The organism is Haemophilus sp. Marseille-P9675, from assembly GCF_916862695.1.
Classification (GTDB): Bacteria; Pseudomonadota; Gammaproteobacteria; order Enterobacterales; family Pasteurellaceae; genus Haemophilus; species Haemophilus haemolyticus_K.
In genome coordinates this window covers 230,687-346,029 of record NZ_CAKASP010000001.1, presented here as the reverse complement: position 1 = coordinate 346,029, position 115,343 = coordinate 230,687, and the positions used below count along the sequence as shown (strand labels likewise).

The 115,343-nt window shown below is 38.1% G+C and carries 95 protein-coding genes, 1 tRNA gene and 2 pseudogenes (1 of these 98 cut by a window edge); 43 read left to right on the top strand and 55 right to left on the bottom strand.

Annotated elements, in window-relative coordinates; translation table 11 throughout:
• The 6 genes from LIX50_RS01595 to nrdB form a co-directional block, all read left to right on the top strand.
• A protein-coding gene (locus LIX50_RS01595; RefSeq protein ID WP_048954016.1) for a penicillin-binding protein activator crosses the window boundary here: on the top strand, positions 1–915 show its 3' portion. The gene continues 813 nt to the left of window position 1, outside the view; only the last 915 of its 1,728 coding nucleotides appear in the window; its start codon lies off the left edge, out of view; its stop codon occupies positions 913–915.
• Positions 915–1,274 (top strand): YraN family protein, encoded by a 360-nt coding sequence (locus LIX50_RS01590; RefSeq protein ID WP_048954017.1) that lies wholly within the window; start codon positions 915–917, stop codon positions 1,272–1,274. Before LIX50_RS01595 ends, LIX50_RS01590 begins: the two co-directional genes overlap by 1 nt.
• A gap of 12 nt (positions 1,275–1,286) precedes the next feature.
• Positions 1,287–1,871, top strand: a complete 585-nt coding sequence (locus tag LIX50_RS01585) for an SIS domain-containing protein (protein ID WP_140524603.1) — start codon at positions 1,287–1,289, stop codon at positions 1,869–1,871.
• A gap of 56 nt (positions 1,872–1,927) precedes the next feature.
• Entirely contained in the window at positions 1,928–2,509 is a 582-nt protein-coding gene (gene dolP / locus LIX50_RS01580) for a division/outer membrane stress-associated lipid-binding lipoprotein (protein WP_048954019.1), read from the top strand.
• A 245-nt stretch (positions 2,510–2,754) separates the two neighbouring features.
• The gene (gene nrdA / locus LIX50_RS01575) at positions 2,755–5,025 is read left to right on the top strand and encodes a class 1a ribonucleoside-diphosphate reductase subunit alpha (RefSeq protein WP_048954020.1); all 2,271 of its coding nucleotides are present in this window, start codon (positions 2,755–2,757) and stop codon (positions 5,023–5,025) included.
• 97 nt (positions 5,026–5,122) lie between these two features.
• Positions 5,123–6,253: a class Ia ribonucleoside-diphosphate reductase subunit beta gene (gene nrdB / locus LIX50_RS01570; RefSeq protein ID WP_048954021.1), complete on the top strand. Its 1,131-nt coding sequence runs from the start codon at positions 5,123–5,125 to the stop codon at positions 6,251–6,253.
• A 79-nt stretch (positions 6,254–6,332) separates the two neighbouring features.
• Here the strand turns inward: nrdB and LIX50_RS01565 are convergent, their stop codons facing one another.
• Positions 6,333–8,603, bottom strand: a complete 2,271-nt coding sequence (locus LIX50_RS01565) for an NADP-dependent malic enzyme (protein WP_048954022.1) — start codon at positions 8,601–8,603, stop codon at positions 6,333–6,335.
• 196 nt (positions 8,604–8,799) lie between these two features.
• Between LIX50_RS01565 and LIX50_RS01560 the strand changes: the two genes are divergently transcribed.
• The 3 genes from LIX50_RS01560 (at position 8,800) to LIX50_RS01550 (ending at position 11,413) form a co-directional block, all read left to right on the top strand.
• The gene (locus LIX50_RS01560) at positions 8,800–9,420 is read left to right on the top strand and encodes a DUF1919 domain-containing protein (RefSeq protein WP_048954023.1); all 621 of its coding nucleotides are present in this window, start codon (positions 8,800–8,802) and stop codon (positions 9,418–9,420) included.
• Positions 9,421–9,510: 90 nt separating this feature from the next.
• A complete protein-coding gene (rsuA, locus tag LIX50_RS01555; RefSeq protein ID WP_048954024.1) occupies positions 9,511–10,209 on the top strand; it encodes a 16S rRNA pseudouridine(516) synthase RsuA in 699 nt (232 codons plus the stop codon).
• A 1-nt stretch (position 10,210) separates the two neighbouring features.
• Complete coding sequence (locus tag LIX50_RS01550) at positions 10,211–11,413, top strand: Bcr/CflA family multidrug efflux MFS transporter (RefSeq protein WP_048954025.1); 1,203 nt, start codon at positions 10,211–10,213, stop codon at positions 11,411–11,413.
• A gap of 50 nt (positions 11,414–11,463) precedes the next feature.
• On the opposite strand, the gene LIX50_RS01545 is transcribed toward LIX50_RS01550, so the two are convergent.
• Positions 11,464–12,348 (bottom strand): DMT family transporter, encoded by an 885-nt coding sequence (locus LIX50_RS01545; protein ID WP_413465836.1) that lies wholly within the window; start codon positions 12,346–12,348, stop codon positions 11,464–11,466.
• Entirely contained in the window at positions 12,330–13,130 is an 801-nt protein-coding gene (locus LIX50_RS01540) for a hypothetical protein (RefSeq protein WP_048954027.1), read from the bottom strand. The genes LIX50_RS01545 and LIX50_RS01540 overlap by 19 nt, the downstream gene beginning before the upstream one ends.
• Positions 13,131–13,227: 97 nt before the next feature.
• Between LIX50_RS01540 and LIX50_RS01535 the strand changes: the two genes are divergently transcribed.
• Complete coding sequence (locus LIX50_RS01535; RefSeq protein WP_005634779.1) at positions 13,228–13,890, top strand: trimeric intracellular cation channel family protein; 663 nt, start codon at positions 13,228–13,230, stop codon at positions 13,888–13,890.
• Positions 13,891–13,910: 20 nt separating this feature from the next.
• Positions 13,911–15,164: a glutamate-5-semialdehyde dehydrogenase gene (gene proA / locus LIX50_RS01530; RefSeq protein ID WP_048954028.1), complete on the top strand. Its 1,254-nt coding sequence runs from the start codon at positions 13,911–13,913 to the stop codon at positions 15,162–15,164.
• A 32-nt stretch (positions 15,165–15,196) separates the two neighbouring features.
• Here the strand turns inward: proA and dnaX are convergent, their stop codons facing one another.
• From dnaX to proQ, 11 genes are all read right to left on the bottom strand, one after another.
• On the bottom strand, positions 15,197–17,263 hold the full coding sequence (gene dnaX, locus LIX50_RS01525; RefSeq protein WP_048954029.1) for a DNA polymerase III subunit gamma/tau: 2,067 nt from the start codon (positions 17,261–17,263) through the stop codon (positions 15,197–15,199).
• An 11-nt stretch (positions 17,264–17,274) separates the two neighbouring features.
• The gene (gene apt / locus LIX50_RS01520) at positions 17,275–17,817 is read right to left on the bottom strand and encodes an adenine phosphoribosyltransferase (protein ID WP_048954030.1); all 543 of its coding nucleotides are present in this window, start codon (positions 17,815–17,817) and stop codon (positions 17,275–17,277) included.
• A gap of 159 nt (positions 17,818–17,976) precedes the next feature.
• The gene (gene odhB / locus LIX50_RS01515; protein ID WP_048954031.1) at positions 17,977–19,206 is read right to left on the bottom strand and encodes a 2-oxoglutarate dehydrogenase complex dihydrolipoyllysine-residue succinyltransferase; all 1,230 of its coding nucleotides are present in this window, start codon (positions 19,204–19,206) and stop codon (positions 17,977–17,979) included.
• Positions 19,207–19,331: 125 nt separating this feature from the next.
• Complete coding sequence (sucA, locus tag LIX50_RS01510; protein WP_048954032.1) at positions 19,332–22,139, bottom strand: 2-oxoglutarate dehydrogenase E1 component; 2,808 nt, start codon at positions 22,137–22,139, stop codon at positions 19,332–19,334.
• Positions 22,140–22,339: 200 nt separating this feature from the next.
• Positions 22,340–22,963 carry a ComEA family DNA-binding protein gene (locus LIX50_RS01505; protein ID WP_048954033.1) on the bottom strand — a complete coding sequence of 208 codons (624 nt, stop codon included), beginning with the start codon at positions 22,961–22,963 and terminating at the stop codon, positions 22,340–22,342.
• 91 nt (positions 22,964–23,054) lie between these two features.
• On the bottom strand, positions 23,055–23,687 hold the full coding sequence (locus tag LIX50_RS01500; protein WP_048954034.1) for an MBL fold metallo-hydrolase: 633 nt from the start codon (positions 23,685–23,687) through the stop codon (positions 23,055–23,057).
• 9 nt (positions 23,688–23,696) lie between these two features.
• Positions 23,697–24,452, bottom strand: a complete 756-nt coding sequence (locus tag LIX50_RS01495) for a TatD family hydrolase (RefSeq protein ID WP_048954035.1) — start codon at positions 24,450–24,452, stop codon at positions 23,697–23,699.
• Between the two features lie 52 nt (positions 24,453–24,504).
• On the bottom strand, positions 24,505–25,065 hold the full coding sequence (locus LIX50_RS01490; protein WP_048954036.1) for a YcbK family protein: 561 nt from the start codon (positions 25,063–25,065) through the stop codon (positions 24,505–24,507).
• 30 nt (positions 25,066–25,095) lie between these two features.
• Positions 25,096–26,562, bottom strand: a complete 1,467-nt coding sequence (locus tag LIX50_RS01485) for a L,D-transpeptidase family protein (protein WP_048954037.1) — start codon at positions 26,560–26,562, stop codon at positions 25,096–25,098.
• A 68-nt stretch (positions 26,563–26,630) separates the two neighbouring features.
• Positions 26,631–28,706, bottom strand: a complete 2,076-nt coding sequence (prc, locus tag LIX50_RS01480) for a carboxy terminal-processing peptidase (RefSeq protein WP_048954038.1) — start codon at positions 28,704–28,706, stop codon at positions 26,631–26,633.
• 26 nt (positions 28,707–28,732) lie between these two features.
• Positions 28,733–29,371, bottom strand: coding sequence for an RNA chaperone ProQ (gene proQ, locus LIX50_RS01475; RefSeq protein WP_048954039.1), 639 nt, complete (start codon positions 29,369–29,371; stop codon positions 28,733–28,735).
• A gap of 179 nt (positions 29,372–29,550) precedes the next feature.
• Between proQ and LIX50_RS01470 the strand changes: the two genes are divergently transcribed.
• Together LIX50_RS01470 and LIX50_RS01465 are read left to right on the top strand one after the other, a co-directional pair.
• Positions 29,551–30,801 carry a PqiA/YebS family transporter subunit gene (locus tag LIX50_RS01470; protein WP_048954040.1) on the top strand — a complete coding sequence of 417 codons (1,251 nt, stop codon included), beginning with the start codon at positions 29,551–29,553 and terminating at the stop codon, positions 30,799–30,801.
• On the top strand, positions 30,785–33,427 hold the full coding sequence (locus LIX50_RS01465) for a PqiB family protein (RefSeq protein WP_048954041.1): 2,643 nt from the start codon (positions 30,785–30,787) through the stop codon (positions 33,425–33,427). The genes LIX50_RS01470 and LIX50_RS01465 overlap by 17 nt, the downstream gene beginning before the upstream one ends.
• A gap of 46 nt (positions 33,428–33,473) precedes the next feature.
• On the opposite strand, the gene LIX50_RS01460 is transcribed toward LIX50_RS01465, so the two are convergent.
• From LIX50_RS01460 to lptF, 3 genes are all read right to left on the bottom strand, one after another.
• Complete coding sequence (locus LIX50_RS01460; RefSeq protein WP_048954307.1) at positions 33,474–34,313, bottom strand: patatin family protein; 840 nt, start codon at positions 34,311–34,313, stop codon at positions 33,474–33,476.
• An 86-nt stretch (positions 34,314–34,399) separates the two neighbouring features.
• Positions 34,400–35,476: an LPS export ABC transporter permease LptG gene (gene lptG / locus LIX50_RS01455; RefSeq protein ID WP_048954042.1), complete on the bottom strand. Its 1,077-nt coding sequence runs from the start codon at positions 35,474–35,476 to the stop codon at positions 34,400–34,402.
• A gap of 5 nt (positions 35,477–35,481) precedes the next feature.
• A complete protein-coding gene (gene lptF, locus LIX50_RS01450; RefSeq protein ID WP_048954043.1) occupies positions 35,482–36,576 on the bottom strand; it encodes an LPS export ABC transporter permease LptF in 1,095 nt (364 codons plus the stop codon).
• Between the two features lie 107 nt (positions 36,577–36,683).
• Between lptF and LIX50_RS01445 the strand changes: the two genes are divergently transcribed.
• The gene (locus tag LIX50_RS01445) at positions 36,684–38,162 is read left to right on the top strand and encodes a leucyl aminopeptidase (protein ID WP_048954044.1); all 1,479 of its coding nucleotides are present in this window, start codon (positions 36,684–36,686) and stop codon (positions 38,160–38,162) included.
• Positions 38,163–38,212: 50 nt separating this feature from the next.
• Here LIX50_RS01445 and LIX50_RS01440 read toward each other — a convergent pair whose 3' ends face one another.
• Positions 38,213–38,629 (bottom strand): hypothetical protein, encoded by a 417-nt coding sequence (locus LIX50_RS01440; protein ID WP_048954045.1) that lies wholly within the window; start codon positions 38,627–38,629, stop codon positions 38,213–38,215.
• Positions 38,630–38,735: 106 nt separating this feature from the next.
• Here LIX50_RS01440 and LIX50_RS01435 point away from each other — a divergent pair, with 106 nt between their 5' ends.
• The 3 genes from LIX50_RS01435 (at position 38,736) to LIX50_RS01425 (ending at position 43,558) form a co-directional block, all read left to right on the top strand.
• Complete coding sequence (locus LIX50_RS01435) at positions 38,736–39,392, top strand: DNA methyltransferase (RefSeq protein ID WP_048954046.1); 657 nt, start codon at positions 38,736–38,738, stop codon at positions 39,390–39,392.
• On the top strand, positions 39,367–40,884 hold the full coding sequence (locus LIX50_RS01430; protein ID WP_048954047.1) for an Eco57I restriction-modification methylase domain-containing protein: 1,518 nt from the start codon (positions 39,367–39,369) through the stop codon (positions 40,882–40,884). Before LIX50_RS01435 ends, LIX50_RS01430 begins: the two co-directional genes overlap by 26 nt.
• Before the next feature lie 178 nt (positions 40,885–41,062).
• The gene (locus LIX50_RS01425; RefSeq protein WP_048954048.1) at positions 41,063–43,558 is read left to right on the top strand and encodes a DEAD/DEAH box helicase; all 2,496 of its coding nucleotides are present in this window, start codon (positions 41,063–41,065) and stop codon (positions 43,556–43,558) included.
• Positions 43,559–43,629: 71 nt separating this feature from the next.
• On the opposite strand, the gene modC is transcribed toward LIX50_RS01425, so the two are convergent.
• The 7 genes from modC to ettA form a co-directional block, all read right to left on the bottom strand.
• Entirely contained in the window at positions 43,630–44,685 is a 1,056-nt protein-coding gene (gene modC, locus LIX50_RS01420) for a molybdenum ABC transporter ATP-binding protein ModC (protein WP_048954049.1), read from the bottom strand.
• Positions 44,672–45,400, bottom strand: a complete 729-nt coding sequence (modB, locus tag LIX50_RS01415) for a molybdate ABC transporter permease subunit (protein WP_005654374.1) — start codon at positions 45,398–45,400, stop codon at positions 44,672–44,674. Before modB ends, modC begins: the two co-directional genes overlap by 14 nt.
• 134 nt (positions 45,401–45,534) lie before the next feature.
• Complete coding sequence (gene modA, locus LIX50_RS01410) at positions 45,535–46,299, bottom strand: molybdate ABC transporter substrate-binding protein (RefSeq protein WP_048954050.1); 765 nt, start codon at positions 46,297–46,299, stop codon at positions 45,535–45,537.
• Between the two features lie 122 nt (positions 46,300–46,421).
• Positions 46,422–46,595, bottom strand: a complete 174-nt coding sequence (locus LIX50_RS01405) for a DUF5363 family protein (RefSeq protein ID WP_161798470.1) — start codon at positions 46,593–46,595, stop codon at positions 46,422–46,424.
• On the bottom strand, positions 46,592–48,436 hold the full coding sequence (locus tag LIX50_RS01400) for a tRNA(Met) cytidine acetyltransferase TmcA (protein ID WP_048954051.1): 1,845 nt from the start codon (positions 48,434–48,436) through the stop codon (positions 46,592–46,594). Before LIX50_RS01400 ends, LIX50_RS01405 begins: the two co-directional genes overlap by 4 nt.
• 4 nt (positions 48,437–48,440) lie before the next feature.
• Entirely contained in the window at positions 48,441–48,782 is a 342-nt protein-coding gene (locus LIX50_RS01395) for a SirB2 family protein (protein WP_032827105.1), read from the bottom strand.
• Between the two features lie 61 nt (positions 48,783–48,843).
• Positions 48,844–50,514 (bottom strand): energy-dependent translational throttle protein EttA, encoded by a 1,671-nt coding sequence (ettA, locus tag LIX50_RS01390; protein WP_046950035.1) that lies wholly within the window; start codon positions 50,512–50,514, stop codon positions 48,844–48,846.
• 326 nt (positions 50,515–50,840) lie between these two features.
• Here ettA and zevA point away from each other — a divergent pair, with 326 nt between their 5' ends.
• On the top strand, positions 50,841–51,461 hold the full coding sequence (zevA, locus tag LIX50_RS01385) for a zinc transporter binding subunit ZevA (protein ID WP_005637037.1): 621 nt from the start codon (positions 50,841–50,843) through the stop codon (positions 51,459–51,461).
• Positions 51,462–51,463: 2 nt separating this feature from the next.
• Positions 51,464–52,432: a zinc transporter permease subunit ZevB gene (gene zevB / locus LIX50_RS01380; RefSeq protein ID WP_048954052.1), complete on the top strand. Its 969-nt coding sequence runs from the start codon at positions 51,464–51,466 to the stop codon at positions 52,430–52,432.
• A gap of 102 nt (positions 52,433–52,534) precedes the next feature.
• On the opposite strand, the gene LIX50_RS01375 is transcribed toward zevB, so the two are convergent.
• Positions 52,535–52,610 (bottom strand) — tRNA-Asn (locus LIX50_RS01375).
• Positions 52,611–53,045: 435 nt separating this feature from the next.
• Between LIX50_RS01375 and uvrB the strand changes: the two genes are divergently transcribed.
• On the top strand, positions 53,046–55,085 hold the full coding sequence (uvrB, locus tag LIX50_RS01370; protein ID WP_048954053.1) for an excinuclease ABC subunit UvrB: 2,040 nt from the start codon (positions 53,046–53,048) through the stop codon (positions 55,083–55,085).
• 30 nt (positions 55,086–55,115) lie between these two features.
• On the opposite strand, the gene LIX50_RS01365 is transcribed toward uvrB, so the two are convergent.
• The 4 genes from LIX50_RS01365 to aceE all read right to left on the bottom strand — a co-directional run bounded on the left by LIX50_RS01365 (position 55,116) and on the right by aceE (position 63,451).
• On the bottom strand, positions 55,116–57,041 hold the full coding sequence (locus LIX50_RS01365; protein WP_048954054.1) for an LTA synthase family protein: 1,926 nt from the start codon (positions 57,039–57,041) through the stop codon (positions 55,116–55,118).
• Between the two features lie 265 nt (positions 57,042–57,306).
• Positions 57,307–58,731, bottom strand: coding sequence for a dihydrolipoyl dehydrogenase (lpdA, locus tag LIX50_RS01360; protein WP_048954055.1), 1,425 nt, complete (start codon positions 58,729–58,731; stop codon positions 57,307–57,309).
• Positions 58,732–58,840: 109 nt separating this feature from the next.
• On the bottom strand, positions 58,841–60,727 hold the full coding sequence (aceF, locus tag LIX50_RS01355) for a pyruvate dehydrogenase complex dihydrolipoyllysine-residue acetyltransferase (protein WP_048954056.1): 1,887 nt from the start codon (positions 60,725–60,727) through the stop codon (positions 58,841–58,843).
• Between the two features lie 63 nt (positions 60,728–60,790).
• Positions 60,791–63,451: a pyruvate dehydrogenase (acetyl-transferring), homodimeric type gene (aceE, locus tag LIX50_RS01350; protein WP_048954057.1), complete on the bottom strand. Its 2,661-nt coding sequence runs from the start codon at positions 63,449–63,451 to the stop codon at positions 60,791–60,793.
• A 303-nt stretch (positions 63,452–63,754) separates the two neighbouring features.
• On the opposite strand from aceE, the gene mgsA reads away from it, so the two are divergent.
• Positions 63,755–64,213: a methylglyoxal synthase gene (gene mgsA, locus LIX50_RS01345; RefSeq protein WP_048954058.1), complete on the top strand. Its 459-nt coding sequence runs from the start codon at positions 63,755–63,757 to the stop codon at positions 64,211–64,213.
• A gap of 65 nt (positions 64,214–64,278) precedes the next feature.
• Here the strand turns inward: mgsA and LIX50_RS01340 are convergent, their stop codons facing one another.
• Entirely contained in the window at positions 64,279–65,721 is a 1,443-nt protein-coding gene (locus LIX50_RS01340; protein WP_048954059.1) for a YdgA family protein, read from the bottom strand.
• A 268-nt stretch (positions 65,722–65,989) separates the two neighbouring features.
• On the opposite strand from LIX50_RS01340, the gene dnaK reads away from it, so the two are divergent.
• The 6 genes from dnaK to hda all read left to right on the top strand — a co-directional run bounded on the left by dnaK (position 65,990) and on the right by hda (position 72,664).
• Entirely contained in the window at positions 65,990–67,897 is a 1,908-nt protein-coding gene (dnaK, locus tag LIX50_RS01335; protein WP_048954060.1) for a molecular chaperone DnaK, read from the top strand.
• A 233-nt stretch (positions 67,898–68,130) separates the two neighbouring features.
• A complete protein-coding gene (locus LIX50_RS01330; protein WP_048954061.1) occupies positions 68,131–68,535 on the top strand; it encodes a GyrI-like domain-containing protein in 405 nt (134 codons plus the stop codon).
• A gap of 62 nt (positions 68,536–68,597) precedes the next feature.
• Positions 68,598–69,746: a molecular chaperone DnaJ gene (dnaJ, locus tag LIX50_RS01325; RefSeq protein WP_048954062.1), complete on the top strand. Its 1,149-nt coding sequence runs from the start codon at positions 68,598–68,600 to the stop codon at positions 69,744–69,746.
• A 179-nt stretch (positions 69,747–69,925) separates the two neighbouring features.
• The gene (upp, locus tag LIX50_RS01320; protein WP_005634809.1) at positions 69,926–70,552 is read left to right on the top strand and encodes a uracil phosphoribosyltransferase; all 627 of its coding nucleotides are present in this window, start codon (positions 69,926–69,928) and stop codon (positions 70,550–70,552) included.
• A 105-nt stretch (positions 70,553–70,657) separates the two neighbouring features.
• Positions 70,658–71,899 (top strand): nucleobase:cation symporter-2 family protein, encoded by a 1,242-nt coding sequence (locus tag LIX50_RS01315; protein ID WP_226385852.1) that lies wholly within the window; start codon positions 70,658–70,660, stop codon positions 71,897–71,899.
• 69 nt (positions 71,900–71,968) lie between these two features.
• Positions 71,969–72,664, top strand: a complete 696-nt coding sequence (gene hda / locus LIX50_RS01310) for a DnaA regulatory inactivator Hda (RefSeq protein WP_048954064.1) — start codon at positions 71,969–71,971, stop codon at positions 72,662–72,664.
• Between the two features lie 28 nt (positions 72,665–72,692).
• Here hda and yciH read toward each other — a convergent pair whose 3' ends face one another.
• From yciH to purB, 14 genes are all read right to left on the bottom strand, one after another.
• Positions 72,693–73,013: a stress response translation initiation inhibitor YciH gene (gene yciH, locus LIX50_RS01305; protein ID WP_048954308.1), complete on the bottom strand. Its 321-nt coding sequence runs from the start codon at positions 73,011–73,013 to the stop codon at positions 72,693–72,695.
• 7 nt (positions 73,014–73,020) lie between these two features.
• A complete protein-coding gene (gene pyrF, locus LIX50_RS01300) occupies positions 73,021–73,713 on the bottom strand; it encodes an orotidine-5'-phosphate decarboxylase (protein ID WP_048954065.1) in 693 nt (230 codons plus the stop codon).
• A gap of 23 nt (positions 73,714–73,736) precedes the next feature.
• A complete protein-coding gene (lapB, locus tag LIX50_RS01295) occupies positions 73,737–74,927 on the bottom strand; it encodes a lipopolysaccharide assembly protein LapB (protein WP_048954066.1) in 1,191 nt (396 codons plus the stop codon).
• Complete coding sequence (locus tag LIX50_RS01290; RefSeq protein ID WP_048954067.1) at positions 74,927–75,220, bottom strand: LapA family protein; 294 nt, start codon at positions 75,218–75,220, stop codon at positions 74,927–74,929. The genes lapB and LIX50_RS01290 overlap by 1 nt, the downstream gene beginning before the upstream one ends.
• A gap of 81 nt (positions 75,221–75,301) precedes the next feature.
• Entirely contained in the window at positions 75,302–75,583 is a 282-nt protein-coding gene (locus LIX50_RS01285; protein ID WP_048954068.1) for an integration host factor subunit beta, read from the bottom strand.
• Between the two features lie 122 nt (positions 75,584–75,705).
• Positions 75,706–77,355: a 30S ribosomal protein S1 gene (gene rpsA / locus LIX50_RS01280; RefSeq protein ID WP_048954069.1), complete on the bottom strand. Its 1,650-nt coding sequence runs from the start codon at positions 77,353–77,355 to the stop codon at positions 75,706–75,708.
• 96 nt (positions 77,356–77,451) lie between these two features.
• Positions 77,452–78,129: a (d)CMP kinase gene (cmk, locus tag LIX50_RS01275; RefSeq protein ID WP_048954070.1), complete on the bottom strand. Its 678-nt coding sequence runs from the start codon at positions 78,127–78,129 to the stop codon at positions 77,452–77,454.
• A gap of 55 nt (positions 78,130–78,184) precedes the next feature.
• A complete protein-coding gene (locus tag LIX50_RS01270; protein WP_048954071.1) occupies positions 78,185–79,342 on the bottom strand; it encodes an amidohydrolase in 1,158 nt (385 codons plus the stop codon).
• 8 nt (positions 79,343–79,350) lie between these two features.
• Positions 79,351–80,673, bottom strand: a complete 1,323-nt coding sequence (locus LIX50_RS01265; protein ID WP_048954072.1) for an MmgE/PrpD family protein — start codon at positions 80,671–80,673, stop codon at positions 79,351–79,353.
• A 10-nt stretch (positions 80,674–80,683) separates the two neighbouring features.
• The gene (locus LIX50_RS01260; protein ID WP_048954310.1) at positions 80,684–81,436 is read right to left on the bottom strand and encodes an amino acid ABC transporter ATP-binding protein; all 753 of its coding nucleotides are present in this window, start codon (positions 81,434–81,436) and stop codon (positions 80,684–80,686) included.
• Positions 81,437–81,454: 18 nt separating this feature from the next.
• Positions 81,455–82,126 carry an amino acid ABC transporter permease gene (locus LIX50_RS01255; RefSeq protein WP_048954073.1) on the bottom strand — a complete coding sequence of 224 codons (672 nt, stop codon included), beginning with the start codon at positions 82,124–82,126 and terminating at the stop codon, positions 81,455–81,457.
• Positions 82,127–82,192: 66 nt separating this feature from the next.
• Positions 82,193–82,990: an amino acid ABC transporter substrate-binding protein gene (locus LIX50_RS01250; protein ID WP_048954074.1), complete on the bottom strand. Its 798-nt coding sequence runs from the start codon at positions 82,988–82,990 to the stop codon at positions 82,193–82,195.
• An 18-nt stretch (positions 82,991–83,008) separates the two neighbouring features.
• On the bottom strand, positions 83,009–83,527 hold the full coding sequence (locus tag LIX50_RS01245; RefSeq protein WP_048954075.1) for a GNAT family N-acetyltransferase: 519 nt from the start codon (positions 83,525–83,527) through the stop codon (positions 83,009–83,011).
• On the bottom strand, positions 83,527–84,888 hold the full coding sequence (purB, locus tag LIX50_RS01240) for an adenylosuccinate lyase (RefSeq protein WP_048954076.1): 1,362 nt from the start codon (positions 84,886–84,888) through the stop codon (positions 83,527–83,529). The genes LIX50_RS01245 and purB overlap by 1 nt, the downstream gene beginning before the upstream one ends.
• 275 nt (positions 84,889–85,163) lie before the next feature.
• On the opposite strand from purB, the gene LIX50_RS01235 reads away from it, so the two are divergent.
• The 5 genes from LIX50_RS01235 to LIX50_RS01215 all read left to right on the top strand — a co-directional run bounded on the left by LIX50_RS01235 (position 85,164) and on the right by LIX50_RS01215 (position 92,702).
• Positions 85,164–86,759: a lactate permease LctP family transporter gene (locus LIX50_RS01235; protein ID WP_048954077.1), complete on the top strand. Its 1,596-nt coding sequence runs from the start codon at positions 85,164–85,166 to the stop codon at positions 86,757–86,759.
• A gap of 68 nt (positions 86,760–86,827) precedes the next feature.
• Positions 86,828–87,559 carry a (Fe-S)-binding protein gene (locus tag LIX50_RS01230; protein ID WP_048954078.1) on the top strand — a complete coding sequence of 244 codons (732 nt, stop codon included), beginning with the start codon at positions 86,828–86,830 and terminating at the stop codon, positions 87,557–87,559.
• 1 nt (position 87,560) lies between these two features.
• Positions 87,561–88,973, top strand: a complete 1,413-nt coding sequence (locus tag LIX50_RS01225) for a LutB/LldF family L-lactate oxidation iron-sulfur protein (RefSeq protein ID WP_048954079.1) — start codon at positions 87,561–87,563, stop codon at positions 88,971–88,973.
• Between the two features lie 5 nt (positions 88,974–88,978).
• A complete protein-coding gene (locus LIX50_RS01220) occupies positions 88,979–89,677 on the top strand; it encodes a LutC/YkgG family protein (protein ID WP_048954080.1) in 699 nt (232 codons plus the stop codon).
• Between the two features lie 178 nt (positions 89,678–89,855).
• Entirely contained in the window at positions 89,856–92,702 is a 2,847-nt protein-coding gene (locus LIX50_RS01215) for a TonB-dependent receptor domain-containing protein (RefSeq protein ID WP_048954081.1), read from the top strand.
• A 96-nt stretch (positions 92,703–92,798) separates the two neighbouring features.
• Here the strand turns inward: LIX50_RS01215 and mtnN are convergent, their stop codons facing one another.
• The 4 genes from mtnN to dsbC all read right to left on the bottom strand — a co-directional run bounded on the left by mtnN (position 92,799) and on the right by dsbC (position 96,889).
• Complete coding sequence (gene mtnN / locus LIX50_RS01210; protein WP_048954082.1) at positions 92,799–93,488, bottom strand: 5'-methylthioadenosine/S-adenosylhomocysteine nucleosidase; 690 nt, start codon at positions 93,486–93,488, stop codon at positions 92,799–92,801.
• Complete coding sequence (locus LIX50_RS01205) at positions 93,488–94,192, bottom strand: thiol:disulfide interchange protein DsbA/DsbL (RefSeq protein ID WP_048954083.1); 705 nt, start codon at positions 94,190–94,192, stop codon at positions 93,488–93,490. Before LIX50_RS01205 ends, mtnN begins: the two co-directional genes overlap by 1 nt.
• Positions 94,185–95,912, bottom strand: a complete 1,728-nt coding sequence (recJ, locus tag LIX50_RS01200) for a single-stranded-DNA-specific exonuclease RecJ (RefSeq protein WP_048954084.1) — start codon at positions 95,910–95,912, stop codon at positions 94,185–94,187. The genes LIX50_RS01205 and recJ overlap by 8 nt, the downstream gene beginning before the upstream one ends.
• A gap of 287 nt (positions 95,913–96,199) precedes the next feature.
• Positions 96,200–96,889: a bifunctional protein-disulfide isomerase/oxidoreductase DsbC gene (gene dsbC, locus LIX50_RS01195; protein WP_048954085.1), complete on the bottom strand. Its 690-nt coding sequence runs from the start codon at positions 96,887–96,889 to the stop codon at positions 96,200–96,202.
• 132 nt (positions 96,890–97,021) lie between these two features.
• On the opposite strand from dsbC, the gene prfB reads away from it, so the two are divergent.
• Positions 97,022–98,120, top strand: a protein-coding gene (prfB, locus tag LIX50_RS01190) for a peptide chain release factor 2 (protein WP_140523127.1) whose coding sequence is annotated in 2 segments (ribosomal slippage) — positions 97,022–97,096 and positions 97,098–98,120 — 1,098 coding nt in all. Because the reading frame shifts where the segments join, the coding sequence is not laid out codon by codon here.
• A gap of 112 nt (positions 98,121–98,232) precedes the next feature.
• Positions 98,233–99,741 (top strand): lysine--tRNA ligase, encoded by a 1,509-nt coding sequence (gene lysS, locus LIX50_RS01185; protein ID WP_048954087.1) that lies wholly within the window; start codon positions 98,233–98,235, stop codon positions 99,739–99,741.
• 85 nt (positions 99,742–99,826) lie between these two features.
• Here the strand turns inward: lysS and mdh are convergent, their stop codons facing one another.
• The gene (gene mdh, locus LIX50_RS01180) at positions 99,827–100,762 is read right to left on the bottom strand and encodes a malate dehydrogenase (RefSeq protein ID WP_048954088.1); all 936 of its coding nucleotides are present in this window, start codon (positions 100,760–100,762) and stop codon (positions 99,827–99,829) included.
• Between the two features lie 207 nt (positions 100,763–100,969).
• Here mdh and argR point away from each other — a divergent pair, with 207 nt between their 5' ends.
• Positions 100,970–101,425: a transcriptional regulator ArgR gene (argR, locus tag LIX50_RS01175; RefSeq protein ID WP_005638679.1), complete on the top strand. Its 456-nt coding sequence runs from the start codon at positions 100,970–100,972 to the stop codon at positions 101,423–101,425.
• Positions 101,425–102,315 carry a TIGR01777 family oxidoreductase gene (locus LIX50_RS01170; RefSeq protein ID WP_048954089.1) on the top strand — a complete coding sequence of 297 codons (891 nt, stop codon included), beginning with the start codon at positions 101,425–101,427 and terminating at the stop codon, positions 102,313–102,315. Before argR ends, LIX50_RS01170 begins: the two co-directional genes overlap by 1 nt.
• 66 nt (positions 102,316–102,381) lie before the next feature.
• On the opposite strand, the gene purF is transcribed toward LIX50_RS01170, so the two are convergent.
• From purF to yfbV, 3 genes are all read right to left on the bottom strand, one after another.
• Entirely contained in the window at positions 102,382–103,899 is a 1,518-nt protein-coding gene (purF, locus tag LIX50_RS01165; RefSeq protein ID WP_048954090.1) for an amidophosphoribosyltransferase, read from the bottom strand.
• Between the two features lie 10 nt (positions 103,900–103,909).
• Positions 103,910–104,401, bottom strand: coding sequence for a CvpA family protein (locus tag LIX50_RS01160; protein WP_005626270.1), 492 nt, complete (start codon positions 104,399–104,401; stop codon positions 103,910–103,912).
• An 86-nt stretch (positions 104,402–104,487) separates the two neighbouring features.
• Positions 104,488–104,931 carry a terminus macrodomain insulation protein YfbV gene (gene yfbV / locus LIX50_RS01155; RefSeq protein ID WP_048954091.1) on the bottom strand — a complete coding sequence of 148 codons (444 nt, stop codon included), beginning with the start codon at positions 104,929–104,931 and terminating at the stop codon, positions 104,488–104,490.
• A gap of 220 nt (positions 104,932–105,151) precedes the next feature.
• Between yfbV and LIX50_RS01150 the strand changes: the two genes are divergently transcribed.
• From LIX50_RS01150 to pta, 3 genes and pseudogenes are all read left to right on the top strand, one after another.
• A complete protein-coding gene (locus LIX50_RS01150) occupies positions 105,152–106,357 on the top strand; it encodes an acetate kinase (protein ID WP_048954092.1) in 1,206 nt (401 codons plus the stop codon).
• A 65-nt stretch (positions 106,358–106,422) separates the two neighbouring features.
• Positions 106,423–106,749, top strand: a pseudogene (locus tag LIX50_RS09575) (AAA family ATPase); the annotation flags it as partial.
• 72 nt (positions 106,750–106,821) lie between these two features.
• Positions 106,822–107,871, top strand: a pseudogene (gene pta / locus LIX50_RS01145) (phosphate acetyltransferase); the annotation flags it as partial.
• 60 nt (positions 107,872–107,931) lie between these two features.
• On the opposite strand, the gene grxD reads toward pta, so the two are convergent.
• A complete protein-coding gene (gene grxD / locus LIX50_RS01140) occupies positions 107,932–108,261 on the bottom strand; it encodes a Grx4 family monothiol glutaredoxin (protein WP_048954094.1) in 330 nt (109 codons plus the stop codon).
• A 152-nt stretch (positions 108,262–108,413) separates the two neighbouring features.
• A complete protein-coding gene (ompA, locus tag LIX50_RS01135; RefSeq protein WP_048954095.1) occupies positions 108,414–109,496 on the bottom strand; it encodes a porin OmpA in 1,083 nt (360 codons plus the stop codon).
• 380 nt (positions 109,497–109,876) lie between these two features.
• Here ompA and LIX50_RS01130 point away from each other — a divergent pair, with 380 nt between their 5' ends.
• The 4 genes from LIX50_RS01130 (at position 109,877) to LIX50_RS01115 (ending at position 115,294) form a co-directional block, all read left to right on the top strand.
• Complete coding sequence (locus LIX50_RS01130) at positions 109,877–112,960, top strand: FAD-binding and (Fe-S)-binding domain-containing protein (RefSeq protein WP_048954096.1); 3,084 nt, start codon at positions 109,877–109,879, stop codon at positions 112,958–112,960.
• Between the two features lie 13 nt (positions 112,961–112,973).
• Positions 112,974–113,390, top strand: coding sequence for a hotdog fold thioesterase (locus tag LIX50_RS01125; RefSeq protein ID WP_048954097.1), 417 nt, complete (start codon positions 112,974–112,976; stop codon positions 113,388–113,390).
• A complete protein-coding gene (gene hemH, locus LIX50_RS01120; protein WP_048954098.1) occupies positions 113,387–114,373 on the top strand; it encodes a ferrochelatase in 987 nt (328 codons plus the stop codon). The genes LIX50_RS01125 and hemH overlap by 4 nt, the downstream gene beginning before the upstream one ends.
• A gap of 63 nt (positions 114,374–114,436) precedes the next feature.
• Positions 114,437–115,294: a co-chaperone YbbN gene (locus LIX50_RS01115; RefSeq protein WP_048954099.1), complete on the top strand. Its 858-nt coding sequence runs from the start codon at positions 114,437–114,439 to the stop codon at positions 115,292–115,294.
• Positions 115,295–115,343 lie beyond the last annotated feature (49 nt).

Sequence of the window (115,343 nt, the reverse complement as noted above, 5' to 3'; positions counted from 1 at the left end):
CTTGGTACCACCATTCAATCGGGTTTCAACGATGCAAAAGGTAACTCAACCATTCCAGTGCAAGTATTTGATACCTCAATGAATTCTGTACAAGATATCATTGCGCAAGCGAAACAAGCGGGAATTAAAACCTTAGTTGGTCCCTTACTAAAACAAAATCTTGATGTAATTTTGGCGGATCCAGCACAAATTCAAGGTATGGATGTGCTTGCATTAAATGCTACACCAAATTCTCGTGCAATTGCTCAACTTTGCTATTATGGACTTTCACCAGAAGATGAAGCAGAGTCAGCAGCCAATAAAATGTGGAATGATGGAATTCGTAGTCCACTCGTCGCCATGCCTCAAAATGATTTAGGGCAACGCGTAGGTAATGCCTTTAACGTACGTTGGCAACAACTTGCTGGCGTCGATGCGAATGTTCGTTATTATAATCTACCTGCTGATGTCACCTACTTTTTACAACAAAATGGTGAAAATACAACCGCACTTTATGTGGTCGCCAATCCAGATGAACTGGTCGAAATGAAAGGCTATTTAACGAATAGTGCACCAAATTTACGCATTTATGCGAGCTCACGCTCAAGCTCCAATGCCACAAGCAGCAATCCAGAGTTTGTCGCTCAAATGAATGGTGTTCAATTTAGTGATATTCCATTTTTTAAAGAAACCAATTCACCACAATATCAAAAACTCGCTAAAACAACTGGCGGTGAATATCAATTAATGCGTTTATATGCAATGGGTGCAGATGCTTGGTTACTCATCAACCAATTTAATGAATTGCGCCAAGTACCAGGATATCGCTTAAGTGGTTTAACCGGCATTTTAAGTGCGGGTACAAATTGTAATGTTGAACGCGATATGACTTGGTATCAATACCAAAATGGTGCAATTGTACCGGTCGCAAACTAATGTTTTCTTTAAAACGTCAACAAGGGGCGAGCTTTGAGCATCAAGCTCGCCTTTTTTTAGAATCAAAAGGCTTAAAATTTATTGCGGCTAATCAAAATTTCAAATGTGGTGAACTTGATCTTATTATGAATGACAAAGGAACCATCGTTTTTGTTGAAGTTCGCCAGCGTTCTAATCATGCCTTTGGCTCGGCAATAGAAAGTGTAGATTGGCAAAAACAACAAAAATGGTTGGATGCGGCAAATTTATGGCTAATGAAACAAAACATGAGTTTAGAAGACGCCGATTGTCGCTTTGATTTAATCGCCTTTGGCAAAACGCCCCAAGATATTCAATGGATTCCTAATTTTCTCGATTAATGGCTTTTTATAATGTTACAAAAAGTAAAAGATATTTATAGCGAAAGTATTCAAATTCAAATTGCTGCGTCTAGTATGCTTTCAGAAAATATTGCTAACGCTACCCAAATGGTGATGCAATGTTTGCTAGGTGGAAATAAAGTGATCGCTTGTGGTGTGTCGCGCTCTTATGCCAATGCGCAATTTCTCGTATCTAACTTACTTAATCGATACGATTTAGCAAGACCAAGTTTTCCCTCTGTGCTCTTAAGTTTAGAAAGTGCGGTGGGTTCTTCTCTTGTTTTTGAACACTCGCCTGAGGAATTATATTGTCATCAATTTAATGCCATTGCCAAACCAGGTGACTTACTTATTGCTTTTGCACCTTTGGGAACAGAGAAAATTGTACTAAACACTATTTCTCATGCAGTAAATAAAGAAATTAATGTCATTGCACTCACTGGCTCTAATAACGATGCAATTCAAGGAATTTTAGCTGATAGTGATTTAGAAATATCGATTCCAGCAACCAAAGAAAGTCGGGTCTTAGAAAACCATCTTTTTGTTATCAATGCCCTTTGTGAATTAGTTGACCATACGTTGTTCCCAGGTGCTTGACAGCACAATAAATCAATTTCAAACTAGCAGTAATTTAATCTCAAAAGGAGTTAATTATGACATTATCCCCGTTAAAAAAACTGGCTATCGTGCTTAGCACAACATTCTTTTTACAAGGCTGTATCGTTGCCGCTCTAGGTGGTGGCGCAGCAGCAGCTAAAGTCGGTACCGATCCTCGAACAGCTGGCACACAAGTTGATGACGAAACACTCGAATTCAAAGTCGAAAATGCCGTTGAAAAAGATGCTCAAATCAAAACTGAAGGTCGTATAAATGCAGTGTCTTACAATGGTCGAGTACTTTTAATCGGTCAAGTTCCCAATAGTGGGGTAAAAGACACCGCCGCAGATCTTGCAAAAGGCGTTGAAGGTGTCAATGACATTTATAACGAACTGACTGTTGGCCCAAAAATCTCTTTTGCACAAATCAGCAAAGACAGTTGGATTACCACTCAAGTTAAATCAAAAATGTTAGTCGATGGTCGAGTTAAAGCAACCGATGTTAAAGTTATTAGCGAAAATGGAGAAGTTTTCCTACTCGGTACAGTGACTCGCGCTCAAGCTGATGCCGCTGCAGATATTGCAAGTAAAATCAGTGGCGTGCAAAAAGTAATTAAAGTTTTCAAATATCTCAACTAATCTTTAAAGTGCGGTAAAAATTCAACGAATTTCAACTGCACTTTTCTCATTTTTACAAGTAAAAAATTTGATTTTTTTGCTCTTTCGAAAAAACCATTTATTTTTAAATAAGTTACCTATTGTCAATAATTCAAGCAAAAAATTTATTGCTTGATCTCCAGCAAAAAACACATTACCTTGTGCATAATTTTATTAAAAACACTATATCTTGTGTTTAACATTGCCATAATAACAAGGGTCGTACAATGAATAAAAGCTTAATGGTAATCAAGCGTGATGGCACGCAGGAACAAATCAATCTTGATAAAATCCACCGTGTTATTACGTGGGCTGCAGAAGGACTGGAGAATGTGTCCGTCTCACAAGTGGAATTGCGTTCTCACATTCAGTTTTATGAAGGCATTCGTACTTCAGACATTCACGAAACCATTATTAAAGCAGCTGCGGACTTAATCAGCAAAGATTCTCCGGATTATCAATACCTTGCTGCGCGCCTTGCGGTGTTCCATTTGCGTAAAAAGGCTTACGGTCATTTTGATCCCCCTCGTTTATACGATCACGTCAAAAAATTAGTACGCATGGGAAAATACGATCATGCCTTATTGGATGATTATACCCGCGAAGAATGGGATGAAATGGACAATTTCATCGACCATTGGCGTGATATGACGTTCTCTTATGCTGCCGTAAAACAATTAGAAGGTAAGTATTTAGTCCAAAACCGTGTGACGGGTGAAATCTACGAATCAGCACAATTCCTCTATTTACTCGTTGCCGCTAGTTTATTCTCTAAATATCCAAAAGAAACGCGTTTGGATTATGTAAAACGTTTCTACGATGCAACATCCACCTTCAAAATCTCATTACCAACGCCAATTATGGCAGGAGTGCGTACACCAACTCGTCAATTCAGCTCTTGCGTATTAATTGAATGTGATGACAGCTTAGATTCAATAAATGCAACGGCATCAGCTATTGTGAAATATGTTTCACAACGTGCGGGGATTGGTATTAATGCAGGTGCAATTCGTGCACTAGGCAGTGAGATTCGTGGCGGTGAAGCATTCCATACGGGTTGTATTCCATTCTATAAATATTTCCAAACTGCAGTAAAATCTTGCTCACAGGGTGGCGTTCGTGGCGGTGCTGCAACACTTTATTACCCAATTTGGCACTTAGAAGCAGAAAGCTTACTTGTGTTAAAAAATAACCGTGGTGTAGAAGACAACCGTGTTCGTCATATGGATTATGGCGTCCAATTAAACAAATTAATGTATCAACGCTTAATTAAAGGCGGCGAGATTACTTTATTCAGTCCATCAGATGTACCTGGACTTTATGAAGCATTCTTTGCGGATCAAGACAAATTTGAAGAACTTTACGTAAAATACGAACAAGATCCAACTATCCGCAAACGTACTGTCAAAGCCGTTGAGATTTTCTCTTTATTAATGCAAGAACGTGCATCAACAGGCCGTATCTACATTCAAAACGTAGACCACTGTAATACTCACTCGCCGTTTGATCCACAAGTGGCACCAGTTCGCCAATCTAACTTATGTTTAGAAATCGCGTTACCAACGAAGCCACTTCAGCACATTAATGATGAAAATGGAGAAATCGCACTTTGTACCCTTTCCGCATTTAACTTAGGTAAGATTGAAAACTTAGATGAATTAGAAGAACTTGCCGATCTTGCAGTGCGTTCACTTGATGCATTATTAGATTATCAAGATTACCCTGTGGTGGCGGCAAAACGTAGTTCACTTGCTCGTCGTTCATTAGGTATCGGTGTAATTAACTATGCTTATTATCTTGCGAAAAATGGTGTTCGTTATTCTGATGGTTCAGCTAATGATTTAACTCACCGCACTTTTGAAGCCATTCAATACTATTTATTGAAAGCCTCTATGAACTTAGCAAAAGAGCAAGGTGCTTGCGAATACTTCAATGAAACCACTTATGCAAAAGGCATTTTACCTATTGATACCTATAAGAAAGATTTAGATGCCTTAACTCAAGAGCCGTTACATTATGATTGGGAAAGCTTACGTAAAGATATCCAAGAATTTGGTTTACGTAACTCAACCTTAACTGCCTTAATGCCATCAGAAACATCATCACAAATTTCCAATGCGACTAATGGTATTGAGCCACCGCGTGGTCATGTAAGTATTAAAGCGTCAAAAGATGGCATCCTAAAACAAGTTGTACCTGAATACGAAAACTTAAGCGACAACTACGAATTACTTTGGGATATTCCAAGTAATGACGGCTACTTGCACTTAGTCGGTATTATGCAAAAATTCGTAGACCAAGCGATCTCCGCCAACACCAACTACGATCCAAAACGTTTTGAAGATGGTAAAGTACCGATGAAAGTGTTGTTAAAAGATCTTTTAACCGCTTATAAATATGGCCTAAAAACTCTTTACTATCAAAACACTCGCGATGGCGCTGAAGATGCTCAAGAAGATCTTGATGATGGCTGTGCTGGTGGAGCTTGTAAAATCTAACTATTTACTTTCAAATTATAAGCGGGCTTTAGCCCGCTACTTGTAACCTATTAATTACTATTGGCAAAATTAAGGTTGCCAAAACGGGGAACAATATATGGCATACACTACTTTCTCACAAAACAAAAACGACCAATTAAAAGAACCAATGTTCTTTGGTCAAAACGTTAACGTTGCGCGTTACGATCAACAAAAATATGAGACCTTTGAAAAGCTCATTGAAAAACAACTTTCTTTCTTCTGGCGTCCGGAAGAAGTGGATGTGTCGCAAGACCGTATCGACTACGCAGCGTTGCCTGAACATGAAAAGCACATTTTCATCAGTAACTTAAAATATCAAACCTTATTAGATTCCATTCAAGGCCGTAGCCCGAACGTGGCATTATTGCCTTTAGTGTCTATTCCTGAATTAGAAACTTGGATTGAGACTTGGACATTCTCTGAAACCATTCACTCTCGTTCTTACACACACATTATTCGTAACATTGTGAACGATCCCTCTATTGTGTTCGATGATATCGTAACCAACAAAGAAATCATCAAACGTGCGCGTGATATTTCTTCTTACTACGATGATTTAATCCGTGATAGCCAACTTTATAGCCTATATGGCGAAGGCGCTTACACCGTGGATGGCAAAGAATATGTGGTGACACTACGTAATCTGAAAAAACAACTTTATCTTTGCTTGATGAGCGTGAACGCCCTTGAAGCCATTCGTTTCTATGTATCCTTCGCTTGCTCCTTTGCCTTTGCTGAACGTCAATTAATGGAAGGTAATGCGAAAATCATTAAATTTATTGCACGTGATGAAGCATTACATTTAACTGGTACACAGCACATTTTAAATATCATGGCAGCAGGCCAAGACGATCCTGAAATGGCAGAAATTGCAGAAGAATGCAAACAAGAAGCCTATGATTTATTCTTAGCCGCAGCGGAACAAGAAAAAGACTGGGCGGATTATTTGTTTAAAGACGGTTCTATGATCGGTTTGAACAAAGATATTTTAGTGCAATACGTGGAATACATTACCAATATCCGTATGCAAGCTGTTGGTCTTCCATTACCATTTGGTGCGCGTTCTAACCCAATTCCATGGATTAACGCATGGCTTGTTTCTGACAACGTACAAGTGGCGCCACAAGAAGTGGAAGTAAGTTCTTACCTTGTTGGTCAAATTGATTCCAAAGTAGATACTAAGGATTTTGGCGATTTTGATTTATAAAATATTTAGAATCTAGAATCACTTCATATAAAAGGCCCCGCAATTAATAATGGGGCCTAATTTATATTTCATTTATCCATTACTCTTGCTGAGCCTTTACTGCTGCATACGCTACCATATTAATGATTCGGCGAACGGATGCACTTGGATTAAGAATATGCGCAGATTTATTCATCCCCATTAAGATTGGGCCAACGGTAATTGCCGTAGTGGTGCCGCGTAATAAGCTATAACTAATACGTGATGAGCTCAAATCAGGGAACACCAATAAATTTGCACTTCCTTTTAATGGACTATCAGGCATGACTTCTCTTCTATGTGCTTCATTCATTGCTAAATCGCCACGCATTTCACCATCAATCATTAAGTGTGGATTGCGCTCATTGATCATATGTAATACTTCGCGCATTTTTGGCGCCCCCAATGAATTCGATGAGCCAAAGTTAGAATGGGAAAGTAATGCAATAGCAGGTTCAATACCAAAACGATGAATTTCTTCCGCTGCCATTAACGTAATCTCTGTAAGTTCTTCCGCTGTTGGATTAGTATTTACATGAGTATCGGTTAAAAATACATTTCCTGTCGGTAATACAAGACTATTTAATGCAGCCGCAACTTTAACTCCATCTTTTAACCCAATAATATCCTTAATAGATGCTAAATGTTTACCATAAGAACCAAATAAACCACATACCAAGCCATCAGCGTGGCCCAGACTCACTAAAGTAGATGCAAGCACAGTTGTATTAGAACGCACCACGCGTTTTGCGATTGCAGGTGTAATGCCTTTACGTTTAGTAAGTTCGTAGTAATGTTTCCAACATTCTTCATAGCGAGGATTATCTTCGTTATCCACAATTTCAAAATCGACACTGGCGGTTAAACGTAAACCAAGTTTTTTAATTTTTTCTTCAATCACACTGCGACGACCAATTAAGATTGGATTTGCCAAGCCCATTGAAATCACTTCTTGGGTGGCATGCAATGCTTTATTTTCTTCCCCTTCCGCTAAAATAATGCGTTGTTTTGCCGCTTTTGCTTGGCTGAAAATAGGACGCATAAACAAGCTAGTTTTGTAAACAAACTGAGTTAGTTTTTCAACATAAGCATCCCAATTTTGAATAGGACGAGTTGCCACACCAGATTCCATTGCGGCTTTTGCTACCGCTGGTGCGATACGCACAATTAAGCGAGGATCAAATGGGCGAGGAATCACATAATCTGCACCAAATGTCGCCCCTTCACCACCATAAGCAGAAGTTACAACTTCGTTTTGCTCTTCTAATGCAAGGTCAGCAATCGCATAAACTGCTGCACGTTTCATTTCTTCATTAATCGTCATTGCGCCCACATCTAATGCGCCACGGAAAATAAATGGGAAACAAAGCACGTTATTTACTTGGTTTGGATAATCAGAACGGCCTGTACATACAATCGCATCAGGACGAACTGCTTTCGCTTCTGGCGGGGTAATTTCAGGATTTGGGTTAGCTAAAGCAAGAATAATGGGATGCGCAGCCATTGTTTTCACCATATCTTGTGTAAGCGCACCAGCCGCAGAACAACCTAAGAAAATATCTGCATTTGGAATCGCATCACCAAGTTTACGCCAGCCATTATCTTCAATTGCATAATCTTTTTTGGTTTGATCCATTTTGTCATCACGACCTTTATATACCACGCCTTTCGAGTCACAAACTGTGATGTTTTCACGTTTCATACCTAAAGAAAGCAACAAGTTCAAGCACGCAATAGATGCTGCACCCGCACCAGATGCCACAAGTCGAACATCTTCAATTTTTTTACCTACAATACGAAGAGAATTGATGATCGCAGCAGCACTGATGATCGCTGTTCCATGTTGGTCATCATGGAATACAGGAATATTCATTCTCTCACGTAATTTTTGTTCAATATAGAAACATTCTGGTGCTTTAATATCTTCTAAGTTCACTCCACCGAAAGTTGGCTCTAACGAAGCAATAATATCAACAAGTTTATCGGGATCATGTTCATTCACTTCAATATCAAATACGTTGATACCTGCAAATTTTTTGAACAACACGCCCTTCCCTTCCATTACAGGTTTGCCCGCAAGCGCGCCGATATTACCAAGACCAAGTACCGCTGTACCATTAGAAATCACCGCCACTAAATTGCCACGCGCTGTATATTTGTAAGAGGCTGCAGGATCTTTTTCAATTTCTAAACAAGGCTCTGCCACACCCGGTGAATAAGCTAAAGCAAGATCGCGTTGCGTTGCTAATGATTTTGTTGGGGTCACTTCAATTTTTCCAGGAATTGGGAATTCATGGAAATCTAAGGCTGCTTGACGTAATTGTTCGCTCATAATAAATGCTCCATTTTATTGAAACAGGATTGAAATATTGCGTCGATTATAGCGGTTTTTTATTAAAAAAATTGTGACAGACTGCAAATTTTCACAAAATCATTACAAAATTTTTTGATGCGAGGCATTAGCTAGACTTTTCATTTTTCAGCAAAAAAGGTAGGATTTTCACAAGAGAATCATAGAGGATAATAAAATGAATCCATTTCAAAAACTTAAAAGTGCGGTGAATAAATGTCAAAGATTTTTTATCAATCGTTCATTACAACGTAAATTGACTAACCAAGGGATGACTGTCATTTCTGCCAATTGCGTGGGGGCTTTTATCTTACATGATTTGCACCAGCCGTTTAATTCTCCATTTGTGAATCTCTATCTCTCGCCACAGGATTTTTTGCGTTATTTACAAAATATGGATTTCTACCTCACTCAACCTCTCACATTCGTAAAAACAGAAAAAAGTTATCCAGTGGGAAAACTTGCCGATCTTGAAATTCATTTTATGCACTATCATAGTGAGCAAGAAGCCAATGAAAAATGGCAACTTCGCACGTCACGAATGAATTTAGACAATCTTTTTATTATGATGACAGATCGAGATGGCGTAACCGAAAAAGACATTCAACTTTTTGATCAACTCCCTTTCAAAAATAAAGTGATTTTTACTCACACCCCCTATCCTGCTTTTAAATCGGCTTATTATATAAAAGGCTTCGAGAAGCAAAATCAGGTGGGCGATATTTTTGAGTTTTCTGGCTGGAATGGGAAAAAATATTACGATCAATTCGATTACGTGAAGTGGTTTAATCAAGCTTAATAGATAAAGGCTGCATTGCAGCCTTTTTTGTTTCGTTCTAAAAGCAAAAACCTGTACAATGCCTAGCGAATTTTAACAAGAGAAAACATAATGAGATTAGATAAATTTATTGCTGAAAATACGGGATTAACGCGCTCTCAGGCAACAAAAGCAATCCGCCAAAGTGCGGTAAAAATTAATGGTGAAATTATCAAAAGTGGCTCAGTACAAATTTCACAAGAAGACGAAATTTATTTTGAAGATGAATTATTAACTTGGGTAGAAGAAGGTCAATATTTTATGTTGCATAAGCCACAAGGCTGTGTTTGTTCTAATGATGACGGCGACTATCCAACAATTTATCAATTTTTCGATTACCCTTTGGCTGGAAAATTACATAGCGCGGGTCGCTTAGACGTGGATACGACAGGTCTCGTATTACTTACCGATGATGGACAATGGTCACATCGCATCACTTCGCCAAAACATCATTGTGAAAAAACCTATTTGGTGACATTGGCTGATCCCGTAGAAGAAAATTACGCAACAGCTTGTACAGAAGGTATTTTATTACGCGGAGAAAAAGAACCTACTAAACCAGCAAAATTAGAAATCTTAGATGATTACAATGTGAATCTGACCATTTCTGAAGGTCGCTATCATCAAGTAAAACGTATGTTTGCCGCACTTGGGAATAAAGTCGTTGGATTACATCGCTGGAAAATTGGGGATGTTGTACTAGATGAATCCTTAGATGAAGGCGAATACCGCCCATTGACTCAAAGTGAAATCGAAAGCTTGGTGAAATAAGATGAGTCAGCAAAAATCTACTTTTATCTTTATTCTTACGCTAGGCATTCTCTCCATGCTACCGCCTTTTGGCGTAGATATGTATTTGCCGTCCTTTTTAGAAATTGCGAAAGATCTCGGTGTGAGTCCAGAGCAAGTGCAACACACTCTCACTTCTTTTGCTTATGGCATGGCGTTTGGTCAGCTTTTCTGGGGGCCTTTTGGTGATAGTTTTGGACGAAAACCGATCATTTTGCTCGGTGTCATTGTGGGCGCATTAACAGCTTTAGTACTCACCGAAATAAATTCAGTCGGAAATTTCACCGCACTTCGTTTTGTGCAAGGTTTCTTTGGTGCCGCACCTGTTGTGCTTTCAGGCGCATTATTGCGTGATTTATTTAGTAAAGATCAGCTATCCAAAGTGATGTCCACCATCACATTAGTATTTATGCTTGCACCTTTAGTTGCGCCAATTATTGGTGGTTACATCGTTAAATTTTTCCATTGGCATGCGATTTTTTATGTTATTTCACTTGTGGGATTATTAGCTGCAGCATTGGTCTTTTTCATCATTCCAGAAACCCATAAAAAAGAAAATCGCATTCCACTGCGCCTAAATATTATCGCTCGCAATTTCCTTCTGCTTTGGAAGCAAAAAGAAGTACTTGGCTATATGTTTGCCGCCTCTTTTGGATTTGGCGGATTGTTTGCTTTTGTTACTGCAGGATCAATTGTCTATATCGGCATTTATGGGGTTCCCGTCGATCAGTTCGGTTACTTCTTTATGATGAATATTGTTACGATGATCTTTGCCTCCTTTTTGAATAGCCGATTTGTCACTAAAGTGGGCGCAGAAACAATGTTACGGATAGCCCTCACAATTCAATTCCTTTCTGGAATGTGGCTAATTTTGACCGCACTTTTAAATCTCGGATTTTGGTCAATGGCAATTGGCGTTGCCTTTTTTGTCGGTCCAAATCCAGTGATTTCATCAAATGCAATGGCATCAGCTTTAGAACGGTGCCCTCAAATGGCGGGAACGGCAAATTCTTTGATTGGAAGCGTACGTTTTGCAGTGGGCGCAATTATGGGAAGTTTAGTCGCGTCAATGAAAATGGATACCGCCGCACCAATGCTCTTTACTATGGGGGCATGTATCGCGATTTCTGTATTGGCATATTACTTTCTAACCAGCCGAAATCTTAAAAAATCTGTGGGAAAATAAGCTCACAATTCATTAATGTTCCCTCAATGTTAGTGAGGGAACATTAATTTCTAACGTTTCGATCCTAAATAAATCGCAAATAAAGTGAGCAATGCACCAAGCCATTGCCAAAGATTAATCGCTTTATCCAAATAAAAATAATCAATCAACAATGCAGCTACTGGCTCAGTGAGTAACAATAATCCAGTAACACTTAGCGAAAGCAAAGGGATTGAATAAGCAATCATACCCCAAGCAATGCCCTGCATTACTGCACCGTAAATGACAACTAATCCCCAATCCAGCCATGTTGTTGGATAAAGATTATTTGAATTGAAAATTAAAGATGGGATAAACAGCGCTAAGGCACCACTCAGACTGATCATTAACATCAACGGAAATAATGCCGTTGGCTCTTCTTGATGAACTTTTTTCACCATCACCATAGAACCAGCCAACATTACTGCTGAAATTAAACCAATCAGAATTCCATAAATGCCGTCAATATTATGCTGTAATTCTTCGACGGAAATTAACGCCACACCAAGCACAGCTAAAAACAAGCTGAGTATTTGTAGTTTGCTTTGATGTTCGGCAAAAAAGACAAAACCAATGGCAGCTAAACAAAAAATTTGCAAGCTATTTAATAAGGTAGAAATGCCTGGGCCTACAGCATAAATACTTTCATGCCAAAAGGCAAGATCAAACGCTAAAAATATCCCAGAAAGTGCGGCGGAAAATAAGGCTTTTTTACTTTTAGGAAAATGTTGGCGTTTTAGTTTCATTAAAAAATAGAAAATACCCGATGCAATTAATAATCGCCAAAAAGTAATTGCATAAGCACCGACAGGCACAAACTTAACAATTAAGCCACCTAATCCAAATAAAATACAGCCTACCACCAACATCAAAGAGGCAATATTATTTTGCTTTTCCATTAAGCGAAGACCATCCATAACGGCAAGCAAACCGCAATAAATAATAGGATAAATAAACTATTGGCAGATAATTTCCACTTTGGGAAACTATGCAGAATCAGAATAGCCGCAATCACAAAATGGCAAATAAAATAAATGATGTAAGCGAAAATACTGTCAGAATTAACCGCACTTTCCATGCCATTTAAAAGTAAAAATAAAAACATTGCCAAAGCATTTAAGGCGAGCAATATAATCATGGCTAACGGCAACAATGCAATAAAACCTTGTAAACGATTTCGTGCAATAACAAGCGCAAGATTTGCCAAAATCACACCAGATAAAATCGGTGCAAACGGGTTATATTCAGCAAAATCACTCGCAGGAAGCACGGTAAAAATCATTAAATAACTCAAGCAACCTAAACCCGCAATTAATGCAGCCATCAATAAAAAGCTGTTACGAATTTTTTCAGTTTTTGGTTGTTTCCAAATAAAATACACGACGGAAAGACCACATATGCTCATCACGTTAGTAAGCGTGTGATTATTCTGTAATAGGCTTATCAGCAACCACACTGCCCAATAAATAGCAAAAGTCAAATTAACTTTGATTAAACGACCACGTTGTCCTGGGCAAATTTCGCCGCGATAAAACACCAACAAAGAAATTAGCTGTGCAACCAACACGCCTACACCTAAATGAGGCATTGTTTGCTTTTCAGGTTGCAAAGAAAAAATAAATAGATCGATGCCAAGCACCATTGAGATAGACAATACCGCAAGCAATGCCGCGATATATTTAGAAGATTGTTCTGACATAATTTTGACGTCTGAAAAAATAATGCGCCATTATGCTAAAAATTCATTAAATTTTAAAGTAGAATGAAACCAATTATAACCGCACTTAGGTACATGAATGTTACTTAGTATTTTATATATCATCGGTATCACAGCTGAAGGAATGACAGGTGCACTTGCGGCAGGTCGTGAAAAAATGGATATTTTTGGCGTGATAATTATCGCATCCGTTACTGCGATTGGTGGCGGTTCTGTGCGTGATGTACTACTCGGACATTACCCTCTCGGCTGGGTTAAGCATCCAGAATATTTTTTAATGGTGGCAAGTGCAGCGGTGATTACCGTATATGTCGCGCCATTCATCAACCATTTTATGCGCTACTTCCGCACTATTTTCTTGGTGCTCGATGCCATGGGTTTAGTGGTGTATTCCATTATTGGTGCACAAATTGCGATGGATATGGGACATAGCCTCACCATTGTAAGTATTGCAGGCTGTATTACAGGTGCCTTTGGCGGGGTTCTACGCGATATGCTATGCAATCGAATTCCTCTCGTGTTCCAAAAAGAACTCTATGCCAGCATTGCGCTATTTGCCACACTGACTTATTACGCATTAAGCACACTTCAAGTAGAACATACACTTGCTGTGTTACTCACACTTATTAGCAGCTTTACTTTACGCCTTTTAGCTATTCATTTCGAATGGGGATTGCCAGTGTTTAATTACCAAGAACTCACATCGGAAGAACAAGATAAGCTGCCAAATAAAAAGAAATAAATACAATAAAGGAAATAACTATGTTAGAACAAATGGGTAAACAAGCCAAAGATGCGGCATTTATCTTGGCTCAACTCACCACTGCTGAAAAAAATCGTGCATTATCCATTATTGCAGAACAACTCGAACAACAAGCACCGCTTATCTTAGCTGAAAACGCAAAAGATATTGAACTTGCCAAACAAAATGGATTATCAGATGCCTTGATTGATCGCCTACTGCTCACGCAAGAACGTTTGCAAGGCATTGCTAATGATGTACGCCACGTTATTTCTCTGGCAGATCCAGTGGGTAAAATCATAGATGGCGGTACACTGGATAGCGGACTTAAAATCGAACGCGTACGCACTCCGCTCGGCGTCATTGGCACAATTTATGAAGCTCGCCCAAATGTGACCATTGATGTGGCAAGTCTTTGCCTTAAAACGGGTAATGCAGTGATTTTACGCGGCGGTAAAGAAACACAGTTTTCTAACAAGATTCTAATCGAAGTTGTACAACATGCTTTAGAGCAAGCCGGCTTACCAAAATTTGCAGTGCAAGCCATTACCGATCCAAATCGTGAACTCGTTATGCAATTATTAAAACTAGATCGCTATGTGGATATGATTATTCCTCGTGGTGGCGCCAGTTTACATGAATTGTGTAAACAACATTCGACTATTCCAGTTATTGTGGGGGGCGTGGGTGTTTGCCATACTTTCGTTGAAGAAAGTGCGGATCAAAATAAAGCGATTTTTGTTATTGATAACGCCAAAACACAACGTCCAAGCACCTGTAACACACTGGAGACATTGTTAGTTCAACATTCTATTGCTGAAGAATTTTTACCAAAACTCGTCTCTCACCTCTCTGCCAAAAACGTAAAATATCACGCAAAATCTACCGCACTTGATATATTGAAACAAGCGGGTGCGAATGTCTGCGAAGTGACAGAAAAAGAATTACGCGAAGAATGGGGATCATTGGATTTGAATGTCGTTGTTGTGGAAGATATTCATGCGGCTATTGAGCATATCCGCCAATATGGTACACAACATTCTGAAAGTATTTTAACTTCCTCACAAAACTTAGCGCGTCAATTTATCAATCAAATCGATGCCGCTGCCGTTTATGTGAATGCAAGCACACGCTTTACTGATGGCGGACAATTTGGATTAGGCGCAGAAGTTGCCGTGAGCACCCAAAAACTTCACGCTCGTGGCCCAATGGGATTAGAAGCATTAACAAGTTATAAATGGGTTTGTGAGGGAGACTATACTGTACGTGGATAATGCATTCTGAATAAATAAAGATCAGACTATAGCTAAACTGGGCGAATACTCTCTACGTCTAGTTTAGCATCAAACTCTTTCTGTAAAAGTAGAATTTTATTGTCTTGTTGAAGTGCGGTTCTCGCTTGCTCCCGTAAGGTTTGATAAATATTACGGCGATATTCCATCGGTGTGGTGACAGAACTGTCATCAATGTTAATTTTTATATGAATAGCCTTGCCTTGAAGTTTACTTAATGCTTCAGTTAAATGCTTGATACTTCTCTCTTGGCGTAGATGGGATTTTTCTGAATGTAATCCAAGATTGATTTCATCATCAGTTTTACTTTGCAAGAAACAATTTAATGCTAATTCTTTGCTAAATCCTGTTACCCCTGAACGTTCCACCATATCAGCCCACTCATCTTGTTGTTGAGTTTGGGTAATGATTTTTAAACGTAATTCAGGCGTAATATCTTTTAAAATCGCCTGTTTTATATCGGAAGGACGAACGCCTGTATCGGCTTTAGCAAGTTCTGGATTACTCCATTCCCAACGATAAGTCTCTGCATCTAAAATCTCCCGTTCTTCCTGCATTATTTCGGCATTATCCTCCATAGAATTTTCAACAATAGCAACTTCTTTAGCCATACTAGCTATTTGAGGAGAAAAAGAGGAAAGTTTTTCATTTTTTAATTTTGGTGCAGACATTTCGCGCACAGGAAGTGCGGTCATTTTTTTATTCGATTTTTCTTCGTCTAATTCTTGGATGAGATGTAAAGTCTCACTTACTGCAGCTAATGATTCAGCTTTGTGTTCTTGACGTTCTTGGTTTTCCAGTTGTGTTAAATGTTCAAGCGCATCTAAAGCCGAAAAACTTGCCAAATTTGGAATGCCTGTTTTATTTGATTTTGCTTGAGAATAAGCTGATTTGATACTTTGCGACAGTACTGGCACATCGACATAATTACCTGTATTTTCAACCACACCTGGAGTTGATGCCGGTGGAGTAATTGTAGTGTTAGCCTTTGGTACTGCCGTAAGGAACTTTGGGTGGAATGCCAATGCCCTCAATAATGTCATTTCTGTGCCAATACGACGGTTTGGCGCATTTGATAAGTCTTTTCTACCAGAAACAATCACTTGATAAAAAAACTGAACATCTTCTGGAGAGATATGTTTGGCTAAAAATGAAAAATGTTCATTGTCATCTGAAGATTTTTGTGGAAGAAGTTGCATGAGTGCAATTTGATGTAATTTTTCTGCACATTCACCAAGTAATTTGTCCCAATCGCCTGCTGCATCTGCAACTCTTTGCAGTGTTCGCATTAAGAGTTCACCATTACCTTGGTGTAAAGCGTACAAAATGTCAATAGAATAGTTATCATTAAGCAACCCTAACATATTGCTTACAACACTATTAGTAATTTGTCGATCGCCCATTGCAATGGCTTGATCGGTTAAACTTAAGCTATCACGAATACTTCCTTGCGCCGCTTTTGCAAGTTTAACTAATGCAGGTTCTTCAAAAGGAATATTTTCTTGCGTCAGAATATGGGCAAGATGTTGGGAGATTTGGGTTTCATCTAATGCTTTTAGATGGAATTGTAAACAGCGAGAAAGAATAGTTACAGGTAATTTTTGTGGATCTGTTGTCGCGAGTAAGAATTTTACATATTCGGGTGGTTCTTCTAAAGTCTTGAGCAACGCATTAAATGAATGGCGAGATAGCATATGGACTTCATCGATTAAGTAAACCTTAAATCTGCCCACAACTGGTTTATATTGCACGTTATCTAATAATTCGCGCGTGTCTTCAACTTTTGTGCGTGATGCTGCATCAATTTCAATTAAATCAATAAAATTGCCTTGCTCAATGGCTTTACAATTTTCACATTCACCGCAAGGGGTTGCAGTTACACCATGTACGCAATTTAATCCTTTTGCAAATAATCTGGCAATAGAGGTTTTCCCTACACCACGGGTGCCTGAAAAGAGGTAAGCGTGATGTAATCGATTATCTTTTAATCCATTTGCTAATGCCGTGATAATGTGTTCTTGCCCAACAACATCAGCAAATGTTTTTGGTCGCCACTTTCTGGCTAAGACTTGATAGCCCATCGAATCCTTAATTAATGACCTTCAAAATTGACGAGTGTATAGCAATCAACGCCCAAATTATTTAAGCGTTTTTCGCCACCTAATTCAGGTAAATTAATCACAAATGCAGCGTGTTTTACTACTCCACCTAAACGTTGTACTAATTTTACCGTCGCTTCAACGGTGCCGCCTGTTGCTAATAAATCATCAATGATTAAAACATTGTCACCTTCTGAAATTGCATCAATGTGCATTTCCAAAGTATCTTGACCATATTCTAATTGATAAGATTGAGAAATGGTTTCACGTGGTAATTTTTTAGGTTTACGTACTAATTCGAAAGGTAAACCTAGTGCTAGGGCAACGGGTGCGCCAAAAATAAAACCACGAGATTCGGTTCCAAGCACTTTGGTAAGTCCTTTGTCACGATATTGTTCCACAATAAGATCTATTGTTGCTTTAAAAGCTGATGGAACTTCTAAAAGGCTAGTAATGTCACGGAAGATAATGCCTTCTTTTGGATAGTTAGGAATTGATTTGATAGAAGATTTTATTAAATCAAGTTGTGTAGTCATAAATATTGCTCACAAAGTGCGGTTAAGAAAATAAATATTTTTGGATAGGCATTCTATCATAAAAACGCAAAAAATATGCGTCACACCAAAATTTCATACAACCAAAGTTGAATTTAAATAAAGTATAACGCATATCTGTATTTAACGTTTTTATAAAAACTAAATTTCCAATAATAATCTTGTTGGGTCTTCCAATAATTCTTTAATCGTTACCAAGAAACCAACAGATTCACGGCCGTCAATTAAACGATGATCGTAAGATAAGGCAAGATACATCATCGGACGAATCACAACTTGACCATTAAGCGCAATCGGACGCTCTTTAATCGCATGCATCCCTAAAATTGCACTTTGTGGCGGATTGATAATTGGAGTGGACATAAGAGAACCAAATACACCGCCATTTGTAATAGTAAAATTGCCGCCAGTAAGATCTTCTACAGTCAATTTGCCATCACGACCTTTTTCAGCTAATGCTTTAATTTGTTTTTCGATCTCTGCCATACTCAGCTTATCGCAATCGCGAAGCACCGGTGTGACTAATCCACGTGGAGTGGAAACCGCAATACTAATATCAAAATAGTTATGGTAAACAACATCATCGCCATCAATAGAAGCATTCACTTCAGGATAACGTTTTAATGCTTCCACAACCGCTTTGATATAAAAAGACATAAATCCTAAACGAACACCATGCTGTTTTTCAAATTTTTCGCCGTAGGTTTTACGCAGAGTCATTATTGGCTGCATATCCACTTCATTGAAAGTAGTAAGCATTGCTGTACTATTTTTGGCTTCAAGTAAACGTTCAGCAATCCGTTTACGCAAACGAGTCATTGGCACACGTTTTTCAGAACGTGCACTATAAGCTACCGTACTAATTGTATTTTGCTCAGTGGCAACGTCTTGTTTCGCTTGAAGTGCTTGTCGTTTTGCGATTTCACGTTCAATATCTTCACGCGTTAAACGGCCACCCACGCCTGAACCTTGAATTTGATCGGCTTGTAAATCATGTTCTGCTAATAAACGACGAATTGCAGGGCCTTGATCCGCATTATGATTATAACTATTTTCAATCGCTGCATTTTGACGATCAGATGGTGTAGGTTCATTCGTTGCTTTTAATGTCTCTGAACTAACATCCCCTTCTTGAGCCGTAGATATTTTGCCTAGCAGCTGTTTACTCACCACAGTTTCACCCTCAGCTTGAACAACTTCTGCCAACACACCATCAGAAAGTGCGGGCACTTCTAGTACAACTTTATCCGTTTCAATTTCTACAATCACTTCATCACGTTTAACGGTATCACCTACTTTTTTATGCCAAGTAGCAACGGTTGCATCTGCAACTGATTCAGGTAGGTCTGGAACAAGAATTTCAATAGTCATTTTATTTTTCCTTATTTCTTAACTTAAAGTGCAACTTATTGCACTGAATTACTCTTTTACTTTTATCAAGGATGCAACACGTACACCTGTAAATTTATAAAAATATCTTAATTTTTAACCGCACTTTATAGGGTTAACGCATCTTCCACTAACTGTTTTTGCTGTTTAGTATGAAGCGACATATAACCCACAGCAGGCGAAGCTGAAGCTGGACGACCTGCATATTTGAGTTTAACGGATTCTGGAATTGCTGATTCAAAATTATGTTTGCTGCAATACCAAGCCCCTTGGTTAAGTGGTTCTTCTTGGCACCATACATAATCCGTGACATGAGCATAAGGCTTAAGCGCTTTCTTCACATCCTCATGCGGAAATGGATAAAGCTGCTCAATACGAATAATCGCCACATCTTTTTGATTATTGGCGCGACGTTGTTCAAGCAAATCGTAATAAACTTTACCTGAACACATTACCACACGTTTTACATCTTTAGGATCAAGCTCGTCAATTTCTCCAATTACCGTTTGGAAAGCTCCATTAATCAACTCATCTAAACTGGATACAGCCAATGGATGGCGTAACAAAGATTTTGGAGAAATGGCAATCAACGGACGACGCATTTTACGTAAAGATTGGCGGCGCAACATGTGATACACCTGTGCTGGCGTTGACGGCACGCAGACCTGAATATTTTGTTCAGCACAAAGTTGCAAATAACGTTCAAGACGTGCAGAAGAATGTTCTGGACCTTGTCCCTCATAGCCATGAGGCAATAACATAACTAAACCACACATTCTGCCCCATTTTTGTTCGCCAGAGCTAATAAATTGGTCGATAACAATTTGTGCACCATTAGCAAAATCGCCAAATTGCGCTTCCCAAATGGTTAACGTTTTTGGATCTGTTGTTGCGTAGCCATATTCAAAAGCAAGTACAGACTCTTCTGAAAGTACCGAATCCCATACTTCAAAACGACCTTGGTTAGCATGCAGATGTGTCAATGGCACATATCCCGTACCATCATTTTGATTATGTACAACGGCATGACGATGGAAAAAGGTTCCGCGCCCTGCATCTTCACCTGATAAACGGACATTAACACCTTCATCAAGTAAGGTTGCATAAGCCATGGTTTCAGCCATACCCCAGTCGAGCAATTTTTCGCCTTGATACATTGCTTTACGATCATTATAGATTTTTTCTACACGAGGATGCGCACGTAAACTTTCTGGATATTCACACACACGTTTAGCAAGTGTTAAAAAACGTTCCTGTGAAAATTTGCTTTCATACGGTGCAGTCCAATCATAGTTGAGATATTGCAACCAATCCATTTTTGCCGTATCCATTTCTCGCCATTCTGATACGACTCGATCACCATTATCTAGCGCATCGCGATAATCATTCGCCATCTCGGTGACTTGTTCTTCAGTCATCACGCCTTCTGCAACTAAGCGATCTGCATAAACTTTACGAGGTGTAGGATGTTTTTTGATGATGCTATACATCATTGGCTGAGTAGCTAATGGCTCATCAGCTTCGTTATGACCATGACGTCGATAAGAAATCAAATCAATAAAAATATCTCGTTTGAATAAATTACGATATTCCACCGCCATACGCGCAGCAAAAGCAACCGCTTCAGGATCATCACCATTAACGTGAATAATCGGCGCTTGAATCATTTTCGCAATATCGGTGCAATACTCTGTGGAACGCGTGTCATTCGGGTTAGATGTCGTAAAGCCAATTTGGTTATTAATCACGATACGAATGGTACCACCCACACTATAACCACGAGCATTTGACATATTCAATGTTTCTTGAACAACGCCTTGCCCTGCTACAGCGGAATCACCATGTACTGTAATCGCTAAAACTTGACTACGCGTTGTATCATTAATGCGAGTCTGTCTTGAACGTACAGAACCCACCACTACTGGGCTTACAATTTCCAAATGAGATGGATTGAATGCCAACGTTAAGTGAACTCGCTTATCATCCACTGCGAAATCAGAAGAAAAACCTTGATGATATTTCACATCTCCCGTACGTTCACTCGAATGTTTACCCGCAAATTCATCAAATAAATCCTCAGGCTTTTTACCTAATACATTCACTAGCATATTCAAACGGCCACGGTGTGCCATTCCCATTACCACATCATTTACACCTTGGCGACTAGCATGACGAATAATTTCTTTCATCAATGGAATAAACGCATCACTTCCTTCTAAAGAAAAGCGTTTCGCCCCTGGGAATTTTGCCCCTAGATAGCGCTCTAAACCGTCCGCAGCTGTCAGTTCACGAAGAAAATTAACACGTTCTTCAGATGTAAAAAGCGGTTTATCTAACACACTTTCCATTTTGCTCTGAAGCCAAGTTTTCTGTGCCATATCTTGCACATGCATAAACTCTAAGCCAATTGAGCCACAATATGTCTCTTTCAACATTTGAGCTAACTCACCAAACTTAATGGTATCGCGTTTGTAAACGTAATGATTAATATTGAAGGTTTCGTTGAGATCTTGTTCAGTAAAACCGTGATGACGATAATCTAATTCAGGGACGGAAGAGACTTTCCAACGATAATAATTGAGGGGATCTAAATTAGCCTCTAAATGACCACGAAAACGATAGGCATTGATAAATTGTAGAACTTTTACCAATTTTGCACCAGCAGCAGGATCTATCACTGTCACCGATTCATTATGATTTTCTCGTGCTAAGCGACGAAAATAATCTCGCACTGGTGTATGGGGCTGTTCAAGTGCGGTCATTTTTGGTAAAGAATCAAAAGTGGCTCGCCAGCTTTCCTCCACAGACTGCGGATCACTCAAATAGCTTTCATAAAGTTCTTCTATATAAGATTGATTTGCACCGCCTAATGCTGTGCTAGCTAACCAATCATCAAATGCCTTGTTTTGTTGCATAATTACCTCTTAATTATCAGTGATGTCTCACTTGTTTTTTCATTATACATAGGATTTCATTAGAAATAATCCCCAAAATCGAAATTGTTATAGATTTATTAGCCAATTCAAATATTTAGTCTAGTAGATTTCTATAAAATACTCATATAACGAAAAAGGCGGAAAATCCGCCTTTTATAATTTAGTCTAGTAATATCTGCTTAAAAACTTAAGAATGGTGCTATTTTTTCAATGGTGGTTGAACCTAAGCCATCAATTTTTGACAATTCTGCCATATCTTTAATTTTGCCAACCTTATTACGATAATCGATGATTGCTTGCGCTTTTTTCTCACCGATACCAGAAAGCTGTTGTAATGTTTTAGCATCCGCTTTATTAATATTAATCTTAGCAGAATCTACAACAGATTTAACGTTATCTTTTGCACTATTCATTTTTTCTGCGGCTTTTTCTTTCGTTTCTTTCACTTTCTCCGCAGCTTTGTGTTTTAAAGCTTTGTGACTATCTTCTGATGAAGAATCTTTTAATGATTTTGCTTTATCTTTTACTGAATCAACTTTTTCTTTCGCTGCAGCCATTTTTTCTTTCATAGAAGAAACGCCTTCGGTCGCTTTTTCTTTTGTTGAAGAAACTTTTTCTAAAACATTTCCTTTCTCAGCTGACGCAGAATCTTTTACTGATTTCACATTTTCTGACACGGTTGTTTTAACATTATCTTTCGCCACATCTTTTAATGTGGCCAATGGATTTTCATTTGCTAATGCAGAACCTGAAATAGCAAGGGTAAGTGCGGTAACACTTAAAAGAGATTTTAAAGATTTCATATAAACTCCTATTATAAAATTTGCCAGAGGCACGCTTAAGACTCCCTCTCTGGCAATTAGTTCAAAAATACCATAAAAATTCACCGCACTTTTAACGATTTAAAAATGGGTTTGTCTGTTTTTCTCGGCCAATGGTTGTATAAGGCCCATGCCCAGCAATAATAATCAGATCATCATTCAACGGTAATAGTTTTGTTCGAATTGAAGAAATCAATGTTTCATAATCACCACGAGGGAAATCAGTACGACCAATTCCGCCTTGAAATAATACATCGCCTGTAAATGCCACTTTTTTCTCATGTTCAATAAAACCAATATGCCCTGGTGTATGCCCTGGTAAATGTAAAATCTCGAAACTAAAGCCATCTAATTTTAAGATTTCTCCTTCTTGATTAAACCAACGATCAGGTAAAAAGGCTTCAATATTTGGTAAACCAAAACGTTGCGCTTGTTCTGGCAAACTCTCAAATAAAAATTTATCTTCTTCATGAGAGCCCCAAATTTCAACGCCAAAATGTTGTTTTAACTGCATCGCTGCGCCAACATGATCTAAATGGCCATGAGTAAGCAAAATCACTTTAAGATTCAAACCAAGTTCTTTAATTCGCTGAATTAAACGCTCACCTTCACCGCCCGGATCAATGATTGCTGCATTTTTTTCGTCATCCCAAATCAAAGAACAGTTTTGTTGAAATGCGGTAACTGGGATAATTTCGATATTCATGCTTGCTCCTTATAATCGATAAAATTGTTGGGTATTCAAAAGCATTTGCTCTTGAACATAATGTAATGGCAAAGATTTTAATTCAGCTATTTTCTTCAATACTGAGAATAATTGCTCAGAAATTACCGCACGTTCAAATCCTTCATGTGGCCAAGGACTATCCGTTTCAATCATCAAACGGTTTAACGACAAATGTTGAGCAACATACTGTGTTTTAGGATTCCATAAAATATCAGGTGTTAAGCTAGCAAAATATGGTGTAGATAAAAATTTCTGAAAAGATTTTTCATCTGTCTTAAACCAATGAAAATGGGCTCGTTGAATATTATTTTTCTGTAATAATTCAAGGGCAGTATCCACATCATTATGCACAATATGTAAATTTAACGGCAAATCCCATTTTTTCGCTATCAGAATAAATCGTTCTAGTAATTCAATATAAGGTGCGTAATCCAAATTTAAATTTTCACGTTTAGAATAATGTGGCAATCCCACCTCGCCAATCGCAGAAATTAAAGAATGATGTTCATCAATCCATTGAAATAATTCTTCTTGCTCTTCTAAATTCAGCAAGGGCTGTTCAGGGTGAAAACCAGCTGAGATATAAAGTTTCTCGGGGTAAACCTGTTTTAAATTCAATAGTTTTTTAGCACTTTTTAGATTCGTACTTACCGCAAGCATACCCGTAATCTTCGAATCACCAAGTGTTTTCTGGATATTCTCATCAGAGAGTTGATCCAAATGGAGATGACTGTCAAATAGCATAGTATTTTCCAATGAAAAACCGCACAAAAGTGCGGTCAATTTTAAATTTATTTTATACCCCTTTCCAGGTTCTAACAGGGCCGGTATCCACATGAATAAAATTACTTGTTGGATAATATCCTACTCCACCATTACTCAGGTTTTCTGCAGCAGCTTTTACTTTAGCCAAAGACACATCAGCAATACGAAAATCAATGGCCTTTCCTTTAATATGGTAACTATTACTTGCTACTCCGCTACTTTGACGATGACGCATTGCATTGGTTGCAGCAGAACGATACCCACAAATAATTTCAATTTCAGCATTGCGTAACCCTAAATTGCTTTGAATGTTATAAAACTTGTGGAATAAATTTGGATCCATTCTATGAACTTGGTTTGTTCGTTTATCACGCATAAAATGGTCCAATTTTTGTAATATCGCACTTGTAAAACCTTTTTGAGCTGAAAATTCACCACTTAATCGCTCTCCCGTATTAATATTACGGAACGTCAAAATACGAGGCTTAGGTGTTGAAACCATTGCTAATACAGAATTTGGCAAAACTGATGCACCTAAAACAATGCCACCGAGGGACAGCCATTTACGTTTCTGTTTATCAACCTTGTTCATCCTCTCTCCTTTCTATTTTTTGATGGATTATTAGAGATATTTTTTGACGACATTCCAGTTAATTCCACTGAAATTCATCAATCCATCATATTTATAAATATCTGGCAATACTTGAATTTTTCCTTCATCAACCCAGGATGTAACATAGTATATAAACACAGGGTTTTCCGAACGAATTGGGGCAGAAACCGTTTTTTTACTCTCTAAAACATTCTTTTTACGTTCATCAGACCACCCTGCTTCTTTCAATAAAATACTAGCAAGTTGATCGGATTTTTCCACACGTACGCAACCAGAACTTAATGCGCGATCTTTACGGCTAAACAGCCCATGATTTGGCGTGTCATGCAAATAAATGGCATCTGAGCTTGGCATATTAAATTTATAATTACCCAGTGCACTATCGCCAGCGGCTTGTCGAACTCGATAAGGGAATTTATTACCAATAGATGCCCAATTTATCGAATAAGGATCAATCACATTTCCAGCACTATCCAAAATAGAATAATTATGAGCTGCAATATAACTTGGATCCGCTTTCATTTTTGGTAATAAATCTTCATTAATTAAACGAGTAGGCGCATTCCAAGGTGGATTAACAACAACACTACTTAATTTACTATACATCACAGGTGTACGGCGTTCATCCTTACCAACAATAACACGAGATTCCAAAGTTAAATTACCATCGCGATAATACTGCAATTTATAACTTGGAATATTCACGAAAATACCATTATGAAAATCAGGAATCACCCGTAAACGTTGCGCATTAATAGCAAGCTTTTTACCTACTTCTGACAGTCCTGATGCAGATACCATTGATGATAAGGCTTTAACAGTTTGATGATATAAGTGATTATCGCCCGATAAACTTTGTACAAAACCTAAAAGTTGACCATTTTCTACCGCACTTAACCAACGTTGAATATGCTCATCTGCAGGTTGTTGAACTTGATAAGTGCTAGATGAATACAACCAACGTTGAGCTTGCACGCCTACATTTTGAGTATAATACAAATAATCTAGCAATATATCGCTCAATAAAACATCATAAGCTAATCCACCTTGTTGTTCGATCAACTCAAAGGATTCTAAGGATTTTGCTGAACGTTTAGAAATACCGCTAGCCACCATCGCGGCATACCCCTGTAACAATTGGCGAGCCGCTGCATTATCTTTCCATAATGGTGCATATTTACGTTCTGCATATAAACGAGCTAACAAAGGCTTAAACTGTAAAGCATGCTCACCTATTTCATGGGTTAGCGACATTTCTAAAATTGCTTGCTTTTCCTGTGCTAAGCGGGCTTGATCTAATTTAATTTCCTCTTCAAGCTTTTGTTTTTCTTCTGGAGATAAATGCGAAACATCAACGCCATGAAGTTGCACCGATTGTCCATTTTTTACAAAATCTGCTAAAGCGCATCCTGAAGTCATCATTGACAATGACAACGCAAATACTGAGAGCTTTGCAGTGCTTTTAAACATAGCCATTCCTTAAACATTCCCTAAAACAACCGCACTTTATTTAAGTTCTAAAACAAAGTGCGGTTAAAATAATTTTATTTTTTCTCTTCTACTGTTTCTGTTGGTTTCTGAGTTTCTTTGCTAACATCTTGCTCAGTTGAATTCAACATAACAAAATCCGCAGCCATTTTTTCTGCTTCTTTTAAGAAGAAATCTGGCGCTTCATAATCTTTCGGTAAATCATCAATATCATTTAATGCTTTTTTACCTTCTCGTTTAAAACGCTCATTAATATCTTTTAAACGTCTTGCATCATCCTTATCATTTTCAGCTTTACGCGTTTGATAATTCAATGATAAGAATTTGCGATCACGGCGCTCATTACGAATTTTTAAATCTTCATTCAATGCAATAAATTCAGGATCTTTAGCAATACGCTCAAGATGCTTTTTATTTAATACATCAACATCTTTGCGAGCATTGCCAACTTCAGTATAAGTTGCAGATGGAATTTTATCCCATGGCAATGCATTATCTTCCTTATCTTCGCCGTACTCTTTGGCATCGATAATTTCAGGGAAATTAATATCTGCAGCAACGCCTTTTAACTGAGTTGAACCACCATTAATACGATAGAACTTTTGAATCGTATACTGTAATAAACCTAATGGTGTTTGATCTAAATCATAGGTAAAATTTAATGAGCGACTTTGCTGAACCGTACCTTTACCAAAAGTATTCTGACCAATGATAATACCACGATTGTAATCTTGCATTGCGGCAGCAAAAATCTCAGATGCTGATGCACTATAACGATTAATCATCACCAATAAAGGCCCTTTATATTGCTGTGCTGAATCATCATCTTCATGTACCCGAATACGCTGATAAGCATCCCTTACCTGAACTACAGGCCCATCTGTAATAAACAGACCACTTAATGCAACAGCCTCTGTTAATGCGCCACCACCGTTCTCACGCAAATCAACAATTAAAGCATCCGCCTTTTGATTTTCTATATTAGTGAGTAATTTTTTTACATCACTTGTTAAACCGATATAAAAACCAGGAATTTTAATCACTGCAATATTTTTACCATCAATTTTATTCATGGTTAATTTTGCAGCTTGATCTTCAATACGAACTTTATCACGTACTAAAGTAATAATACGGGATTTTCCACCTTTAGACGGTTCGATTTCCAACCGCACTTTTGTGCCTTTTTTACCTTTGATTTTCTCAACGATATCTTCTAAACGCCAGCCTACGATATCTTCAATCTCACCAGTTGCTTGGCCCACACCAATAATTTTATCTCCTGGATGCAATTTTTTGCTTTTTTCAGCTGGCGCACCTGGAACAAGTGACTTGATGCTTGTTTCATCATCTTCTGATTGTAAAGTTGCCCCAATCCCCTCAAGAGAAAGATTCATGCTTTCGTTAAAACTTTTCGCGGTTCTTGGTGCAAGATAGCTTGTATGCGGATCAATTTCGCGAGCAAATGCATTTAAATAAGTTTGAAGAATGTCATCTGCCTTCGTTTGAGTTAAACGACGAATTGCCAAATTATAACGTTTGGTGAGTTTTGACTTAATTTCTGACCATTTTTTATCTTTTAATTTAAGATTGATAATGTCATTTTTTACTCGTTCTTCCCAAAGTTGGTTGGCTTCATCTTCAGTTTTCGGAAATGCCGCTTTTTCACGATCAATTTCAATTTGATCCTGGCCATTCAAATTAGGCTCTTTATCTAATAAAGACAACGCATAAGCATAACGTTCATAACGACGCTTCATCATTACATCATAAATATCAAAAGCAGCAGAAAGATCACCTTGATTTAACTGGTCATCCAACTTAGTGCCATATTTTTGACGAAGTTCATCTACATCAGATTGCAAAAAGGTGTTATGGCTAAAATCAATATTTTTAATATAACGATCAAAAATCTTCTCAGAAAAAGCATCATCTAATGAGATCTTTCGATAATGCGATTGGGTTAATCGAGTGGTTGCGCGCTTAGTTGCCAACTGATTCTCTTCGCTTGCTGTTGGAATAGTAATATCGCTCAGTTTTAATTTAGGCTGCACAGCAAAAGCAGGCACAGAGCCGATTAACAATGCCGATAACAATGCGCTAGTAATCACATTTTTTGAAATATTAGATCTCATAACCTTTCCCGAGTAGAATTAAATCATTATGCAAATAAACGATCTGCAGCTACGCTCATAACCAAACCGTTTTCAAGCTCAACACGTGCTGAATCTTTTAGCACTTCCACTACTGTTGCTTTTTTCGCATGATCGCCAGCTTTCACTTTCACCACAGAACCAACAGAAATTTGTGAAAAATCAACCGCACTTAATGAGGGCTTATTGAAGTGTTTAGCATTTTTATTTGCAGGTTTACGTGGGCGTTGTTTTTGTTGGGCTTTTTTCGCTGCAGCCTCCGCTTTACGTTTTTCAGCAACACGAGCTTTAGCATCTGCAAGCTGTTGAGCTGCATGGGCTACATGTTCCGCTTCTAATACTCCGGCTGGATTACCTTGTAAATCTACGCGCACAGCACCTTCGCGACAGCCATGCAAATAACGCCAATTTGATGTGTATTGACGAAGAGCCTGACGCAACTGAGTTTTGCTTACACACTCATCATCTTCTAATGCTTCTGCTAAATCTTGGAACAAACCAATTTTTAATGGTTTTGCTTCGCCTTCTAAAATAAAGCAAAGAGGGAATTTTTCAGCCAAATACGCAATAATATCTTTTGTATTGGTTAATTTTTGTGAATTTACTTGCGCATCAGAGGTCTGAACGCCAGATTGAGAATCAGTCATGTTAGTTATCCTAGGGTAAATATAAATCGACTTAGTTTATCGCACTTTTTACAAAATTTACAATGAATCAAAACATTGTGAATAAATTTCGCACAAAAATAGTCAAGATCACTTCCCATATATACTTAAACAAGGCTAAAATACGCCGTTTTTAACAACCGAATAAAAGATAATCTTTCGTGCAAGAATCAAACCTCACACAAAAATCATTTCAAATTATAAAATGCGAAGAATGTGATGCTAGCGTAGAAACACCTTTAATATTAAATAAAGATGAACAAGCTGAATGTCCACGTTGTCATCACCATTTAGCTACAGGTGGGCGTTGGTCTGTTCATCGTTGCGCAATGGTCGCTTTATCGATCCTTATTTTGATGCCATTTGCCTTGGGTTATCCCCTATTAAGTCTTCATCTATTAGGTGTAAAAATTGACGCATCTATTTGGGAAGGTATTTGGAAAATGTCAGTAGCTGGCTATGAATACACTGCCTTTATGGTGTTTATCTGTGCCGTTGTGATGCCAATTACCTTTGCAATTTTAGTCATCATGCTCTGGATTGCAAAAATTTTGCATATTAAACCTCGCAGTGTTTTGCTTTTTTTAGGTTATATAAAACCTTGGGTTATGTTTGATGTTTATTTAGTTGCGCTAGGCGTAACGATGTTCAAAGTACGTGAATATGCAACACTGGAAATTAATGTTTATTTAATTCCCTTTATTTTCACCGCACTTTTGACAACCTTACTTTTTATCAAATTAAACCTTAAAGCATTATGGAAAGAGTTTTATCCAGAAAATGAACCCGCTTATGATGCAAACAACATTGAATTATGTGATGCTTGTAACTATACATTTTCAAAAAATGGGATTCATTACGATAAAAAGAACAACCCACGATGTCCGCGCTGTTTATCGCCTGTTCATATTTCAGATAATATTAAGTTACAACGCACTTGGGCAAGTTTAATTGCTGGGATTATTATGCTTTTCCCTGCAAATTTATTACCCATATCAGGCATTTATTTAACAGGTTCGCTCTCTGAAGATACATTAATATCCGGAGTTATTTCTTTTGTGAATATGGGCAGTTATTTTGTTGCTTTCGTGGTATTCTTTGCGAGTATTTTTGTCCCAATCAGTAAAGCTGCAATTTTACTTTATTTACTAAGTTGTGTTCATTTTAAATGGCGACACTCTATAAAATGGCAAATACGTTTATTGCATATTGTACATTTCGTTGGGCGCTGGTCGATGCTCGATTTATTTGTATTAGCCTTAATGATGTCACTAGTAACTAGGGGTGAAATTATTAATTTTACCGTTGGTCCTGGCGCATTTTACTTCGGCGCTGCCGTATTTTGCAGCATGATTTCAACCTCACAATTTGATAGTCGATTAATTTGGAAAATTTATGACAGAGAAAAATAGTTCTTCAATGAAAGATCAACATACAGAAATTACAGCGGCAGTACGAAAAACTCGTCGTATTTCTCCATTTTGGTTACTTCCCTTTATTGCATTATGTATTGGGGCAATTTTATTCTTCCAAATTGTTAAGGAACGTGGCACAAGCATCACGATTACCTTTACCAATGGCTCTGGTATCGTTGCGGATAAAACACAAGTTCGCTACCAAGGTTTGCAAATTGGTGTGGTGAAAAAAGTAAATTTCACAGATAACATGCAAAAAGTGGAAGTTGTTGCCAATATCAATCCTGAAGCGTCAAGTATTTTACGTGAAAATACAAAATTCTGGCTTGTTCAACCAAATGTTTCACTTGCAGGAATTTCAGGTTTAGATTCTCTCGTATCAGGCAATTACATCACTCTTCAACCGGGTGATGGCGATCACGAAGACGAATTTATTGCGGAAGAACAAGGCCCCATTGCCCAAGTTTCGCCTGGAGATTTATTGATTCACTTAATTTCTGATGACTTAGGCTCAATTTCCATCGGTGCATCCGTCTATTTTAAAAAACTACCTGTAGGAAAAATTTACGATTACCGCATTAATAAAGACAATAAAGTGCAAATAGATGTGGTGATTGATAAAGCCTATGCACAGTTTGTGAAAAAAGATTCACGTTTTTGGAACATCAGTGGCATTAACGCTAACATTAGCCCATCAGGCTTAAATCTAAATGTAGAAAGTTTAAATGCGGTTGTACAAGGTGCTGTTTCTTTTGACTCTCCAGCTGATAGCCCAAAAGCAGATGAAAATAGTCATTTCACGCTCTATACCAATTTAAAAGCCGCAAAACGTGGCATTGAAGTCAACGTAAATATCCCCGCATCTGCTGGTCTCGTTGCAGGACAGACCGAAGTTTATTCTCAAGATAATCCTATCGGAATTCTTTCTAAAATAAGTGCGGTTGAAAATAACGATGAAATTTTAGAAGGCAGTTTATTGATAGATCCAAACCAAGCCTCTTTATTTAAAGCGAATAGCAAAATTGTACTTCGCAATAAAAAAACGGATCTTGGTAATTTAGCAGATCCAAAAAAATTCTTTCGTGGCGAATATTTTGATGTCATTGCTGGAGATGGTGAAACTAAGCATCAATTTGATGTCATTAAAGAAAATGAGTTATTACTCAATGCACCTAATACATTAGTTTTAACACTCACCGCACCAGAAAATTATGGTGTAAGTGAAGGTCAAAATGTGTTTTATAACAACATGCCAATCGGACAAATTGTTTCACAAAAAGTGGATATAAATGGCGTGCAATTTAAAGCAGCGATTGCATCCGAATATCGCAATTTAATTCATGAAAACACACAATTTGTCGCAGCAACCAACTTTGATATCAGCATTGGACTAGACGGATTGCGTTTTGAATCCGCGACACCAGAAAAATGGTTACAAGGTGGCGTACGAGTATTAACGAAACAAGGTCAAGGAAAAGCTAAAGATAGCTATCCGCTTTATCAAAATATCAGCAATGCTGAACATGGCATCATAGGAAATATTCTTACGCCAACGATAACCTTACACACCCAAACGTTACCAAGCATTGATAAAGGTTCTCTCGTACTATATCGTCAATTTGAAGTGGGGAAAATTTTAAATATTAAACCTAAAATTAATAGCTTTGATGTAGAAGTTTATATTTACCCTGCCTATCAACATTTGCTGACAGATAAAAGCCGGTTTTGGGTAGAAAGTGCGGCGAAAATTGATATCACACCGAAAGGAATTAGCATTCAAGCGACGCCACTTGCGCGTTCATTAAAAGGTGCGATTAGCTTTGATAATAGTGGTTCGGGCAATAATCGAACACTTTACGCAAATGAAAGTTATGCAAAATCCATCGGGCTTGCAATCACCTTAACGGCAGATGATGCAACCAATCTGAGCAAAGGAATGAGTCTGCGCTATTTGGGTTTAGACGTAGGGCAAATTGACAGTATTCAACTTGATTCCAAATCTAAACGCATCACTGCAAAAGCGTTAATCAACCCTAATTATATGAATATGATTGCAAAAGAAGGTTCTAACTTTACGATTATCTCGCCGCAAATTTCAGCAGGTGGAATAGATAACCTTGATAGCTTATTACAGCCTTATATCGATATTGAAATCGGGAATGGTAAAGCAAAAACACAATTCAATTTAGCTCAAACAGCGCCACAACGTAATAAATTTAGTAATGGTACGCCATTTATTTTAGAAACACGCGATGCAATGAATTTAAGTGAAGGTTCACCAATTCTTTATCGAGGCGTAGAAGTGGGGACCGTGAAAAAATTTGAGCTTAACAGTCTTGGTGATCGCGTCTTAGTACATATTGCAATCATGCCGAAATATAGTCATCTTGTTCGACAAAATACAGAATTTTGGATTGCATCAGGTTATGACTTTACCTTAGGCTGGAAAGGTGCAGCATTTAATACAGGAAGCGTTCAACAGTTGCTAAAAGGTGGTATTTCTTTCTCCACACCAGCAGAAAAAGAAATTCAACCACAGGCACAGCCAAACAAACGTTTCTTACTTCAGATAAAGCGCCCTGAAGAAGTACAAACTTGGGGAAGCGGCGCGTTACCACAATAAATAAAAAATGGATTAAACGGTAAAAGGTTTAATCCATTTTTTATTATCAATTTAAATAGTCCAATAAATTTTCCCACTGTAATTGCATATCTTTCATACCAAGTTCATACATTGCCTGCAATTTATTCGGATCTTTTTCAATGCGCTTAATCTTCAAATCAACAGAAGGTCGAATAACGAAAATATCGCCTTTTTCTGCTAGCTTAATCACATTTTCAAATTGTCGATTATACATGGCATAACGCTGATTTACGGCATCTACAAAATGTGGATAATGTCGATAAAACCATTTGGCAATCCAAGTCATTGGCTTAGATTTTCTATAATCTAAAGTACGGGTAAGAATAACAATGATTTTATCGTATCCTAACTTCTGCATTTGTTCGACAGGAATAGAATCCGCAATGGCACCATCCAAATAAGGAATACCGCCTATCTCAACCGGACGAGAAACATAAGGCATGGCGGAGGTAGCACGCAACACCTCCATTTGGGCCAAAGGATCTATTAATTTGACATATTCTGCTTGCGCAGTTTGTAAGTTAGTTACAGCTACATAAAAATCGATATCTGATTCTTTAAACGTTTTATTATCAAACACATCATATTTGAAAGGTACTTCATAAAAAGCAAAATCTTTATTCACGATATTGCCTGTGCTCACCAAACTTTTAAAACTGATATAACGCTTATCTGATATAAATTTCTTGTTATAACGAATTGCACGCCCTTTTTGCCGAGAAGGATAATTAACACCAAACAATGCACCTGCGGAAACAGAAATGATACCATTAACCCAAAAATCTTTATCTAAGAAGGTATCTAGTACACCCGCGGTGTACATGCCTCGCATCGCCCCACCTTCTAATACCAAGCCAATTTTCATTGATTTTTTAACTTCTTCCATTTGAAAACAACACATAAAAATATTGCGTGCCATTTCTGAACACGCAATTATTTGAACAATCTGGATTAATCCCGTTTCCGACTCAGCAACCACCAAATCATCACAACAAATAGCAAACTTGGCATTAGCGCACCGAAAACAGCAGGCATGTTATAAACAACGCTCATTTGCCCGAAAATTTCATTTACAACATAGAACAAAAAGCCAAAACAGATGCCCGTTACAATTCTAGCGCCCGCTGTCACACTGCGTAGAGATCCAAAAATAAAAGATAATGCCAATAACATCATCACACCAACAGATACAGGTTGAAAAATTTTCCGCCAGAATGTGAGTTCAAAGCGACTCACATCCTGACCTGTTTCACGTAAAAATGAAATGTAATTATACAAACCTGAAATAGACAGTGATGTAGGGCGTAAAGAAACCGCACCTAATTTATCTGGCGTTAAATTTGTTTCCCATTTTTCCGATAAGCGATTACTTGTCTTGATTTCATCTTTGCTAATCATAGAATGGTTCACTTGACGTAAAGTCCATTTACTTTCATCTTCCGAATAACTTGCTTGGTTAGCATGCTTCAACTCCGTCAAATTACGATGCTGATCAAAAGTATAAATATAAATATCGTTTAATTTTGCGTCATCAGTAACACGTCGAACAAACACAAAATTATTACCATCTTTTGCCCAAACCCCATTTTTCATGGAAAGCATTGAACCACCAGAAAGTGCTCGAGCACGCATATCACGTGCGAACTGTTCTGTTTGTGGAATCCCCCACTCACCAATCACCATGGTTAACAACACTAATGGTAATGCGGTTTTCATCACTGCCATACCAATTTTAAAACGAGAAAATCCAGCAGCTTGCATCACAACGAGTTCGCTTCGACTTGCAAGGTTGCCCAAAGCCATTAGCGCACCAAGCAATGCCGCCATAGGAAAGAAAGTTTCAATATCTTTTGGAATGGTTAACCCAGTAAAAGCCACCGCTTGCCAAATATCATAAGTACCTTTACCCACGCTACGAAATTGTTCCACAAATTTGATAATAGCAGAGAGCCCAACCAATGTAAGCAAAGTAGCAAAAATTGAGCCAAGAATACTTTTTCCAATATAACGATCGAGGGTATTCATCATTTTGCTTATCCTTTTCTACTGAATAAATGGCGGAATTTATACATGGCAGCGCTATCCCAACCGTTTAACACGATACCAAGCAACAAAAAGCCAATATTAACAAGAGGCATAAAAATAGCAGCATCTAATTTTCCTGCTGCCCCCGCAGATTTAAAGGAACTTTGTAATAAAAAATAAATTAAATAGAGTAAAAGTGCGGGTAAAATTTTGGCAAATCTACCTTGTCGAGGATTTACACGACTTAATGGCACAGCAATTAACGCCATTAGTGGAACCGCTAGGATTAATGTAATACGCCAATGCAATTCAGACTTCGCAGAAGATGAATCTAAACCGATAAGTTGAGACAATGTTAATTCTGCGACTTCATCATTCGTATTTTCTGTTTCCTGATGACCTAAATAGGCTTGATATTCATCAAAATGCGTAATGCGAAAATCTGGTAAAACAGACGTGCCTTCAACTCGTTGGGTATTTTGTAAATTCAGAATTTGATCGCCATTTGGCAGCGCTTTTAATTCGCCTTTTTCAGCAGTCACGACGGATGGTTTCGTTTGTCCTTTTGGCGCAGTTTGGAACAAATACACGTCATTAATTTGATTTCCCTTGATACTATCAATAAATAAAACAAAATTGTTGTTATTTGTTGACATGAACTGACCAGAAGAAAGCGCACCCATTGTTGGATTCGCTTTGGCATCTTCGACAATTGCTGCTTGTTTTTGAATTGACCAAGGCGAAAGCCACAAGACGTTATAAGCAGCAAGTCCCGCAGTAATCAATGAAAGCATTAACGCCACACGCACTAAAACACGCTGCCCGACACCACAAGCACGCATCACCGTTATTTCACTTTCAGCGTAAAGACGACCAAAAGTGAGTAAAATCGCAATAAACAAACATAATGGCAACATTAATTGTGCCATAGCAGGCATACCTAGCCCAAGCAAGGAAAATACCAAATCAGCTGGTACTTTACCATTAGCCGCAGATCCCAGTACGCGCACTAACTGCTGAGAGAAAAATATCAGCAATAAAATGAATAAAATAGCGACTTGGCTCTTAAATACTTCTTTCGTTAAATATCGAATTAAAATCATCTTATATCGTTTGTTTTTCTAAATCTAAAACGGGGGAAAACTGGATAAAATCGGTCGCGTATGATACCTTATTTTCGCTGAATTAAACAGAAATTTAAGGACATCAAATGAAATATCAAGCAAAAAACACCGCACTTTCTCAAGCCACTGATTGCATTGTTTTAGGCATCTATGAAAACAATAAATTTTCAAAAAGTTTCAATGAAATCGATCAATTAACCCAAGGCTATTTAAGCGATCTAGTGAAATCAGGTGAGCTAACTGGCAAATTAGCCCAAACTATTTTACTTCGAGATCTTCAAGGTCTGGCTGCCAAACGCGTGTTAATCGTTGGCTGTGGCAAAAAAGGGGAGCTCACGGAGCGTCAATATAAACAAATCATCCAAGCTGTATTAAAAACACTAAAAGAAACCAACACGCGTGAAGTTGTTTCTTATTTAACTGAAATTGAATTAAAAGATCGCGATCTTTATTGGAATATCCGCTTTGCCATTGAAACGATTGAACACACCAATTATCAATTTGATCATTTCAAATCTCAAAAAGCAGAAGCCTCTGTTTTAGAATCCTTCATCTTTAATACGGATTGTGATCAAGCACAACAGGCCATTGCTCATGCCAATGCGATTAGCTCAGGTATAAAAGCAGCACGCGACATCGCAAATATGCCACCAAATATCTGCAACCCAGCTTATCTTGCTGAACAAGCAAAAAATTTAGCAGAAAAAAACTCTACCGCACTTTCTTTGAAAGTTGTGGATGAAGAAGAAATGGCAAAACTTGGAATGAATGCTTATCTTGCCGTCTCAAAAGGCTCTGAAAACCGTGCTTACATGTCTATTTTGACATTCAATAATGCACCAGATAGAAACGCCAAACCAATTGTACTTGTAGGCAAAGGATTAACCTTTGATGCTGGCGGTATTTCACTTAAACCTGCCGCTGATATGGATGAAATGAAATATGACATGTGTGGTGCAGCCTCTGTCTTCGGCACAATGAAAGCCATTGCAGAGTTGAACTTGCCATTAAACGTTATTGGTGTTTTAGCAGGTTGTGAAAATCTGCCTGATGGCAATGCTTATCGCCCAGGCGATATTCTCACCACTATGAATGGCTTAACCGTAGAAGTGCTCAACACCGATGCGGAAGGTCGCTTGGTACTTTGTGATGCTCTTACTTATGTTGAGCGTTTTGAACCAGAGCTTGTTATTGATGTTGCAACCTTGACGGGTGCTTGTGTGGTTGCCCTTGGTCAACACAATAGTGGCTTGGTTTCTACAGATAACGATCTTGCCAATGCACTACTCCAAGCCGCAACAGAAACCACAGACAAAGCATGGCGTTTACCATTAAGCGAAGAATATCAAGAACAACTTAAATCGCCTTTTGCTGATCTTGCCAACATTGGCGGGCGCTGGGGTGGCGCAATTACTGCCGGTGCATTTTTGTCTAACTTCACGAAAAAATATCGCTGGGCACATTTAGACATTGCAGGTACGGCTTGGCTACAAGGCGCAAATAAAGGCGCAACCGGTCGCCCTGTTTCGCTATTAACCCAATTTTTGATTAATCAGGTTAAATAAAATAGGCATGAAAATAACCGCACTTTTAAAAAGTGCGGTTATTATTCATATTATTTCCCCGAACGATATGCCTTATCCATCGCCATAATCACCTCACGTACCACTTTTTTCTGCTCTTGTGGCAAATTCAAAAACATCTGAAAAAGCGTCTGATCCTGATAACTTGCCGCACTTTCCCAAATATACTTGTTTGATTCTTTTTTCTTCTCTAATTTTGCAACTTGATAGGCCTTTTCATCTGATACTAATTCTTGAATATCAATTTCAAGCCATTCAGCAAGGGTTTGAAGCCGTGCAAGCGAAGGTAAGCCCTCACCTCTTAACCAGCGAGCAACAGCGTGTAAACCGATCGGTTTACCATAATGGCGTAAGTTAAATTCACGTTCAATTACAGAAGCTTTGGGGTCGTAACCTTTTGCTAATAAAGTTGTACGTAATTTTTCCGCAAAATATTCTTTTTCATTCATTCCTCTAAGCTATCTAACGGAAATTTATTTAGCGTAACTTTCAATGAAAGTTACGTAAATATCTGTGACAGTTGATAAATTGTCAAAAAACTCTCTTTAGCTAAATATGACTAAACAAATTAAATCAAAACAGCGTGTTGCGGATCACGGGGAAGTGTTTACTCGTGAGCAAGAAGTCAATGCGATGCTAGAGCTTATTGAACAAAGACCGTTACAAGATGAAGCAACTTACTTAGAGCCCGCTTGTGGTGATGGGAATTTCTTGATCGCGATTTTGAAACGCAAGTTGGATAAAGTAGAAAATCTATACAAAAAGCATCAGCGAAAATATGAATTTTATGCTATCCGAGCTTTGTATTGCCTTTACGGGATTGAACTATTGGAAGATAACGTCAACGCTTGCCGAATGCGCTTATTTCATTATATGCAGCAAGAGTATGAACGGCTTTATCAAGAGATTAATGAAAAATTCTATGCAGTGCTGAAACATATCTTAGAACTAAACATTGTTCATGGAAATGCACTTTCGATGACCCATGCCAAACCTAATCAGCATGGTGAATATGAAATGCTAACTTTTCCTCATTGGACAGCACAAGAAATGGGGGCGGGTTATTTGAAATGGAAAATTAAACGCCATGATTTCACCTTCAAAAATTTAGTAGATCAAAGGGAGCAATCTTACCAATCACTTTCAAAACAAGAATTCTACTCACACTATTTTCTGGACATCCAAAATGCAAAACCCATCGATAAACTATAACCCTGACGTGCTTTCTTGCTTGGCGAATTTATCAAATGATGAAGTGTTTACCTCGCCTGCACTTGCCAATCAAATGTTGGATTTATTGCCGCAAGAATTATTCCGTTCATCAAAAACAACATTTCTCGATCCTGCCACTAAATCAGGCGTATTTTTACGAGAAATTGCCAAACGGTTATTGGAAGGGCTGAAAGACGAAATCCCCGATTTACAAACACGAATTAACCATATTCTAACCAAACAAATTTTTGGCTTAGGCATCACCGAACTCACTGCCTTACTTGCCCGTCGCACACTTTATTGCAGCCGTGAAGCCAATGGAAAATTTTCTGTTTGTGATGGATTTAACGATCCACAAGGCAATATTTTTTATTCTCCGCTAAAACACCAATGGGAAAATGGACGTTGCGTAAAGTGCGGTGCAAGCGAACAAGTTTATGAGCGTGGCGATGAATTAGAAAACCATGCCTATTCCTTTATTCATCAAGATTTAGCCAATATCAATGAGAAATTACCCGTGAAATTTGATGTCATTATCGGCAATCCGCCGTATCAGTTGAGTGATGGTGGTGCACAAGCCAGTGCCAAACCGATTTATGATCAATTTGTGCAACAAGCCATTAAATTACAGCCGAAATACCTTTCGATGATTATTCCGGCAAGATGGTTTACCGGTGGGAAAGGTTTAGATGATTTTCGTGATCAAATGCTCAATGACCGACGAATTTCAGAAATTCATGATTTTCCAAATTCAAATGATTGTTTTACGGGTGTAGAGATTAAAGGCGGCGTTTGTTATTTCCTTTGGGAAGAACAACACAACGATGATTGCTTAATTGCGACCCACGAAAAAAATTCGCAAATTTCTGAAATGAAACGACCGCTTAAAGAAGAAGGATTAGATTTTTTAATTCGTTATAACAGTGCAGTTCACATTTTAAGGAAAGTAAAAGAAAAAGAAGAAAAAAGTATTAGTGATTTAATTAGCGGAAGAAAACCATTTGGATTAGCAACAAATTTTAAAGGAAATTCTGTACCTTATAAATCATCAGCTCATAATATAAAACTTTATCAAAATAAAGGCATTGGTTATGTAAAACAAGAAGATATTCCTGTTAATAAGCAATGGATTCATGCCCATAAAGTTATTGCACCTTATGCCGTAGGCTCTGGAGATAGTAAAACTGACTGGGTAAAACCGATTTATGCTGAACCCAATACAGCTTGTACAGAAACTTATCTTGTTATGGGACCATTCGAAGATAAACAAACTTGTGAAAATGTGATGAGTTACATTAATACACGTTTTTTCCATTTTATGCTTACGCTCAAGAAAAATACCCAACATACCACGAAAAAAGTCTATGAACTTGTTCCAATGCAAGACTTCTCTAAACCATGGACAGACAAAGAACTCTATGAAAAATATCAATTAACCCAAGCAGAAATTGAATATATTGAATCAATGGTTCGCCCGATGACAAATGAATAATGTTCAAGATCCCCCTCTTTAGAAAAGAGGGGTTAGGGGAGATTTGATTGCGATCTTAATTTCTCATGAACTTCGTTTTCACGCCTGCCAAATCTCCCCCTGCCCCTCTTTGCTAAAGAGGGGAGTTTTTGAGAAAAATTTATACTTTATACGCCTGTAATATCACAAAGGAAAAACAATGAGCTACCTTTCACCGCTACGCCATCCGAGAATTTACGCCTACGCTGACACCCGTTATCCCAATTGCTTAAAAGTCGGTTACACCACAAGAACCGTGACGGAACGCTTAAAAGAACAATATCCTGTTACATTACCTTCTCAAAGCTACCGTGTTGAACTAGACGAAGAGGCAATCCGTGACGATGGTTCATTTTTTACTGATCACGAAGTGCATCAAGTACTGCTTAAGCATGGTATAGAACGTCTTGATGGCGAATGGTTTAAATGTGATTTAAAAGCAGTACAAGCGGCATTATTAGAAGTAAAAACGGGCGTAGTGCAGAAACGCCAAGCGATTTTTAACTTCGGCATGCGACCTGAACAGCAAAGTGCGGTGGAAAAAGCGGTTGATTATTTCCAAAATTTTGCAAACGACCCACTTAATCAAGGCCAAATCCCCCATTTCCTTTGGAATGCCAAAATGCGTTTTGGGAAAACCTTTGCAGCGTACCAATTAGCAAAAAGAATGGGGTGGAAGAAGGTATTAGTACTAACGTTTAAACCTGCAGTACAAAACGCGTGGCAAGAAGATTTGGAAAATCACCTTGATTTCCAAGATTGGGCGTTCGTGACGGAAGAAAAAGATTGGCAAATGAATGCCAATTTTCCGCAGGTTTGTTTTGGTTCGTTCCAAGATTATTTGGGCAAAAGCAAAGCGGGCGGGATTAAGCTCAAAAATGAATGGATACACGCTATCAATTGGGATTGTGTGGTTTTTGATGAATATCACTATGGGGCATGGCGAGACAAGGCGAAAGATCTCTTTGCCGATAACGATTGGGAGAAAGAGCAATCCAAGCAACAGAAAGCTGAAGAGCACGAAATGGAGCTTGATTCGCCCAACTACTTTGATGAAGAATTGTTACCAATTACTACCGATCACTACCTTTATTTATCGGGTACGCCATTCCGTGCCATTAATTCGGGCGAGTTTATTGAAGAGCAAATTTTCAACTGGACGTATTCCGATGAACAAAAGGCAAAAAATGCGTGGGAGGGTGAAGATAACCCTTATTTAGCCTTGCCGAAAATGGTAATGCTCACTTATCAATTGCCTGATGAAATTCGTGAAGTTGCCTTAAAAGGAGAGTTTGCTGAGTTTGATTTAAACGTATTTTTCTCTGCTACAGGTGAAGGAGAAAAAGCGAAATTTAAATACCAAAATGAAGTGCAAAAATGGTTAGATCTTATTCGTGGGCAGCTACTTTCTACTACGGTAGATAATCTCAAAATGGGCGCAGAACGCCCACCAATGCCATTTAGTGATGCCAATTTATTAGGCAGTTTGTTACACACCCTTTGGTTCTTACCAAATGTGGCAAGCTGTTATGCAATGCGGAATTTATTAGCTCAACCACAAAATACGTTTTATCACAATTATCAAATTATTGTAGCGGCAGGTAATGAAGCAGGTATGGGGGCTGATGCATTAATTCCCGTGAAAAAGGCGATGCAAGATCCGCTCAAAACCAAAAGCATCACGCTTACTTGCGGCAAATTAACTACAGGCGTGTCGGTTGCGCCGTGGGCAGGGATTTTTATGTTGCGAAACCTTACCAGCCCGGAAACCTATTTCCAAGCGGCCTTCCGTGTGCAAACGCCGTGGGTATTACGTGGACAAGATCCGAATAATCCCAATGCACAATGTATCCTAAAAGAGAATTGCTATGTGTTTGATTTTGCACCTGATCGCGCATTACGCCAACTTGCTGATTACAGCTGCCAACTGAATACTGAGAGTATTAACCCAGAACGTAAAGTGGCAGAGTTTATTCAGTTCTTACCTGTGCTAGCCTATGACGGCAGTTCAATGCGACCAATTGATGCATCGGGCATTTTAGATATGGCGATGAGTGGCACAACGGCAACTCTTTTGGCACGCCGTTGGGAAAGTGCGTTGTTGGTAAACGTGGACAATGACACACTTAGAAAACTGAAAAATAATGATCAGGCAATGAAAGCATTGATGAATATTGAAGGCTTCCGTCAGTTAAATTTAGATTTAGAAACCATCATCAATAAATCAGAAGCGGTTAAAAAAGCGAAAAAAGAGGCTGGAGATAATCCAACATCACAACAGAAAAAAGAGATTTCGGAGGAAGAAAAAGCAGAAAAAAGCTTGCGAAAACAAATTCAAGAAAAATTGATGAAATTTGCTACGCGTATTCCGATTTTTATGTATTTGACCGATTACCGCGAAAATGTGTTAGAAGATGTAATCCGCCAACTGGATAGCGAGTTATTTAAAAAGGTGACGGGCTTAACACAAGCCGATTTTGATTTGTTAGTGAGCCTTAATTTGTTTAATAAAGGTTTGATGAACGATGCTGTATTTAAATTCAGACGCTATGAAGATAGCAGTCTTGAATATACCGGTATTGTGAAACATCATCCAGAACAGATCGGCCTTTATGATACAACAGTGGATATTCGGGAATACCGCGGAGCGTATTAATTTGAAAAACGGTGAATATATCGACTATTCACCGTTATCAATAACATTTAACAATCAATAAGACGCGATATTCACATCACCGACACCGCTTTAATTTGAACATATACATCTTGCCCAATAGAAAAACGCAGTTCATTTTGGGCCCATTTACTGATACTTGCCCAAATCTTATGCCCTTCCACCAGCACCGCAATATCCACTCGAGAATCTTGTATCTCAATTTGTGCAACTTGGCCAGGTAAAATATTACGAATGCTTGTTTGTTCTGGCTTTTTCAGTGTGATAGAAACATCTGAACTATAAATACAAACTCGCACTCGCTCGCCTACATTTGCGGGCACTTGATGAATCCAGAGCGCTTGTTCGCCTAACGAAAGTGCAGTCATTTTATAAGGTGGATTATGCAAATGAACGGGCAAGGCAAGTACACTACTCTGTTCGCTTTCCCCTTTCCAAGGAGCAAAAATAGCACTATTCCAAATTTTTTCTACACTGTCATAGGCTTTCACAATGCCGTTTTCCATCAGTACAACGCGATCAGCTAAACGCAATAGTTCGTCTAAGCTATGTGTAACATATAAAATCGGGATATTAATTTCTTTAGAAAGACGTTCCAAATATTGCATTAGCTCGCGTTTGCGGGGAACATCAAGGGCTGAAAGTGGTTCGTCCATCAGTAAAATATCAGGATCAGTCAGCAGTGCCCGCCCGATTGCCACACGTTGTTTCTCTCCGCCAGAAAGCGTAAGCGGATAACGCTTTAATAAGTGAGTAATCCCGAGAAGATCGACAATATAATTAAAATCATCTTGCGAGACATTTTTCATACCATAGCGCAAATTGCCTTTCACGGTATAGTGAGGAAATAAACGCGCATCTTGGAATACATAGCCAATTTTACGCAAGTGGGTCGGCAATGATTCTTGGCTTTCCATATTCACTAAAGTGCGGTCATTTAAACGGATGAATCCTTCGTCTGGTTGTATCAAGCCACTGACGAGATTAATCAACGATGTTTTACCAGAACCAGACAAACCGAAAATTGCAGTTACCCCTTGATCTGGCACTTGTATATTCGCTTGCAAGGCAAGTTGCCCGAGCTGTTTTTTCACATTAATCTGCAACATTTCCTTGTCCTAATTTTTTCTGCATTCTCTTGCTCAACCACTCTGACAATAGCAAAGAAATCAATGAAAGAATGATAGCAAATAAACACAAACGAGCGGTTTGTTCTTCTGCACCTGGTGTTTGAATAAAAGAATACATCGCAAGGGGAATCGTTTGAGTTTCGCCTGCAATGTTCGATACAAAGGTTATAGTCGCACCAAATTCCCCTAATGATCGAGCAAAACCAAGAACCAGCCCAGCTAAAACCCCTGGTAAAGAAAGTGGCAAGGTTATTGTAAAAAATACACGCCAAGCAGAAGCGCCTAATGTTTGCGCCGCTTGCTCCAATTTAATATCAATATTTTCTAAAGAAAGTCGAATCGCACGAACAACCAATGGAAAGGCAACCACCGCAGAGGAAAGCACCGCCCCCTTCCAACTAAAACCAAAAGATAAGCCAAACCACTGATATAAATACTTGCCAATGAAACCATTTCGTCCCATTGCCACAAGTAATAAATAACCAATAACCACAGGTGGCAACACTAAAGGCAAATGAATTACGCCAGTAATCAGGGATTTTCCATAGAAATTTTTGCGCGCTAAAAGCCATGCGACAAAAATGGCTAAAGGCAAACTCCAAAGCATAGAACTGACCGCAACACTCAGGCTTAAATTAATCGCTGAGATTTCCATTGGAGTCAGATTGAAAAATGAAAAAAATTGGGTAAGCAAAATGAATCCTTATCTGAATAGCCTCTCTTTAAATTCCTTGTTTATGGGTATATCCCATATTGATGAGAGGTAAGATGCTCTATAATAACAAAAGGGCAGAAATATCCGCCCTTCATGACTATTAAGATTCTATCTTATTTTGCAGAGAAACCATACCCTACAAGCACTTTCTTCGCAGCATCTGATTCTAAATATTTCAAGAAGTCACGAGAATCTGCATTATCATGCCCTTTCACAATAGAAACGGGGTAAACAACAGGTTTATGGCTATCAGCTGGGAAAATACCAACTGTTTTTACTTGTTGGCTAATTTTTGCATCAGTGCTATACACAATACCGTAAGGTGCTTCTGCACGTTCAACTAAAGCTAATGCGCCACGCACATCTTTTGCACGCGCTAAACGCTCTTGCACTTTATCCCATAAATTTAATTTGGTTAATGCTTCTTCTGCGTATTGACCAGCAGGTACATGCGCAGGATCGCCAACAGATAAATAGCTATCTTTTAATGCATTGATCCATTCACCTTTAGCAATATCCACAGAATTTACCGCACTTTTTGCTGGTGCGATTAAGACTAAATCATTGCCTACTAAAACTTTTTCAGTTTCTTTCACAGTTAAATCTTTTTCAGAAAGATATTTCATCCATTTATTACTTGCAGAGACAAAAATATCCGCTGGCGCACCTTCTTCAAGTTGTTTTGCTAAAGTTGAAGAAGAAGCAAAAGAAAACACCACTTCATTTTTCGGATTTTGTTTTGCGTAATCTTTTGCTACTTGTTGTAATGCATCTGTCATTGAAGCAGCTGCAAATACAGTCACTTTAGCGGATGCCGCAAAAGAAAAGCCTAATCCTGCGATTAAAAGTGCGGTTGAAATTTTAGTTAATTTTTTCATGAATCATCTCCTATGATTATCGATATATAATTTATTATATATCAATTTTAATATATAAAGAAAGTAGCAAATATAAAAAATAACTAATCATTTCAGGTGATTCGCCGTATATAAAAAGGTATTTACTGATTAAATTTATCTTCTGTTTTCTTCAAATTACCATTTTCATCTTCTTTCGCTGACATAGGCACGCAGCTACAATTAGGTTGATCTAATCCCCACTCTTTAATGAAATTATCATATTTTTCAAGTGCACGCTTAAACCAACATTTGGGTTTCTCAGTTTGTTTTGTCATAAAGTTCCTTGTTCTAAATATTGTTTAATTTCTAAACGTAGCCATTCTACGCCTTTTTTCTTGTTAATGGGAAGTTGTTTTTTTGTTAAATAAGCGGAAATTAATGGGAAATTTTCTTTGCCCGCTAATTTTAATAAACGCCTCATCGAAGGAATGCTCGAAAATAAAGTGCGGTGAAAATTAGCGAAGTTTTTTAAGCTCACCCAATCGAACTTATCAAGCTGCCAATTAAGCTGATTTTGCTCAAAATTTATGGCGAACGGATGAAAAGATAAAGGGATATTACGCTGAAATTGTTTGTGAGCAGTATCAACTAAAGCCAAGCCTTCTTTGGAAAGACCTTTAAGGGCAATCGCTGAATAACAACCACTACTCGCTTCTTGGTGCTCACCTAAATGCACCAAAACAAAACCGCACTTTTGCCAAAATTTTGCCAATTCGTCGGTGTAGCCAAAACTCACCGAAAGAAAATCCACTTCTGAATTTTCCATAAATTTCATTAGATTTTGACCAATACTCTGTTTTTGCCAATTTGGCTGAACCGCGATACGAGAAATGCGTAAGGAACGTAATTTACAGGCTTGAGGCAAGTTTTCATAGAAACATAATGCTTGTGGCACCAGATTCCCTTTCGGGCGGCGTTTGCCTTGTTGAATTTGAATAATCAACTCATCATCTGTCATATTTCCTTCTTCTAACGCCCAAATTGCACCGAGCAAATTCTGTTGATATTCGGCAAAATAAAAACGTTGATTTTCCCCATCCAGTAAACGACGAAGATCGAGTGGCGACGTTCGATAATGTGCCAATGTCATTAAGCCATAAAAATCTGCAATAGGATGTGTTTTTTGCACTTCTCGAATTTGATAAGGGAGATGGGGCTGAAAAGGAAATTGCTGAAACTCATCTTCGGCATTTAGCAACAAAAGATCATCAATAAAATCTTCTAACGGATCATTTTCTTGCCAACGTAGGGGCTGTTTAAGTTCAAAATGCTGAAAAGTGCGGTGAATTTTCCGTTTAAATTTTAATTCGAAACCACGCCCCGTTCCTTCGTAGCTATGAATTGTAGTACTGAAGACAATATGTTGAAAATATTGAGAATATTCTTGCAATAATGGCAATGGGATCATCGCAGCTTCATCTACGAGCAACCAAGCAGATTGACTAAATTCTGGTTCATTTTGTAATCGAATAGTCAGCTCATCGGGAGCGATAAATTCAATTTCCCCTTCTAAAAATTCAATAACCGAATGCACCGCACTTTTATTTGGCGCAGTGAGATAAACTGGCGCTTGAATTTGGTTAGCAAGCATCCCTAATAATGCGGATTTTCCTCTTCCTCGCTTGGCTGTTAGAAAATAAATATCTTGCTCGGCCTGTAAAATAGTCTCGATAATTTGTTGTTGCGCTAACGTAGCATTTTTGTGATGCTTGTTAGAATAAAAAAACGCAGGAAATTCAACCGCACTTTCCTCTCTTAAAATGGGGAAATGATAGCGTTCAATGCACTGTTTGAAATGATAAATAAAATTAGGCGTAGCAATTGCTGACAGATTTCCATTCCAACGTAAACTATCTTGATCAAGTTGCAGAGATAAATTTTCCCAATCGGATAACACTAAACAAAGTACACCTCCCATTTTCAGTGTTCCAGCTGCAATAGCTAACGCTTCAAGATGAATGCCATTTCGCCCATCAAATAAAATATGTTCAAATTCTTGTCCGAGCAAATTCGTTGCTTTAGAAAAAGCAATGCCGCTTTCACCGATAATTAATACGTTATCAGGCACAAGCGGCAAGGTTTTACTGATTAAAATTTGAAGTTGGCGAGATGGCATCGTGTTATTTCAAATAGGCAATTAGCATCGCACCAATAAAACTTATGCAAGCAAGCCAAAAGAAAATGCTTTTGGGTTGAGAAACTTTTTTACTGAAAAATTTCGCTGCAAACACGATATATAAAATCAGTAATGCGAATTTAGCTATTAACCACCATTCAATATCAAAAGCAAAGAGATATAAAATGACAACACCAGAAACAATCAACAAGGTATCTGATAAGTGCGGTAGAATTTTTAATAATTTTATCGAACGCCAGTTTTTGCCAGTAAGTTGCATTGCACCACGAATCACCAACAAGGCAAAACTTAAAAAGGCGAAAAAAATATGTAAATAAACTAGCATAATCACTCCCAAAAAAGTAAGAAAAGTGCGGTTAAAATCAACCGCACTTTCTCAATATAAATTACTTCGCAATACGTTTATATTTAATACGATGTGGCTGAGTCGCTGCATCGCCTAAGGTTTTCTTTTTCCACTCTTCGTAGTCTGAGAAGTTACCTTCATAGAAGGTGACTTTACCTTCATCACCGTAATCTAAAATATGTGTTGCGATACGGTCTAAGAACCAGCGGTCATGGGAAATTACCATTGCACAGCCCGGGAATTCTAAAATCGCATTTTCTAAGGCACGCAAGGTTTCAACGTCTAAGTCATTGGTTGGTTCGTCCAATAACAGTACGTTACCACCACGTTGTAGAAGTTTAGCTAAGTGTAAACGACCACGTTCACCACCCGATAATTCGCCCACACGTTTTTGTTGATCTACGCCTTTGAAGTTGAAGCGTCCAACATACGCACGGCTTGGAATTTCAAAGTTACCAATAGTGAGAATATCTTGTCCGTTAGACACTTCTTCCCACACAGTTTTCTTGTCATCCATTGAATCACGGAACTGATCCACCGAAGCAAGCACAACGGTTTCACCCATTGTCACAGAACCTGAATCTGGTTGTTCTTGACCTGACAACATGCGGAATAAGGTTGATTTACCCGCACCATTCGCTCCGATAATACCCACGATAGCACCTTTTGGAATGCTGAATGATAAATCATCAATTAAAGTGCGGTCGCCATAAGACTTAGTTAAGTTTTGTACTTCAATCACTTTATCACCCAAACGTGGACCAGGTGGAATAAAGAGTTCGTTAGTCTCATTTCGTTTTTGATATTCACCAGAGTTCAATTCATCAAAGCGCGCCATACGTGCCTTACTTTTTGCTTGGCGACCTTTAGGATTTTGACGCACCCATTCCAACTCTTTCGCAATAGATTTTTGACGCGCATTTTCAGCCGCTTGTTCTTGTTCTAAGCGTTTCTCTTTTTGCTCTAACCAAGAAGAGTAGTTACCTTCCCAAGGAATACCTTCACCACGGTCAAGCTCTAAGATCCAACCAGCTACATTATCTAAGAAATAACGGTCGTGAGTAATTGCGACAACAGTGCCCTCGTAGTCATGTAAGAAACGCTCTAACCATGCCACCGATTCTGCATCTAAGTGGTTAGTTGGTTCGTCTAATAAGAGCATATCTGGTTTTTCGAGTAATAATCGACAAAGTGCCACACGGCGACGCTCACCACCTGATAAATGTTCAATTTTGGCATCCCAATCAGGTAAACGTAACGCATCTGCGGCACGCTCTAATTGGTTATCTAAATTATGTCCATCATGCGCTTGAATGATGGCTTCAAGATTGGCTTGTTCTGCCGCCAGTTTATCGAAATCCGCATCAGGATCTGCATAAAGTGCATACACTTCATCTAAACGAGTCAGTGCATTTTTTACTTCAGAAACGGCTTCTTCTACTGCTTCACGCACGGTTTGTTGCGGTTCTAATTTTGGTTCTTGTGGAAGATAACCGATTTTAATTCCCGGCTGCGGACGAGCTTCCCCTTCAAATTCTTTATCTACGCCCGCCATAATTCGTAAAAGGGTTGATTTCCCCGCACCATTTAAACCCAAAACCCCGATCTTCGCGCCAGGGAAAAAGCTTAAAGAAATATCTTTCAAAATATGACGCTTCGGCGGCACCACTTTACCGACACGATGCATCGTATATACAAATTGAGTTGACATATTTATCCTTTATCTAATAAAAAAGTGCGGTCATTTTACTTGAAGTTTCTTTATTTGCCTAACAATAGGCAAACAATAGATAAAAAAAACCACCCGAAACGGGTGGCAGGAAAGTAGTTTAGCTATATTTATGATTATTTTATTTAGGAACTTTATGAATATCAAGCAATCACTTGACGGGAGCTATGTTACTGAATATTCAGAGACGAGGGAAATGCTATTGAGAGTTTTTTTGATTTACATCAACATTTTTGACAGAAAAATTCGTTTTTGCGTGTAGAATAAACAACTTCTAATGCTAATGTTCAAAATAATTAGGATTTTTTGTGAAAACGTATTCATTATTACTCGGTCTATTCTTCAGTTGCAGTGTTTTAGCTCACCCCCATGCATTTATTGATATGCAAACCACGCCTATCATAGAAAATAATCAACTCACCGGCTTATCAATGAAATGGACTCTCGATGAAGCAAGTTCATCCGCAGTTATTTATGATATGAAACAGGCTAAAACAAAAAATGAGCAACAGAAACTTATTGATGATGTTATGGGAAATGTTGTGAGTGAACATTATTTTAGCTATTTATATGACGCTCAACATAATAAAATCAAATACTCTCCTCACCCCAAAAATTACGGCGTAAAAACCCAAGGATTACAACTGCAATATTATTTTGATGTGCCACTCGCCCATTCTCAAAAGTTAGAAAAAAACACATTTAGCTTGCAAACTTACGATCCTACTTATTATGTGGCAATGACTTACTCCTCAAAAAGTGCGGTAGATTTTTCCGCACTTCCGAAAAATTGCCAAGGAAAATTAATTGAACCTAATGTGGATGAAAAAATCCAAGCCTACGCATCTTCACTTGATAAATCCCAAAAGAACGAAGATGATTCCTTAGGCGTAATGTTCGCGCAAAAAATAATAATTCAATGTGAGTAGAAATGAAAAAATATAAAACTGGGCTCGTGTTATTAGTGATTGCACTTGCCTTACTTGGCTATTTTTCCCCTTGGCTTTTCTTACATATTGCTGCATGGCAAAAAGATTTTAATCAGCTTATTTCGGAAAATTTACATCAAATTCAAAATAATAGTATTAAGGCAGGCATCACGCTTATTTTTGCCAGCTTTGTTTATGGCGTACTCCATGCCCTCGGGCCGGGACACGGCAAATTTATTATCGCCAGCTATCTTTCCACCCACGAAAGCCAATTAAAGCAAAGTACTATTTTGAGTTTACTTTCTTCCTTAATGCAAGGCATTGTCGCGATTACAGCAACCACATTGCTCGTTGTGGTACTTAATCTATCATCACGTTATTTCAAATTAAGTCAGCTTTGGTTAGAGCGATCTGCCTTGCTATTATTAGTATTTCTCGGCTGTTATTGGATTTGGCAAGGTTTACGTGCCTATCGTAAAAAAGCTAAATTATCCATTAAATCCCTAAATCCCCTCCCCCTATACGAAAAAAATGCGGTGAAAAATAACCGCACTTTTCAGCCAAACACTTGTAGCTGTGGACACCAACATTTGCCAAGCCCCACGCAAACTGCACAAGCAACCAATCTAAAATCACAATTTCTCGTGATTCTAACAATTGGCATGCGACCATGTAGCGGTGCAATTTTCGTTTTATTTTTAGCTTATATGCTTGATCTTTATGGCTGGGGAATTTTAGCTGTATTGGCCATGTCTTTCGGCACAGGACTTATGCTGTCAGCCTTCGCGGGAATTGTACGTTATGCGCGAAATACTGCGATTCACTTAGGGCGTTGGTATAGTTCAAAACATACAAAGGGAAAAAGCGAAAGTATTGTGAAATTAATAGCAGGTGGAATAATGCTATTTTTTGCCTTGAGTTTGTTATACGGCACAACCATCTCAACTGGCGGAAGCAAAATCCTATTTTGAAGTTAAAAATAAAGCCCATCAACATGATGGGCTCAAAATCTTTTGGTTGCTAATTTAGAATTTGTAAAAGGAGACAAACAAACTCTAAACCAAAAGAAAAATTGGCTCCTCCTGCTGGACTTGAACCAGCGACATATGGATTAACAGTCCACCGTTCTACCGACTGAACTAAGGAGGAATAAACTTTGTATCACAAGGAATAGGGCGCGAATTTTAATGGTCGTTCGGTAGCTTGTCAATGCAAAATTAAAAAAATTTCATAAAAAAACAAAAAATTTTCTCATCTTTTATATACCACCTAATATTTATTTTTCTATCCACAGAGCCTGTGGATAACTTTGTGGATTAACTTTTTAAAATTTTGCGGATCCCTTGTTCTTACAAGGATTATTCGATCTTGATTACAGATTAGCCTAAAATTAAATTTTAATTTAAAATCAATAAGTTAAGTTTTGTCTAGTGAAAAATTAAAGTTTTTTTTATGAATTTGTGACATCTTCCTCTTGACATCGCTAAGTCTGTGTAAAACTTACATTTTTGCCTGATCAATTTTACACATTAAATATGCTAAAATAGACATTATTCAAAACTATGAAAAAACCGACCGCACTTTATGTCTGAGAAAACCAACACAAAACCATTCATTCTGCATTCTGACTTTCGTCCCTCAGGCGATCAGCCACAAGCTATCGAAAAATTGGCTGAAAATTTAACGGATGGATTAGCTCACCAAACTTTACTCGGGGTAACAGGCTCGGGAAAAACCTTTACTATCGCCAATGTAATTGCTCAATTAAATCGCCCTGCAATGTTACTTGCGCCAAATAAAACCCTTGCTGCCCAGCTTTATGCAGAAATGAAAGCCTTTTTTCCAGAAAATGCGGTGGAATACTTTGTGTCTTACTATGATTATTATCAGCCAGAAGCCTATGTGCCGAGCAGTGATACCTTCATTGAAAAAGATGCGTCTATTAATGATCAAATCGAACAAATGCGTCTTTCAGCGACGAAATCTTTTCTAGAACGTCGAGATACCATCGTGGTGGCTTCCGTTTCTGCAATTTATGGTTTGGGTGATCCTGATAGCTATTTACAAATGATGTTGCATTTACAACAAGGTGCCATTATCGATCAACGCCAAATTTTAGCGAAATTAGCGGAATTGCAATATACCCGCAATGATCAAGCATTTCAGCGTGGAACTTTCCGTGTTCGCGGGGAAATTATTGATATTTTCCCAGCGGAATCTGATGATCGTGCGGTGCGTATTGAATTATTTGATGATGAAATTGAACGTTTAAGTTTATTTGATCCACTCACTGGTAGTAGTTTTGGTGCGGTACCACGTTTTACGATCTATCCTAAAACTCACTATGTGACACCAAGAGAACGTATTTTAGATGCGATAGAAAACATCAAAAAAGAACTCGTATCACGCCGTGAATACTTCATTAAAGAACATAAACTTTTAGAAGAACAGCGTATCAGCCAGCGTACCCAATTTGATATTGAAATGATGAATGAATTGGGCTATTGCTCTGGCATTGAAAACTACTCTCGCTATTTGTCGGGCAGAAATGAGGGCGAGCCACCACCAACATTATTCGATTATATGCCCTCTGATGCCATTTTAATTATTGATGAATCTCATGTGACTGTGCCTCAAATTGGTGGAATGTATCGTGGCGACCGTTCACGTAAAGAAACCTTAGTCGAATATGGATTCCGTTTGCCATCCGCATTGGATAATCGTCCGTTACGCTTTGAGGAATTTGAACGCTTAGCCCCACAAACCATTTATGTTTCCGCAACACCAGGGCCTTATGAATTAGAAAAATCAGGTAGTGAAATCATCGATCAAGTGGTTCGCCCGACTGGTTTGCTTGATCCTCTTATTGAAATTCGTCCAGTCTCTATTCAAGTGGATGATTTACTTTCCGAAGCTCGCCAAAGAGCGGATAAAAATGAGCGTGTTTTAGTGACAACACTCACTAAAAAAATGGCAGAAGATTTAACGGATTATTTAGATGAACACGGGATTCGAGTGCGTTATCTACATTCTGATATTGATACCCTGGAACGCGTCGAAATTATCCGTGATTTGCGTTTAGGCGAATTTGATGTATTGGTGGGAATTAACTTATTGCGTGAAGGTTTAGATATTCCAGAAGTGTCTCTTGTGGCGATTTTAGATGCGGACAAAGAAGGATTTTTACGTTCCGAACGTTCTTTAATCCAAACCATCGGTCGTGCTGCGCGAAACTTAAATGGTAAAGCGATTTTATATGCGGATAGCATCACAAAATCGATGGAAAAAGCCATCACCGAAACTAATCGTCGTCGTGAAAAACAAACCAAATACAATGAAGAACATGGCATTGTGCCACAAGCATTAAATAAGAAAGTCGGTGAATTATTAGATATTGGGCAAGGTGCAAACCAAAAAGCGAAAGCCAATAAGCAACGTGGAAAAATGGCGGCAGAACCAACCGCACTTTATAATGCACCGAAAAATGCCAAAGAATATCAACAACAAATCAAAAAACTGGAGCAACAAATGTATAAATTTGCGCAAGATTTGGAATTTGAAAAAGCCGCGGCAATTCGCGATCAATTACATCAATTACGTGAACAGCTTGTTTTTGATAACTAAAAGAAACGCCAGCTTAAGCTGGCGTTCCGTTTATTTGTTTTCACCTGAAGAATACAAGCGATTTTTATATAAATAACTGCCTAATAAAGCGTGAGCCAATGCCTCTTTTTTCATCGCATCAGGCACATCTTTTGGCGTTAAAGTTTCTGAAGCTTTATCATAATGATAACCTTGCGCTGCTTTATTTGGCATTTGAATTACCACATCATTATTGCCTTTCATCATTGCTTGAGTTTGATCATATTGCATAAAGGCACGATCTGGGTTTACATCTTGCGTTAAATCAAAACCAATCATTGGATAATTGCCACTTACGCCTGCTAAAGAAAGCAATGTAGTTGGCATATCAATTTGGCTCACAAGACGGCTGTCACGGCGTGGCACAACTCCATCGCCAAGAATCAAGGCTGGAATATGGAAATGCTTAATCGGCACAAGACTTGCTCCGCCTACACGAGAATCATGATCCGCAACAATTAAGAAAACCGTATCTTTCCAATAATTAGACTGTTTTGCCATTTTAAAGAAATGACCTAACGCATAATCCGCATATTTTGCCGCGTTATTACGAGTAGCTTTTGGTTGCTCATAAAGCTCAATTTTGCCATCTGGATATTCAAATGGATCGTGATTGCTCGAGCTAAACACTAAACTAAAAAACGGTTTACCTTCATTTTGTAATTTCGTGAAAGTTTCATTGGCTTTATCAAATAAATCCTCATCACTCACGCCCCAAGTGCCAGTAAATGTTGGATTTTGATAATCTTGTTGATCCCAAATATCTTTAAAGCCATTGCCATAAAAAAAGCTCGCCATATTATCGAAGTGCTTTTCACCGCCATAAATAAAGGAAGTGTTATAACCTTGTTTATGTAATAAATCCGCAATAGTAAAGAAACCACTTTGGGCATTATTAAGTTTCACGACTGCACGAGCTGGCGTTGGCGTAAAACCTGCCGTTGTTGCTTCAATACCGCGTACTGAACGTGTGCCTGTTGCATAAAGATTTTCAAATAACCACCCTTCTTTTGCGAGCTGATCCACATTTGGGGAAAGTGGTTTGCCACCGAGCGTTCCAATAAACTGAGCGCCAAGACTTTCTTGTAACAAAATCACGATATTTTTTGGTTTACCCTGATAAGTCGCAACATTTTTCGTTAAAGTTGGGTATTTATCTGAAATATAATCGCTTTCAGGACGGCCACGGCTAGCTTTAACAATACGAAACATTTCATCTGCATCCATTTTTCCGTACATTTCTGAAGATTTTTCTTCATCTTTAAATTGCTGTGCGGCATAAATCACGGAATAGCCCGAATTAAGCACCAAGGAATTCACTAACGCATCAGAAGAAAATGCCACCATGGCGGGATTAATACCGCGGTGTTGAAAACTTGAACGCGCCCCAAGGAAGCTCACTACAATAACAAGCAAGGCAATCACAGGTCGAAGTTTCCAATTCACTGAACGTAAATTTTTGACTGCCCAACCAGAAATTTTCCAATAAATCACGGCAGCTAAAATCGTGAAAACAAGGCTAAAAATCACCGCACTTAAATGCCCTTCCGCAAGCATTGAAAAAACTTCTTTCGGATAAATCAGATATTCGATAAATAAACGATTTGGGCGGTAATCGTAGGTTTCAATAAAGGCAGGTGTGGCAATTTCCATAAAGATAATAAACACACTACCAAGCGTTAACCAAATGCGTAAAATTTTTACCCAAACTTTGCTGCTATGGAACAATGTTGTGAGCAATGCTGGCACACCAAATAAATAACAGAGAGCTACAACATCCATTCGTACTCCTTGCAAAAATAATTGCAACCAGCCATCTACGGCGGATACACGCTCTGATTGCCATATAGCGAGTCCCAAACGGGATAAGGAAAGGATGATGAGATTAATCAACACGAATGTGAAGATGGGGAATAAAGGGGAATGCGCTTTTTTCATTGTAAAAACCACTAATGCAACGGCATCCAAGCCGTATTAAATTAAAGAAAGATAGGCAACTGTCTATCGGTCGGTTCCTTTTCGACACGACAAAAGTCTTAAAGTGCGGTCAATTTTCGCATAGTTTTACTTAATCTCAAATGTATTCATAGATTATCAATCAATTTCACCATTAAAATTTTAACTCCCATGTTAGAAAATAACATTTGTTTTACTAATATAAAAAAAGCGAGTTTAACACTCGCTTTTTCTTGTACTTAGAAAATTATTTTTTCTTCGCTTTTGCATTTGGAAGGTCAGTGATTGAGCCTTCAAATACTTCCGCAGCTAAACCAACAGACTCGTGTAAAGTTGGGTGAGCGTGGATAGTTAATGCAATGTCTTCTGCATCGCAACCCATCTCGATAGCAAGACCGATTTCACCTAATAATTCCCCACCGTTAGAACCCACGATTGCACCGCCAAGTACACGATGAGTATCTTTATCAAAGATTAACTTCGTCATACCTTCTGAACATTCAGAAGCAATCGCACGGCCTGATGCTGCCCAAGGGAATTTAGCGACTTCGTAGTTTAAACCTTCTTGTTTACATTCTTTTTCTGTTTTACCTACCCAAGCCACTTCTGGTTCGGTATAAGCAATGGATGGAATTACTTTAGGATCGAAGTAGTGTTTTTGTCCCGCAATGACTTCTGCAGCAACGTGGCCTTCGTGAACACCTTTGTGCGCTAACATTGGTTGACCAACAATATCGCCGATGGCAAAGATATGTGGCACATTGGTGCGCATTTGTTTATCAACATGAATGAAACCACGATCATCCACTTCAACGCCTGCTTTACCTGCATCAATCAATTTGCCATTCGGTGTACGGCCAATCGCAACAAGCACTGCATCATAACGTTTGGTGTCATTGCATGCTTTGCCTTCCATTGAAACGTAGATACCATCATCTTTTGCTTCAACAGCAGTCACTTTGGTTTCAAGCATTAACTTGAATTTTTTCTCGATTTGTTTGGTGTAAATTGCAACAACATCTTTATCCGCTGCTGGGATAACTTGGTCGAACATTTCTACCACTTCAATTTCTGAACCTAATGCGTGGTAAACCGTCCCCATTTCTAAACCGATAATACCACCACCCATAATAAGAAGTTTTTTCGGTACTTCTTTTAATTTAAGTGCATCTGTTGAATCCCAAATACGCGGATCTTCATGTGGAATGAAAGGTAATTGAATTGGGCGAGAACCGGCTGCAATGATCGCGTTATCAAATTTAATTGTTGTTGGGTGACCATCACGATCACGCGCCACTAGAGTATGAGGATCAGTAAATGCTGCTAAGCCTTCAACCACAGTGACTTTGCGCGCTTTTGCCATACCCGCTAAACCGCCGGTTAATTTAGCCACAACCGCTTCTTTACCTGCACGAACTTCATCTAAATCAATTCTTGGCTCACCAAAGTAAACACCATTTTTACTTGCGTGTTTTGCTTCTTCAATCACTTTTGCTACGTGCAACAATGCTTTTGATGGGATACAACCTACATTTAAACATACCCCACCAAGAGTTGAATAACGTTCAACTAATACAGTTTCTAAACCTAAATCCGCACAACGGAACGCCGCAGAATAACCTGCTGGGCCAGCACCAAGTACGACGACTTGGGTTTTAATTTCTTTACTCATTTTTACCTCGTAAAAACGTTCAAAATATTGACCGCACTTTGTGCGATCTTTGCGATCATAATAGATTTGCTAAAACGCCCTTTCTTCTAATTAGAAGAAAGGGGCGTTATTACATAATCAAACGGCGTAAATCTGCTAATACAGCACCGATATAGCTGATGAATCGTGCACCATCTGCACCATCAATGACACGGTGGTCGAATGATAATGACATTGGAAGAATTAAGCGTGGCGCAAATTCTTTACCATTCCATACTGGTTCCATTGATGATTTAGACACACCAAGGATGGCCACTTCTGGTGCGTTTACGATTGGTGCAAAGTGAGTGGTACCAATACCACCAAGACTTGAAATAGTGAAACAGCCACCTTGCATATCAGATGCAGTCAATTTGCCTTCACGTGCTTTTTTCGATACTTCCATTAATTCACGTGAAAGTTCGATAATGCCTTTTTTGTTCACATTCTTGAATACAGGCACGACTAAGCCGTTTGGTGTATCTACTGCGACACCAATGTTAATATATTTTTTCAGGATTAAGCGTTGTGCATCTTCGGTAATTGAGCTGTTGAAACGTGGATACGCTTCTAATGCTTTTGCCACCGCTTTCATAATGAACACAACTGGCGTGATTTTTACGCCAAGTTTTTGTTTTTCTGCTAACGCATTTTGTTCTTTACGGAATGCTTCTAAATCCGTGATATCTGCTTTATCGAAGTGAGTAACGTGTGGAATCATTACCCAGTTACGATGTAAGTTAGCGCCTGAAATTTTATTGATACGGCTTAATTCGACTTCTTCAATTTCGCCAAATTTACTGAAATCAACTTTTGGCCATGGTAATAAACCTAAGCCAGCGCCATTTGCTACACCATTTCCAGCAGCTTGTGCTGTTGCACCGCTTTCATACGCTTTAACTGCTGTCTTCACATAAGCTTCGATATCTTCTTTAACGATACGCCCTTTACGGCCTGTACCTTTTACTTTATCTAAGTTTACGCCAAATTCACGTGCTAAACGACGAATAACTGGAGTAGCATGCACATAGCCAGCGCTTGCCACCACTTGTTCTTGGCTTAAGCCAGATACATTGCCAGATTGAGCTGGTTGTGTCGCTGGCGCAGGCGATGCAACTTGTGGTGCTGGAGCAGATGTTGACGCAGCTGGCGCTGCACCTGCTACTTCAAAGCGCATAATTAGTGAACCAGTCGATACTTTATCACCTGATTTCACGAGAATTTCTTTTACTACACCGCCGAATGGAGCAGGAACTTCCATTGAGGCTTTATCGCCTTCAACGGTAATTAATGATTGATCTTCTGAAACAGTATCACCAACGGCAACCATAATTTCAGTCACATTGACTTCATCACCACCAATATCTGGCACATTCACATCTTTAATTGCAGATGTTGTGGCAGCAGGCGCAGCTGTTTGAGCTGGTGCAGCCGCAGCAACTGGAGCAGATGATGCAGTTTCAAATTTCATGATGAGTTTGCCAGTTGAAACTTTATCACCAACATTAATTAAAATTTCTTTTACCACACCTGCGATTGGTGCTGGAACTTCCATTGAAGCTTTATCGCCTTCAACATTGATGATTGATTGATCAACTTCAACGCTATCACCTACTTTAACCATAATTTCAGTAACGTTTACTTCATCAGAACCAATATCTGGTACGTTTACTTCAACAACTGCCGACGTAGTTGGCGCAGTCGCAGCTACTGGGGCAACTGGTGCTTCAACCGCTGGCGCAGCGCCTGCAGCTTCTAAAACGAGCATTGGGGTGCCCGTTGTGACTTTATCGCCCACTTTGACTAAAACCTCTTTTACAACACCCGCTTCTGGTGCAGGCACTTCCATTGAAGCTTTATCACCTTCAACGTTAATGATAGATTGATCAACAGAAATGGTATCGCCTACGTTTACCATGACTTCTGTTACTGTAACTTCATCACTACCAATATCAGGAATTTGAATTTGTTTTGACATTTTTTTGTTCCTTTTAAAGTGCGGTCATAAAACACGATGTTTTTTGACCGCAGTTTTCATCAATTACGCGTAAAGCGGATTGATACGATCTACATTCAAACCGAATTTCGCAATCGCATCTGCAACAACTTGGTTAGATACTGTACCTTCTTTCGCTAATTGAGAAAGTGCAGCAACCACAACATAACGTGCATCAACTTCGAAGTGTTCACGTAAGTTTGCACGGCTGTCTGAACGACCGAAACCATCTGTACCTAACACATGATAATGACGACTTGGTACGAATGCACGGATTTGATCTGCGTATGCTTTAACATAGTCAGTTGAAGCAACGGTTGGTAAATCAGCTAATACTTGAGCAACGTATGGTACGCGTTGTTCCGCTGTTGGGTGTAATAAGTTCCAACGTGCAGCATCATGACCTTCACGGGCTAATTCATTGAATGACGGTGCAGAGAATACATCAGATGTTACACCATAATCTTTTGCAAGAATTTGTGCCGCTTCACGAACATGACGCATGATAGCACCAGAACCTAACAATTGAACGTGGCCTTTGCCTTTTTTACCTTCCACTGTTTCAAATTTGTATAAACCTTTTCGGATACCTTCTTCCGCACCAGCAGGCATAGCCGGTTGATCCATGACTTCATTTAATGTTGTCATGTAATAGAATACATCTTCTTGTTTTTCGCCGTACATACGGTTAATACCGTCTTGCATAATTACTGCAACTTCGAATGCGAATGATGGATCGTAAGTGACACAGTTAGGAATGATACCTGCTTGAATATGACTATGGCCATCTTCGTGTTGTAAGCCTTCGCCGTTTAATGTCGTACGACCTGAAGTACCACCCACCATGAAACCACGAGCTAATTGGTCACCAGCCGCCCACATCATATCGCCCACACGTTGGAAACCAAACATTGAGTAATAGATGAAGAATGGAATCATTGGTTGGTTATTGACAGAGTAGGAGTTCGCTGCAGCTAACCAAGATGCGGTTGCACCTAATTCATTGATACCTTCTTGTAGCACTTGACCATCTTTTGCTTCGCGGTAGTAAGCAACTAAGTCACGATCTGAAGGAACATAGTTTTGGCCATGTGGGTTATAAATACCGATTTGACGGAATAAACCTTCCATACCAAACGTACGTGCTTCATCAGCAATCATTGGAACGATGGTTTTACCAATGTTTTTATCTTTTAATAAGATGTTTAAGGCACGAGTAAACGCCATAGTGGTTGAAATACCACGAGGTTGTTCTTCTAATAATGCTTTAAACTCTTCTAATGCAGGAACTTTATATTCAACATCAAATTTAGCACGACGAGCTGGAACATAGCCGTTTAATGCTTTACGGTGGCCATGTAAATATTCGTATTCAGGCGTGCCTTCAGCAAATTTAATGTATTCTAATTTTTCTACTTGCTCATCAGTCAATGGTAAATCGAAGTAGTCACGGAAACCTTTAAGGCTTTCGTAAGACATTTTTTTAGATTGGTGAGCGGTGTTTTTACTTTCCGCTTCAGGAATTTTATAACCTTTAACTTGATGCGCTAAAATCACAACTGGTTTCGTTGCATTTTGTGCTTTTGCATAGGCTGCATATAATTTTTCGCTATCGTGTGCACCACGGCGTAATGCCCAAATTTCATCATCCGTCATATCTGCAACTAATGCAGCGGTTTCTGGATAACGACCAAAGAAGTGTTCACGAACATAAGCACCGTCTTTAGATTTAAAGGTTAAATAGTCACCATCAACCACTTCCATCATTAACTGAGTTAATTTACCTGAAGTATCTTTCGCAAATAATTTATCCCAATCGCTTCCCCATAAAACTTTGATTACTTCCCAGCCAGCACCAGTAAATAATCCTTCTAATTCTTGAACGATTTTACCGTTACCATTAACTGGGCCGTCTAAACGTTGTAAGTTACAGCTGATAGTGAAGATTAAGTTATCTAATTTTTCACGAGCCGCAAAAGTTAATGCACCTTTAGACTCAATTTCATCCATTTCACCATCGCCTAAGAATGCATAGACTTTTTGATCTTTGGTATCTTTTAAGCCACGGTTATCAAGATATTTTAAGAAACGCGCTTGATAAATTGCGTTCACTGGGCCTAAACCCATAGAAACCGTAGAGAATTGCCAGAATTCAGGCATTAATTTAGGGTGTGGATATGAAGATAAACCATCGGTAAAGGCTTCTTGACGGAAGTTATCCATTTGTTCTTCAGTTAAACGACCTTCTAAGAATGCACGCGCATACATACCTGGAGCAGCATGGCCTTGGAAGAAAATTAAGTCGCCACCGTTTTTCTCGGTTGCAGCTTTGAAGAAGTGGTTATAGCAAACTTCATACATGGTTGCAGCAGATTGGAAAGTTGAGATATGACCACCTAAGTCAAGATCTTTCTTCTGACTACGCAATACCATAGCAATAGCATTCCAACGCACAGCAGAACGAATACGACGCTCAATAGCATGATCACCTGGGTAAGCAGGTTGTTCAGAAGCAGGGATAGTATTGACATAATCGGTCGTTACACCTGTAGGTAATGAAACACCATTGGTGCGTGCTTGGCCGATAACTTGCTCAATAATATATTGTGCACGTTCTACGCCTTCTTCACGAATCAAAGAATCTAATGATTGTAACCAATCTTGAGTTTCGATTGGATCAACGTCATTTTTTAAAATCTCAGACATAGGTTTTCCTTATCTGTTAATTAAGTGAACATTAGTTTAGTAAGCACTAAACACGAATATCAGAAATGCTTGCCTTTTTACAAACATTTAACAAATCTTGTAAATTTTAGAAGATTTTTTGAGATAAAGATAGTAAATTTTCATCAAATATCCCTGTTGAGTACTGTGTTAATCGGTAATCTTTTGAAAGTGCGGTAATTTTTTCTCGACTTTCGTAAAGCCTATTAAAATCATAAGTAAAACATTGCATTCTATAGGGCTTTGCTTTAAAGTTTTCAAACTTTTTTCAAAAAGGAATCAATCATGCATATAACGACTCGAACGCTCACTCAACACAAACGTATTGCGCTTGTGGCTCATGATAGCTGCAAAAAAAATTTACTAAATTGGACGCAAAAACACAAAGAAGCACTTAAGCCTCATATACTTTATGCAACAGGTACAACAGGCCATATTTTAGAACGAGAAACAGGTTTAAGCATTCAATCTTTATTAAGTGGCCCGATGGGCGGCGACCAACAACTTGGTGGCTTAATCGCAGAAAAGAAAATCGACATGATGATCTTCTTTTGGGATCCAATGAATGCCGCACCACATGATCCTGATGTGAAAGCCCTCATGCGTATTGCAACAGTGTGGAATATCCCAGTTGCCATTAATCAAAGCTCCGCAGATTTTATGTTAACTTCAGTTTTATTTGAACAAGATGTGGAAATTGAAGTGCCTGATTATGAAGGGTATTTAAAAGAGCGTTTAGCTTAAAAAAATAAGGAATATTTACCGCACTTCATAGTTAAACAGGGCGACAACTTATCGCCCTGTTTTTGTTATCTCCCCAATCCCCCCATTGCAAGCATAAAGAGTACCATTTTCAACTGTTCTTCTGGAATTGGTTTGCCGTTTAGTTTCAATTCGTTATTTTCTAAAGCAAGCGTTAATGTGACGGTTTTGTCCGTGTTTACGATAATGCCATTCACTTCACCATCAACAACTAATTCATCAAATCGGTGAACTAAATCTTGCTTTTGGTTTTCTGGTGTAAATTTAGATAATAATGAAATTGCAGTTTCTTTATTCACATCAAAATTGATCGAAAAATCTTTGAATTGTTTGTATAAGCCGCTGCGCATTAAATCAAATTTAGGGTTTGGCACTAAAGCAATATTTACATCCAATGCCACTTTACCTTTTTCGTCAGAAATAGAAAGAGGGGCAAATTTAATTTGAGGCTGATTATTTGCAATGGTCATGCCTGCTTGTTGTAATTTTTGCACCAATGCTTTAGATAACGGCGTATCTGAGTCGGCTTTGCCTATTGCAACTAAAATATTTAAAAGTTCTTGTAATGCGTTGCCATCAATATGGTTGAATTCTACATTATTGGTCACTTTACCTAAGTTGTTACCGTTAATATGTAATTCATCCAGATTTGTTTTATTGATGATATTTACTGTATCACCCTGAACTTGTGTAGTTAAATTTGCTTGGCTGTTTTTCTGAATAAGAGAGAATTTTTCCCCAGTCTCTGCAGATTCGGTATTTTGCTCAAAATAGCCTATTTTACTATTGATATTTCCACTATAAATAAATGGCCATTTTGTGCTTTGTAGTGAGCCTTGTACGACAAGATCTTTTATTTTAATTGATGAAGCCGTTGAAACTGCACGATTAGGGTCATTTGAATTAAATGCATCTACAGATAGCGTATAATTGCTTGGTTCATTTTTGTCTAAATCAACATTTAATACGACATTTGACCAATCAAAATCAGCCTTGGATTGCTCATTGTGATATTGTCCCGATGCAAGTTTTAATTCCGCATTACCGCTTAATGAATAATTCATTGCGACATTTAGTTGTAACGGTTTCTCTGATTTTGTGATATCAAAGAGTACCTGAGTTGTTGCATTTTTTCCTAACAAGGTTTGGCTTGAAAAAATGGTTGGAACGAAATTCAGTTTCGCCACACGATCAAGCGGCAAAGGCCCGTGATAAAGCGTTGATGATAAAGGAATAATGATCGTTTCATTTGCCTTGTGAATTTCTATTTGATCTTGAATATGAGACGCAAATAATCCTCTATCAAATTTTATATTTTTATAAAAAATTTTACTTTCTTCTAATACATCTGTTTTGGCAAATAGTTGATTTAACTGTTTTAGCTGATGTAAATATTCGTCCTCAGCTTTTTTCCCTGTAAACCATGCACCTGTACACCAAACGGCAGCAAGAGCAACGACTATGCCTGCAGCAATTTTTGATTTTTTCATTTATTTCTTTCCTATTTTAAAGTAAAAATTTTCGCCAAATTTATCACAAATCCCTTTTTCTTGCCTGAAAATTTTTGTTTTCCCCTTGAAGTTCACCATTTGAGACTTATCTTGAAAACAAGAACGGAAATCACCGCACTTTAAGAAATAAAAAATTTTTAAAATTTTCTCTTGAAATGCGAAAGAATATCCACATCTTACAATTCGTAATAAATGGGTCTAAAAGCCCTCCCCCCCCGAATTTTAAAATTTTTACTAGGAGTACAAAATGGGAAAAATTATTGGTATTGACTTAGGTACAACAAACTCTTGTGTAGCTGTAATGGACGGCGACAAAGCGCGCGTAATTGAAAATGCAGAAGGCGCACGTACTACCCCTTCAATTATTGCTTATACAGATAATGAAACCTTAGTCGGTCAGCCAGCAAAACGTCAAGCAATCACTAACCCAAAAAATACATTATTTGCTATTAAACGTTTAATTGGTCGTCGTTTTGAAAGCGAAGAAGTTCAACGTGATATTAAAATTATGCCTTTCGAAATTACTCGTGCTGACAACGGTGATGCTTGGGTAAATGTAAAAGGTGATAAGTTAGCACCACCACAAATCTCTGCTGAAGTATTGAAAAAAATGAAAAAAACCGCAGAAGATTTCTTGGGTGAATCTGTAACAGAAGCAGTAATTACGGTTCCTGCATATTTTAACGATGCACAACGTCAAGCAACTATCGATGCAGGTAAAATTGCAGGCTTAGATGTAAAACGTATCATCAACGAACCAACAGCTGCTGCGTTGGCGTTTGGTTTAGGTTCAAGCAAAGAAAACCAAGTGATCGCGGTTTACGACTTAGGTGGTGGTACATTCGATATTTCAATCATCGAAATTGATAACTTTGATGGTGAACAAACTTTCGAAGTGTTAGCAACTGGTGGTAACACTCACTTAGGTGGTGAAGACTTCGATAACCGTGTAATTGATTACATTATTGATGAGTTCAAAAAAGAACAAAACATCGATTTACGTAATGACCCAATGGCATTACAACGCGTAAAAGAAGCAGCAGAGAAAGCAAAAATTGAACTTTCATCAGCGCAATCTACTGAAGTAAACTTACCTTATATCACTGCAGATGCGACAGGCCCTAAACACTTAGCATTAAATATAACTCGTGCAAAATTAGAAGCATTAGTAGAAGATTTAGTGGCAAGCTCAATTGAGTCTTTGAAAGCTGTATTAAAAGATGCAGGTAAAAGCGTGAGTGAAATTCACGATATTATCCTTGTGGGTGGCCAAACTCGTATGCCACTTGTTCAACAAAAAGTTGCAGAGTTCTTTGGTAAAGAAGCTCGTAAAGATGTTAACCCTGATGAAGCGGTGGCAATCGGTGCGGCAGTTCAAGGTGGTGTATTAAAAGGTGATGTGAAAGACGTCCTTTTATTAGACGTTACTCCGTTATCACTTGGTATCGAAACCATGGGTGGTGTGATGACCACTTTAATTGAGAAAAACACAACGATTCCAACCAAAAAATCGCAAGTATTCTCAACAGCGGAAGATAACCAAAGTGCGGTAACCATTCACGTTCTTCAAGGTGAACGTAAACGTGCATCAGACAATAAATCTCTAGGTCAATTCAATCTAGAAGGTATTAATCCTGCACCACGTGGTATGCCACAAATTGAAGTAACATTTGATATCGATGCAAACGGCGTAATCAACGTATCTGCAAAAGATAAAAATACGGGTAAAGAGCAACAAATTCGTATTCAAGCATCATCCGGTTTATCTGATGAAGAAATTCAACAAATGGTACGTGATGCAGAAGCAAATGCTGATGCAGACCGTAAATTTGAAGAAGTTGTTCAAGCGCGTAATCAAGCAGATGGCATTGCTCACGCAACACGTAAACAAATTGCAGAAGCTGGCGACGCATTGAGTGCTGCAGATAAAGAGAAAATTGAAGCTGCAGTCGCTGAGCTTGAAACAGTAGCAAAAGGTGAAGATAAAGCAGAAATTGAAGCGAAAATTGAAGCGGTAATTAAAGCCTCTGAACCATTAATGCAAGCAGCTCAAGCAAAAGCTCAACAAGCTGGTTGCGAGCAACCACAACAATCATCAGCAAAAGATGATGGTGTGGTAGATGCGGAATTTGAAGAAGTGAAAGATAATAAATAATTCACCGCTCTTCTTAGCATAAACAGGGGGCGTGGAAACACGCCCTTTTGGCGTATATAAATGATCCCCCTCTTTAGAAAAGAGGGGGTAGGGGAGATTTGATAGCGATATCAAATTTTCTTATGAGCTAAATTTACTTCTGCCAAATCTTCCCCCGCCCCTCTTTGCTAAAGAGGGGAATATGTTATAAGCGGTCAAATTTACCCAGAGTTTTGTAAATTTAAGGAATAGTTATGCCACTTACACTTTATCCACTTGCTACAATTCGTACGCATAACACAAAGGAAAATCCTGCTGAAAAGATTGGACAGCTTTGGCAGAATAATTTTGTAAAATTGCCTCAAAATGCCCCTTATTATGGTGTTTATCTGAATTACGAATCGGATTTTACGGGCTATTATGATGTTGCTGTTGCTCAAGAAAGTAAACCTAAAGGCAGTTTTTCAACCATTGAAATTGAAGATCTGACTTGGTATGAAATCTTCCCCACGACTTATGAATCAGTAGTTCAAACGTGGCAACGCATTTGGAATAAAGAAAAGCAAGGCTTATTAAAACGCGCTTATAAAGTGGATTTTGAGAAATATTATCCAAATGGAAAAGTGGATATTTACATTTCAATTTGCCCACATTGCTAAAAATAGCAAATGTAAGCGGTCAGAAATGACAAAATATTTGCAAATAAAAATACGGAAACACTATGGCAAAAAAAGATTACTACGAAGTCCTTGGATTGAAAAAAGGGGCGAGTGAGAATGATATTAAACGTGCGTATAAACGTTTAGCGTCTAAACATCATCCGGATAAAAACCAAGGCAGTAAAGAAGCGGAAGAAAAATTTAAAGAAATTAATGAAGCTTATGAAGTATTAGGCGACGATCAAAAACGCGCAGCTTATGATCAATATGGTCATGCAGCCTTTGAACAAGGTGGTGGCGCAGGTGGTTTCGGTGGCGGCTTTGGTGGTGCTGATTTTGGTGATATGTTTGGTGATATCTTTGGCGATATTTTTGGTGGCGGTGGCCGTGGTCGTCAGCGCGTTGTTCGTGGCGAAGACTTACGCTATGACTTAGAAATCACTTTAGAAGAAGCCGTAAAAGGTACAACTAAAGATATTCAAATTAACACCCTTGCACATTGTGATAGCTGTGGTGGTTCTGGGGCTGAAAAAGGTTCTAAAGTGGAAACTTGTCCGCATTGCCACGGTTCTGGTCGAATTCGTCGTCAACAAGGCTTCTTTGTATCTGAAAGTGTTTGTCCAACTTGTCATGGTAGTGGTAAGAAAATTGAAAAACCTTGTCGCAGCTGTCATGGTGAAGGGCGTGTGCATAAGAAAGAAAATCTTTCAGTAAAAATTCCTGCAGGTGTAGATACGGGCAATCAACTTCGCTTAGCAGGCAAAGGTGCTGCGGGTGAAAATGGCGCGCCAGCTGGAGACTTATATGTTGTGATTCACGTGAGAGAACATAATATTTTTGAACGTGACGGTAACAACTTATATTGTGAAGTACCAATTAGCTTTGCTACGGCAGCGCTTGGCGGTGAAATTGAAGTACCGACCTTAGATGGCCGAGTGAAACTTAAAATCCCAGCTGAAACGCAAACTGGAAAATTATTCCGCATGCGAGGCAAAGGTGTCGCATCGACACGTAGTGGCTATGCGGGCGATTTGATTTGCCGTATTGTGGTAGAAACACCCGTTAATTTAACCAGCGAACAAAAAGAATTACTTCAAAAACTTGAGGAAAGTTTACAAGGTAAAGATTTAAGTAAACATGCTCCAAAATCTTCAGGATTTTTGGACGGTGTGAAAAAATTCTTTGATAACTTGGGTAAATCTGACAAATAAAGATAATGAAAAAGTCCGCATTTTGCGGACTTTTTGCTTATAGCCTATCCAAATTATTATCGCTGTCCCTATTCCATTCTTGGTATTCTTTAAAATATTTTCATAAATTGCTACCTTTTTTCTTTTTTTTAATCTAGAATTCGTCAATTTGTTTTTTAAATGCCAAAAGGAGAGTAAACATGAAACTGGTTGAAGTAAAACACCCACTTGTTAAACACAAATTAGGTGTGATGCGTGAAGCTGAGATTGATACAAAAAAATTCCGTGAACTGGCAACAGAAATCGGTAGCCTATTAACCTACGAAGCAACGTCAGATTTAGAAACTGAAAAAGTAACGATCAACGGTTGGAATGGCCCAGTAGAAATCGACCGAATTAAAGGTAAAAAAGTAACGGTTGTCCCAATTTTACGTGCAGGTTTAGGTATGATGGATGGTGTACTTGAACATGTACCAAGCGCACGCATCAGTGTTGTGGGGATCTACCGTAATGAAGAAACCCTTGAACCAGTCCCTTACTTCCAAAAATTAGCTAGCGATTTAGAAGAGCGCCTTGCCATTGTTGTTGATCCGATGCTTGCAACGGGCGGTTCTATGATTGCTACCCTTGATCTTTTAAAAGCAAAAGGTTGTAAGCATATTAAAGTATTAGTTTTAGTCGCTGCGCCAGAAGGTATTAAGGCTCTTGAAGCGGCACATCCCGACATTGAACTTTACTGTGCTTCTATTGATAGCCACCTAAATGAACATGGTTACATTATTCCGGGTCTCGGTGACGCGGGTGATAAAATTTTTGGGACTAAATAATCCCAAAACAAAAGACGGTATTCATGCCGTCTTTTTTCGGTGCATGAAATATTAAAAATATATTGACCGCACTTTCAGTTAATTCAAACAGAGAGTTGAAACTAAATGACACATCAAAATTCTTCCGTGGTAGAAAACCAGAGTAAACTTAAACAATCTTTTGTTGGCCTACAAATGCTCTTCGTCGCATTTGGTGCGCTCGTTCTTGTACCATTAATTACTGGTCTTGATTCCAATACAGCATTATTAACTGCTGGCGTTGGCACCCTACTCTTCCAACTTTGCACTAGCAAACAAGTTCCTATTTTCTTAGCCTCATCTTTTGCCTTTATCGCACCGATTCAATATGGTATTCAAACATGGGGGATTGCAACCACTATGGGGGGATTAGCATCGGCGGGTCTTGTATATTTAGCACTAAGTATATTGGTAAAATTACGTGGAACTGAAGCATTACAACGCATTTTCCCACCGATTGTTGTAGGCCCAGTGATTATTATTATTGGGATGGGGCTTGCCCCTGTGGCAGTTGATATGTCATTAGGCAAAAACAGTGTTTATGCTTATAACGACGCTATATTAGTTTCAATGGTAACACTCCTCACTACTTTATCTGTAGCAGTCTTTGCCAAAGGATTGATGAAACTCATCCCAATTATGTTTGGTATTACTGCGGGCTATATTTTATGCTTATTCCTTGGTTTAATTAATTTCCAACCAGTGATTGATGCGCCTTGGTTTAGCTTACCAAAATTAACTGCGCCTGAATTTAACCTAGAAGCTATTCTTTATATGTTGCCAATTGCTATTGCACCGGCGGTAGAACACGTTGGCGGTATTATGGCGATCAGCTCAGTTACCGGTAAAGACTTTTTAAAAAAACCAGGATTACACCGCACTTTATTAGGCGATAGCTTAGCAACTGCAGCTGCATCTTTAGTGGGTGGCCCACCAAATACAACTTATTCTGAGGTAACTGGTGCCGTAATGTTAACCCGAAATTTCAATCCTAATATTATGACATGGGCTGCCGTTTGGGCTATTGCAATTTCATTCTGTGGAAAAGTAGGCGCCTTCCTATCAACAATTCCAACTATTGTAATGGGAGGAATTATGATGCTTGTTTTCGGTTCAATTGCAGTGGTGGGCATGAGCACTTTAATTCGTGGAAAAGTTGATGTTACCGAAGCACGTAATCTGTGTATTATTTCTGTCGTCATGACATTTGGTATCGGCAATATGTTTGTAGATGTGGGCAATGTATCACTAAAAGGTATCAGCTTATGCGCAGTTGTTGCTATCATCTTAAACCTTGTTTTACCGAAAGCAAAAAATGAAGTAGAATAAGAGTTATTTTAAAAGGGTTAAATCCCAATTTAGCCCTTTTCTTACTTATAATCTGTAATATATAAATATTTGAATAAGCAGCTTCCCTTACCTATTCATCAAATTGATGATGCCACATTAGAAAACTTTTACAGCGATAATAATCTTTTATTGCTCGATTCTTTACGCAAAAATTCATCTGAGTTAAAACAACAGTTTTTCTATATTTGGGGAAATAAAGGTTCTGGAAAAACTCATCTGCTTAGAGCATTCAGTAACGAATATTTAATCAATCAACGTACTGCTATTTATGTACCGCTCAGAAAATCTCAATATTTTTCTACCGCGGTTCTTGAAAATCTAGAACAGCAAGAATTAGTGTGTCTAGATGATATACAAGCCGTGATCGGCAATGACGAATGGGAATTAGCTCTTTTTGATCTATTCAATCGAATTAAAGCGAGCGGAAAAACGCTTTTGCTTATTAGTTCAGATAAATCGCCTTCTGCACTTTCTGTAAAATTGCCTGATTTGAACTCTCGCTTGACTTGGGGGGAAATTTATCAATTAAATTCCTTAACTGACGAGCAAAAAATTAGTGTGCTACAACATAACGCTTATCAACGAGGAATTCAATTACCCGATGAGACGGCTAATTTTTTACTTACACGATTAGCTCGAGATATGCACACATTATTTGAAGCACTTGATCTACTAGATAAAGCCTCGTTGCAAGCACAAAGAAATCTTACGATTCCTTTCGTTAAAGAAATTTTAAATCTTTAACAAAAAAGGCGCTAATGCGCCTTTTTAATCATCCACCTGATAATTTAACGGTAAACCCTTTTTGCTCTAACAATTGCTTGAGCAAATCACGCTTTTCGCCTTGAATCTCAATCATTCCATTTTTAACTGAGCCACCACATCCACAACGTTTTTTTAATTCAGCCGCTAATTTTTTCAATTCCTCATCAGATAAATCTAAACCAGTTATAACCGATACTCCAGCACCTTTTCTACCACTTGTTTGTTTTTGGATACGTACAACACCGTCTCCTTTTGGGCGCACTAAGGAAACCTTTTCCTCTTTAATTCGCCCCACATCAGTTGAATACACTAAAATAGAATCTGACATCATTCTCTTACCTAATAGACGCGTTAATAGAACGAAGAACCTCTACTGGATTATCAGCTTTAGTAATAGGACGCCCTATTACTAAATAATCTGAACCAGCACGAATCGCAGCAGTAGGAATCATCACTCGTCTCTGATCACCAAAATCAGCCCCAATTGGACGAATACCTGGGGTCACTAATTTAAAGTCTTCTCCACAAGCGTTACGTAAAATTTTAACCTCTTGCGGAGAACAAACTACCCCATCCAAGCCTGCGCGTTGGGTTAAATGAGCTAAGCGTAAAACTTGTTCCATTAGCGATGCATTAATCCCAATTTGTAATAAATCCAAATCTTCCATACTGGTTAATACCGTCACAGCAATAAGCAATGGCGCATCTTTCCCATAAGGTTCAAGAATTCTCTTAGCTTCTTCCATCATTCGTAGCCCACCGCTGGCGTGCAAATCGACCATCCATACCCCCAAATCAGCAGCAGATCGGACCGCTCTTGCTACCGTATTTGGAATATCATGATATTTAAGATCTAAGAAAACATCGAAATTACGTTGATGTAATTGTTTTACAAAATTAATACCAAGTGTAGTAAACATTTCTTTACCCACTTTTAATCGACACAAACTCGGATCAATTTGATCAACTAAAGCAAGAGCATCTGATTCTTTCTCATAATCCAATGCCACAATAATTTTGTTTGTCATAATGTTACCTCACAGAGTATCAATTAATTATGTTCTTGACTTGAAACTGGTTTAATACTTTCCCATTGACGGCAAGATGGACAATTCCACAACAACTTGTGAATTTGATAACCACAATTTGTACAACGATAAGCTGACGTTTGCTTAATTCGTTCCCCCACCATTTTATGTAATAAAATTAGACTTTCTTTTCCACGTCCGTCTTCTGCCTCATCAATTTGATACTGCATAAAACGATGGAAAATTAAAGTACTTGGCTTTTTCGTGAGTTGCTGATAAAGCTTAGCTTGAGCAGCAGGTTTTCCATCTTTTTCTTCAATTAATTTAACTAGGGCTAACTCTACCTCATCATTATTAGTAATTTGGCCAGCACGAATTAAGAATAACTCAAAGTTATCTAACTGATTTAATTCTTCATAACAATGTTTTAAAGGTGACAAAATTTCACCCGTATAATCTGGATTTTGCTCCAAAACATTTTCTAGTATTTTTGCTGCTTGTTGATATTGACCTTCAAGCATTTCTAAATTTGCGAGTAATAAAGAAGCACGGACACAAGAAGGAGAAACCAACAAAGCCTTTTGTAAAATACTGCATTTTTCGACCACACTTTCAGGCTCTAAACTTTGTGAATATTCACAATAACATTGCGCAAGTTCAATATTATTCTCTTGTGGTTTGATTTTTGCGAGTTTTTCAGCAATATTAACCGCTTTTTTCCATTCTTTAGTTTTCTGATAAATCACTAAAAGTTGCTGCAAAGCATTTTCTGCAAATTCAGGTTCATCCACTAGTAAAATATAAAGACTTTCAGCTCGGTCAAAAAAACCAACCGTCATAAAATCTCGAGCAAGCTGCTGCTTAGCGAGCAGTTTTTGTTCAAAAGTATAATTTTGGCTACGATCTAAAGCCTGATGAATGCGAAGAGCACGATCAACTTCGCCTCTAGAACGGAATAGATTGCCAAGAGTCAGTTCAGCTTCAAATTGGGAGTGGCTTTCGATTTCATTTTCGGCTTCTTGCTTTTGTAGCATATTCAAAAATAGATCTACAGCCTTATCAGTTTGATTGGAAAGTAAGAAGTTTACCCCCGTAACATAATCTCGGGAGAGTTTATTACTAATGTCATCTTGATCTTTCTTTACACTACGCTGCCCCATGTACCAACCATAGGCTGCAGCGATAGGCAATAGTAGAAAGAGTAATTCTAGCATTAGACAGCCTTATCGCGGGTAGTCGTTAATTCATGAAGTTGTAATGTTTGACGTTTAACTTGGCGCGCTAAAACTATATTCTTGAATTTTAATTTTAAATAGAAAAATCCACTAATTAACCAACCAAGAATTAACCCAAAACCAAATAAAATTGCGACAAGTGTAGAAAGTTGAAGCTGACTTTCTGCCACAATATAGTTAAAGATTATTATTTGATCGTTATTGGCTCCAACAGTAATCGCAACAAGTACAATAGCAATAACAATCACAAAACCTAAAATATACTTAATCATAATTCCCCTCTCAACTTACGCCACTATTATGCCAAACTTTCTAATAAAAAACGACACTTACGCGCCGTTTGTACTAATGAACTATAAACAATTTACTCGTTCTTTTAATTCTTTACCCGCCTTGAAATGTGGCACTGATTTCTCATCTAATTTTACTGAATCACCTGTTTTGGGATTACGTCCTAAACGAGGCTGACGATAATGTAACGAAAAACTACCAAACCCACGAATTTCAATACGATCACCATTTTCGAGAGACTGAGACATAAACTCAAGAATATCTTTTACAAAATTTTCAATCATTTTCAGAGGTAACATTGGATGCTTTTCTGATAATTTTTCGATAAGTTCTGATTTAGTCATCGTCTTTTCTCCCCTCATATTATTCAAATTAAGATCTATTGCTAATACATTATTTCAATACATTAGCAATAAGCCCTAACAAATAAGGCTGGACATGAGCCCAGCCTTATTATGTAAATTAATTATTCACCTTTAGCTGCTTTAAATGCTTCAGCCATTGCGTTTGGAATAGCAACTTCTTCTTGTTTGTTATTCACATTTGCAACTGCTGCAGCTTCTTCAGCTTGATCTTTTGCTTTCACTGATAAGTGAACGATACGAGATTTACGATCTACACCAGTGTATTTAGCTTCAACTACGTCACCTGCAGTAACTTCATTTGTTAAATCAGCTGCGCGAATATAACCTTCAACGCCGCCCGCTAATTCAACTTTAGCACCTTTTGCATCTGCTTCAACTACTGTTGCTGATACTACAGCACCTTTTTTGTTAATTGCTACGAAGTTATTGAATGGATCTTCTTCAAGTTGTTTGATACCTAAAGAGATGCGCTCTTTCACTGCATCAACTGCTAATACTACTGCAGAAACTTCGTCACCTTTTTTGTAGTTACGAACTGCTTCTTCACCTGATACATTCCAAGAAATATCAGATAAGTGAACTAAACCATCGATACCACCTTCAAGACCGATGAAGATACCGAAATCAGTGATAGACTTGATTTTACCAGTTACTTTATCGCCTTTATTGTGAGTTTCAGCAAATTGAGTCCATGGGTTAGCTTTGCATTGTTTTAAGCCTAAAGAAATACGACGACGTTCTTCATCAATTTCTAATACCATTACTTCTACAGTATCGCCTAAGCTAACAACTTTAGATGGATGGATATTTTTGTTAGTCCAATCCATTTCAGAAACGTGAACTAAACCTTCAACGCCATCTAAGATCTCAACGAAACAACCATAGTCTGTTAAGTTGGTCACTTTACCAGTCAATTTGCTGTTTACTGGGTGATTTTCAGCAATTGCGGCCCATGGATCTTGACCTAATTGTTTTAAGCCTAAAGATACACGAGTACGATCTTTATCAAATTTTAATACTTTAACAGTAACTTCATCGCCAACATTCACGATTTCGCTTGGATGTTTAACACGTTTCCAAGCCATATCTGTGATATGTAATAAACCGTCAACACCGCCAAGATCAACGAATGCACCGTACTCAGTTAAGTTTTTAACGATACCTTTAACTTCTGAACCTTCAACAAGGTTTTCTAATACTTGTTCACGTTCTTGGCTGTTTTCAGATTCAATCACTGCACGACGAGAAACAACAACGTTGTTACGTTTTTGATCTAATTTGATTACTTTGAATTCTAATTCTTTACCAAGTAAATGATCTGCTTCACGCGCTGGACGAGTATCAACTAAAGAACCTGGTAAGAATGCACGAACACCGTTTAACTCAACTGTGAAGCCACCTTTCACTTTGCCGTTGATTAAACCGATAACGGTCGCTTTTTCTTCGTAAGCTTTTTCTAATTCAATCCAAGATTCGTGACGAACAGCTTTCTCACGAGAAAGTTTAGTTTCGCCGAAACCATCTTCAACTGCATCTAATGCAACATTTACAGTATCGCCAACTTGGATTTCAAGTTCGCCTTGTGCATTTAAGAATTCAGCAACTGGGATTGCAGACTCAGATTTTAAACCTGCATCAACAAGCACAAAGCCTTTTTGGATAGCTACTACAGTACCGCTAACGATTGAACCTTGACGAGTTTCAAGGCCTTTTAATGATTCTTCAAAAAGTTGAGCAAAAGATTCTGACATATAAATAATCTTCTTAATTTAAGTTAATAACATCCACATTAAAATCCATAAAATGCGGGGTTGAGGATAAATGTTTATTCTTCCTTGAACAAACAGTTAAATCGAAACTGATACCTTTTCTTGAATATAAGCTAACGCCTGATCAATAACTTCACCAATACTCAACGTTGTGCTATCCAATAACAGAGCATCATAAGCCGGTTTTAGAGGCGCAACCTCTCGATTTCTATCACGAAAATCACGCTCTTTTATCTCGGCTAAAATCTGCTCAAAGTTACCATTTATTCCTTTATTTTGCAACTGTTTATAACGTCTTTTTGCACGTTCTTCAGCACTCGCATCTAAAAATAACTTCACTTGAGCATTTGGAAATACCACAGTGCCCATATCTCTACCATCAGCAATTAATCCATCATTTTTCGCAAAATCTTGCTGAAGTTGTAGCAAAGCTGACCGCACTTCTGGAAACACAGCGACTTTAGATGCGGCATCAGCGACTTCTTGAGTGCGAATTAAATGGCTTACATTCATGCCAGCAAGCAAAATATTCACCTCGCCATTTTGAGGAATAAATTGAATATCTAAGTGACGAGCTAATTCAGCTAGCGCCGACTCATTTGTTAAATCAGTTTTACGTTGTAATGCTGCTAATGCTGTAACACGATAAATCGCTCCACTATCCAACAACGCATAACCTAGCTTTTCAGCTAAAGCGTAACAAAGCGTCCCCTTCCCAGCACCGCTCGGACCATCAACAGTAATAATCGTTCCCATGCTACTTATCTCTTACTTAATTATGACAATTTATCGTATTATAGAGATAAACGAGTCATTTCGCTAAAAATTCTTTTGCTAACTCATATAAGTAATAAGCGGTTGGAAACAACACCCTATCATCTACACGGAATTTAGGGTGATGTAATGCATAAGGCCCACCTGAACCTATCATAACAAATACACCTGGCACTTCTACTTGATAAAAAGCAAAGTCTTCGCCAATGGGACTTGCTTCCACAATTTTAGTCTCAAATCCAATAGCACCTGCTACATTTAAAACAAAAGGAACCAACTGCTCATCATTATTTACAGAAGGCGGGCCAGCATGCCAATCTAGTTCTATTTCAACATCAAACGCAGTCGCAATGCCTTGCAATAACATACGTAAACGCTGTTCAATCTGAGTTCTTACATTCGCATTAAAACTTCGAACAGTTCCTTCTAAATAAGCATTGTCAGGGATGACGTTCCAAGTATTACCACTTTCAATATGAGTTATGGAAATAACCGCATTTTCATTAGCCGGAATATTTCGACTGATAATAGTTTGAACAACACTAATAATCTGAGCAAGTACTACTATGGGATCTTTACCATCCTCTGGGCGAGCCGCATGAGCTCCCTTTGCTAAAATACGAATTTCAAAACGATCCACTCCTGCTGTTAATGCATGTGACTTGGTACCTACTGTACCTACAGGCAACGTGGGATCATTATGTAAACCAAAAATAGCATCTACATTTTGTAAAGCACCAGACTTTAATACGTTCAATGCACCTAAACCTGTTTCTTCTGCAGCCTGAAACAATACTCTAACAGTCCCCTCTAATTCATTTTGATGCTGTTTTAATAAAATTGCAGCACCAAGTGCAGCTGACATATGAAAATCATGTCCACAGGCATGCATAATACCAACTTTTTTTGAGCTAAATTCAACACCTGATTCTTCCTCTATTGGTAATGCATCTATATCTGCACGCAGCATTACGGTTTTTCCAGCTTTAAGGCCTTTAATCTCTGCCACTAATCCTGTTTGAAGTGGAAATGGTAAAATATCAATATGATGTTTTTCTAAAACTTCCCTAATTTTCGCCGTTGTTTCAAATTCTTCATTGGAAAGCTCTGGATATTGATGGCGTTCTTGACGAAATTGACGTAAAAAATCTGCCAAGATTTGATATTGTTGTGTCAATTGATTTAATTTTTCCATATTACATCTCATAATATTGATTGATAAGCTTGAATAAAATCCTGAATATTAATTCCATTTTTTAAATTGCTAATATCTTGATAAAGTTGCTGAGATAAGGAATTATTACCTATAGCTAACTCAAGTTTCTCTTTTAATTGAGTATTGGAATAAGGGTTCATAGGACTTCCTTTTGGAAAATTAGAACTAGCCTCTAAAATAGCCCCATTTTTTAACTGTACTCTAATTTTCACTTTTTTAGGATTTACTTCATTATTTTGATAAGTTCGATGAATTTTAGACATAACCTCGCAAATACATGGTTCAACTTGAGACTGCTCAAAATGTTGAAAATCCAATTTTTTATTTAGCAAAATTGAAGCTAAAATATATTCTGCAGAAAATTTTCCCTGGCTAGCAATATCTACTTTTTGATAAATTAATGCAGCATCTGAGTTAACATAAAAACAAATCTCAATTTGAAGAATATCACTTATATTTGAAATCTTATTTCTTAACTTATAAGAAATATCAGCAATTCCTGCTGCGGCTGAACAATAAGGATAATTTTTAAACCAAAGCTGATGAATTTGCCAATTTTTCTCCCAATCATATCCCCAGTCTTCAACCGAACATTGGTCTCCAAATAACATAAAAAAACCAATTTTTTCATCAAATGGATTTTGTGGTAAAGACAAGCTTGTTTTAATCCAATCAATAGATTGAATCGCATTTTGTGCAGCAATTCCTGCATGTAAAGCCTTAATAGGAGAACCAAATACAAAACGCATTCCTGACGATTGTGTTGCAGCCAATGAGATAGCATCAGATAGAAAAAAATATTGGTGTAAATAGCCTATAGCACAAGTTGCGGCAATTCCTCCTAAAGTGATTGTGCTATGCCATCCCCTGATATAGAGTTTAGGATTTAGTATCTGCCCCAAACGAGCCATAACCTCTACACCAATAACATAAGCAGTTAAAAAACGCCTACTGTCAATTATCTGTATACTTTTATCAATGCTGGCAAAAAGCGCACTTAAAATCACAGATGAAGGGTGTCCACGTACAGTCGCATGCACATCATCATAATCTAAGTAATGTGCTTGAAAACCGTTAAATAAGGCCGCCTGTCTTGCGGTCACTAACTGTTTTTGTCCAATTAACCATGCCTTCTTATTTCCTCCCTCTAGCATAATCCAATCTTTAAATTGTTGTAATTCAACTTGATTTTTAGCTTGGAGTGAAGAGGCAAAATAATCTACAACCCCTCTTGTAGCCTGTTTTAATGTATCTTGTTCATTAATTAAGGGGGTATTTAGAATTTTATTTGCCAATTCTTGTGCATTCATTCCCCTCCCCCTAAATATAAAATTCAATGGGATCTGAAAATTGCTTTACAAAACGTTTTGTTTGTTCTTGCTTAGGAAAATCAATAAGCTGCTTAGCAGGTCCTTGTTCTATGATGTTTCCATCTGCCATAAAAATAATACGATCAGCCACATGTTTTGCGAATTCCATTTCATGAGTAACAATAACCATTGTAATTTTTTGTTTAGCTAACTGTTGTATCACTTGTAAAACTTCATTTACACGCTCTGGATCCAACGCAGATGTAGGCTCATCAAAAAGCAAAACTTTAGGTTTTACAGCCAAAGCACGAGCTATCGCAATACGTTGTTGCTGCCCTCCCGAAAGCGTAATAGGATACTGGTGGGCCTGCTCGGAAAGTCCGACCCGTTTTAGTAAATCCAAACCTAATTTTTGCGCTTCAATTTTACTCATTTTCTGATTAACCAACGGTGTTAGTGTAATGTTCTCAAGTGCAGTTTTATTTTTAAATAAATTATAACTTTGAAACACCATTGCTGATTGATGACGTAATGAGACTTCATCCTGACGAGAATGCCCTTTAACATCAAACTCTTTAGATGCTATTTTAATTTTCCCTTCATCAGGTTTTTCCAATAAATTTAAACACCGTAATAAAGTAGATTTCCCTGATCCTGAAGGTCCAATAATTGCGACAACCTCCCCTTTTTGAATAGATAAATCAATTGATTTTAATACTGTATTTTTTCCAAAGGATTTTGAAAGTTTTTCAACAGAAATCATTGTAGTCATAATACATCCTTAACGTTTATAAGGGGAAGATAAAGCCACTTCTAATCGTTTTTGGGCCCAAGAATAAAGAACAACCACAAGCCAATAAACAATACCTACAGCTAGATAGGTTTCAAAGAATTTATATGATTCTACCGTTAATAACTTACCTGCAGCTAATAATTCTGGCACCCCAACAAAGAATGCTACTGATGAATCCTTTAATAAAGAAATAAACATATTCCCTGTACTTGGTAAGGCATTAACAAAAGCCTGAGGTAAAATAATATGACGATAAACATTTATAAGAGATAATCCCATCGCCATACCTGCCTCTTTCTGACCATTGTCTACAGACTCTAAACCTGCTCGAAAAATTTCAGCCAAATAAGCTGAATATTTCAAACTAAAACAAAGTAGTGCAGCGTTCATTGCTGACATTTCTTTTAAACTAGGAAATAACTGTGGTGAACCATAATAAATGATAAATAACAACACTACCGTTGGCATCCCACGAAACAATGAAATATATAAAGCAAGTACCCCATCTATCATAAAACTTTTATTCACACGAATTAGAGCAATAAATAAACCAATAAAAATTGCTATAAAAATTGACACTACCGCAATAAATAATGTAGTTGGCAAATATGAAATAATATTAGGAAAAACTGAAATAAAATATACAAAATCAAAACTCATATATAATCCATTAGGTAAACCCAAGAAATATCCTATCAAAAACCGGGAGGTTGAACCTCCCAATTCTTATTTATCTGATGCAGTAATATCCTCGCCATAATATTTAATAGAAAGCTCTTTTAATTTCCCACTTTCTTTTAATTTTTTTATAGCTTGGTTAAATTCTTTACGTAGTTCTTCTCCTTTTTCATTTTTAGCAAATGGAAATGCTACTTCTTCAATTACTAATGGTTCTCCTACTAATTTAAATGGTAAATTACCGCGTTTAATCTCAGCCAATAAGATTGGTTTAGAATTTACATAACCATCAACACGTTTATATACCAAATCATACATTGCCCCATCGCGAGTTTCATAAGTTTTCACATTTACTTCATTATTAGGAAAGCGTTTCTGCAAATTTTTCAAATGATTAGAACCCAATACCCCTGAAATCGTTTTTCCTTTAAAATCATCCAAAATATTAATTGTGCTATTATCTTTATGAGCTACAAGTTGACTACCATAATAACTGTAAGGTTGTGTAAAATCATATTTAGTTTTACGCGCCTCAGTTACTGCGACTGCATTAGCAACAGTATCTAAACGGCCTGAATCAAGTTGGCCCATAAGTCCTGAAAATTCAGCTGTCGTCCATTCAATGGTATAGCCTAATTCTTTTGCTATTGCCTCAGTTGTCTCTACATCAAACCCAACTAATTTACCATTCTGTTTAAAACCATTTGGATAACTTTGTCCAGTAGATCCTATTTTTAATATCTTAGGTGAAACTATCTTTGAACTATCATTGTCCTTATCATTACAACCAGCTAAAACAACTGTTGTTGCTAAAATAGTGAAAAGTGCGGTATGTTTTAAAATCATTTTTAACTCCTTATTTAATTAATGATGATGTTTTTGATACTCTTGAAATAATGTTGTGTTTAAAATTTTTCGATAATAAATTGTCGTATGATCATCGGTTAAATTTGCTTTACCAATTTCTTCAAAACCTTGTTTTATATAAAAGGAATTTAACCAAGGATGATTTTCTGCCGTACCTAGTGTCACAAAAGGCACTTTAAGTTGCTTTAATAAAATATTCTCCTCTGTCCACTTTATAAGCTCTACCGCTAGACCTTGCTTTTTATAATCTGGATGAGTTGCCAACCAGCCAATATGAGGTACACCATAAGGTCCTGGATTATTCCCCCAAGGCAAACGTAAACTAATAGAACAAACAAGATTGCCATCAATAAATCCACCAAAGACTAAATTAGCGCATAAATGCTGCTCAATTTCAGACTTAGAAACCGTTGATGCAGAAAAATGAATTCCTAAAGCTAATATAGGTTGATAAGCACGATGTAATAAACTTTGATATGATTCAATATCAACAAGCGTTAGTGTTCTAATATCCATTAATCTAATAACCCCGATAGCTCTGCATAACGAATAACGATATCTACTTTATCTGGAGCACTTCCTAAATAATTTTGTGGAACAAGCCATTCTGTTATTTCAGACTCATTAAATTCTTTCTTAATAATAGGGTTTTCTAACAATACATCTTTAAATGATCGAGCTTCTTCAAAAGCTTTCATTGAACATTCATATACTAAGCTATGACTACTTTGTTTTCCTAAACGTTTACCTAATTCAAACATCACTTTTTCAGAAAGAAGTAGCCCATTCTGCAACTCCAAATTTTTTAACATTTGCTCAGCATTCACTTTCATTCCGCGTAAAATAGATAAACCAATTTGTAATTGAGCTGAAAGATAAATATTCATCTCAGGCAAAGCAATCCACTCTGCTCGCCAACTCATGGCATCACGTTCGTGCTCAACTCTCATTGATTCATGAATTAATGCAACACTTTTAAAAATAGGTGAGGTAAGGCTAGCCATTCCCTCTAATGCAGCAGGATTCCGTTTATGAGGCATTGTTGATGAACCAATTTTTCCACTAGAAAAAGGCTCCTCAATTTCATTAATCTCTGTACGCATTAAGTTGTAAAACTCATTAGCAATTTTACCCAACGTTCCACTGATTAAGGCTACAACCGAAGCATATTCAGAAAAGCGATCCCGTGCGGCTTGCCATCCGATATTCGGTGCATTTAATCCTAATAATGCTAATGCTCTCGCTTCCACTTCAGGACCTTTTTTACCAAATGATGCATAAGTACAGATCGCACCACTAATATTGCCGACCAACACACGATCACGAATCTCATTTAAACGTTGCAAATGGCGAACAAATTCATCTAACCACACCGCTAATTTAAAACCAAATGTTGTTGGTAAAGCTTGCATTCCATGAGTCCGCCCCACCATAGGTAAATATTGATATTTTTTAGCTAATGTCTTTAATTCTTGCGCAACAAGACGTGTATCACGTAGTACAATCTCAAAAGCTTCTTTTAACTGAAGCACTGTTGCCGTATCAACAATATCTTGTGTTGTCGCACCATAATGAATATATTCCCCAGCATCACCGGATTGACGCTGTAAAGCATTAATGGTCGCCATAAAAGTATGTCTTAAGCGAACAGCTTCCTCTGCAAGTTCATTAAAATTAAGCGCCTCAACCTTCACCAATTGAGCAATTTTATTTGCCGCTTCTGATGGAATAACCCCTAATTCCCCCTCAGCTTTTGCTAAAGCAATTTCGACTTCAATTTGCTTACGAAAACGATTTTCCTCTGACCATATAGATCTCATCTCAGGAGTACCAAAATTATTCCCCAATGTAAGAAAATCAATTACATGTGCTGCCATTTTGCTTCCCTTTTATAAAATAACTAATTTGGAATGACGATGATTCTATAAATCTTTTATCTCCCCATCTAATAATTAATCCCCACATCATATTCCATTTTAGTCTATTAAGATTTTAATCAGAGAAGATTGGTAATAAAAATGTAAAAAATGAAAATAAAATGTTAATTTTTATGAGATATTGATCACATTTTCCCCAAAGAGGTATATTCTTTTATGCCTAAATCCATACAATGCACAAGTCTTTTTTATTATAAATTTAAGGATATTTTCTAATGTCTTTTGTTCTGAGTATTTTTCCTATTGTTTTGCTGATTTATCTAATGGTAAAACGAAATGCCTTGCCTTCTTATGTCGCATTACCTTGGATTGCAACATTAGTAATGGGTGTCCATCTTCTTCACTTTAATACCGATATTGTCACAATTAGTGCCAATGTTGTTTCCGCTATTATTGCTGTACAAACCCCAATTACAGTTATTTTTGGCGCGATCTTATTTAATCGCTTTTCAGAAATTTCAGGTGCGACAGATACCATGCGTAAATGGCTAGGGAATATTAATCCCAATCCTGTAGCTCAATTAATGATTATCGGTTGGGCATTTGCTTTTATGATTGAAGGAGCAAGTGGTTTTGGTACACCTGCAGCCATTGCGGCACCTATTTTAGTCGGGCTAGGTTTTCATCCATTAAAAGTCGCCATGTTGGCACTAATCATGAACTCCGTCCCAGTCTCTTTTGGGGCTGTGGGAACGCCTACATGGTTTGGTTTCGGTCCACTAAAACTATCAGAAGATATAATTTTGGAAATTGGTTCTATTACAGCATTTATCCATTCTATTGCCGCATTTATTATTCCATTATTAGCATTACGAGTCTTAGTAAGTTGGAACGATATTCGTAAAAATATTCTATTTATCTATATCAGTGTCTTTGCCTGTGTCATTCCTTATTTCTTACTTGCCCAAGTTAATGATGAATTTCCATCATTAGTAGGCGGAGCAATTGGTTTATTTATTTCTGTATGGGCTGCAAATCGCAATATTGGCTTAACAAAAGTAGAAAATAGTCTGGATAATAATGCGGTAACAACTAAGCAAGTAATGAAAGCATTATTCCCAACAGGTTTATTGATTGCATTCCTAATCATTACACGTATCCATCAATTACCTTTCAAAGCAATGATGAATGACGCTACAATGTGGTTCTCAACAACCCTAGGATCATTAGGTACATTTGAAATTAGTAAAGGATTAATCTTTACCTTAAAAGATATTTTTGGTTCTGATGTATCATCAAGCTACAAATTGCTTTACGTACCAGCGTTAATTCCATTTGTAATTACAGTTTTAATTGCAATTCCTATATTTAACGTCTCAATTAGCAATGTTAAAAACGTTTTTACTTCAAGTTTACAACAATCAAAAAATCCATTTATAGCCTTAGTGGGAGCCTTGGTTATGGTGAACTTAATGTTAGTCGGAGGTGAACACTCCATGGTGAAAATTATTGGTCGCACCTTTGCAGAAATATCCGGCAGTAACTGGACAATTTTCTCCTCTTTCTTAGGGGCTATAGGGGCATTCTTCTCTGGATCAAACACCGTATCTAACCTAACATTTGGTAGTGTTCAACTTTCTACAGCGGAAACAACAGGAATTTCAGTAGCGCTAGTCCTAGCTTTACAATCTGTTGGAGGCGCAATGGGAAATATGGTATGTATTAATAATATCGTTGCTGTCAGTTCAGTATTAAATATTTCTAACCAAGAAGGTACCATTATTAAGAAAACCATTATCCCTATGATGATTTACGGTATTATTGCGGCACTCTGTGCGCTTTACTTAGTACCTTTACTTTATAATCTATAAATTTACTTGGAAAAATGACCGCACTTTTGCGGTCATTTATTACTTTTCTCTTATTGGAGTGATTAAAAATGAACGTAAATTTCTACGTAACCTGCATTGCAGACGTAGTAAAAAGTGATGTGGCCAAAAACACCGTTTTACTGCTTGAGAAACTTGGTTGCAATGTTACTTTCCTTGAAAAACAAGGTTGTTGTGGGCAGCCTGCATTAAATAGTGGCTATACAAAACAAGCTATCCCTGGCATGAAAAACTTAGTCGAAACCTTTGAAGTAAATGATTACCCAATCGTAGCACCTGCCGGTTCTTGTGTTTATGCGATCAAAAATTATCCCAACTACTTCACTAACGCAGGGGAATTAGACTGGGCTAAACGAGCCCAAAAAGTAGCTTCACGTTTCTGTGATTTAACCGATTTTATCGTGAATAAACTTGGAATAACTGATATTGGTGCCTATTTGCCAGGTAAAGCGGTTTATCACCCTTCTTGTAGTCTTACACGTAAACTGGGCATCGTAAATGAACCTATCGCACTGTTAAAAAATGTGAAAGGATTAGAACTACTTCCTATTCATAATCAACAAACCTGCTGTGGCTTCGGTGGGACTTTCTCTGTGAAAATGGCAGAGATTTCTGGCGAAATGGTGAAAGAAAAGGTTGAGCATATTGAAGAGGTTGAACCACAATATTTAATCGGTGCAGATGTAAGTTGTTTATTAAATATTGGTGGTCGTTTACAACGCGAAGGCAGCAAGATTAAAGTGATGCATATTGCGGAAGTATTAATGCAAGGGGAGAAATAAGATGTCATTAAAAACCAGTAATCTTCCTTTTAAAGCGCGTGTCGATCATGAAGTGCACAACACTATCATGCGTAAAGCGGTAGTGAAAGCCCAAGAAACTATTGGGGCTAACCGTCAAAAAATGGTGGACGAATTAGGTCATTGGGAAGAATGGCGTGATTTATCTAAACAGATTCGTAACCATGTTTTAGCTAATTTAGATGCTTATTTGTATCAATTGAGCGAAAAAGTGATGGAAAATGGCGGTAAAGTGTATTTTGCTGAAACGGCCGAAGAAGCGAGTGCTTATATTCGCAAAGTTGCATTAGAGAAAAATGCGAAGAAAATCGTAAAATCCAAATCCATGGTGACTGAAGAAATCGGTTTAAACGAAGTGCTTGAAAAAGAGGGCATGCAAGTGATCGAAACCGATTTGGGTGAATATCTATTACAAATTTCAGGTGATAAACCATCCCATATCGTTGTGCCTGCAATTCACAAAGATCGTCACCAAATCCGCAAAGATTTATCTGAAAAACTCGGCTATGAAGGTGAGGAAACGCCTGAAGATATGACGCGTTTCGTACGTGAAAAAATTCGTCAAGATTTTTTAGAGGCTGATATCGGTATCAGTGGTTGTAACTTTGCTGTAGCGGAAACCGGCTCAGTTTGTTTGGTGACAAACGAAGGTAACTTACGTTTAGCGACGACCTTACCAAAAACACATATTGCCGTGATGGGAATGGAGCGTTTAGCGCCAACTTTCCAAGAGGTGGATGTGTTAATTACGATGCTTGCTCGTAGTGCGGTAGGTGCAAAATTAACTGGTTATAACACTTGGTTAACTGGTCCTCGTCTTACTGGTGAAACTGACGGTCCTGAAGAATTCCATTTGGTTATTGTGGATAATGGCCGTTCAGATATTTTAGCGTCTGAATTCCAAGAAGTTTTACGTTGTATCCGCTGCGGTGCTTGTTTGAATACTTGTCCGGCATATCGTCAAATCGGTGGTCATGGGTATGGTTCTATTTACCCAGGTCCAATTGGTGCAGTAATTTCTCCATTACTAGGTGGCTATGATGAATTCAAAGAATTGCCGTATGCTTGTTCATTATGTAACGCGTGTAATTCTGTCTGCCCGGTGCGTATTCCATTAGCACAGTTAATCTTAAAACACCGTGAGAAAATGGTAGAGTTAGGTAAAACTCCTGCGATGGAACGTTTATCTATTTTTGGTTTCACCACAGCCAATGCTAACCCAACGCTATGGAAAACAGGTGTGAATATCGGTGCGAAATTAGCGGGTAAGCTGATCAAAAATGGGAAAGCACCAATTACATTTGGGGCATTGGGTGAATGGACAAAAGCACGAGATTTACCACAAGCAGATGGCGAAAGCTTCCGTCAATGGTTTAATAATAGAGAGAGAGGGTAATAAGCATGGATTTACAAAATCGCGAAAATTTTCTTAATAAATTAGCGGCGAAAATGGGTAAAGCCCGTGCTATCGTACCTGAACCGATGGAAGCACCTGTCAATACGTACCCTACTGAGCGTTTAACCCATTTAAGTGCGGTTGATTTAGCGAATGAATTTACCAATTCTGCTAAAACCATGATGGTGGACGTAAATGTGTGTAAAGAGTCTGATGCAGTGCAAACTTTACTTGCTCTTTGTGAAAAATATGGTGGCGGTGATGTTGTGCTTAATTCCGATGAAAGATTGAGTGCGCTTGGTATTCCTGCGGCGCTTGAAGCGAAATATACTTGTCATACATGGTCACCAGAAACGGCACAAGATAATATTAGTTTTTCTGAAAAAGCTAATCTTGGTGTGGTTTATGCAGAATATGGTTTGGCGGAAACTGGCGGAATCGTCTTATTCTCTAGCGCAGATCGTGGACGTTCAGTGAGTTTATTACCTGAAAAATCGATTGTTGTTGTACGTAAAAGCCAAGTACTTCCACGTGTTGCACAAGTGGCGAAGGTATTACACGATAAAGCACAACAAGGCGAGCGTATGCCATCTTGTATCAATATTATCTCAGGTCCAAGCTCAACGGCGGATATTGAATTGATTAAAGTGATTGGTGTCCATGGACCCGTAGCAAAAATCTATTTAATAATTGATGATCTATAATGCAGAAAGGGGTAAATGCCCCTTTTTCTTTCCCCTATCAAGACATTTTTCTACCTTCATCTGAAATTAGTTTTTTTCATTATTTTTTGTTATTTCATTAATTTTATTAAATTACCTCTTGAGTTTTTTAGTTAAAATGAAATAATGATAATCTTTCTCAATAAAAAAGGATATGATAATGAAGAAAGTTATTAAATTAAATTTAATCACACTCTGCTTAATCAATACCCTAAGTGTTTCTATCGTTGATGCAAAAGCTGAAGAAACATTAGATCAAATTGATGTAGTAGAAAAAAATGTCGCCAACGATAAAAAACCTTTTACGGAAGCGAAAGCAAAAAGCACCCGAGAGCATATTTTTAAAGAAACCCAAACTATCGATCAAGTTATTCGAAGTATCCCTGGTGCTTTTACTCAACAAGATAAAGGCTCTGGCGTAGTTTCTGTGAATATTCGTGGCGAAAATGGGTTAGGTCGTGTCAATACAATGGTCGATGGGGTTACACAAACCTTCTATTCCACCTCAATGGATTCAGGTCAATCAGGTGGTAATTCTCAATTCGGTGCATCGCTTGATCCTAACTTCATTGCTGGTGTCGATGTCAATAAAAGTAACTTTTCAGGTTCTAATGGCGTAAATACCTTATCTGGTAGTGCCAATTTTAGAACGCTAGGTGTTAATGATGTTATTACTGATGACAAACCATTTGGGCTTATCGTAAAAGGAATGACGGGGAGCAATGCAACTAAATCGAATTTTATGACAATGGCTGCAGGCAGAAAATGGCTTGATAATGGTGGTTATGTTGGTGTGGTATATGGTTACAGTCAACGTGAGGTGTCTCAAGATTATCGTATCGGTGGAGGAGAACGATTGTCTTCGCTAGGACAAGATATTCTTGCTAAAGAAAAAGAAGCCTATTTCCACAATGCAGGTTATGTTTTAAATTCAGCTGGACAGTGGACACCTGATTTAAACAAAAACCATTGGTCTTGCAATGCACCTAATCCAACATTTCATGGAAGTACAGAAAAAACGACAAGCTCTAATGATTTAACAGGAGAAACAGAAACAATATGGACCGATTCAAATTGTATTACTCATATTGAAAAATCCAATATATACGATCCTGAAGAAACAGAGACCAGTGTAAAAAATATTTATAAAAATCAAGCTAGAAAAAATATTCTACAACAATTAGGAGCAGGAAAAAAACCTGAGGATATTGAAGAGCTCCAAAAAGGTGATGATGGAATTGAAAAAACTGACAAATCATTTGAACGTAATAAAGATCAATATAGTGTCGCTCCTATTGAACCAGGCAGCTTACAATCTCGCTCACGTAGCCATTTGTTAAAATTTGAATATGGAGATGATCACCATACTCTAGGAGCTCAACTACGCACATTGGATAATAAAATTGGTTCTCGCAAAATTGAAAACCGTAATTACCAAGTCAATTATAACTTCAATAATAACAACTATCTTGATCTTAATTTAATGGCAGCACATAACATTGGCAAAACCATTTATCCTAAGGGTGGCTTTTTTGCTGGTTGGCAAGTTGCAGATAAACTTATCACAAAAAATGTGGCAAATATCATTGATATTAATAACAGCTATACCTTCTTATTGCCAAAAGAAATCGATTTAAAAACCACATTAGGGTTTAACTATTTTACTAACGAATACAGTAAAAACCGTTTTCCAGAAGAATTAAGTTTATTTTATAATGATGCTTCACATGATCAAGGTAACTACAGTAATTTAGGACGATTTAAAGGTAGTCGTAATTTACTGCCACAACGTTCAGTGATCTTACAACCTTCAGGTAAGCAGAAATTTAAAACAGTATATTTTGATACCGCACTTTCTAAAGGAATTTACCATTTAGACTATAGTGTCAATTTTACGCATTATGCATTTAACGGTGAGTATGTAGGTTACGAAAATACACCAACACAAATTAATGAGCCGATTTTGCATAAATCAGGTCATAAAAAAGCATTCAATCATTCTGCTACATTAAGTGCAGAACTGAGTGATTATTTTATGCCATTTTTTACTTATTCACGAACACACAGAATGCCGAATATTCAAGAGATGTTTTTCTCTCAAGTGTCTGATGCTGGAGTGAATACGGGATTAAAACCTGAGCGAGCTGAAACTTATCAACTTGGTTTTAATACCTATAAAAAAGGCGTTTTCACTAAAGAAGATGTATTAGGTTTAAAATTAGTGGGCTATCGTAGTTTTATCAAAAATTATATTCATAATGTATATGGTGTATGGTGGAGAGATGGCATTGTTCCTGACTGGGCTTCTGAGAATGGATTTAGATTTACCATTGCTCATCAAAATTATAAGCCAATTGTGAAAAAGAGCGGTGTTGAATTAGAAGTAAATTATGACATGGGACGTTTCTTTGCAAATCTGTCTTATGCATACCAACGAACAAATCAACCAACCAATTATGCAGATGCTAGTCCACGTCCTAACAATGCGTCAAAAGAGGATATTCTGAAACAAGGTTATGGTCTATCCCGTATCTCAATGCTACCTAAAGATTATGGAAGATTAGAACTTGGATCTCGCTGGTTTGATCAAAAATTAACTCTTGGTATCGCAGCACGTTACTATGGGAAAAGTAAACGAGCAACCATTCAAGAAGATTATATTAACGGTTCTCAATTTGAATTAAATACGAGCCATGAACGAACTTATTATGCAATCAAGAAAACAGAGGAAATTAATAAACAACCGATTATTTTAGATTTGCATGTAAGTTATGAACCTGTTAAAGATTTAATTATCAAAGCTGAAGTACAAAACCTACTAGATAAACGTTATGTTGATCCTTTAGACTCAGGCAATGATGCTGCTTCACAGCGCTATTATTCAAGCTTAAATGATTCAATTTGTAGTAAAAATAATACTTGTGAAGATGGAGGAAAAGATAAATCTGTACTTTATAACTTTGCACGTGGAAGAACTTATATTCTAAGTTTGAACTATAAATTCTAATTGGCTCATATAAAAAGGCATAGCTAATAAGCTATGCCTTTTAAATAATATTTATGATTTAATTGTAAAATTTATTATCTGATTAAAAGATTATTACTACAGTCTATCAATCATCCCTAATACTAATGATGAAGACTGTTTTGCAGCCAACGGTAAGAACTCTTCAAAAGACATACTTGCTTCACCATTGCCTGCATCAGAAATTGCTCGAACCACTACAAAAGGCACATTAAAAGCATAGCAAACTTGTGCAATCGCTGTGGCTTCCATTTCAACCCCCGTCACATTCGGGAAGTCAGCTTTTATTTGTGCAATTTTGTCTTCACTATTAATAAAACTATCGCCAGAGCAAATTAAACCACGTTTTACTGATTGTCCTTGCTTTTCTGCAATTTCTTGAGCGAGGTCAGCTAGTTTTTGGTCTGATAAAAATGCCGCGGGATTAGCGGGCAGCTGCCCTTTTTCATAGCCAAAAGCTGTCACATCCGCATCGTGGTAGCGTGTTTCATCAGAAATCACAATATCCCCCACTTTCAAGCCTTTTGCTACCCCACCCGCAGAACCAGTATTGATCACAAAATCTGGCTTGGCTAATTGCAACAATGCAGTCGTACCAATTGCGGCAGCCACTTTTCCAATACCTGATTGCAATAATGCAACATTTTTACCATTAATTTTGCCTTCAAAAATGACCGCACTTGCTACTCGAGTTTCAGTTCTCTCTGCCATTAAATTTTTTAAAATTTCTACTTCTTGCGCCATTGCGCCAACAATTCCGATTTTCATCACTTTTGTTCCTGTTCTATTTTATTTACCAAAAAATCTAACACCGCCACGCTATAATCATCGTTATAAAGGGTGCTCGCCGTGAGTACATATTTTCCCCCAATGACAACGTAAGGATAGGTAAACACACCATATTCTTCCGTCAATTCAATCGCATCTTGAATTTGCTCTTTTACTCTTTCTGAATTTTCAGCCTGAATAAATAACTGTTTATCTAGAGCTTGTTCTTCCGCCCATTGTTGAATTTTATTTGTCGCAGACAACTCTGCATAACGGGATTTTTCTGAAGTTTCAAATAATAAAACATTAGATAATTCACCCGCACTTAGTGCTTGCAAGGTATAAAAAACGCGTGCGCTAAACTGACTATCCGCAGTTGCAATAGGATATTGCTCCAACGCAACTTTATTTGTACGCATTTGACTATAAAGCTCTAAAATATCTTGCGCTGACGAACATACGCGGCAATCGTAATCAAAAAAGAATTGAATACGTATTTTTTTGTCTGCTCTAGGCGCTTGTTCAATAGGTTCTTGATAAGAAAAATAATCCCGCCCATCTTCAAAATGCATGACATCAGAAGATGGTAAGTGCGGTGGATTTTGAGTAGAAAATTCTTTTTGATTTACTTCAGCTAAAACCGATGATGTAAACCCAAATAAGCCTAATACGAATAATCCATAAAATTTCAAAACATTACTCATCAATCGCTTCAATATATTCTACTAAAAGCTGTACATTTCGGTTACCACGAAACTCATTAACATCCAATTTATATGCAAATCTTGCCTGTTTAATTGAAAGATCGGGATATAATCTTGTGTCAATATTAAACGCAACCGCATCTAATAAAGGGCCACCTTGTTTTGGCTCCACTAACATTTTGAGATGATTTTGATTTTGTCCAATTGCACGCTGATCTAAAATTTTGAATTCACCATCAAAACAAGGCTCTGGGAAAGCTTGTCCCCAAGGGCCTGCTGATTTTATCAATTCCGCCGTTTCAAGATTAAATTCATTTGAATTTAATTCGCCATCGGTCCAAATTACACCTTGTAAATGTTCTTCATCAAGCCAATCGGCAACAGTTTGATTAAAAATATGTTGGAAATCGTCAAAGTGTTCTTCTCGAAGGCTTAATCCTGCAGCCATCGCATGGCCACCAAATTTTAAAATCATATTAGGATGTTGCGAATGAATACGCTCCAAAACATCACGCATATGTAAGCCTTCAATAGAACGCGCGGAACCTTTCAAAACTCCCTCACCATCTTTCGCGAAGGCAATGACTGGACGGTGATATTGCTCTTTAATCCGAGAGGATACTATTCCCAACACACCTTGATGCCAATCGGGTTGATAAAGTGTAATCCCCGAAGGTAACTCTTTAAAAAGTGCGGTGAGATTTTGGCAAATTTCTAGCGCCTCAAGTTTCATGCCTGCTTCAATTTCTTTACGCGTTTGGTTAAGTTGGTCAAGCTCTAAAGCGAATTCTCTGGCTTTTAGCATATCGTCCGCCAGTAAAAGCTCTACCCCAATCGACATATTGTCTAAGCGCCCTGCTGCATTTAAACGAGGCCCGATACAAAAACCGAGATCACTTGAAGTAAACTGTTCAACATTACGGTTAGCCACTTCAGCCAACGCAACAATACCTGGACGGCAACGCCGTGCACGAATCCGCATTAAGCCTTGATAAGCAAGGATACGATTATTTTGATCTAAAGGCACCACATCTGCGACAGTACCCAATGCTACTAGATCGAGCAAATCAGTAAAATTAGGTTGTGTTTCTGCAGTAAAAATACCGAGCTCACGAAATTTTGCTCGTACGGCTAACATCAAATAAAACGCAACACCAACGCCCGCTAAGGATTTTGAAGGAAAACCACACTGGCTTAAATTAGGGTTAACAATAGCATCGGCTGGCGGCAAAGTTTCGGGTGGTAAATGGTGATCCGTCACTAAAACACGGATACCTTTCTCTTTCAAAAATGCAACGCCTTCAAAAGATGAAACGCCGTTATCCACCGTCATTAAAAGCTGTACACCCTTTTCAATCGCCATTTCAGCCATAGGAATACTCAAACCATAACCTTGTTCAAATCGATTTGGTACAAGATAATCCACGTCAGCAAAACCAAGTTGTTTTAAAGCCAGCACACTCAATGCTGTACTAGTTGCACCATCAGCATCAAAATCCCCAACAATCACTATTTTTTGCTGTTGTTGGTAAGCTTCCACTAATAAATTTACGGCTTGATCAATACCATATAGCTGATTTGGATTCAGAATTGATTTTAAAGTGCGGTCTAATTCTTCAGTGTTTTGAATATGGCGTGCGCGATAAAGGCGATCTAATAACGGATGGTTTGAAACAGAATTTCCAACTGGAATTTCACGGCGTTTGATAAGTTTTTTCACTGGATATTAATTCATATCTAAAAGCAAAAAGCTGTTGAAATCAACAGCTTTTTTATCTATACTTTTTCCTGTCGGTCAGGGCTTTTAACCCTGAATGCTGACAGGGGTTAAAAGCCCTACTGACCATTAGTCTAACTATTGTGTCAGCTAAGGATTTTAATAATGCCTAAATTATGTATCTATATCATAGTCTTAGTATTGTTAATGCTTTTAAGCTCCCCAGCATATTAAGCATAACCGACTAAATACAAGGGGTAGACATCTGCCCCTTGGTTTTCATTATAAAATTATTTCGCTGTTTCTTCAAGTGCGCTCAATAAATCAGCTGGTTTTAAATAACCGCCAATAAGCTCACCAGTTGAGGTAACAATACTTGGTGTACCATTTACGCCAAATTGCGCGCCTAATTCATAATGTTTTTTCACAACATTTGGGGTTTTAACTTCTTTCGGTAAATTGCCTTTTTCTGCTTCATTTAAAGCAAAAACAGGATCTTTTGCCGTCCAAATTGCTTCCATTTGTTTTGCAGTTTGGTTATTCATGCCCGCACGAGGGAAAGCTAAATAACGCACGGTAATTCCAAGATCGTTATATTCTTTTAATTGCTGATGTAATAAATGGCAATAATGGCAAGTAATATCCATAAATACCGTCACAACATACTTTTCATTTTTAGCGGGATAAACAATCATCTCATTTTTATAAGAATTAAGTTTATCCACTAAAATTTTACCCGCTACATCAACAGGACCATTATTCGTGAGCTCGTAAAGTTTACCTTGGAAAGCATATTTTCCATCGTCTGTCACATAAAGTACGCCTTGATCTGTTACTGCTGTTTTGATACCTGAAATTGGCGAGGATTTCACATCAATATTTGATGCGCCAAGAGACTGTAATTTGCTTTTAATCGTGGCATCGTTTGCCATTGCATTAGCCGCAGCCATGCACAAAAGTGCGGTAAAAATTTTCTTCATTTTTTGTTCCTAAATTTACTTGAGTAAGAAAGTCTGAAATTATAGAGAGATTGCTAATTTCTGCAAGGTCAAACTATCCAAAAATCAGAAAATAGCATATAATTCCACACTTTATCACACAGTGAATTTATTATGTTTGAAATCAATCCTGTAAAAAATAAAATCACCGACTTATCCGACCGCACTTCGGTGCTTCGGGGGTATCTTTGACTTCGATGCAAAAGTTGAGCGTTTAGAAGAAGTCAATGCGGAATTAGAACAGCCAGATGTTTGGAATGATCCAGATAAAGCCCAAGCGCTTGGTAAAGAACGCGTTTCTTTAGAACAAGTTGTAAATACCATCAAAAATTTAGAACAAGGCTTAGAAGATGTTGATGGTTTGTTAGAACTTGCCATCGAAGCAGAAGACGAAGACACCTTCCATGAAGCGGTTGCTGAATTAGATGAACTCGAACTACAACTCGAAAAATTAGAGTTCCGTCGAATGTTTAGTGGTGAACATGATGCTTGCGATTGCTATGTGGACTTACAAGCAGGTTCTGGCGGTACGGAAGCTCAAGATTGGACAGAAATGTTACTCCGTATGTATCTCCGTTGGGCTGAAAGCAAAGGTTTTAAAACAGAACTGATGGAAGTCTCTGACGGTGATGTTGCAGGGTTAAAATCGGCAACGATTAAAGTGAGCGGTGAATATGCCTTTGGTTGGTTACGAACAGAAACCGGTATTCATCGTTTGGTGCGTAAAAGTCCATTTGATTCCAATAACCGTCGTCACACATCATTCAGTGCAGCATTTGTCTACCCTGAAATTGATGATGATATTGATATTGAAATCAATCCTGCTGATTTACGTATTGATGTTTATCGTGCATCAGGGGCCGGTGGTCAGCACGTAAACAAAACAGAAAGTGCGGTGCGAATTACCCATATGCCAAGTGGCATTGTGGTGCAATGTCAAAACGACCGTTCACAGCACAAGAACAAAGATCAAGCGATGAAACAATTAAAAGCAAAATTGTATGAGCTTGAATTACAGAAGAAAAATGCAGATAAACAAGCAATGGAAGATAATAAATCTGACATTGGTTGGGGCAGCCAAATTCGCTCTTACGTATTAGACGATTCACGCATTAAAGATTTGCGTACTGGTGTGGAAAACCGTAACACCCAAGCCGTATTAGACGGTGATTTAGATCGATTTATTGAAGCGAGTTTAAAAGCTGGGCTTTAAGCATGATTTGCTGGATAAGTAAAGACGCATTACTTATCCCATCATAAGAAATAACCCAAAAGTGCGGTTATTTTTGAAAATATTTTTAAAGTTAAAATTAAAGGTAAACAACATGTCAGAACAAGAAGTTAAAGAATTAGATCTCAATGGCGAAATGCTCGTTCGTCGTGAAAAATTAGCCGCATTACGTGCAAAAGGTAATGCATTTCCAAACAAATTTCGTCGTGATGCTCTCGCACAAGATTTGCACAATCAATATGATGCAGAAGACGGTGAAATCTTAAAAGAGAAAGGCGTTGAAGTACAAGTTGCTGGGCGTATTATGACTCGCCGTGCAATGGGCAAGGCGACGTTTATCACCATTCAAGATATGAGCGGTAAAATTCAGCTTTATGTTGCACGCGATAATTTGCCTGAAGGCATTTATAAAGATGACGTTGGTACTTGGGATTTAGGGGATATCGTTGGCGTTAAAGGCACTTTATTTAAAACAAAAACAGATGAACTCACAGTGAAAACCACTGAAGTTCAACTTTTAACTAAAGCACTTCGCCCATTACCAGATAAATTCCATGGCTTAACCGACCAAGAAGTTCGTTATCGCCAACGTTATTTAGATTTGATTTCTAACGAAGAATCTCGCCGCACTTTTATTATTCGTTCTAAAGTTGTCGCAGGTATTCGTGAATATTTCATTTCTAAAGGCTTTATGGAAGTAGAAACGCCAATGTTACAAGTGATTCCAGGCGGCGCATCTGCGCGTCCTTTCGTGACTCATCACAATGCATTAGATGTGGATATGTATTTACGTATCGCACCTGAACTTTATTTAAAACGCTTAGTCGTTGGTGGATTTGAACGAGTATTTGAATTAAACCGTAACTTCCGTAATGAAGGGGTTTCTGTTCGTCATAATCCAGAATTTACCATGCTTGAATACTATCAAGCGTATGCAGACTACCATGATTTAATGGATAACACCGAAGAACTGCTTCGTAAATTAGCGATTGATATTCTTGGTACCACTATTGTGAAATACGGTGAATACGAATTTGATTTTGGTAAACCATTCGAACGTATTACGTTACACGATGCAACGATTAAATATGGTGCTGACAAAGGTATCGTAAAAGAAGATTTATATGACTTTGAGCGTGCAAAAGCCACGGCTGAACGCTTAGGTATTGAAGTACAAAAATCTTGGGGTTTAGGCAGCATTGTCAATGCAATTTTTGAAGAAGTGGCTGAACATCACCTAATTCAACCAACCTTCTTAATGGCTCACCCTGCGGAAATTTCGCCACTTGCACGTCGTAATGATGAAAACCCAGATGTAACAGATCGTTTTGAGCTCTTTATCGGTGGTCGTGAAATCGGTAATGGTTTCTCAGAATTAAATGACGCGGAAGATCAAAATGAACGTTTTGATGCACAAGTGGCTGCCAAAGAAGCTGGCGATGATGAAGCGATGTTTAAAGATGAAGACTTTGTTGTTGCGCTAGAACACGGCTTACCACCAACAGCTGGTGAAGGTTTAGGTATCGACCGTCTAGCGATGCTTTATGCAAATGCACCATCAATTCGCGATGTAATCTTATTCCCTGCAATGCGTCAGAAATAATAAAGATATAAACAAAAGCCACCATTTGGTGGCTTTTTTATCTAAACATGAAAAAGGGAGCTAATGCCCCCTTATTTTTTAATGATTAACCATTAATAAATTTTTCACCTAATTCAATATCTGCATGTAAAGTCGGCAACATATTTTCTAGAGCTTGTTGTTCAAAATTGCTTAATGGACCAATTGGTAAAATTTCTTCTACACCTTCTTTGCCTAAACGAACTGGTTGAGAGAAGAAACGAGCATATTTACCATCACCTTCAACATAAGTACATTCAACGACTGTCTCGCCACTTAATCCTTTCACTAAAGAACGAGCAAAACGAGCAGCAGCTTGCGCCATTGAAAGCGTTGCAGAACCACCACCCGCTTTTGCATTAACCACTTCTGTACCTGCATTTTGGATACGTTTTGTTAATGGTTCAATTTCATCTTCATTCCACTCAGCATATTGAACTTGAGAAAGTAATGGAAGAATAGTCACACCTGAGTGACCACCAATAACAGGAACGCTCGTACGAGAAACATTTAAACCTTTTAATTCAGCCACAAAGGTTTCAGAACGTAACACGTCTAAAGTTGTCACACCAAATAATTTACGTTTGTCATAAACGCCTGCTTTTTTCAATACTTCAGCCGCAATCGCAACGGTAGTATTTACTGGGTTAGTGATGATACCAACACAAGCTTTCGGGCAAGTGACCGCGACTTTCTCAATTAAACCTCGAACAATGCCTGCATTAATATTGAATAAATCTGAACGATCCATACCAGGTTTACGCGCAACACCAGCAGAAATTAATACAACATCCGCACCTTCAAGTGCTGGAGTTGGATCTTCACCAGAAAAACCTTTCACACTCACTGCAGTTGGAATATGGCTCACATCCACTGCAACGCCTGGGGTAACAGGGGCAATATCATATAATGCTAAATCTGAACCAGCAGGCAATTGAAGTTTTAGTAATAACGCTAATGCTTGACCAATACCGCCTGCGGCGCCTAATACTGCAACTTTCATAAATACTCCTTATGTGTTAGTTAATTTAAGATGACCTGATTTTAAAATTTTCATCTCACAATTACAAACAGAGAAATATCATTCTATGATCTAGTTCACATTTCTGAGGTAATTTTTTCCTTCTCTTTGCTTTTATTCACATTCAAGTTGCTGAAAATGAATTTTTATGCAATTCTTATGCAAATTTTTGACTATTGAAAAATAAAAATGACTGACAATTTAACTCGCGCTTTTAAAGAATTACTCAATCAAGAACGCTTTGGCTCTCAAAGTGAGATTGTCGATGCCTTAAAAAAACAAGGCTTTACAGGCATTAATCAATCAAAAATATCAAGAATGCTCACCAAATTTGGCGCTGTTCGCACCCGTAATACCAAAATGGAAATGGTCTATTGCTTACCAGGTGAATTAAGTGTTCCTAATACCAGTAGTCCATTAAAAAATCTTGTATTAGACGTTGATTACAATGATATGTTAATTGTCATTAAGACTTCTCCAGGTGCGGCACAACTCATCGCTCGCTTGCTCGATTCAATTGGAAAATCAGAAGGCATCTTAGGCACTATCGCAGGCGATGACACAATTTTTATCACACCAACGCGTGGTACAAAAATTGTCGATTTACTCAAAAATGTTCAACGTTTATTTGAAAACGCGCTGTAATGAACATTTTATTAACTGGGGGCACGGGACTTATCGGCAAAGCACTTGTTGAACAACTCTGCTTACGCAATGAACAAGTGACGATCTTAACGCGCTCAAGTACGCCGCACACTATCTCAAAGCAAAAAAATATCAAATTTATTACCGCACTTTCAGAACTCGATTTACAAGAACAGTTTGATGCCATCATCAATCTTGCTGGTGAGCCGATTTTTCATAAAGCTTGGACGACAAAGCAAAAATCTATTTTACGAGAAAGTCGTTTAAGCCTTACCACTCAACTAGTTGAATTCATCAATCAGTATCAACAACACCCTATTTTTATTTCAGGTTCAGCGACTGGAATTTATGGCGATCAAGACGAACAAAAAATTACCGAAACAAGCAAAACAGCAAAAACCTTCACCGCACAATTATGCCAAGATTGGGAAAATATTGCGCGACAAGCTAATGGGAGGGTTTGTTTGATTCGAACAGGCATGGTCTTTTCTAAGAAAGGAGGTGCCCTTGCTCAAATGTTGCCTTTATACAAATGGGGACTTGGTGGCAAACTAGGCAATGGAGAGCAATATTTTCCCTGGATTGCTTTGGAAGATATGGTCAATGGCATTTTATTTTTACTCGATCATTCAGAGTGCCAAGACTCATTTAACTTCACCGCCCCGAATCCTATAAAACAGCATAAATTTAACCGCACTTTGGCTGGAATATTAAAGCGCCCTGCCTTTGCAATCATTCCCAAATGGATATTACATTTCATTCTTGGCGAACGAGCGAATCTATTACTAGAAAGCCAAAATGTTGTGCCTGAAAAATTACTCAACGCTGGATTCCAATTTCAATATTCTGATTGCGAAAACTATCTAAAAGATATCCTAAAAAACAAATAAAAAAATCACCGCACTTTTTTAATGCGGTGATTTTTTATCAGACTAAATATCTCGCCTTATCGCCATTTATTGTTCATTATAAATTTCAAGATTAGATGCTTGTTTTTCACGTTTTTTCTTTGCACTGTCGTTCCGTTGACTTGCAATTTTTTCTAAATATTTTGGCGTGATATCGCCTGTAATATATTCGCCAGTGAATACTGAACAATCAAATCCTCGAATAGCCGGATTTTCTAATTGAACAGATTCGGTAAGTGCGGTCAGATCTTGGAAAATTAGTTTATCTACGCCAATCAAATGCGCAATTTCATCAACATTTCGACCGTAAGCGATCAGTTCATCGCGACTCGGCATATCAATACCATATACATTCGGATAACGAATTTCTGGAGCAGCAGAGGCAAAGTAAATTTTCTTCGCGCCAGCTGAGCGAGCCATTTCAACAATTTGCTCAGAGGTTGTACCGCGAACAATAGAATCGTCCACCAATAAGACGTTTTTATCTTTAAATTCAGCTTTAATGGTATTCAATTTGCGGCGAACCGAACTAATACGCTGTGCTTGTCCTGGCATAATAAACGTACGACCAACATAGCGATTTTTTACAAATCCTTGGCGGTAAGGTTTCCCTAATACACGGGCAATTTGTAACGCAATATCTGTGGAAGTTTCAGGAACGGGAATCACCACATCAATATTATCAATTTCATCCGCCCATTCTTTTGCAATTTTTTGCCCTAGTTTTTCGCCCATGTGAACACGTGCAGCATAAACAGAGACGCCATCGATCGTTGAATCTGGACGTGCAAAATAAACATACTCAAAAATACAAGGATTTAGCACCGCACTTTCGGCGCATTGCTGCGAATAAAGCTCGCCATCAAATGTCACATAAACGGCTTCACCCGGGGCAATATCGCGAACAAAGTCAAAACCCACAATATCTAAGGCTACTGTTTCAGACGCAAACATATACTCAGTTTTGCCATTTTCTTCGCGTTTACCCAACACTAAAGGACGAATACCAAAAGGATCACGAAACGCAACCATACCATGCCCAATAATCATCGCTAAGCAAGCATAAGCACCACGAACATCGTTGTGAGTTTTACGAACGGCATAGAAAATATCTTGTGGGTCGAGGTGATCTTTAAGAATGTAATCGAGATGTTTAGCGAAAATATTAAGAAGAAGTTCGGAATCTGAATTGGTGTTTACATGACGGCGGGCAGTTTTAAAAACCTTTTCTTTTAACTCCACTGAGTTGGTTAAATTGCCGTTATGCACCAAAGTGACACCATAGGGAGAATTCACATAAAAAGGCTGCGCCTCTGAGACGCTAGAACTCCCCGCTGTAGGATAACGAACATGCCCCAATCCAGCATTTCCTTGCAACCGTAGCATATGCTCTTGATGGAACACATCACTCACTAAACCGTTAGCTTTGCGTAAGCGGAAACGATTTTCATCGTCAACCGTCACTATGCCCGCAGCATCTTGCCCACGATGTTGCAAAAGAGTTAATGCTGCATAAATAGATTCATTAACCGGACTTTGGCTAACAATACCGACAATACCACACATTTTGTGTTCCTTATTGATTAAGCGTTGGATTTAAAAAACTTGAACTAGCCTGAAGTTGTTGAAAGAACCATTCAATAATAAAACCAAAGTGCGGTATTAATTGAGATTCTTTCCACCAATCAGTTTGTTCAAAATTGGTGAAGGTATCCATGAAAAATAATAACGCAGCGACAATCAGCGCACCGCGCACTAAACCAAAAATCGCACCTAAAACACGATCAGTGCCGCTTAAACCAGTTTTATCTACTAATTGGCTAATCACATAATTTACTATGGCACCCACGATTAAAGTCAGTACAAATAAAATCCCGATCGCGGTTCCATTACGAATATACATTGATTCAATTTGCGTAAGATAAGCTGCAAGATAAGGATAGAACTGGCTTGCTACAATAAATGCTACAACCCAGCTACCGAGTGAAAGCACTTCGCGAACAAAACCGCGTAATAAACTGACAAGAATAGAAAAAGCGATAATGCCAATAATAATGTAATCGATCATTAAATAATCTCTCAATAAAAAACGGCCGTTTAAAACGACCGAGGTATTTTACAAAAATAAAGCCAAAAAGAAAACGTTTGCGTAAACTAAATTTCCTGCCAAAAAGCACGTTCAAATTTGCTTTGAGCTTTCTTTAAGACTTCTGCTAAATGTTGGTATGTCGGTTGATCTTGCACAAAAGGCAAGGGTTCATGTAGTTGTTTTAAGCGTTCGCAAATATCATAAAACCATACCGCACTTTGATTTTCTAATGGCGAATTCGCACGCTTACCAAGCCAATAAAGACCTTGAAAAGGAATAAGCAAGGCAAAAAGTGAGGTCAAAATTGCAATAGAAAAGGCCATCAAATCATTTTTTGCATAAATCTGTTGCCACACCACTGCAAATACAGCAACAAAGGGCATGAATTTTTGTGCAAAACTCGTGGCTTTCATAATACGGTTTTCAGGGAAAATCATGCCTAACTTAGCCTCCTGCGGCCAAGTATTAAGATAAACTTGTCCCTGTTTTAAAATGGAAAAAAATGCCATAAAAATGCTCGTTAAAATAACCGCACTTATCATACCCCACTTTATATTATTTTGTCACCTTACCCAAAAAGTTTAAATTTTCAAAAAATTTAATAACCTGATGAATTTTTATGCATAGACGAATTTATTTTATTTGTCAAAAAGTGTATCCTATGTCCGATTTTTTCAGTCCATTCAACTGAGTGGATTTTCATTAACTTTAATCAAATATAGGGTTCCTATGTCAAAACTTGTTCTAATCCTTAACTGTGGTAGTTCTTCATTAAAATTTGCAATCCTTGATCCAGCAACAGGTGAAGAAAAATTATCTGGTTTAGCTGAAGCATTTTTCCTTCCAGAAGCTCGCATTAAATGGAAACTTAACGGTGAGAAAGGGAGCGCAGATTTAGGTGCAGGTGCAGCACATACTGAAGCACTTGACTTCATTGCATCAAACATTATGACTGATGAGCTTAAAAACTCAATCACATCGATTGGTCACCGTATCGTTCACGGTGGTGAAAAATACACTCAATCCGTTGTAATCACAGATGAAGTGGTTAAAGGTATTGAAGATGCAGCACAATTTGCCCCACTTCACAACCCTGCTCACCTAATCGGTATTCGTGAAGCCTTTAAAACCTTCCCACATTTAAAAGATAAGAATGTTGCCGTATTTGATACTGCTTTCCACCAAACTATGCCTGAAGAAGCATTCTTATATGCGCTTCCATATTCACTCTATAAAGAGCACGCTGTTCGTCGCTATGGTGCTCACGGTACTAGCCACTACTTCGTTTCTCGTGAAGTCGCTGAATATGTAGGTAAACCTGCAGACCAAGTCAATACGATTATTTGTCACTTAGGTAATGGGGGGTCTGTTTCTGTTGTTCGTAACGGTAAATGTATTGATACATCAATGGGCTTAACTCCGTTAGAAGGTTTAGTAATGGGCACTCGTTGTGGTGATATCGACCCTGCAATCGTATTCTACCTATACAAAAACTTAGGTATGTCAATGGAACAAATCGAAGAGACTTTAGTGAAAAAATCCGGTCTTTTAGGTTTAACTGAGGTAACCAGTGACTGTCGTTATGCAGAAGATAACTACGACGATCTGTCTAAGCCTGAAGCAAAACGTGCATTAGACGTCTATAGTTACCGTTTAGCAAAATACATCGGTGCTTATATGGCGGTATTAGGCGATGATCACTTAGATGCCATTGCATTTACGGGTGGTATCGGTGAAAACTCCGCTCATGTTCGTGAATTAGCATTAAATCACTTAAAATTATTTGGTATTAAAGTGGATAACGAACGCAATCTTGCGGCACGCTTCGGTAAAGATGGCGTAATCACTACTGATGATTCTGCATTTAAAGCGATTGTACTTCCAACTAATGAAGAGTTAGTCATCGCTCAAGATACCGCACGTTTAGCGGGCTAATCAACTTCCATCAAACCTGCTGAAAAATCAGCAGGTTTTTTTCATTTATTAAAAGGTATATCAAAATGACTAAAGCAGTTATTCTTATTCCAACTAGCACAGAAGCCAATTTAGCATCAGCATTACAAATCGCTAAAACAACAAATGCGGTTATATTCAATGCAGTAGAAGATGTAAAAGCCGCTCAAGCATTCATCGCAAATAATCAAAAAGACGTGTTGTTAGAAAAAATCGTTGCTGATTTCCAAGCATTAAATGCAAATCTAGTGGTTGTTAAAGGTGTTCAACCTTCAGCTCAAGCGCCTTTTGCAAATAGCTTAAACTTTGCGATTGCGCAAACCTTAGATGCACAAATCATCTTAGTAGCAAACAATGAAGAAAGCACATTAATAGAAGCCGTTGCTTCAGAATTTGGTGGTGTGAACAACGCTGATATATTAGGTGTATTTGGTGCACAAGCAGGAAAAATTAAAACCTTCGATGAACAAGCATTAGTTGCGGCAATCTCTGCACCACTTGCTCGTAAAGCACGTATTTCTCCAGCTGCATTCCGTTTCAAATTAACTGATTTAGCACGCAAAGCAGGCAAAACTATCGTATTACCAGAAGGTGACGAACCTCGCACTGTTAAAGCGGCTGCAATCTGTGCTGAACGTGGTATCGCAAAATCAGTATTATTAGCGGATCCTGAATCAGTGAAAAAAGTCGCAGCAGAACAAGGCGTGACTTTAAGTGCTGACGTAACAATCATCAATCCAGCTGACGTACGCGAAAACTACGTTGCTCGTTTAGTTGAATTACGTAAATCTAAAGGCTTAACTGAAGAACAAGCTCGCGCGCAATTAGAAGACACCGTTGTATTAGGCACCATGATGTTAGAAGCTGGCAAAGTGGATGGTCTAGTTTCTGGTGCCGTTCATACAACGGCAAACACTATTCGCCCACCGATGCAGATCATCAAAACAGCACCTGGCAGTTCAATTATCTCATCTGTATTCTTTATGTTATTACCAGACCAAGTATTAGTCTATGGCGACTGTGCGGTAAATCCAGAACCTACAGCGGAACAATTAGCTGAAATCGCAATCCAATCAGCCGAATCTGCAAAAGCATTTGGTTTAGAACCAAAAGTGGCAATGCTTTCTTATTCAACTGGTACTTCTGGTGCGGGTCAATCAGTCGAGAAAGTAAAAGAGGCAACCCGTATTGCACAAGAAAAACGCCCTGATTTATTAATTGATGGTCCATTGCAATACGATGCAGCTGTGATGAAAGATGTGGCAGCTTCTAAAGCACCAAATTCTAAAGTAGCGGGTCAAGCAAATGTATTTGTATTCCCTGATATCAACGCGGGTAATATCGGCTATAAAGCAGTTCAACGCTCTGCTGATTTAGTTGCGGTAGGTCCAATGCTTCAAGGTATGCGAAAACCTGTTAATGACTTATCTCGTGGCGCATTAGTCGATGACATTGTTTACACTATTGCATTAACTGCAATTCAAGCAACACAATAGTCTAAACAAGCTAAAAAAATCCCGCACTTTTAAAAGAATGCGGGATTTTTTATTGATTAATCAATTTTGTGCATGTTTTGCAGAAACTTCATTTAATAAAGTTTGCAACTCCCCAGATTGATACATTTCCAAAATAATATCACACCCACCAATTAACTCTCCCTCGACCCATAGTTGTGGGAAAGTAGGCCAATTCGCATAAACAGGCAATTCAGCACGAATATCAGCATGTTGTAAGATATCAACATAACCAAAAGGTACTTTACAATTCATCAGTGCTTCTACTGCTCGCGCCGAAAAACCACAAGATGGTAATTTAGGTGAGCCTTTCATATAGATAAGAATTGGATTTTCACTAATTTGTTTTTTAATTTTGTCTAAGGTTTCCATAATGTTCCCCACGAATAAAAGAGGATTGAATTCTACCACAAGTTAAAACTTGAGTGAAATTCTAGGATTATTATCTTAATAAAACAAAAGGCCTAAACCGAAGTTTAAGCCTTTTTTTCTGTATTTAATCTTTCGTTAAACGAATACTAAAATTATTTAGTACCGTTAACTGCGATTTCAACACGACGGTCTGGTGCTAAACAAGCGATAAGCGCTTTACGACCTTTAACTTGGTCACAAGTTGCGCCAGTCACTGGATTTGCTTTACCGTAACCAGTTGCAGAGATTGCGTTAGTTGCTACGCCTTTTTGTACTAAGTAGTTAGCTACTGTGTCTGCACGACGTTGAGAAAGTTTTAAGTTACCAGCATCAGAACCGATACGGTCAGTGTAACCAGCAACAGCTACTTTAGCACTGTTGATTTGTGCGATTTCACCGTAGATACCATCTAAAGTTGCTTTAGCTTGTGGTTTTAAGTTTGCTTTACCGAAAGCGAAAGTTACATCAGAGTTTAAGTTGAAAGTTTTGCTTACAACTTCAGGAGCCATAGCTGGTGCAGCTACTGCGCCTTGACCGAAACGGTAAGAAACGCCAGCGTTGATAGAACCAATCCATGGGTTGTAATCTACAGAGCTATTGTGAGCATTTTGAGTACGGAATTTACCTACGCGAGTTAACCATTGGTATTCTAAACGAACTGCTAACTCTGGTAATACTGCATATTCTGCACCGACTGCGAATAAACCAGAGGTACGTAAGCTGTGACGACCTTCTTCGTGATCACGAGCACCATTTGTCTTATCGTAGAATTTATAGTCAGAACGTACTAAAGCCACACCTGCTTTACCGTAAACATCTAAACCATTTAACACTTCGTAGCTACCTTTAAAGCTTAAGTGAGTACCGTGGTTAGTGTGTTTAGCAACAGTTTTACCAGCTTCACGCGCTTTTGCACGACCAAAATCATCGTAACCTAATTCCACTGCTAAACCTAAGTTATCACGATTTAAGATTTGGTAACCACCAAATACACCATAAGTGAAAGAATTACGGTTATAACCATAATCATTAACACTTAATTTGTTAGCAATAACACTGTTTTTGTTAATACCATCGTGGAAAGATGCTTGACCTGCTTTAACACCTGCATAGAAAGTGTTTTCTTGTGGTGCAGCTTGAGCTACTGAAGCCGCTGCTAAACCAGCAACTACTAATGCGATTGCAGTTTTTTTCATTTTGATGTCCTCTATTTAGTCATCGTTTATTAATAAGAAAAGTTTCCTTGCTTATAATGGAACTTTTAGGGAAAGTTACACTCAAAGCATTTGCTTAACTAGGGTTTTGAATTTGCCCTATTGTTACCTTTTGACAAATTCAATTCCTTTGTTTACGCCAAAGGAACGTTCAAAAGTGCGATTATTATCCTATAAAAATTCAAAAGATCAAATTTTTTTTGAACTTTTTGTTTATTTTTTATCCAAAAATACACTATTCTTGACTAATTTACTCCACAAAACGCTTCTTCAAAACGCTCAAAATCTAATTCGACATTGTGCGCTCCTTAAGATATTATCGAGAACACCCTGTATTTATAGCTTTAAATGAGTTAAATGCTATGTTGCCAAGTCTAAATCGCACTCCACAAATTGAACAAGATGTCCTTAACTATCTCCAAGCACTAAAAAAACAACATTTTGAAGGGGATATCGCTACAAATTATGCAGATAGATTAAGTCTTGCTACGGATAACAGCGTTTACCAACAGCTTCCTCAAGCGATTCTTTTTCCGAAAACTGTTGCTGATATAGTACGTATAACCAAATTGGCAAATTTACCTGAATATCAATTCCTCACCTTTACTCCTCGTGGTGGAGGCACTGGCACAAATGGACAATCCATCAATAACAATATAATAGTGGATCTTTCTCGCCATATGACTGCTATTTTAGAACTCAATGTCAAAGAACGTTGGGTTCGTGTACAAGCAGGCGTAGTAAAAGATCAACTTAATCAATTTTTAAAACCACATGGTTTATTCTTTGCCCCAGAGCTATCCACCAGCAATCGAGCAACGTTAGGTGGAATGATTAATACGGATGCCTCTGGGCAAGGTTCATTGCAATATGGTAAAACCTCTAATCATGTTTTGGCATTACGCGCAGTATTAATGAACGGTGAGATTTTAGATACCAGTGCTGTCAATTCTGTTGATGTTTTAGAAAACATCGATACGCTTGAATTAAGTGATAGTAGCAAAAGACTCCATCAAACCATTGCACAACACTGTAAAGAAAAAAGAGCGGCAATCATTAAAGATCTGCCACAACTTAACCGTTTTTTAACGGGATACGATCTGAAAAATGTATTTAATGAAGATGAAAGTGAATTTAATCTCACCAGAATTCTCACTGGTTCTGAAGGTTCTCTCGCATTTATTTGTGAAGCCAAACTCAATCTTCTGCCTATTCCGCAGTATCGCACGCTCATCAATATTAAATATCGTTCTTTTGATGCAGCATTACGCAATGCACCTTTTATGGTGAAAGCCAATGCGCTTTCTGTGGAAACCGTTGATTCCAAAGTCTTAAATCTCGCTAAACAAGATATTATTTGGCACTCGGTGAATGAACTTCTTACAGAAGATGAAGAAGATCCAATTCTTGGTTTAAATATTGTGGAATTTGCTGGTAATAATAAAGAAAAAATAGACCGCCAAGTCACCGCACTTTGTCGCTCACTTGATGAAAAAATCGAACACAACCAAGATCACATTATTGGCTATCAAGTTTACTCAGATTTACCTTCTATTGAACGTATTTATGCAATGCGCAAAAAAGCAGTAGGCTTACTTGGTAACGCAAAAGGCGCAGCCAAACCGATTCCGTTTGTAGAAGATACTTGTGTCCCCCCAGAAAATCTTGCGGATTACATTAGTGAATTTCGCACTTTATTAGACAAGCACCATTTACAATATGGCATGTTTGGTCACGTGGATGCGGGCGTATTACACGTTCGCCCAGCGCTTGATTTATGCGATAAAGAACAAGTGAAATTATTCAAACAAATTTCAGATGAAGTCGCCGAACTTACGATTAAATATGGTGGATTACTCTGGGGAGAGCACGGAAAAGGCGTGCGTTCCCATTACGGCGAAAAATTCTTTACCCCAGAACTCTGGCACGAACTTCGTTATATCAAAACCTTATTCGATCCAAACAATCGTTTAAATCCCGGCAAAATCTGTACGCCTTTGGATTCCGAAGAGGAACTTTATTCTATTCTTTCGCCAATGCGGGCTGATAAGGATCGCCAAATTCCTATCCAAATACGAGATGAATTTAAGGGGGCGATGAACTGCAATGGAAACGGTTTATGTTTCAATTTTGATGAACACAGCATCATGTGCCCATCGATGAAAGTCAGTAAAAATCGTGTATTTTCGCCGAAAGGTCGCGCAGCTATGGTTCGAGAATGGCTTCGATTGATGGCAAATGAAAATGTTTCGCCCGAACAATTAGACTTCTGTAAAACAGAAATAAAATTAACCGCACTTGTGAAAAGACTAAGCAATACGGTTCAAAAATGGCGAGGGGATTATGATTTTTCTCACGAAGTGAAAGCTGCAATGGATACTTGTCTTGCTTGTAAAGCCTGTGCTAGTCAATGCCCGATTAAAATTGATGTACCAAGTTTCCGTGCGAAATTCTTTCATTTTTATCACAGCCGCTACTTACGCCCAGTAAAAGATCACGTTGTGGCAAATTTAGAAATCGCTGCGCCTTATATGGCAAAGCAGGCAAAATTCTTTAATTATTTTACCAAGCTAAAAGTCACGCAAACATTAGTGGAAAAAACACTAGGCATGACTGATTTGCCCTTGCTTTCTGAACCCAATTTGCAACAACAGCTGGTGGAAATTCATTATCAAGGCAAATCCTTGGAAGAATTGGAAGGTCTAAGTGCGGTAGAAAAAAACGATATTTTATTTATTGTGCAAGATCCTTACACATCTTACTATGATGCGAAAGTGGTACGCGATTTTGTTATGCTTACGCAGAAATTAGGCTTCAAACCAATTCTGTTGCCATTTAAACCAAACGGCAAAGCAATGCACATTAAAGGTTTCTTAAAACGCTTTAGCAAAACAGCACAAAATCAAGCCGAGTTTTTAAATCGAATGGCAAAATTAGGCATTCCGCTTGTAGGCGTTGATCCAGCCATCGTGCTGTCTTATCGAGACGAATACAAAGACGCACTACAAGAAAAACGTGGTGATTTTCACGTTCTCACCGCACACGAATGGTTAAAACAAAGATTACAAAATGCGGAGTTACAAGATAAACTGAAAAACATTGCCAAAACTGACCGCACTTCTGATTGGTATTTATTCCCGCATTGTACGGAATCTACTTTTATGCCAAACAGCCCAAAAGAATGGCAAGAAATTTTTGGAAGATTTGGACAACAACTTAATGTAGAAAAAGTAGGATGTTGCGGTATGGCTGGTGTATTTGGACATGAAGTGCAAAATCAAAAAATGAGCCAAGAAATCTACGATGTATCGTGGCATAAAAAACTGCATGAAAAAGATCCGCACTTTTGTTTAGCAACCGGTTATTCTTGCCGCAGTCAGGTAAAACGTTATGAACATGTGGTGCTAAAACACCCTGTTCAGGCATTATTAGAAATTTTAGCGTAATGAAAGGAAGATCATGATTTGGCAAAAAAACTTCACGCTCGAAAACTTAAATCAACTTTGCTCCAATAGTGCAGTTAGCCATCTTGGCATTGAAATTTCTGCTTTTGGCGAGGATTGGATTGAAGCGACAATGCCAGTGGATCATCGTACAACCCAACCTTTTGGTCTATTACATGGCGGAATATCTGTTGCATTAGCAGAAACGATAGGTTCATTGGCGGGATACCTTGCAATAGAAGAAAATAAAATTGCAGTGGGACTTGATATTAATGCTCATCACCTACGTTCAGTAAAGCAAGGCATTGTTACAGCAAAGGCTACACCTATTAGTTTAAATAGAAATATCCACGTATGGCAAATTGACATTCGTGATGAACAAGATAAACTTTGCTGCGTTTCTCGACTTACACTTTCTATTCTAAACTTATGATAGCAAATCAAAAAATAGGGATTATTTTAGCCAATTTAGGGACACCCGATGCGCCCACCTCATCTGCTATATCCCGTTATTTATGGAAATTTTTAACCGACCCAAGAGTAGTCGATTTATCTCCTTACAAATGGTATCCATTACTCAAGGCTGTTATTTTGCCATTACGTTCAAAACGTATTGCTAAAAATTATCAAGCAATTTGGACAGAGCAAGGTTCGCCTTTACTTGCCATTTCACGACGACAAAAAGATGCATTACAAGCCTATTTAGATAAGCAACATATTGATGCTCAAGTAGAAATTGCGATGACATACGGCAACCCATCAATGCAAAGTGCGGTGAAAAATTTACTTAAAAATAAAGTTGAACGAATTATTGTCCTCCCCCTTTACCCACAATATTCTAGTACAACAACAGGCGCACTATTTGATGTCTTTGCTCATGCTCTTAAAGAAGAGCGAGGAATGGTGTCGTTTGATTTTATTCATTCTTATCATGTTGATGAAAATTACATTAACGCCTTAGCAGATTCCATAAAAGCGCGGTTAAAACCCGATGAGTTTTTGCTATTTTCTTATCATGGTATCCCTTTACGTTATGAAAATATGGGCGATTACTACCGTGAACACTGCAAACAGACAACGCTTGCTGTTGTAGACAAATTGGGATTGACCGAAAACCAATGGGGAATAACCTTCCAATCACGTTTTGGACGAGAAGAATGGTTACAACCTTACACGGATAAATTTCTCCAAAATGCAGCATCACAAGGCATTCATAAAATAGCCGTCATTTGCCCAGGTTTTTCGGTTGATTGTTTAGAAACTATTGAAGAAATTGATGAGGAAAACCGCGAGAATTTTCTCACTAATGGCGGACAATCTTACCAATATATTCCTGCACTCAATGCAGAGCCGCAACATATTGAAATGATGGGAAAACTGCTCCTGGCAAAAATCTTTCCCTCATTGAAAGAGTAAAACATTTCTAAAATCGGCCGCTCTTTGTTAAAATCAGCCATTATTTTTTCACAAGGATAAAACATGGCTGATTTTCCTTTTATCGTTGACATCAACGAACAAAATCTTACTGAAATACTGCAACAATCCTTAGAAAAACCACTTGTCATCAATTTTTACGCACCAACACATAAAGAATCGGCGGATTTTTTGGCACTACTTGAGCAAGTTGCAGAACAATATCAAGGACAATTTGTTCTTGGAAAAGTAAATTGTGAAAAAGAGCAAATGATTGCTGCACAATTCCGTATCCAAGCATTGCCAACCACGTATTTGTTTAAAGAAGCACAGGCATTAGATGCATTTCCAGGTGCGCTTGATAAATCTTCATTAATCCAACGATTAAGCATTATTTTACCTAAAGAGGAAGATTTAAAATTCCAACAAGCATTAGATTTCTTGCAAGTAGAAAATTATGAGGCTGCATTGCCATTATTGAAAGACGCATGGGAACTTTCAGATAAGAAAAATAGTGATGTCGCCCTACTCTACGCTGAAACCTATATTGCAATGAAAAAAACGGAGCCAGCACAGGAAATTCTAAAACAAATTCCATTGCAAGATCGAGATAGTCGTTGGCACGGATTACAAGCACAAATTGAGCTACAAATTCAAGCAGCCGATACACCTGAAATCCAACAATTACAGACCGATTATGCTAAAAACCCAACAGCTGAAATTGCAATAAAACTTGCTATACAACTTCATCAAGCTGGACGAAATGAAGAAGCGCTGACATTACTTTTCGGCATTTTAAAAACAGATTTAGGGGCACAGAATGGTGAAGTGAAACAACAATTTTTATCCATTTTAAGTGCAATGGGCAATGCTGATCCATTAACAAATAAGTTTCGCCGATTGCTTTATTCACTGCTCTATTAATCGAAAGGTTTATAATTGATAAGCTGTATGGAACAGTTTCATACATAGC

Bases quoted from the DNA above. Each gene is read 5' to 3' on its own strand.
- LIX50_RS01590 (WP_048954017.1), top strand. From the start codon at position 915: ATGTTTTCTTTAAAACGTCAACAAGGGGCGAGCTTTGAGCATCAAGCT.
- LIX50_RS01585 (WP_140524603.1), top strand. From the start codon at position 1,287: ATGTTACAAAAAGTAAAAGATATTTATAGCGAAAGTATTCAAATTCAA.
- dolP (WP_048954019.1), top strand. From the start codon at position 1,928: ATGACATTATCCCCGTTAAAAAAACTGGCTATCGTGCTTAGCACAACA.
- nrdA (WP_048954020.1), top strand. From the start codon at position 2,755: ATGAATAAAAGCTTAATGGTAATCAAGCGTGATGGCACGCAGGAACAA.
- nrdB (WP_048954021.1), top strand. From the start codon at position 5,123: ATGGCATACACTACTTTCTCACAAAACAAAAACGACCAATTAAAAGAA.
- LIX50_RS01565 (WP_048954022.1), bottom strand. From the start codon at position 8,603: ATGAGCGAACAATTACGTCAAGCAGCCTTAGATTTCCATGAATTCCCA.
- LIX50_RS01560 (WP_048954023.1), top strand. From the start codon at position 8,800: ATGAATCCATTTCAAAAACTTAAAAGTGCGGTGAATAAATGTCAAAGA.
- rsuA (WP_048954024.1), top strand. From the start codon at position 9,511: ATGAGATTAGATAAATTTATTGCTGAAAATACGGGATTAACGCGCTCT.
- LIX50_RS01550 (WP_048954025.1), top strand. From the start codon at position 10,211: ATGAGTCAGCAAAAATCTACTTTTATCTTTATTCTTACGCTAGGCATT.
- LIX50_RS01545 (WP_413465836.1), bottom strand. From the start codon at position 12,348: ATGGATGGTCTTCGCTTAATGGAAAAGCAAAATAATATTGCCTCTTTG.
- LIX50_RS01540 (WP_048954027.1), bottom strand. From the start codon at position 13,130: ATGTCAGAACAATCTTCTAAATATATCGCGGCATTGCTTGCGGTATTG.
- LIX50_RS01535 (WP_005634779.1), top strand. From the start codon at position 13,228: ATGTTACTTAGTATTTTATATATCATCGGTATCACAGCTGAAGGAATG.
- proA (WP_048954028.1), top strand. From the start codon at position 13,911: ATGTTAGAACAAATGGGTAAACAAGCCAAAGATGCGGCATTTATCTTG.
- dnaX (WP_048954029.1), bottom strand. From the start codon at position 17,263: ATGGGCTATCAAGTCTTAGCCAGAAAGTGGCGACCAAAAACATTTGCT.
- apt (WP_048954030.1), bottom strand. From the start codon at position 17,817: ATGACTACACAACTTGATTTAATAAAATCTTCTATCAAATCAATTCCT.
- odhB (WP_048954031.1), bottom strand. From the start codon at position 19,206: ATGACTATTGAAATTCTTGTTCCAGACCTACCTGAATCAGTTGCAGAT.
- sucA (WP_048954032.1), bottom strand. From the start codon at position 22,139: ATGCAACAAAACAAGGCATTTGATGATTGGTTAGCTAGCACAGCATTA.
- LIX50_RS01505 (WP_048954033.1), bottom strand. From the start codon at position 22,963: ATGAAATCTTTAAAATCTCTTTTAAGTGTTACCGCACTTACCCTTGCT.
- LIX50_RS01500 (WP_048954034.1), bottom strand. From the start codon at position 23,687: ATGAATATCGAAATTATCCCAGTTACCGCATTTCAACAAAACTGTTCT.
- LIX50_RS01495 (WP_048954035.1), bottom strand. From the start codon at position 24,452: ATGCTATTTGACAGTCATCTCCATTTGGATCAACTCTCTGATGAGAAT.
- LIX50_RS01490 (WP_048954036.1), bottom strand. From the start codon at position 25,065: ATGAACAAGGTTGATAAACAGAAACGTAAATGGCTGTCCCTCGGTGGC.
- LIX50_RS01485 (WP_048954037.1), bottom strand. From the start codon at position 26,562: ATGGCTATGTTTAAAAGCACTGCAAAGCTCTCAGTATTTGCGTTGTCA.
- prc (WP_048954038.1), bottom strand. From the start codon at position 28,706: ATGAGATCTAATATTTCAAAAAATGTGATTACTAGCGCATTGTTATCG.
- proQ (WP_048954039.1), bottom strand. From the start codon at position 29,371: ATGACTGATTCTCAATCTGGCGTTCAGACCTCTGATGCGCAAGTAAAT.
- LIX50_RS01465 (WP_048954041.1), top strand. From the start codon at position 30,785: ATGACAGAGAAAAATAGTTCTTCAATGAAAGATCAACATACAGAAATT.
- LIX50_RS01460 (WP_048954307.1), bottom strand. From the start codon at position 34,313: ATGAAAATTGGCTTGGTATTAGAAGGTGGGGCGATGCGAGGCATGTAC.
- lptG (WP_048954042.1), bottom strand. From the start codon at position 35,476: ATGATGAATACCCTCGATCGTTATATTGGAAAAAGTATTCTTGGCTCA.
- lptF (WP_048954043.1), bottom strand. From the start codon at position 36,576: ATGATTTTAATTCGATATTTAACGAAAGAAGTATTTAAGAGCCAAGTC.
- LIX50_RS01445 (WP_048954044.1), top strand. From the start codon at position 36,684: ATGAAATATCAAGCAAAAAACACCGCACTTTCTCAAGCCACTGATTGC.
- LIX50_RS01440 (WP_048954045.1), bottom strand. From the start codon at position 38,629: ATGAATGAAAAAGAATATTTTGCGGAAAAATTACGTACAACTTTATTA.
- LIX50_RS01435 (WP_048954046.1), top strand. From the start codon at position 38,736: ATGACTAAACAAATTAAATCAAAACAGCGTGTTGCGGATCACGGGGAA.
- LIX50_RS01430 (WP_048954047.1), top strand. From the start codon at position 39,367: ATGCAAAACCCATCGATAAACTATAACCCTGACGTGCTTTCTTGCTTG.
- LIX50_RS01425 (WP_048954048.1), top strand. From the start codon at position 41,063: ATGAGCTACCTTTCACCGCTACGCCATCCGAGAATTTACGCCTACGCT.
- modC (WP_048954049.1), bottom strand. From the start codon at position 44,685: ATGTTGCAGATTAATGTGAAAAAACAGCTCGGGCAACTTGCCTTGCAA.
- modA (WP_048954050.1), bottom strand. From the start codon at position 46,299: ATGAAAAAATTAACTAAAATTTCAACCGCACTTTTAATCGCAGGATTA.
- LIX50_RS01405 (WP_161798470.1), bottom strand. From the start codon at position 46,595: ATGACAAAACAAACTGAGAAACCCAAATGTTGGTTTAAGCGTGCACTT.
- LIX50_RS01400 (WP_048954051.1), bottom strand. From the start codon at position 48,436: ATGCCATCTCGCCAACTTCAAATTTTAATCAGTAAAACCTTGCCGCTT.
- LIX50_RS01395 (WP_032827105.1), bottom strand. From the start codon at position 48,782: ATGCTAGTTTATTTACATATTTTTTTCGCCTTTTTAAGTTTTGCCTTG.
- ettA (WP_046950035.1), bottom strand. From the start codon at position 50,514: ATGTCAACTCAATTTGTATATACGATGCATCGTGTCGGTAAAGTGGTG.
- zevB (WP_048954052.1), top strand. From the start codon at position 51,464: ATGAAAAAATATAAAACTGGGCTCGTGTTATTAGTGATTGCACTTGCC.
- uvrB (WP_048954053.1), top strand. From the start codon at position 53,046: ATGTCTGAGAAAACCAACACAAAACCATTCATTCTGCATTCTGACTTT.
- LIX50_RS01365 (WP_048954054.1), bottom strand. From the start codon at position 57,041: ATGAAAAAAGCGCATTCCCCTTTATTCCCCATCTTCACATTCGTGTTG.
- lpdA (WP_048954055.1), bottom strand. From the start codon at position 58,731: ATGAGTAAAGAAATTAAAACCCAAGTCGTCGTACTTGGTGCTGGCCCA.
- aceF (WP_048954056.1), bottom strand. From the start codon at position 60,727: ATGTCAAAACAAATTCAAATTCCTGATATTGGTAGTGATGAAGTTACA.
- aceE (WP_048954057.1), bottom strand. From the start codon at position 63,451: ATGTCTGAGATTTTAAAAAATGACGTTGATCCAATCGAAACTCAAGAT.
- mgsA (WP_048954058.1), top strand. From the start codon at position 63,755: ATGCATATAACGACTCGAACGCTCACTCAACACAAACGTATTGCGCTT.
- LIX50_RS01340 (WP_048954059.1), bottom strand. From the start codon at position 65,721: ATGAAAAAATCAAAAATTGCTGCAGGCATAGTCGTTGCTCTTGCTGCC.
- dnaK (WP_048954060.1), top strand. From the start codon at position 65,990: ATGGGAAAAATTATTGGTATTGACTTAGGTACAACAAACTCTTGTGTA.
- LIX50_RS01330 (WP_048954061.1), top strand. From the start codon at position 68,131: ATGCCACTTACACTTTATCCACTTGCTACAATTCGTACGCATAACACA.
- dnaJ (WP_048954062.1), top strand. From the start codon at position 68,598: ATGGCAAAAAAAGATTACTACGAAGTCCTTGGATTGAAAAAAGGGGCG.
- upp (WP_005634809.1), top strand. From the start codon at position 69,926: ATGAAACTGGTTGAAGTAAAACACCCACTTGTTAAACACAAATTAGGT.
- LIX50_RS01315 (WP_226385852.1), top strand. From the start codon at position 70,658: ATGACACATCAAAATTCTTCCGTGGTAGAAAACCAGAGTAAACTTAAA.
- yciH (WP_048954308.1), bottom strand. From the start codon at position 73,013: ATGTCAGATTCTATTTTAGTGTATTCAACTGATGTGGGGCGAATTAAA.
- pyrF (WP_048954065.1), bottom strand. From the start codon at position 73,713: ATGACAAACAAAATTATTGTGGCATTGGATTATGAGAAAGAATCAGAT.
- lapB (WP_048954066.1), bottom strand. From the start codon at position 74,927: ATGCTAGAATTACTCTTTCTACTATTGCCTATCGCTGCAGCCTATGGT.
- LIX50_RS01290 (WP_048954067.1), bottom strand. From the start codon at position 75,220: ATGATTAAGTATATTTTAGGTTTTGTGATTGTTATTGCTATTGTACTT.
- LIX50_RS01285 (WP_048954068.1), bottom strand. From the start codon at position 75,583: ATGACTAAATCAGAACTTATCGAAAAATTATCAGAAAAGCATCCAATG.
- rpsA (WP_048954069.1), bottom strand. From the start codon at position 77,355: ATGTCAGAATCTTTTGCTCAACTTTTTGAAGAATCATTAAAAGGCCTT.
- cmk (WP_048954070.1), bottom strand. From the start codon at position 78,129: ATGGGAACGATTATTACTGTTGATGGTCCGAGCGGTGCTGGGAAGGGG.
- LIX50_RS01270 (WP_048954071.1), bottom strand. From the start codon at position 79,342: ATGGAAAAATTAAATCAATTGACACAACAATATCAAATCTTGGCAGAT.
- LIX50_RS01265 (WP_048954072.1), bottom strand. From the start codon at position 80,673: ATGAATGCACAAGAATTGGCAAATAAAATTCTAAATACCCCCTTAATT.
- LIX50_RS01260 (WP_048954310.1), bottom strand. From the start codon at position 81,436: ATGATTTCTGTTGAAAAACTTTCAAAATCCTTTGGAAAAAATACAGTA.
- LIX50_RS01255 (WP_048954073.1), bottom strand. From the start codon at position 82,126: ATGAGTTTTGATTTTGTATATTTTATTTCAGTTTTTCCTAATATTATT.
- LIX50_RS01250 (WP_048954074.1), bottom strand. From the start codon at position 82,990: ATGATTTTAAAACATACCGCACTTTTCACTATTTTAGCAACAACAGTT.
- LIX50_RS01245 (WP_048954075.1), bottom strand. From the start codon at position 83,527: ATGGATATTAGAACACTAACGCTTGTTGATATTGAATCATATCAAAGT.
- purB (WP_048954076.1), bottom strand. From the start codon at position 84,888: ATGGCAGCACATGTAATTGATTTTCTTACATTGGGGAATAATTTTGGT.
- LIX50_RS01235 (WP_048954077.1), top strand. From the start codon at position 85,164: ATGTCTTTTGTTCTGAGTATTTTTCCTATTGTTTTGCTGATTTATCTA.
- LIX50_RS01230 (WP_048954078.1), top strand. From the start codon at position 86,828: ATGAACGTAAATTTCTACGTAACCTGCATTGCAGACGTAGTAAAAAGT.
- LIX50_RS01225 (WP_048954079.1), top strand. From the start codon at position 87,561: ATGTCATTAAAAACCAGTAATCTTCCTTTTAAAGCGCGTGTCGATCAT.
- LIX50_RS01220 (WP_048954080.1), top strand. From the start codon at position 88,979: ATGGATTTACAAAATCGCGAAAATTTTCTTAATAAATTAGCGGCGAAA.
- LIX50_RS01215 (WP_048954081.1), top strand. From the start codon at position 89,856: ATGAAGAAAGTTATTAAATTAAATTTAATCACACTCTGCTTAATCAAT.
- mtnN (WP_048954082.1), bottom strand. From the start codon at position 93,488: ATGAAAATCGGAATTGTTGGCGCAATGGCGCAAGAAGTAGAAATTTTA.
- LIX50_RS01205 (WP_048954083.1), bottom strand. From the start codon at position 94,192: ATGAGTAATGTTTTGAAATTTTATGGATTATTCGTATTAGGCTTATTT.
- dsbC (WP_048954085.1), bottom strand. From the start codon at position 96,889: ATGAAGAAAATTTTTACCGCACTTTTGTGCATGGCTGCGGCTAATGCA.
- lysS (WP_048954087.1), top strand. From the start codon at position 98,233: ATGTCAGAACAAGAAGTTAAAGAATTAGATCTCAATGGCGAAATGCTC.
- mdh (WP_048954088.1), bottom strand. From the start codon at position 100,762: ATGAAAGTTGCAGTATTAGGCGCCGCAGGCGGTATTGGTCAAGCATTA.
- argR (WP_005638679.1), top strand. From the start codon at position 100,970: ATGACTGACAATTTAACTCGCGCTTTTAAAGAATTACTCAATCAAGAA.
- LIX50_RS01170 (WP_048954089.1), top strand. From the start codon at position 101,425: ATGAACATTTTATTAACTGGGGGCACGGGACTTATCGGCAAAGCACTT.
- purF (WP_048954090.1), bottom strand. From the start codon at position 103,899: ATGTGTGGTATTGTCGGTATTGTTAGCCAAAGTCCGGTTAATGAATCT.
- LIX50_RS01160 (WP_005626270.1), bottom strand. From the start codon at position 104,401: ATGATCGATTACATTATTATTGGCATTATCGCTTTTTCTATTCTTGTC.
- yfbV (WP_048954091.1), bottom strand. From the start codon at position 104,931: ATGGCATTTTTTTCCATTTTAAAACAGGGACAAGTTTATCTTAATACT.
- LIX50_RS01150 (WP_048954092.1), top strand. From the start codon at position 105,152: ATGTCAAAACTTGTTCTAATCCTTAACTGTGGTAGTTCTTCATTAAAA.
- grxD (WP_048954094.1), bottom strand. From the start codon at position 108,261: ATGGAAACCTTAGACAAAATTAAAAAACAAATTAGTGAAAATCCAATT.
- ompA (WP_048954095.1), bottom strand. From the start codon at position 109,496: ATGAAAAAAACTGCAATCGCATTAGTAGTTGCTGGTTTAGCAGCGGCT.
- LIX50_RS01130 (WP_048954096.1), top strand. From the start codon at position 109,877: ATGTTGCCAAGTCTAAATCGCACTCCACAAATTGAACAAGATGTCCTT.
- LIX50_RS01125 (WP_048954097.1), top strand. From the start codon at position 112,974: ATGATTTGGCAAAAAAACTTCACGCTCGAAAACTTAAATCAACTTTGC.
- hemH (WP_048954098.1), top strand. From the start codon at position 113,387: ATGATAGCAAATCAAAAAATAGGGATTATTTTAGCCAATTTAGGGACA.
- LIX50_RS01115 (WP_048954099.1), top strand. From the start codon at position 114,437: ATGGCTGATTTTCCTTTTATCGTTGACATCAACGAACAAAATCTTACT.